Raw genomic sequence first — 113786 nt, 5'->3', positions numbered from 1 at the left:
AAAGCGCTGCTGTGACAACGAATCCTGGTCAGAACTGCATCGTGACGGCACGTCCGACGGTGAACACGATGAACCCCAGACTCAGGACGATGCCCAGCGCACACAGCGCCCGCGCGAGCCGTCCGGCCGAACTCGGCTGACCGCGACCGGCCAGATACCAACCGGCCACACCGACCGGCAGACCCATCCCGCCGACGACGCTCAACGGAACCGCCACCACACCGCAGGCGAGCGACGCGGTGGTCCGCCGGGACGCGCCGGCGCCGGCCGCAGGCGGGTCCAGCACCGGGAGATCGCGCGAGGCCCGCTCCGTCGACGGAGTCGGAACATACTGTGGCACAGTGTGCCCCGGCAACTCGGAGTACGCCGTCGCGCGCAGGTGGGACGACGGCGGAGCGGGACCCGCCGGGTTGCTTCCCGGCGGGGTCGCGGCGGCCGTGGGAATCGCGGCGGTGGACGCGTGGACGGTCGGGGGAAGCGGAGCCGGGGTCGGTGCGGATGTCGGTGCGAGGGGGGCTCGGGCGCGCATCGTGCGGTCGGAGCGGGGGACGAACGTCGTGGTGTCGATCGCCGAACGGAGTTCGGCGGCAAACGCTCCCGCCGACGGTGGCCGGTCCGCGCGGTTCTTGGCGAGGCCGGAACGCACGACGTCGGACACCGCCCGGGGTACGTCGGGCCGGAGTGCGGACACCTCCGGGGGTGGCGTGCTGAGGTGGTGGTGGATCATCATCGCGGGCGTGCGTGCGCTGAAGGGTACTGTGCCGGTGAGTAATTCGAAGATGCTGCAGGACAGTGAGTACACGTCGCTGCGGGCATCGAGGGTCTGGGCGGAGAGTTGTTCGGGTGACGAATAGGGGAAGGACCCGATCACCAGATCCGTCGAGGTGAGTGAGGTCGCGCCGCCGTCGGTCGACCGGGCGATACCGAAGTCGGCCAGACGGATTCGTCGTTGCACGGATCCACCCGGGAATCGCGGGCCGGGCTCTTCGGCGCTGATCAGGATGTTGGCCGGCTTGACGTCGCGATGGAGCAGGCCGGAACGGTGAGCGTGATCGAGGGCGGCACCGATGGCGTCGCCCACCGCCGCCACATCGGCGAGTGGAAGGCCGCCGGGAACGGTGGAGAGCAGCGCCGCCGCGTCGGTGCCGCGCACGTACTGCATCGAGATCCAGAGGCGTCCGTCCACCTCGCCACGGTCGTAGACGCTGACGATGCAGGGATGGTCGAGCTGGGCGGCGAGGTCGGCCTCGCGGGTGAACCGGGCGCGGAAGGTCGGATCGTTCGACACGTGCTCGGCCAGCACCTTGATGACGTCGTGGCGGGGCAGCCGAGGATGGCGGACGAGGTACACCTCGCCCATGCCGCCGGCACCGATCTTGCGCACGACCGTGTATCCGGCGAACTCTGTGCCCGGTTCCAAGCTCATGGCGGACCTTCGTGTGTGGGCGTGTCGGGGTGAACGGCGGCCGCCTCAGACTACGCCGCTTCGGCCCAGGTCACCGGGGGTTCGGTCGTTGGATCGACATGTCCGGGGTGCAGCCCGGGCCCACCACGGGGTGACACCTGTCACAGACATTGGCACCGGCCGCGGTGTCGGACCTACTCTTGCTCTGCAACGTCTGGTACCCGTGCCGACGCCGCCGCGACGAGTCCGCTCACGTGACGGTCGATCCGGCAGAGGCGGGACTGGAACGACACTCTGGAGGACAGCGGTGACCTCACCGAGCGGTGATGCCGGTATGCCGTCTGCACGGCGGACCGGTGGCGATGACTCCTTCGGCGATGATCTGCACGCCCATCACCCGTTCGCGGACGACGCGTATCCCCGGTCCGCTTCCACCGATCCGTTTGCCGGCATGACGAACCTGCCGGCCCCCGCCCGACTCACCGTCGGTCTCGTGTCTGCCGGCCGCGTCGGAACGGCGTTGGGTGAGGCACTGGAGAAGGCCGGGCACGTGGTCGGCGCCGTCGTCGCCCGCTCGCCCGAGTCCCGTGGCCGCGCCGCGCGCCGGCTCCCCGATTCCGAGATCCTCGATCTCGACGAGGTCGTCGCACGGTCCGAGCTGTTACTGGTCAGCGTGCCCGACGCGACCCTGGGTGCCGTCGTCGACGAGATCGCCGCGTCCGATTCGCTCCGGCCCGGGACGATCGTCGCGCACACCGCGGGCGCGCACGGAGTGGCCGTGCTGCAACCGCTGACCGATCGCGGGGCCCTCGCGATCGCCCTGCATCCCGCGATGACGTTCGTCGGCTCCGAGGACGACACGGCTCGCCTCACCAATGCCTGCTTCGCGATCACCGCCGCCGACGCGGTGGGTGAGGCGATCGCATCGTCGCTGGTCCTGGAGATGGGCGGCGACCCGGTCCGGATCGCCGAAGCCGATCGCACGCTCTACCACGCCGCCCTCGCGCACGGCGCCAACCATCTGATCGCCCTGATCTCCGACGCGGTCGTCGCGCTCAACGCCGCGATCGACCACTCCGGCCGTGACACCGCGACCGTTGACGGACACGGCAACCGCCTTGCCGAACGCATCCTCGGCCCGCTGGTCGCGGCGTCGCTGCGCAATGTGCTGGAACTGGGGCCGTCGGCACTGACCGGGCCGGTCGCCCGCGGTGACGCGCCCGCGGTCACCCGGCACCTGGCAGCGCTGCGCACCGTTCCCGGCGGGACGGGACCGCACGGTATCGCCGACGCCTACCGCACACTCGCCCGACGCGCCGCGGACCACACCCATGCGCCGAAGGCGTTGATCGACGCACTGGAGGACCGATGACATCACCAAGCGGAGGAGGCGGCGTGAGCGGCCCGCTCGAGCAACAGCCCACCTACTCGGCCGGGCGGATGACCGTGCATCGTGAGCCGGCGTCCCTGACCCGCGTCACCCGCGCGCTCCGCGCGTCGGGCAAGCGCGTCGTGCTCGTTCCGACCATGGGCGCCCTGCACGCCGGCCATCTCGAACTCGTCCGGGCCGCCAAGGCGAAGGGCAACACGGTCGTCGTGGTGTCCATCTTCGTCAACCCCCTGCAATTCGGCGCCGGCGAGGACCTCGACGCCTATCCGCGCACCCTCGACGCCGACCTCGCGCTGCTGGAGCCGCTGGGCGTCGAGTTGGTCTTCGCGCCGTCCGCGTCGTCGATGTACCCGAACGGCCCGCGTACGACGGTCCACCCGGGGGAGGCGGGCGGAATCCTGGACGGGGTCTCGCGTCCGACGCACTTCTCGGGGATGCTGACCGTGGTCCTCAAGCTACTCAACATCGTCGGACCGAACGCGGCGTTCTTCGGCGAGAAGGACTATCAGCAGCTGGTGCTCATCAAGCAGATGGTGACCGATCTGAACCTCGACGTCGACATCGTGGGGGTTCCGACCGTTCGCGAATCCGACGGGCTGGCCATGTCGTCGCGCAACCGCTACCTCACCCCGGAGCAGCGCGAGCTGGCGACGGCCATCTCGGCGTCGCTCGTCGCGGGCGCCCATGCGGCCGAGGGCGGCCGGGACGCCATTCTGGCTGCCGCGCAGTCGGTGCTGGCCACGGTGCCCGAGATCGAGGTCGACTATCTCGCCCTGCGCGGACGCCAGCTCGACGAACCGCCGGAGAAGGGACCGGGACGATTGCTCGTCGCGGCGCGGCTCGGCAACGCGCGCCTGATCGACAACGTCGGTGTGACGGTCGGCGGAGTCGCCGCGCTCGAAGAAGAACTTGCCTGGACCAATGCCACCACAACCACGACAGAGGGACGATGACCATGTTGCGCACCATGATGACCTCGAAGATCCACCGCGCCACCGTGACCCAGGCCGATCTGCACTATGTCGGTTCGGTCACCATCGACTCCGACCTGCTCGATGCCGCGGGCCTGCTCGAGGGCGAGCAGGTCACCATCGTCGACATCGACAACGGTGCCCGGCTCGTGACCTACGCGATCGCCGGTGAGCGTGGCAGCGGTGTCATCGGGATCAACGGCGCGGCAGCGCATCTCGTCCACCCGGGCGATCTCGTCATCATCATCGCCTACAGCATGCTCGACGCGGCCGAACTGCGTGAGTACTCGCCGAACGTCGTGTTCGTCGACGCGCAGAACCGCATCGTGACCACGGGCGACGACCCGGCCGACGTGCCCGAGGGGTCGGGTCTGCTGGACCCGCGTCACCTCGACAGTCCGATCTTCGCCGACGCCTCGCTCTGACGCGGCAACAACTTTCGATGCTGCTCACCGTCGACGTCGGGAACACCAACATCCATCTCGGCGTGTACGCGGGGGTGGGGGATCACGCACGTCTGGTGCGTGACTGGCGAATCCACACCGACCCGCACTACACCGCCGACGAACTGGCGTGGGCGTTCCGCGGCATGCTCGGCGACGACATCGACCAGGTCACCGGTGTGAGCGCGTTGTCGACGGTGCCGTCGCTCCTGCGCGAGCTCCGCGTCATGGTGCCGCGCTACTTCGGCAACGGTCCGCACGTGCTGCTCGAACCAGGCGTGCGCACCGGCGTTCCGCTCCTGGTCGACAATCCCAAGGAGGTCGGCACCGACCGGGTCTCCAATTGTCTGGCCGCACATCATGAATTCGGCGGGCCCTGCATCGTGGTCGCGTTCGGCACGGCAACGGTCGTCGACGCGGTGTCCGCGTCGGGCGAGTTCCTCGGCGGGGCGATCGCGCCCGGGGTGAATCTCGCTGTCGAGGCCCTCTCCGAGCACACGGTGACCGTTCGCAAGGTCGAGCTCATGCCGCCGCGCGGCGTGCTCGGCAAGAACACGGTCGAGGCGCTGCAGTCGGGCATCCTCTACGGCTTCGCCGGTCAGGTGGACGGCCTGGTCGACCGTGTCTGCGACACCGTCCCCGGATTCGACGGCGACGATGTGACCGTCGTCGCGACCGGCTACCTCGCACCGCTCATGTTCGACGAATGCCGTTCGCTCACCGATCATCACCCGCATCTGACCCTGGAGGGTCTGCGCCTGGTCCACGAACGGGCCAAGGCCAATCCGCGTCGCGGAAAGTGATCTCACGAACCGCGGTGATCACCGGTCCCCGCGGAGTGCGGCCTCGGTGTAGGCCGTGATGCGGTCGGTCAGTTCGCCGCCGGCCAGGTCGGTGCCGGCCAGCTGATGGACCTGGGCGTCGACCGCCGCGAACGCGAGCCGTAGGTCGGTGACCGCGGAGTCCGCCGTCCAGCCGTCGGCGACGAGATGAGCGCTCAGCCGCTCGATCAGGCTGTCCACGAGGGCGGTGTACCCGGCTGCGAGGCGTGCCGGGTCGGCCAGTTCACGCAGGCGTCCGTGGGCACGGCCGTGGGTCGAGTTCTCGTGCACCGCCACCTCGATCACCGCGCGCATCACCTCCGGCCACGGACGCGAACCGGCGGGGTGGGCGTCGAGAATCGCGGTGATCGCCTGGCCGGCGGCGTCCAGATGGCGGAGTGCGAGTTCGTCGAAGATCGCCTGCTTGTCGCCGAAGTACTGGTAGACCGAGCCGACCGACACCCCGGCCTTCTCGGCGATGCGGTTGGTCGTCAGTTCCGCGCCCTCGGTGTCGAGAAGTTGAGTGGTCGCCTCGAGGATCAGGTCGACGGTGAACGAGGAGCGTTGCTGCCGTGGCCTTTTGCGCATCTGCTCGATCCTGGTGAAATGCGAGTTGTCCCATGCCGCCACCGGTTCGACGATGGATGCATGAGCTGCGAATCCGGAACCCCCGAATCCTACCTTCGCTTCCTGCCCGAACCGTGGCGATCCGAAGCCGCCGGGGTCGCGGCCGAATCCACCTGGTGGGCGTGGCCGTCGAGCTCCGGGCGGCCGTGCGGGGACGTGGACGTGCACGTCCTGCGGGCGCGCCGAAGTGCCGCACCGCTGCGCGTGCTGCTGCTGCACGGAGGTGGCGGCCACAGCGCCCTGGTCTGGCCGCTGGGCGCGATCCTCGCGAACGAGGGGTTCGAGGTCCTCGCCCCCGATCTGCCGCAGTACGGGCGCACCCGGGTGAGCGATACCGGGCGGGTCCGCTATCAGGACTGGGTCGACCTGGTCGCCGACCTCGTGGCGGCGGAGACCGAGGACGACCCGCGTCCGCTCGTCGTGCTGGGCGCGAGCCTCGGCGGCATGCTCGCCTACGAGGTCGCCGACCGAACGGGGCGTGTCGCCGCGGTCGTCGCGACGTGCCTGCTGGATCTGGCCGGTGACCCGGCTGCGCGTCGAGCAGTTGCGCGCACGCCGGTGCTCGCACGACTGGTCCCGCTGATGCCGGTGCTCGCCCGGGTCGGGGCTCTCGCGCGCGTGCGGTTCCCGATCCGCTGGGTGGCGCCGATGTCGGCGATGAGTCTCGACCCGGAGCTGTCCCGGGCGTGCCTCGACGACCGGCTGGGTGCCGGATCGTCGGTGTCGCTGGGGTTCCTGTCGGACCTGATGACGCACGACGTGCCGGACCCAGAGGGGTACCGGGGTCCGCGCGTGCTGCTGGTCCACCCGGCGGCGGACTCCTGGACGCCGCCGGAGATCAGTGTGCGTTTCGCGCGACGGATGGCGGCGCGCACCGACATCCACCTGCTGACCGGGTGCGGGCACTTCCCGGTCGAACAGCCAGGCGTCGACGAGCTGGCCGAACACCTCCGCGCGCTGGCCGTCGATCTCGTCGGGACGGCCTGAATCCCCGTCGGTCAGCGGAACGCGCGGAGCAGGGGAGTGGGATCGTGGTCGGCGTCGGTGCCGTCGGAGTTGCGCAGCAGTGCGTCGAGGACCAGGCCGTCGAGCGCGGCGACCAGCTGCCGGGCCTCGCCGCGGGACAGTCCGCCGTCGACGAGCCCGTCGACGTAGCGGTCGCGGTGCCCGACCATGGCCCGTCGCAGCTCCTCGTCACGAGTCGACAGGAGCATGAGCTCGTAGCGGGCCCTGGTCCGGACTCGGTCGGCGCCCAGCCAGCGGACGATCACCTCGTGCGTCGACTCGCCGTCGGCGGCCCGGTCGCCGAGAAAGACGTGTTCGACGAGCGCCGCGAGAAAGCCGCTCTGACCGCCGAAATGGTGACGAACGCTCCCGTGCGGCACGCCCGACGCGTCCTCGACGGCGCGCGCGGACGCCTGGCGGATCCCCACCGTGCCGATGAGGGTGATGCCGGCGTCGAGCAGCACGTCGCGTGTCGAGGCGCTCGCTGATTTCTCCACATGGAGAAGTCTATCTGCTATGGTTCTTCTCCATGTGGAGAAGAGACCCGTGAAGGTCGTGGTGGTGGGTGCGGGGATCGCCGGGCTGTGCACGGCGGCCGGTCTGGCGTCGACGGGGGCGCGTGTCACGGTCGTCGAGCGGGCGCCGGAGGTTCGGGGCGGGGGCGCGGGACTGAGCATCTTCGAAAACGGAATGCGCGCGCTCGACTCGCTCGGGCTGCGATCGGTGATCGGTGAGGCCCCGGTGCCGACCCCGCCGGCAAGCGGAACGCGGACACCGGACGGACGCTGGCTCAGTCGCTTCGATCCGGCGTCGCTCACCGACATGCGCGTGGTCCGCCGTGCCGACCTCCACGCGGCCCTGCTCGGCGCCGTCGCAGGTGTCGCGGACATCCGGACGGGTTCCGGGTTCGAGGAGATCGCCCCCGGGAACAGTGTCGTACGCCTGGCCGACGGAACAGAGATCGACGGGTGCGACCTGATCGTCGGCGCGGACGGGTTGCGCAGCCGGGTGCGTGGCGCGATCGTCGCGGACCCGGGCGTCCGCAGGTGTGGATACGCCGCGTGGCGGGCGGTCACGTCGTCCCCGGTGGCGGTCGACGCGGCCGGCGAGACGACCGGTCGCGGAGCGCGCTTCGGGATCGCGCCGCTGGCTGACGGTCACGTCTACTGGTTCGCCTCGGTGTCGGACGCCGGAGACGGCGCCGAAGGTGGTCTCGATGAAGTGCGGCAACGGTTTTCGGGTTGGCACCGGCCGATCGGCGAACTGCTCGACGCCACCGACCCGGCGACCGTCGGTTACCTCCCGATCGAGGAGCTCGCCTCGCCGCTGCCGACCTTCGTGGGAGCAGGCCGGCCATGTGGGAGCGTTCTCGTCGGCGACGCCGCGCATGCGATGACCCCGAATCTGGGCCAAGGGGCCAACCAGGCGATGGAGGACGCGGCCACCCTGGTGGCCTTGCTCCGACGGTCGGGCCACAGCGGCCTCGACGACGCCCTGCGGGCCTACGACCGCCTGCGGCGCCCGCGGACCCAGCGCATCGCACGGCAGGCGTCGATGATCGGGCGGGTCGGGCAGATGCGTGCCGCGCCCGCCGTCTGGGCCCGTGACCTCGCATTGCGGATGACGCCCGACGCCGTCCTGAATGCGCAGATGCGACGCGTGCAGCAGTGGCAGCCGCCTGAGGTGTGACGGTGTCGGTCAAGTCGGGGTCTGGCCGGTGGGGCCGGGCTGTGGCATACTCGTCGCCGTGATCATGAGCTGTCAGGAGTGTTGTCGGGGCTAGTACCGCGTCTGCGGCTGCCCTACTTCGCGCTCCCCGCTCGATCTCGATCACTTCAGGACTTCACATGACCGCTTCGGTTGTTTCTTCTGCTCTTGCCCCGTCGGCCGCGTCGGTGTTCGCCGTGGCGCCGCCGACCGTCGCCCCGGCCCCGTCGGCGCCGCTGTCCCTGCGCGTCGAGGACTACGCGTCCGCGGTCGCCGCCGGCGCCACCCCCGTCGATGTCCGCTCCCACCGGCGCCGTCAGCTCGACGGCGCCCTGTTCGGCGCGCTGGCCATCGACGCCGTCGAGGTTCTCGACCGGCTCACGCCGGACACCCCGGATTCGCTGCGCACCGCGCGACCCGACTCCCGGTGGGTTCTCGTCAGCGAGGACGGACACGAGGCGGAATGGCTCGCCTGGCACCTCCAGGCGCGTGGCGTGCACGGTGCGGTGTTCGTCGTCGGCGGGCACCGCCGGATGCGGTCGGCACGGGTCAACGGCCGGATTCGTCCCGACGACCTCGCCGTCATCTCCGCGCACGAGAGCTGAACCCGCGCAGCGCGACCCGATTGTGGCCGCGATCACGCCGAGGCGGTGAGTTGGGAGTCGATGACCGGCCCCGATAGGGTGCGTGGGGTGAGTGACAGCCCGACCAGCACCGCCACCCCCGAAGCGACCGACGAGCAGACTCCCGAGCAGTTGCGCATCCGCCGCGAGAAGCGTGAGCGGATCCTGGCCGAGGGCCGCGAGGCATACCCGGTCTCCATCCCGCGCACCCACAGTCTCGGCGAGATCCGCGCGGCCTATCCCGACCTCGAGGCCGGTACCGAGACCGGTCAGCACGTCGGCGTCACCGGGCGCGTGATCTTTCTGCGCAACAAAGGCAAGCTGTGTTTCGCGACGCTGCAGGAGGGCGACGGCACCCAGCTGCAGGCGATGGTCAGCTTCAACGGTGTCGGCGAGGAAGCGCTGGCGCGGTGGAAGTCCGAGGTGGACCTGGGTGACATCGTGTTCATCTCCGGCGAGGTCATCAGTTCGCGCACCGGTGAACTGTCGGTGATGGCCGACGGCTGGCAGATGGCATCGAAGTCGTTGCGTCCGTTGCCCGTCGCCCACAAGGACATGAACGAGGAGACCCGGGTCCGGCAGCGTTACGTCGACCTCATCATGCGTCCGGAGGCGCGCAGTATCGCCCGCACCCGGATCTCGGTGATCGCCGAACTCCGTGCGGCTCTGGGCCGTCGGGGATTCCTCGAGGTCGAGACCCCGATGTTGCAGACCCTGCACGGCGGGGCGGCGGCACGTCCCTTCGTGACGCATTCCAACGCCTTCGACATCGATCTGTTCCTGCGCATCGCGCCGGAGCTGTTCCTGAAGCGCTGCGTGGTCGGCGGCATCGAGCGCGTCTTCGAGATCAACCGCAACTTCCGCAACGAGGGTGCCGACTCCACCCATTCGCCGGAGTTCGCGATGCTCGAGACCTATCAGGCCTACGGCACCTACGACGACTCCGCGGTCATGATCCGCGAACTGGTGCAAGAGGTGTCGCAGGCCGCGCTCGGCACCCAAACGCCGACCATGCCGGACGGTTCCACCTATGACCTGTCCGGCGAGTGGACCGCGCTGGAGATGTACCCGTCGCTGTCCGAGGCGCTCGGCGAGCAGATCGTCCCCGCGGGCGCCGACGGTGAGACCACCGTCGAGGAGTTGCTCGCCATCGCGGCACGCGTCGGACTCGAGATCCCGAAGGACAAGGGTTACGGGCACGGCAAGCTCGTCGAGGAACTGTGGGAACACATGGTCGGCGAGAAGCTGGACCGGCCGGTCTTCGTCCGCGACTTCCCGGTCGAGACCTCGCCGCTGGTCCGTGCGCACCGGTCGGTGACCGGCGTCGTCGAGAAGTGGGACCTGTATGTGCGCGGCTTCGAGCTGGCGACCGGATACTCCGAACTCGTCGACCCCGTCATCCAGCGCGAGCGCTTCGCCGACCAGGCCCGCCTGGCCGCCGCCGGCGACGACGAGGCGATGGTCCTCGACGAGGAGTTCCTCGCCGCGATGGAGTACGGCATGCCGCCGACCACCGGCACCGGTATGGGCATCGACCGCCTGCTGATGGCCCTCACCGGCCTCGGTATCCGCGACACCATCCTGTTCCCGCTGGTGAAGCCCCGCACCTAACCTCCCGGGATTTCGTAGCAACAACGCGCGCTATGGCCGTATTCACGCTACGGATTTCCGACGCAGGGCCGTTCGGACCTGGGCCAGCACCCAGGCCGGGCGGGCGGTGACGTCCTGCCAGGTGAAGCGCAGGACGGTCCAACCGTTCGCGACGAGGTCGTTCTGGCGGGTCCGGTCCCGTTGGAAGGCGACGGCGTCGCTGTGGAAGGCCATGCCGTCGATCTCGATGGCGATCTTCGACGCCATGAAGGCGAAGTCCAGGACATAACCGCAGGCGGGCGTGTTCGCCGACCATCCCGTCAGTCCGGAACCGCGCAGCAGTGTGGCGGTGATTCGTTCCGCCTCGGACCTCGCGCCCGAGGACATCGCCTCGAGCATCGCGCGCGCTCTCGGAGAGCCTCGACGCCCGGCGTTCCGACGCTGGACAACGTCGAGCGCGGCGACGGTGACCTTCTTGTTCAGCAGCGCGGAGTCCATCACTTTCACCCCCGATTCCACCGATGCGTCGAGAACCGTCAGCTCGAGCGCGGTCACGGCCAATCCGTCGACCTCTGTGAGGTCCCGGCGGTCGACGTTGCGATGCCAGATCCGCGCGCCGTCGACCGGTGACCCGTGCCGACCGTGCGGTGCGACCACCACGGGGGACGCGGGGACCTGGGGGACGATGCCGTGCCACCACGCCGCGGCCGAGCTCGCAAGAGCGGCGTCCGGCCCGGCACGCAGCACGGCGAGCCGCATCCGCATCCGGTCATCGACCGTCCGGTCGCCGACTCGGAAGACACCCCTGGCGACCCGGACCCACTCGCCGGTGGCGACGCGATGTCGGATCCTGTCGGCGGACACGCCTACGTCGAGCAACTGCCGGGTCGTGAACACGCCGTCGTGGGCCGCGATCATCGCGCGTGGGTCCTCGGTCACAGAACTTCGACGCACCGCTGCCCCCACCGGTTCCCGCCGCGAATCACGGGTCGATTCGGTAGCAAGAATGCGCTTATAGCGCGCATTGTTGCTACGAAACGCCGCGGGGCTAGGTGAGGTCGCGCTTGAGGATCTTGCCCGACGCGTTGCGGGGGAACTCGTCGACGAAGACGACCGACCGGGGGATCTTGAAGTTGGCGAGGTGCTCTCTGGCATATGCGATGACCTGCGCTTCGTCGAGGTCGGTGCCGGAGCGGACCGTCAGATAGGCGCGGCCCACCTCGCCGAGGCGATCGTCGGGTACGCCGACGACCGCCGATTCGGTGACGCCGTCGATCCGGGCGAGGGTCTGCTCGATCTCCGCGGGATAGACGTTGAACCCGCCGCAGATGTACATGTCCTTGAGTCGATCGGTGATCGTCAGATTGCCGCGCTCGTCGATGGTCCCGATGTCGCCGGTGTGGAGCCACCCGTTGGCGTCGATCGTCGCCGCGGTGGCGTCCGGGTCGTCGAGGTATCCGACCATCACCATGTCTCCGCGAGCCAGCACCTCACCGTCGTCGGAGAGCCTGATCTCCATGCCGGGGAACGCGCGTCCGCAGGTGTTGGCCACCGTCGTGTCGTCGTCGTCGGGCGTGCAGGTCGACACGAAGCCGCTCGCCTCGGTCAGGCCGTAGGCGGTGATGACGGTGTCGACACCCAGGTCGTGCTGCAGGCGTTCGACGAGGACGACGGGCACGATGGCGGCGCCGGTGATGACGATGCGCAGGCTCGAGAGGTCGTGGTCGGCGCGCTTGGGGTCGTCGAGGATGGTCTGGAAGATCGTGGGAGCGCCCGGGAAGACCGTCGCGCGTTCGTCGGACACGAGCTTCATCGCCTGCTCCGGCGAGTAGACGGCGAGCGGCAGCATGGTCACGCCGAACAGGACGCTCGGCAGGATGCCGGCCTTGTATCCGAACGTGTGGAAGTACGGGTTGACCATCAGATAGCGGTCATCGGGGGTCAGCCCCGCGTTCGCACCCCACCCGTGTGACCCGGTCAGGGTCTGCCGGTGTGTTGCCAGCACGCCCTTGGACTTCCCGGTCGTGCCGGAGGTGAAGAGGATGTCGGAGATGTCCTCCGGGGAGACGGCGTCGGCGCGACGGTCGGCATCTGCCCGCGCGTCGTCGGTCGCGCGTTCGAGGAACTCGTGCCAGTCGACCGCACCGTCGGGTCCTGTCGCGCCGGGGGAGAGCGGCACCCGCACGACCACCGCGGGCATCGAGGCGCGGTGATCGCGTAGGAGTTCCGACGCGTGGTCGGCGCCGAGGAACTCGCCGGACACGACGACCGCCCGGGCCCCCGAACGTTCGATGATCTCGACTGCCTCGCCGGTGGTGTAGCGGGTGTTGAGCGGGACGAGTGTGGCGCCGGCGTAGTGGACTCCCAGCGCCGCGATCGGCCAGTGGAAGCTGTTCGGCGACCAGATGGCGACCCGGTCCCCGGCCTCGATGCCCGACGCCACGAGTGAACCGGCGAAGGCGCGGACCGCGCTGTGCAACTGGGCCCAGGTCAACTCGAGTCGCGGATGTGACGAAGGGTCCCACTGGCCGTCGACGAGAGCGATACGGTCGGGCCAGGTGCGCGCAGCGCGACGCAGTGCGGCTGGTGTGGTGGGAGAGGGGAGAGTCTCGTGCAGAGAGGTCTGCGCCATGCGCCCCAACCTAGCACTTGCTTGGTGCGTTATGCTAGCGCTCATGACCACGACGAATCTCGCCGATCGTGCCGTCGACCTGGGTGAATGGGCGAAATCGACACCGAACGCCGGCACCGAGTTCGCGGCCGCGGTGCGGGCGTGGCTCGACGAGAATCTGACTGGCGACTTCGCCGATCTGAAGGGCCGTGGCGGCCCGGGTAGCGAACATGAGTTCTTCGCCGAACGGCTCGAATGGGACCGCCATCTCGCCCGCGCCGGATGGACCTGCATCGGCTGGCCGGTCGAGTACGGCGGTCGTGGCGCGACACTCGAGCAGCGGATCATCTTCCACCGCGAGTACGCCCGCGCGAATGCGCCCGCCCGGGTCAACCACCTGGGCGAGGAACTGCTGGGCCCCACACTCATCGCCTACGGCACCGACGAGCAGAAGCGGCGTCTGCTGCCCGGGATCGTCGACGTCACCGAGTTGTGGTCGCAGGGTTACTCGGAACCGGGCGCCGGCTCCGACCTCGCGGGGGTCTCCACGACCGCGCGGCTCGACGAGTCGAGCGGATCGGCCAAGTGGATCATCAACGGCCAGAAGATCTGGACCTCGCTCGCGCATGTCGCGCAGTGGGTGTTCGTCATCGCGCGTACCGAGAAGGGGTCGTCGCGGCACGCCGGGCTGAGTTTCCTGCTGGTCCCGCTCGATCAACCGGGAATCACCGTCCGGCCGATCCAACAGCTCACCGGCACATCGGAATTCAACGAGGTGTTCTTCGACGACGCAGAGACCGAAGACGATCTGATCGTCGGCGACCCCGGCGACGGCTGGAAGGTCGCGATGGGGCTGTTGCAGTTCGAGCGCGGTGTCTCGACGCTGGGCCAGCAGGTCGGATTCGCGCGCGAGCTGGGCAATCTCACCGACCTCGCGCGAGCCAACGGGTCGGTCGACGATCCGGAGATCGCGTCGCGACTCGCGCGCGCCGACATCGGGCTGAAGGTCATGCGGGCCCACGCCCAGCGGACGCTCGACGGTGACGTCACCTCCCAAGCGGGCGCGGCGTCGGTGTCGAAGTTGTTGTGGGCCAACTGGCATCGCGATCTCGGCGAACTCGCGATGAATGTCGTCGGTGCACCGGCACTGATCGGTCCGGCCGCGACCGCCGAAGGCAAGGCCAACGACATCGCCGATCCGGAGAACGTCGAACTCGACGAATGGCAACGGCTCTACCTGTTCACCCGTGCCGACACGATCTACGGCGGGTCGAACGAGGTGCAGCGCAACATCATCGCCGAGCGGGTGCTCGGCCTACCCCGAGAGGCACGCTGATGACCGGAGTCGACGTCAACGGGGCCCGCGCCACGGACCGAGCGGCGTCCCCGCTCGCCACTCCTCCCGCCGAGGTCGCCGGACACGACCTGTTGCTGGGCAAGAAGGTCGTGGTGACCGCCGCTGCCGGAACGGGTATCGGCTTCGCGTCGGCCCGCCGCGCGCTTCTCGAAGGCGCGGACGTGCTCATCAGCGACTGGCACGAACGGCGCCTCGGCGAGGCCGCCGAGAAGCTGGCCGCCGAGTTCCCCGGCCGCACGGTCACCCAGCGCACCTGCAATGTGCAGGTCACCGCGGAGGTCGACGCGCTGATCGACGACGCCGCAACGCAACTCGGACGCATCGATGTGCTGGTCAACAACGCCGGACTCGGCGGCGAGACCCCGGTCGCCGAGATGACCGACGAGGAATGGGACCGCGTCCTCGACATCACGCTCACCGGTACCTTCCGCGCCACCCGCGCGGCCCTGAGGTACTTCGGCTCGGTCGAGCACAACGGGGTCATCGTCAACAACGCCTCGGTGCTCGGCTGGCGGGCCCAGCGCGGACAGGCCCACTACGCCGCGGCGAAGGCCGGGGTGATGGCGTTGACCCGGTGTTCGGCACTCGAAGCCGCCGACGTCGGGGTGCGCATCAACGCCATCGCGCCGTCGATAGCCAAACACCCGTTCCTCGCGAAGGTGACCAGCGACGACCTCCTCGACGAACTCGCCGCCCGGGAGGCATACGGGCGCGCCGCCGAGGTCTGGGAGGTCGCCGCGACCGTCGCGATGCTCGCCAGCGACTACACCACCTACCTCACCGGCGAGGTCGTCTCGATCTCCAGTCAGCGCGCCTGACCGCCAACGACGTCCACCGATTCAAGGAGCACCGACCATGACCACCCCCCAGGCCTACATCGTCGACGCCGTCCGCACCCCGGTCGGCAAGCGCAACGGCTCACTGGCCAAGACCCACCCCGCCGACCTCGGCGCCCACATCATCTCCGCCCTCGTCGAGCGCACCGGAATCGACCCGGCTGCCGTCGACGACGTGGTGTTCGGATGCCTCGACACCATCGGCGGCCAGGCCGGCAACGTCGCCCGGACCGCTTGGCTCGCAGCCGGTCTCCCGCTGGAGGTGCCCGGCACCACCGTCGACCGACAGTGCGGCTCCAGCCAGCAGGCCATTCACTTCGCCGCGCAGGGCGTCATGAGCGGCACCCAGGACATCGTCGTCGCCGGCGGCCTGCAGAACATGAGCGCCATCCCGATCTCGCAGGCGATGATCTCCGGCAAGGAGTTCGGATTCACCACGCCCACAGCCGAATCCGCGGGCTGGCAGGAGCGCTTCGGGGACGCGCAGATCTCCCAGTTCCTCGGCGCCGACATGATGGCCAAGAGGTGGGACATCAGTCGTGAGGACATGGAGCGCTGGGCGCTGCAGTCACATGAGCGTGCCCGGGCGGCGATCGCCGGCGGCAGGTTCGACACCGAGAACATCGCGCTCGGCGACTGCGTCGTCGACGAATGCCCGCGCGAGACCTCGATGGAGAAGATGGCCGGTCTGCAGGTGCTGGCCGAGGGGTCGCGGCTGACGGCGGCCGTCGCCTCGCAGATCGCCGACGGCTCCTCGGCGACACTCGTCGTCTCCGAACGTGCGCTGAAGGAGCACAACCTGACACCGCGTGCCCGCATCCACCACATGTCCGTGCGCGGCGACGACCCCGTGATGATGCTCTCCGCGCCCATCCCGGCCACCACGTACGCGCTCGACAAGACCGGACTGTCGATCGACGACATCGACGTCGTCGAGATCAACGAGGCATTCGCGCCGGTCGTGCTCGCCTGGCTCAAGGAGACCGGCGCCGACCCCGCCAAGGTCAACCCCAACGGCGGCGCCATCGCACTCGGCCACCCCCTCGGCGCCACCGGTGCCAAGCTGTTCGCCACCCTGCTCAACGAACTCGAGCGCACCGGCGGCCGCTACGGACTGCAGACGATGTGTGAAGGCGGCGGGACCGCCAACGTCACCATCATCGAGCGGCTCGGTTGAGAGTTCACCCCCTCGACGTTTCGGTCCCGGGGTCGTACCATTCTGACAACAGGCGTGCCCACATCACGGTGTGACCTGGCGCATACTATTGTGTGGGACAGGCGGACTGTTTTGTTCCAACGCCGCACGTCAGGTGCAGCACGACCTAGCTGAGGGGATCTCGATGACCAAGCCTGCTGAACACACCAGCACCGACGCGATTTCGACGCGGGGTGTTTCGTCGGAGGCACACACGCTGACCGAACTGGTCGACATCCAGCGCGCGGCGTTCCTGCGCGACGGGATCCCCGACGCCGACACCCGCATCGACCGCATCACGCGGCTGGCGGCGCTGCTGCTCGACAACGCCGACGAGATCGCTGCCGCGTTGGCCGAGGATTTCGGTGCCCGTCCGCGTGAGCTGTCGCTGGCCGCCGATGTGGCCGGCTGCATGATCGACCTCGCTCACCAGCGCCGGGGCGTCAAGGACTGGATGGCCGAGTCCAAGGTCGCCAAGGTCCAGGGCCTGCTCGGATACAAGCAGAGCATCCGGCACGACCCGCTGGGTGTCGTCGGGATCATGGGGCCGTGGAACTTCCCGCTGCAGCTCACGATCGTGCCCGCGGGTTCGGCTTTCGCGGCCGGTAACCGGGTCATCCTGCGCCCGTCGTCGGTGACGGCGAAGACCACGGACGTGATCGCCAAGCACGCGCCGGACTACTTCTCGATCGAGGAGCTGGCGGTCGCCACGTCGAAGCACGGTTCGGGTTCGGACTTCGCCAAGCTCAAGGTCGATCACATGTTCTTCACCGGCTCGCCCGGCGTCGGTGCCTCGGTGGCTCAGGAGGCCGCGAAGAACCTCATCCCGGTCACTCTCGAACTCGGCGGGAAGAACCCGGCTGTCGTCGACATCGACGCCGACATCGACAAGGCCGCGACGATGCTCGCCGACGCCCGCATGGTCAACGGTGGCCAGGTGTGCCTGTGCCCGGACTACGTCTTCGTTCCCGAGGCCAAGCTCGGTGAGTTCACCGACAAGGTCGTCGCGCGGTGGACCAAGAACTTCCCGACGATCATCGACAACGACCAGTACACCTCGACGATCAACCAGAAGAACTACGAGCGCATCCTCGGGCTCATCGACGACGCCGAGCAGCTGGGCGCCACCAAGCGTCAGGTGATCCCCGGCGGCGAACCGCTGCCGGACGCCGCGCGCCGCAAGATCCCGCCGACGCTGCTGACCGGCGTCAAGGCGGGCATGAAGATCGAGGAGGACGAGGTCTTCGGTCCGGTGCTGACCGTGTACCCCTACCGCGACCTGTCCGAGGTCATCAGTCAGATCGGCTCGCATCCGCATCCGCTGACCATGTACTGGTGCGGCGACCAGAACGAGCGGTTCCAGAAGCTCGCCGACAACACGCGCAGCGGCTCGATCAACGGCAACGACTTCGCCATCCACCTGTTCAGCGGCGAGCTGCCGTTCGCTGGTGTCGGCAACAGCGGGATGGGCGGATACCACGGCCGCACCGGCTTCGAGACGTTCAGCCACGCGCGGGCCGTCGCGTTCTCGACGCTGCCGGTGAGTGTCGCCGAGATGATGTCGCCGCCGTTCCTGCCCAAGGACACGAAGCTGACGAACAATCAGCTCAAACTGTGGAAGTTCTTTAACAACCGCGCGATGAAGAAGGTGCGCAAGCGCCTCGGCGCATAAGATCGGTCGTCGTGGCCGGGATCGTCGACCGACGGTCCCGGCCAAGCGCTTGCTAGGGTGTGCGCAGACTCTCTCAGGAGGATGCGCTTGTCACCACGAGGCCAGACCAGGATCGATGCGAAAGGCAGATCCGACGCGACCGCGGCCGCCGCGGACGTCAAGCCGGCCGGCGGACAGCGGACCGATACGCCGGCCCGCTCGTCGCGTCGAGACGAGCTGCTGGCGACGGCCGGGCGGATGTTCGCCGAGCAGGGTCTGCGGTCGACGACGGTCCGGGACATCGCCGACGCCGCCGGCATCCTGTCGGGCAGCCTCTATCACCATTTCGACTCCAAGGAGTCGATGGTCGACGAGATCCTGCGGGGCTTCCTCGACGACCTGTTCGCCCGTTACCGGCAGATCGCGGCGTCGAGCACGTCGGCGACCGAGACCCTGCGCGGACTCGTCATCGCGTCGTTCGAGTCCATCGATGCCGAACGCAACGCGGTCGCGATCTACCAGGACGAGGCGAAGCGTCTCTCCGGCCAGGAACGCTTCACCTACATCTCCGAACTGAACGTCGAGTTCCGGCAGCTGTGGCAGTCGGTGCTGCAACGCGGGGTCGAGAACGGGGAGTTTCGGGCAGATCTCGACGTCGAGCTCGTCTACCGGTTCATGCGCGACACCGTGTGGGTCGCCGTGCGGTGGTACCGGCCCGGCGGCACGATGTCGGTCGATTCGATCGCGGACCAGTATCTGTCGGTGGTCCTCGACGGCATCCTGCCGCGCTGACCACCGACGTCGAAGTTAGGGTAGCTTTCCTTTCCCAGCGTCCGGCCGTTATTGTGCGCATATGACAATTGGCGGAACCGATGTGTCCGCGCCGGCAGCAGTCTCCGACGTCGACGCCGAACCCGACGATCCGAAAGCCGCGCGCGCCCAGGCCAGATCCGAGTCCAAGGCGAAAGCCGCCGCGCTCGCCGACGTCCTGGCCCCGGTGAAGACGCGCACGATGCTCGCCCAGTTCGTGCAGATCTTCGCCTCCGCCGCAACGGTGGTGCCGTTCATCGGGATCGTCGAACTCGGGCGCATCCTGCTCGAGCCGGGACCGATCGACTCGGGACGCGTGTGGCTGGTCGTGTGGCTGGTCGTCGCCGGTCTCGGTGCTCGCGCCGCCTTCAGTTTCCTCGCACTGGCGATCACCCACTTCGCCGATCTCGATCTACAGGCGCAACTCCGAATCCGCATCGCGGACAAGCTCGGTCGGTTGCCGCTGGGCTGGTTCAGCCGCACCAGCTCCGGTGCCGTCCGCAAGTCCGTGCAGAACGACGTCGCCGACCTGCACTACCTCGTCGCGCACGCGACGGTCGAGGCGACGGCGGCGATGCTCTCGCCGATCTTCGCGTTGATCTACTGCTTCTACCTGGATTGGCGTCTCGGACTCCTCGCCGTCGCCACGGTGCCGCTGTACGCGTTGACCTACTCCTACATGGCCCGTGACCTCACGACCGAGATGGAGAAGATGGACAAGGGTGTGGCGCGGATCAGTGCGACCATCGTCGAGTTCATCTCGGGTGTCGCCGTCGTGAAGACGTTCGGCCAGACCGGTAAGGCGCACCGGCGGTTCGTCGACGCCGCCGACGAGTTCAACGACGACTTCGCCGGTTACATGGGTCCGATGCTGCGCGTCCAGGCGGTCACCACCGTCCTGATCAGCGCGCCGCTGATCCTGCTGGTCAACCTCGGGGTCGGGTACTGGCTCGTCGACAACGGCTGGGTGCAGCCCATCGAACTCGTCGGCTCGACGCTGATCGCGATGGTGCTGCCGACCGCGCTGCTCACCGTGTCCACCGCGGTGCACACCCGTCAGCAGGCCTCGGCCGCGGCGCTGCGCATCGCCGCGCTGCTCGCCGAACCGGAGCTGGTCGTCCCGGAGAATCCACAGGTGCCTGCCGGTCACGACGTGCGTATCGAGAACGTGCACTTCACCTACCCGCCCCGTCTCGGGGTGCCGTCCGGGGTGAAGGCGCTCGACGACGTCAGCGTGGAGCTGGCCGAGGGCACCGTGACCGCGCTCGTCGGGCCGTCGGGAAGCGGGAAGTCGACGCTCGCGACGCTGCTCCCGCGTTTCGGTGATCCCGACTCCGGTGCGGTGCGTATCGGCGGGGTCGACGTGCGCGACATCGCACCCTCCGAGCTCTACCGCCACGTCGGTTTCGTGCTGCAGGACGTGCAGCTGCTGACGATGTCGGTGCGTGACAACATTCGCCTCGGCCGTCCGGACGCGAGCGACGAGCAGGTCCACGACGCCGCCCGGGCCGCGCAGATCCACGAGCGCATCCTGGAGCTGCCCGACGGCTACGACACCGTGGTGGGCGATGGTGCCCACTTCTCCGGCGGTGAGGCACAACGTGTCTCGATCGCGCGGGCACTGCTCGCCGACACGCCGATCCTCGTCCTCGACGAGGCCACCGCCTTCGCCGACCCCGAGTCCGAGGCGCAGATCCAGCAGGCCATCGGCGCGCTGATGACCGGGCGGACCGTACTCGTCATCGCCCACCGTCTCGGCTCGATCACGCACGCGGACAACATCGTCGTCCTCGACCGGGGCCGGGTCGTCGAACAGGGCCGCCAGGACGAACTGGTCGCCCGCGGCGGGCTGTACGCGTCGATGTGGGCCGCCTACGAGGCCGGGACCACCAGACAGGACGAGGAGATCGCGCGCGGCGCGGTCGCGAACAGCGAGGTGGCACGATGATCCGCGGTTTCTACACGATCCTGGGTTCCGAACGTGCACGCATGGTCGTCTTCCTGTCCTGGGTGGTCGTCTACGGCGTCGCGCAGGGGCTGGCGATGCTCACCCTGGTCCCGATCGTCGAGCATCTGCTGACCGGTGATCTGTCCGCCGCCGCGAACTGGTTGTGGCCGTTGGCCGTCCTCGTCGTCATCTGCGCGGTGAGCGCCTACGTGCAGTCACTCAAGGGCATGACGATGGCGCTCTACGCCATGCGCATGCTGCACCACCGGCTCGGCGATCACATGGTCACGCTGCCGCTCGGATGGTTCACCCGTGACCGGGTCGGCGACGTCTCCCAGATCGCGGTCAAGGGAACGATGTTCGTGGGCAGCACCGGTGCGCACTACATCACCCCGGTCGTGGTCAACACGGTCAGCTCCGTCGTGGTCGTCATCGGCATCTGCTTCTTCGACTGGCGCATCGGCCTTCTCATGGTCGCCGGCACGTTGCTCCTCATGTATGTCGGCAAGCTGTCGAGCTCGTTCCTCGCGAAATCCGAGGGACGCAAGCGCGCCGAGGCCGTCAAGGTCAACAACCGCGTCCTGGAATTCGCCCGCTGCCAGGCGGTGCTGCGAGCTTTCGGCGATTCGGACTCCGCGCACAAGCCACTCGCCGACGCCCTCGGACAGCAAGCACGCGTGGGCAAGTCGATGCTGTGGCGCTCGATCCTCGGCATCCTGCTGAACGGGTTGTCAGTGCAGGTCGTCTTCAGCGCCGTGCTCGCGCTCGGTGCGTGGCTGGCCGTGGCGGGACACATCGAGCCCGCCCTGCTGATCGCGGTCTTCGGTCTCGCGGCGCGCTTCTTCGGTCCCATCGGCGAACTCGCGGAACTGGGTTCGACGCTGCGCATGTCCACCGACGAGATCAACCGCATCACCGGCGTGCTCGACACCGACCGGATGCCCGCGCCCGATCAACCGGCGGAGATCACCGAACCGGGTGCCGTCGAACTCGACGGTGTCGCATTCGGATACGAGACCGGTGCGCAGGTCCTGCGCGACGTGTCGCTGCGGGCGCGCCCGGGCACGATGACCGCTCTCGTCGGCCCGTCGGGCTCGGGTAAGTCGACGATCTTCCGCCTCATCGCCCGGTTCTACGACGTCGACGGCGGCGTCGTGAAGGTCGGCGGCGTCGACGTGCGCGAGCAGGAGACCGGTGCACTCATGGGCCAGCTCTCCCAGGTGTTCCAGGACGTCTACCTCTTCGACGACACGCTGTGGGAGAACATCAAACTCGGCCGCCCCGAGGCGACCGACGACGAGATCCGCGCGGCCGCCGAGACCGCCGGGGTCACCTCGATCGTCGACCGGTTGCCCGACGGCTGGCACACGGTGGTCGGCGAGGGCGGTTCGGCCCTGTCCGGCGGTGAGCGGCAACGTGTCTCGATCGCCCGTGCTCTGCTGAAGGGCGCGCCGATCGTGCTCTTCGACGAGGCGACCAGCGCTCTCGATCCCGAGAATGAGACCCACGTCGCCGAATCCATCCGCAGGCTCGCCGACCAGAGCACGGTGCTCGTCATCGCACACAAGCTGTCGACCGTGATCGCCGCCGACCAGATCGTCGTGCTCGACGACCAGGGTGGCGTCGACGACATCGGCACCCACGACGAACTGCTCACCCGCGGTGGGCGTTACCGGGAGTTCTGGGACCAGCGCGCCGCCGCTGCCGGATGGACGCTGACGCCGTCGGCGTAGGCGGCGTCACTCCTCCTCAGGGCGGTTTTCCTACTGCTGCCTGAGGTGTGAGCGTCCCCATGCTCCCTGAGGAGGTCCGGAGCTTGCGGAGGGCCGTCACCCCTGCTCCCTGAGGAGGTCCGGAGCTTGCGGAGGGCCGTCACCCCTGCTCCCTGAGGAGGTCCGGAGCTTGCGGAGGGCCGTCACCCCTGCGCCCTGAGGAGGTCCGGAGCTTGCGGAGGGCCGTCACGAAGGGTCAGTCGCGGGCGCCTCGCGCCGACCATCGCCCGTCGCGGTGGGTGATCTCGATGGGGTGGTCGAAGCACTCGGTCACCAGAGCGGTGGTCAGGACGTCGTGGACCGGGCCCGCGGCGAGGACCCGGCCGCCGGTCACCAGGACGGCGTGCGTCGTCGTCTCGGGCAGTTCCTCGAGGTGATGGGTGACGAGCACCGTCGCGAGGTCGGGGTGGGTCCGGTGGAGTCGGTCGACGGTCTGCAGGAGTCGCTCGCGGGCGGCGACGTCGAGACCGGTCGACGGCTCGTCGAGCAGCAGGAGGCGGGGATCGGGGAGCAGCGCGCGGGCGATCAGGGTCCGGCCGCGTTCGCCCTGCGACAGGTTCGTCCACGGCGCCGACGCGAGGGCGCTCAGGCCGAGCGTCTCGATCAACTCGTCGGCTCGGGCGAGAGTCTCCGGGGTCGGTTGCCTGCGATCCATCAGCTCGGTGGTTCCGGTCGCGCCGGTGAGCACGACCTCGCGGATCGTCAGCGGCGACCGTAGCGGATGCCTGGGATTGACGTGGCCGATGGACTCACGGAGCTTCCGGGTCTCGACCCGCCCCAGCTGGTGTCCGAGGACGTGAACGCTGCCGCGCGTCGGATGTTCCTGAGCGCCGCAGAGGCTCAGGATCGTCGACTTGCCCGCACCGTTCGGACCGATGAGCGCCCACCGCTCGCCGGCCCGGATGGTGAGGTCGATGTCGGTGAGGATCGCGCGGGACTGCCGCACGAAGTCGACCGAATCAAGGCGGAGGACATCGGGGTTCGTCACGATGCGAACCTACCGGCGGCACGCTCCGGGCCTCCTCAGGGGGTGTCGGCCCTCCGCACGCTCCGGGCCTCCTCAGGGGGCGCCTTCCGCTGCCTGAGGTGCGAGGAGCGATAGCGACGAGCCTCGAAGGCCTCGAAAGCCACCGACCCTAACCCAGCGCCCCGAGGCCCTTCAGCCGTTCGTGCGCCTGGGTCATGATCGACTGGATCAGCTCGTCACAGCTCGGCAGGTCCTCGATCATCCCGACCACCTGGCCGGAGGCGAGCACCCCGGCGCGGGTGTCGCCCTCGACGAGGCCGGCCTTGAGCAACATGGGGGTGTTGCCGGCCATGATCACCTGCTGCCACGTGCGTTCGCCCGACTTCTTCATCGTGCGTCCGTCTTTGAGCATCGTCGTCCAGCGCATCCCGGTCATCTGCCTGAACTCGTTGGCGTTTCGGGCCGCGGCGACGAGTGCCTTGACCGGGCTCCCGTTCTCCAGCGCCTCCACCAACGGTGTACGCAACACCCGGTGCGGCATGCCGTCGACCTTCACCGAGACGACGGTGTCGTTGAGACCACGTGCGAGGTACTCCTGCTTGACCGAGTCGGGCACCGCGCTGTCCGACGTCAGCAGGAACCGGGTGCCCATGGCGACGCCTTGAGCGCCGTAGGCGAGCGCGGCGGCGAGTCCGCGACCGTCGAAGAACCCGCCCGCGGCCACCACCGGCATGTCGATACCCTTGGCGGCCAACGCATCCAGCACCGATGGCAGCAGCAACGTGGTGGCGACGGGCCCGGTGTGGCCGCCGCCCTCGCCGCCCTGCACGATCACCGCGTCGGCACCCCAGGATGCGACCTTGACGGCGTGTTTGGCAGCACCGATCGACGGGATCACGACGATGCCGTGGTCCTTGAGTTTGGCGATGAGTTCGGGTTTGGGTGCGAGCGCGAAGGATGCGACCTTGACGCCCTCGCGGATCAGCAGGTCGATCCGAGCCGGGGCATCGGTGGCGTCGGCGCGCATGTTCACGCCGAACGGCTTGTCGGTCAACGACTTCGTCTTCCCGATGGCCGTTTCGAGTTCGGCGAAGGTCATCGTGGCCGACGCCAGGATTCCCAGCCCGCCCGCGTTCGAGGTGGCCGACGTCAGCGACGGGCCGGACACCCAGCCCATCCCGGTCTGGACGATCGGGTACTCGATCCCGACGAGCCGGGTGAACGGGGTCGACAGTCCCGCCGCGCGTGCCGGGCTCGGCTGCGCGGCGGTGGGGCCGCTCATCGGACCTCCTTGTTGCGGACGCCGTTCGGGTCGAGGACGTCCCGGATCAGGCCGAGCTCCTCCGCCGTCGGCCGGCGCGTTGCCGGTGCGTCGGCAAGACCCGCGATCTCGAAGCCGGTGTTCTCGGCCACCTCGTCGGCACCGACCCCGGGATGCAGGGACAGGGCGCGCATGGTGTGGCCCGGCCCGCCGAAGTCGAAGACGCCGAGATTGGTGACGACGCGGTGGATGTTCAGGTCGTCGAAGGCTGGGTTCTCCGGATCGACCTTGTCGAAGCCGATGCCCGACACGATGTCGACGGACTCGCCGAAGACGCGCGCCGTGTGGCGGGGCACCCAGTAGCTGGTGGGGTGGTTGATGGTGTTCCCGGGCGCGCCGCGCACACCGAACATCTGGCGGGTGGGATGTTGCAACGGGCCGAAGGCCGACAGATTCTGGTTGCCGTACCGGTCGATCTGGTTGGCGCCCATCACCACATGACGACGGCCCGACGCCACGACGTCGAAGACCTTCCGGAAGGGCATCCAGCCCTCGATCGGCCCGGTCTTGCCGATCGGCGGGGTGTCGGCGAGGATCAGCGCCTCGCCATCGGTGATCAGCAGGTCGGGTTCGGTGGTGAGGCGCGCCAGCCGGGCGCCGAGCAGGGGAGTGGGTGCCATCGGCGATGCCATGATCTCGCCGGCGCCGGCGAAGATGTCGGCACACGAGATGACGCAGTACTCGGCGCGTGTGGGTTCCTCCGGCGCGGGGAAATCGCCGGGCGTGGTCGCGGTTTCGGCGGTGCTCACTGTCCGGTCTCCTTCTGCTCGTCCTGCCACGCGGCCACTTCTCGCTGGTACGTCTGCTCGTCGACGTCGAGGAATCGGCGCGAGAACGCCTCCCACGTCTCGGGTTCCTTCGCGGACGCGACGTAGAACTGCTGGAATTTCTCGTCCCGCCCGTACTCCCCGGCGAACGTGAAGTGGGCCCCGTTGGGCGCTTGGACAACCCGGTCGACGGCCATGCGGTTGAGCAGAAGACGCTGATGCGGAACGGTCTTGACGAGCACCTCGGTCGAGACGATCTGATCGGCCTCGAGGTAGCGACGTTGCGCCGCGGCGCAGTAGAGATCGTCGAAGTACGGGTCGACACCGGTGTAGGCGGCGTTGCCGTGGACGTCGGCCAGATCCAGGTGCACGAAGGCGGCGTCGAGCGTCAGCGCCGGCATGGCCACCAGCGTCTGGGTACGGCCGTCGGCGTCGGGATAGGGCGAGGTGACGGTCTTCAGCTCGCCTTCCCAGAAGTTGAGGACGTCGGAGCCGAGGCCGGCGCGGATGGGCAGGAACGGCACGCGCGCGGCGGCTGCCTCCAGGCCGCACTTCACCATTCCCTCGTCCATCTCGCGGACCTCGATCTCGCCGTTCGTGCGCGCCTTGGCGAACCACGGATCGTAGAACGGGGCCGAGTCGAGTGAGACGAAGCCGTAATACGCGCGGCGCACCTTGCCTGCGGCGCAGAGCAATCCGAGGTCGGGTCCGCCGTAGGTGACCACGGTGAGGTCCTTGACGTCGGACCGGGCGAGTGCGCGCACGAGCGCCATCGGCTTACGGCGCGAACCCCATCCGCCGATGCCGATGGTCATGCCGTCGCGCAGCTCGGCGATGACGTCGTCGAAAGTGCTTGTCTTGTCGGTGGGCATCTCAGGCACGTCCTCCATCCGAAGCGGAATTCGCGGCGAGCGGCTTGCCGGTCGACACGAAGGCATCGCGGTGTTCGTCGGCGACACCGGCCAGGTTCAGCTCGAAGGTGTATCCCTGTTCGAGGCGGTAACTCGCCTTGACGTCGACGGGATCGATGTTGTTGATCGCCTCCTTGGCGGCGCGGATCACCCGGGTGTCCTTGGCGGCGATGGCCTCCGCGATCTCGAGTGCGGCGTCGAGCAGCTCCTCGCGGGGCACGACCCGATACACCGACCCGAAGTGCTCGAGTTGCTGGGCGGTGACGTTCTTGGCGGTGAAGTAGAGGGTTCGCATCATGTGCTGTGGCACGAGACGCGCGAGATGTGTTGCCGCGCCGAGCGCTCCGCGGTCGACCTCGGGCAGACCGAAGACGGCGTCGTCGGACGCCACGATGACGTCGGCGTTCCCGACGAGTCCGATGCCCCCGCCCACGCAGAACCCGTTCACGGCGACGACGACGGGTACGGCGCAGTCGTAGACCGCACCGAACGCGGCGGCGCATCCGCGGTTGGCGCCGATCAACGCGTCGAATCCGTCGGTCGCCTGCATCTCCTTGATGTCGACGCCCGCGTTGAAGCCGCGACCCTCGGCACGCAGCACCACCACGTGGGTGGTCGGGTCCGATCCCGCGGCGGTGATGGCGTCGCCGAGTTCGAACCACGCGGCCGATGGCAGCGCGTTGACCGGCGGGTAGTCGACGGTGACCGTCACGATCCCGGTATCGGAACGTGTCGTGGTGATCGGCACGCGGGCTCCTCTCATGGGGCGGTTCGGACAGCCCAGAGGACTGCGGAAGCGCACCAAGCAAGTGCTTGGTTGTTTGGTAGGGTAGCACCCATGCAGACGCAGTCACAGGTCGAGCTGGGCCTGGTCGGAAAGGTCGTGCTGGTCACCGGCGGGGGTCGCGGGGTGGGTGCGGGGATCACCCGTGTCCTGGGCTCGCTCGGCGCCCGACCGGTGATCTGTGGCCGCAACGCCGACAACCTCGCCGACGACCTCCGCGACGTCGACTTCGTGTCCTGCGACGTTCGCGACGCGGATGCGGTCGAGGCGATGGTGGACGAGGTCATCCGGCGCGCCGGACGTCTCGATGGTGTCGTGAACAATGCCGGCGGCTCACCCTTCGCGCTGGCCGCCGACGCATCGGTTCGATTCGCGAGCAAGATCGTCGACCTCAACCTGCTGGCCCCGCTGGCAGTGGCCCGCGCGGCCAACGCCGTGATGCAGACGCAGCCCGACGGCGGTGCCATCGTGAACATCTCGAGTGTCAGTGGCCACCGAGCGTCACCCGGGACATCGGCCTACGGGGCGGCGAAGGCCGGACTCGACAATCTGATGAGTTCACTCGCCGTCGAGTGGGCGCCACGGGTGCGGGTGAACTCGGTCGTGGCCGGCCCGGTCGTCACCGAGCAGTCGCATCTGCACTACGGGGATGACGCCGGAGTCGCGGCGGTCGGCGAGACCATCCCGATGGGCCGCATGGCCACGCCCGTCGATGTCGGCAACGCGGTGGCGTTCCTGTTGTCGCCGCTCGCCTGCTACATCAGCGGATCGACGCTGACCGTGCACGGGGGTGGCGAGAAACCGGCATTCCTCGACGCCGCGACCGCCGGCAATGCAGTCTGAGACCCGGCGTGCGGATCGGGCCCGAGAGAAGTTCGGAAAGGAAAGAGTGTGACCAGCACAATGAATGAGGGTCGTGTCGTCATCGTGACCGGTGCCGGCCAGGGCATCGGCCGTGCCCATGCCCTCGCGTTCGCCGCCGACGGCGCGAAGGTCGTGGTCAACGACTACGCCGAGGATCCGGCGACCGAGGTGGTCGACGAGATCGTGGCCGCGGGCGGGCACGCTGTCGCGTCGGTGGGTGATGTCGCGGACTGGGACTCGGGTGCGGCCATGGTCGAGACCGCTCTCTCGGAGTTCGGCCGCCTCGACGTCCTGGTCAACAACGCGGGTTTCGTGCGCGACCGGATGCTGGTCTCGCTGTCGGAGGAGGAATGGGATGCGGTCGTCCGCGTGCATCTCAAGGGACACTTCGTCGGCCTGCGCCATGCGGCGGCGCACTGGCGTGCCCAGGCCAAGGCCGGCGACGTCCCGCAGGCACGCATCATCAACACGAGTTCCGGTGCGGGCCTCTACGGTTCGGTGGGTCAGGGGAACTACGTCGCGGCCAAGGCCGGGATCGCGGCCCTGACGATCCAGGCGGCGGCGGAGCTGGGGTCGTATGGTGTCACCGTGAATGCGATCGCCCCGGCCGCTCGCACCCAGATGACGATGGGTGCCGGTGAGGCGATGGCCGCTCAGATGGCCGCGCCCGCCGACGGTTCCTTCGACACGATGGATCCCGCGAATGTGTCGCCACTCGTGGTCTGGCTGGGTTCGCCCGAAGCGGGTTCGGTGAGCGGCCGGGTGTTCGAGGTCGAGGGCGGCAAGATCTCGGTCACCGACGGCTGGCAGCGAAGCATCGAGCGGGACAAGGGGTCTCGCTGGGAAGCTGCCGAGCTCGGCCCGGTGATCGAGGAGATCCTGGCGAAGGCGCCGGATCCGATGCCGGTCTACGGCGCGCGATGACGCCACACGCCGACTTCTCGGCCGAACGGATCGCGGCGGCGCGGGCCTATGTCGACGCCCTGGTGAGTCACGATCCATCGGCGGTCGCGCTGCACCCCGACTGCACACGCGTGGAGTTCGGCGTCCGAACCGGTCGCAACGGTGCCCACATCGCCCGAAGCCTCGCCCGCGGTCCGCAATTCCGTCTCATCCATCGGATCTCGGACTTCACCGCGACGGTCGACGGCCACAGCGTGACCACGCGCTACGTCGTCCACGTTCGACCCAAGAGGCTACGGCTGGGTGCGACGGTGTCGGAGACCTTCGTCGTCGACGAGGACAATCGGATTCGCGCGATCGTCGCGCACTTCGGGCTTCCACGGCCCCAGCGGGCCTGATCGCCGAGCGCACTCACCACGGATGGCCGTGTCCACCACCCGAGGGGCGGTGGACACGCCCTCCGGGTGGAGCTGCGTGTCAGGCGCCCGGCGCGCGGACGACCATCGGTACGCCGGGGAAGTAGGCCGCCATCTCCGAACGGGATTTGCGCAGGGCGGCGGTGCCATACCCGGCCTTGCGGAACTGCGGATGAATCCAGATGCGCAGGTCGATCTCGCCGTCCTTCAGTTCGCCGAAGACGAAGCCGACCTTCGAGTCGCCCTCGACGGCGACCAGCCAGACGGCCTCCTCGGCGTCGACCCGGGCGGTGGCCGCGCTGATCTCGGCCGCGACATCTCCGGCGGGAGCGCCGGAACCGTCTCCGGCGGTGCCGATCTCGTTGGTGCGTGCCGAGAACAGCTCCGCGTCGGCGGACGGGTCGAACGGACGGAGGTCGAGGGTGTCACCGCTGCTCGCCGGCCGTTCGGCCAGCGTGAAGGTGAGCGCGCTGTTGAGGTCGTCGAGTTCGGCCTGGTTCTTTCGACGGTCGTCTTTGGTGAGCTGATCGAGCTTCATGTCCAGGATGGCCTCGGCACCGAGCCGGGACTTCCCGAGCAGCCCCACGATCGCGGTCACGGCCTCGTCGTGATTCTCGGCGTCGACGATGGCATCGAGGACCTCGTGCCGACGTTCGAGGGCGGTCAGCAGGGCGTCGGCGATGTCGCGACGGGTGGTGGCGAGGTCGAGGTCAGTCATGCTTCGATCCTAGGTCACCGGTCGTCACCATGTGGTGGACATCATGTCCGCCGGCGGCGGGCTCCGCCGGCCGATGCGTCCCGGAAATCTAGAACAGGTTCTACAGGTGTGCACGGCTGTTTTCGTGGAGATTCTTCCCTCTTGCTGTAACACGTCCTAGTCTGGTGGACATGACGAACGAGGGTACGACGACAGCAGCGGCCGACTTCGATCACCTGCGCGGGGGCACGCACATGGGCGACCTGATGGTCGCGGCGCTGCGGCGGCACGCCGACCGCACCGTCCTGTCCCTCGGCGACACCGAGATGACCGGCGGTGAGATGGCCGCGTCGATCAGCAGGTACATCCAGGCCTTCGAGGGATTGGGAGCCGGTACCGGGACCGCGGTGGGCCTGCTCGCGCTGAATCGTCCCGAGGTGCTGTTCGTGATCGGTGCCGGCCAGACCCAGGGGTGGCGCCGCACCGCACTGCATCCCCTCGGCTCGCTCGACGACCACGCATACGTGCTCTCCGATGCCGGCGTGTCGACCCTCATCATCGATCCGGTGCCCATGTTCGTCGAGCGGGCCGCGGCCCTCCTCGAACGGGTGCCCGGTCTCAAGCAGGTGCTGACGCTCGGGCCGGTGCCCGAGCAGCTGGCCGCACATGCACGTGACGTGATCGCCGAGGCAGACGGCTTCGAACCGAAGCCCCTTGTCGCGGCGCACCTCTCACCCGACCACGTCGTCTCCATCACCTACACGGGCGGGACCACCGGCAAGCCGAAGGGGGTCATCGGGACGGCGCGTGCGATGTCGACGATGACGCAGATCCAGCTCGCCGAATGGGAGTGGCCCGAGCATCCGCGATTCCTGCTCTGCACGCCTCTCTCGCATGCGGGTGCCGCGTTCTTCGTCCCGACCCTGATGAAGGGCGGATCGATGGTGGTCCTGTCCAAGTTCGACCCGGCCGAGGTGCTGCGCACCATCGAGGAGCAGAAGATCACCGCGACGATGCTGGTGCCGTCGATGCTGTACGCGCTGATGGACCATCCGGACTCGAAGACGCGTGACCTGTCGTCGCTGGAGACCGTGTATTACGGTGCGTCACCGATCAATCCGGTCCGCCTCGCCGAGGCCATCGAGCGCTTCGGGCCGATCTTCGCCCAGTACTACGGCCAGTCCGAGGCGCCGATGGTCATCAGCTACCTGGCCAAGGGAGACCATCCGGGTCCCGGTGAGGACCAGCGTCGGCTGAGCAGTTGCGGACGGCCGTCGGCCTTCCTGCGCACCGCCCTGCTCGGACCCGACGACAAGCCCGTGCCCCAGGGTGAGCCCGGCGAGATCTGTGTCGCCGGCCCACTTCTCGCCGGTGGGTACCTGGGTCTCCCGGAGCAGACCGCGGACACCTTCCGCGACGGCTGGCTCCGCACCGGCGACGTCGCGCGCGAGGATGAGGACGGGTTCTGGTTCATCGTCGACCGCACCAAGGACATGATCGTCACCGGTGGGTTCAACGTGTTCCCGCGCGAGGTCGAGGATGTCGTCGCCGAACATCCGGCGGTCGGTCAGGTCGGTGTGATCGGTGTCCCGGACGAGAAGTGGGGTGAGGCGGTCACCGCGATCGTCGTCCTGCGCGGCGATGCCCCCGCCGACGACGCGGCGAAGGACCGCATCGTCACCGAGATCCAGCAGTCCGTGAAGGACCGCAAGGGGGCGGTGCAGTCACCCAAGCGCGTGATCTTCGCCGACGCTTTGCCGTTGACCGCCCTCGGCAAGCCGGACAAGAAGGCGCTGCGGTCTCAGTACTGGGCCGACTCCGACCGCGGCGTCGGGTAGGTCTCCCCTGCTCCCTAATCCGAAAGAGCCGCATACCCCCTGCTCCCTGAGGTGCGAGGAGCGAAGCGACGAGCCACGAAGGGCATGGTGAGCTACGTTGCCAGACCCTTCGTGGCTCGCTTCGCTCGCACCTCAGGGAGCACAGGGGGAGCGCATTGCTCGCTCCTCAACTGACCTGCCCGCCCGGCGGGTCACAAATCGCAGCAGTCGCAACAATCGCAGCAGTCGCAGTCGTCGCAGACCGCGTCCTTGTACTTGTCGGTGAAGTGATTCCAGTGGTCCGTGCAGCAGGCCTTGCCGAAGCAGGAGACGCCGATGAACGGCAGAATCCGCTCGCCGAATGAACGATTGGGTTTGAACGGCGGCGGATAGGGCCACTCGGAGGGATATCCGAAGGGCCGGTGCGGAGGCCACTGGGTGCGCGAGTCGGCGGTGACGGAGATGGCGTCGGCGTGCGGATGCATGCGCTTGTGAATGGCGTGCCGCAGGCCGTCGAGCAGAACCACGCGCAGCAAGCGGTCGTCGGCGAGGGAGAGGTCGGCATAGCGCGCCCGGATCGCGGCAGCGAGTCGTCGACACTGCTCGAGCGCGGTCTCCGGAGACGTGCCGGTCGCCCGGAGCGGATTGAATCGCCCCTCGGCGGCGTCGGAGGCGTAGTCGTCGACCGCGTCCAGCAGATGCGCGATCCGGCCGAAGTCGGCACCGATGTCGCGGAGCGGCTCCTGGTTGCCCGGGACCTCGGCCAGGACCGCCGAGGTGGCGAAGACCTGTGCGGCGGCGGCAGCCGAAGGTTGTGTGAGGTCGTCGAGCACGACGCTCGTCGACTCGATCTCCGCCTGCCGGGACAAGGTCGTCATCATGGCGTCGATGTCGAGGCGGCCGGCGACCGTGGTGTCGGCCGCGGCGTGCCGACGCAGGTGGCCCCCGGCGTATTCGGCGAGTTTCGCGCGGACCGGACGCCGGGGTGCGAGCGCGTGATGTTGTTCGCTGCCGACATCGGCGGCCTTCGCGGCGGCCAGGGTGAGCGAGGCGGTCGTGGCGAGACGCACGCCCGGCTCGTCGGCGGACACGACCGTCGCCGTGCGCATTCCGCGCAGAGGGCAGCGTCCGGCCTCGGTGGACGCGCACTCCTTCGTCGACTGGGCGGCGGTGAGAATCGAGACCATCACCGCGTCGGTGTTGACCGTCAGCCTGCTCGACTGACCGTGGTTGTCTCGCAGCGAGAGACAGACCCCGCACAGGTGGGAGCGCCACTGGTCCATCAGGTCGTCGTCGAGTGCGTGCCGACATGGAGTGAGAACCCCGAACATCCGTGAATCAGACCACACGGCCCGAGGTGTCGCCAGGCGATTCATTCGTTCGGTGCAGGTGACGCCTCGTGCACGCCGTCACTCGCCGGTCGCCGCGCGGGCACGGGCCGTCAGCGCGGTCCGCAGCCAGTCCGGCTCGCGCACCACGAAGTCGTGATCGAACATCGTCGACCAGAGCGCGCGCACCGCGTGCCGGCGGTCGGCGAACCGGAGATCGAGACGGCACCGGCCGTCCGCGGATTCACCGAGATGTGTTGCCGAGGCGATCGATCCGATTCGTTCGGCCTCGTCGGCCGAGCAGTCGATCACGACGTCGACCGGTTCGAAGGAGCGCCGGAAGGCGTCACGGTGCCGCTCCCAGATCTCGGCGAGGTCGACCTCGTCGGAGCGATGAGCCGGCTCGTCGAGGATGTCCACATCGCTCATCCGGGAGAGCCGGAACATTCGTTCGGAAGGCGTCGCGGCCGCATCTCCGCGTCGGGACCCCGCGACGAGGTACCAGGTGTCGCCCGCCACGATCAGGCCGATCGGATCGAGTACGTGCTCGCGCGCAGCGTCGGCTCCCCGGCTCCGGTAGCGAACACGAATCCGCCGGCCCTCGAAGACGGCGATCTGCACGGCTTGGAGGTTGTCGAGGACTTCGGGGGCCCGGACGAAACCCTCCGGACGGACCAGGATCCGCTGCGCGGCCCGCACGGCCTGGCTCCGGTGCGCTTCGGGCAGTGCCGCGGTGACCTTACGCATGGCGCTGGCGAACGCGGGGGAGTCGACCCGTCCGGTGCCGGCGAGGAGAGACGTCGCCTCGTCGACGGTCAGCCCCGTGAGGTCGGTGCGGTACCCCGGTAACAGCGCGAACCCGCCGTGTCGTCCGCGCTCGGCGTACACCGGCACGCCGGACAGCGACAGCGCATCGATGTCGCGGAGCACGGTGCGCTCGGAGACCCCGAGCTCGGCGGCCAGCTCGGCAGCCGTCACCCGCTCGTGCTTCTTCAGCAGCATCAGCAGGGCGATGAGACGTTCGGCGCGCACGGTTGAGATTCTCCCGGAAAAACATGACAGAAGGTGTCGTGTATCGAGACTTCACTGGTCCTCGTACCCGAAAGACACGAGAGGACATGCCATGAACGCACCGACCACGAACTCCGGACCGGCTCCCGAGACGACACCCGCCCTCGGCGATCCCCGGCCGGCGTTCCGCACCGCCACCGCCTGGGTCGTGGAGTTGCTCGAGGGAGTGTCCGACGACCAGCTCGACTCGCCGACGCCCTGCGACGACTTCGACGTCCGGACCCTGTCGGCGCACCTCGTCGCCGTCGCGCATCGCGCCGCAGCGCTGGCCGAGGGTGCCGACATCCGCACGATGGCGTCGATCGCCGAGCAGTACGACGCCCGGACGTACGCGGCCCTCATCGACCAGGCGCTCGACTCATGGTCGGATGACACCAAGCTCTCCGTGATGGTCCAGATGCCCTGGGGTGAGGTCCCGGGCGCCGGGGCCCTGTGGGGTTATGTCAGCGAAACCCTCGTCCACGCTTGGGATCTGGCGGTCGCCACCGGCCGGCCGGCCGAGGCCGACGCCGAACTCGCCGAGACGACCCTCGGGGTGGCCCGACAGTTCATCCCGGCCGCGATCCGCACCGACCCCGCCGTGCCCTTCGGGCCCGTCGTCGAACCCCGCCCCGAGGCCGGACCCACCGAGCGGCTCGCGAACTGGACCGGCCGCGACTCCGTCACCTGGGTGCGGCGGCAACCCTGACGATCGGGCCCCCGGCGGTCCTGTTGCCTCAGCGGGCCGGCTCGCAGATGACCACCGGGATCGTCCGTTCCGTCCAGGCGGCGTAGGTGTCGTAGTCGGCATAGGTGTCGACCAGATCGGGCCACAGGTCGGCGCGTTCGGAATCGGTGGCGGTGCGCGCCACGAGGTCGTACTTCTTCTTGCCGAGCTGGATGGTGACCTGCGGGTTGTCGCAGAGATTCAGATACCAGGCCGGATTCTTGGCCGAGCCGCCCTGCGACGCCACCACCACGAACGACTCACCCCGTCGCAGATAGATCAGCGGTGCGGTCCGCGGCTGGCCCGACTTGCGGCCGATCGTGGTGAGCAGGCACACCGGGGCGGGCTTGCGCAGGCCCGCCCCGACTCGCCAGGTCCCCCCGATCCGGCCTCCGGTGGCCTTGTACAGCGCGGTGTTCGCCTTCGATCCCAGCTTGATGAACTTGCTGACGACGGGCGAATCCAGTTGTGCCGGCTTGTTGTCCGGATCGAAGGCCGGCATCAGATCCGCTCGATGATGGTGCCGGTGGCCATCGCGCCACCAGCGCACATCGTGACGAGCGCGGTCTGACCGTCCCGGCGCTCCAGCTCGTGCAGGGCCGTGGTGATCAGCCGAGAGCCGGTGCTGCCCACGGGATGTCCCAGCGCGATGGCCCCACCGTTGACATTCACCTTGTCCAGGTCGGCGCCGTGGACCTGGGCCCAGCTGAGGACCACGGAGGCGAACGCCTCGTTGATCTCGACGATGTCGATGTCGGACAACGACATACCCGACTTCGCCAGGACGCGCTCGGTCGCCTGGACCGGACCGTCGAGATGGAAATGCGGTTCCGCGCCGACCAGGGCCTGTGCCCTGATGCGCGCGCGGGGCGTGAGGCCCAGCTCGCGCGCCTTCGACTCGTCCATGATGAGCACGGCGGCCGCGCCGTCGGAGATCTGCGACGACGTCCCCGCGGTGTGGATGCCGCCCTCGAGAACGGGTTTGAGCGCGGACAGGGATTCGAGCGTGGTGTCGCGTAGGCCCTGATCGCGGCTCACGTCGAGGATGTTCCCGGTGAACTCGCCCTCTTTGGTGCGCTCGGGCGCCTTGAGGCTCAGGACCTCGCGATCGAAACGGCCCTCGTCCCACGCCTGGCGGGCATTGCGCTGACTACGCTCGCCGAGCGCGTCGATGTCGGCGCGCGTGATGCCCCGGCGCTTGGCGATGCGCTCGGCGGCCTCGAACTGGTTGGGCATGTCGATGTCCCACGAATCCGCGTGGTACGGGCCGGCACCCGTACCCACATTCGCGCCGAGCGGGACGACGGACATCGTCTCCACCCCGCAGGCGACGCCGATGTCGATCGCGTCGGAGGCGATCAGTCCGGCGATCAGGTGATTGGCCTGTTGTGCCGAGCCGCACTGGGCGTCGATGGTGGTGGCTCCGGTCGCCTCCGGGAGGCCCGCGGACAACCACGCCTTGCGCGTGATGTTGCCGGCCTGAGCGCCCGCCTGGGTCACGCAGCCGCCGATCGCCTGTTCGACGAGCGCGGGGTCGATGCCCGCCTTCTCGAGGAGACCTCGCTGGGTGAGGCCGAGCAATTCCTCGGCGTGCAACCCCGACAGCCATCCGCCGCGCTTGCCGATCGGCGTACGCGCCGCCTCCACGATGACCGGAACGCCCATGGCCACTCCTTCGTTAGTCCCAGTGAACTCCGTTGCCCACGGAGCTTGGCCTGTCGACGGGACGTCGAGGCCGCTGAGATCCAAGCTAGAACACGTTCTATGTTTGCGTCTATGGTGGGGGCTCAACGTGTTCTGTAACCATCGCCCGACGGCTGTCGCGGAGGTCGTGTCCCTGCTGCACGCGGACAGATGTCTCGCGGTTCACGAGTCAACGTCGCAGGTGGGGACCATGGGGCGACCAGAGAACTAGAACAAGTTCTCATCCGGGGGTGTCGAATGGGTCACAGTGTGCTTGAATGTGATTGAAACAGGTTCTAAATCTCACAGCGAGGTGGTGTGACGTGACCCAGGCCCAGAGCGCCCCGATCGGCAGCGAGCCGACCCCGGCGGATTCTGCGCGCACGAGCCCTTCCGACGTAGTCGCGAAGTGCCCGTTCATGGAGCAGGAGGGGTGGGATTTCACCAACCCCGACCTGCTCGAGCAGGGAATCCCCGTGCAGGAGTTCGCGCAACTGCGCAAGACCGCGCCGGTCTGGTGGAATGCCCAGGCGCCCGGCAAGGGCGGTGGTTTCCACGACGGCGGCTACTGGGTGATCTCCAAGCACGCCCATGTCCGTGAGATCTCGAAGAACAACGAGGACTGGGAAACCAACGCCAACGGCGTCATCATGCGTTTCGACGACGAGATGACCGCCGATCAGATCGAGATCACCAAGGCCCTGCTGATCAACCATGATCCGCCGGAGCACACGCGTCTGCGCAAGCTGGTCTCCAAGCTGTTCACGCCCCGCGCGGTGCACTCGCTCGAGGAGAAGCTCGACGACGCCGCCCGTGAGATCGTCACCCGGGCCGCGGAAAAGGGCAGCGGCGACTTCGTCAAGGACGTCGCCGTCGACCTGCCGCTGCTGGCCATCGCCGACCTGCTCGGTGTGCCGGAGTCGGATCGGGAGAAGCTGTTCGACTGGTCGAACTCGATGATGAACGCCGACGATCCGGACTACACCACGGATCCCCAGCAGGCCAACGCCGAGATCCTCGGCTACGGCTACACGATGGCCGAGGAGAAGCGCAAGAACCCCGGCGAGGACATCGTCACCACGCTGGTGAACGCCGACATCGACGGGCAGTCGCTCGACGAGACCGAGTTCGGGTTCTTCTTCATCCTCCTGACCGTCGCGGGCAACGAGACCACCCGTAACGCCATCAGTCACGGGATGAATGCGTTCCTGGACAACCCCGACCAGTGGGAGCTGTTCAAGAAGCATCGTCCGGCGACGGCGGTCGACGAGATCGTCCGGTGGGCGACCCCGGTCAACGCCTTCCAGCGGACGGCCAAGCGCGACACGCAGATCGGCGGCGTCCACATCGCCAAGGGCGAGCGCGTCGGAATGTTCTACGGTTCGGCCAACTACGACGAGGACGTCTTCGACGATCCGTTCTCGTTCAACATCATGCGCGACCCCAACCCGCACGTCGGGTTCGGCGGCAACGGTGCGCACTTCTGCGTCGGCGCGAACCTGGCGCGGATGGAGATCAACCTGATGTTCAACGCGCTCGCCGACCTGGTGCCCGACATCACCAAGCTCGCCGCGCCGCGACGCCTGCGGCACGGCTGGATCAACGGGGTCAAGGAACTCCGCGTCGACTACGGCACCAAGTGACCGCGGCAGAAGACACCGCACCGCGGGAGACGCCGGCGTACCTCGGCATCGACCGGGAGAACCATCCCGCAGTCGTGGCGGGACGTCGTTCGCGTGAGTTCGTGGCATCGCGGGACAAGCAGGCCTGGATCGACAACTTCGCGGCCGACGCGACGGTCGAGGACCCGGTCGGGCCGTCGATGTTCGATCCGGATGGCGTCGGATTCCGTGGGCACGAGCAGATCTCCGAGTTCTGGGACAAGTCGATCGGCACGACCGAGAGCATCGACTTCCGCTTCGACGAGGAGATCATCTGCGGGAACGAGGTCGCCTACATCGGCAGCATCGTCACCCATATCGCGGGTCACGTCTCCGAGGCGCGGGGGGTGTTCACCTACCGCGCCGACGCCGACGGGAAGCTGTCGGCATTGCGTGCCTTCTGGGAGGTAGAGAAGACGATCAACTCGGTGCGCAAGGCCTGAGGGTCGCACCACGGTCCGACGCGGGCGGGACAGGTTCCTCACCTGTCCCGCCCGCCGTCGTCTGTGCGCCCAGCCGAGGAGGCCGCCCGAGTTCGCGCATCCGCCGTTACAGCCGGGCGCCCGTGCCGGAAGATGTATCGCAGGGTCCATGACGCCCGGGGCGTCGCCGACGGCCCACGGTGTCGATGGCGAAGGGGGGACGACTCGAAGTCGGGCGCGGTCGATCAGTTCGACGCGGTGTACCGCGAACACGTGGCGGGGGTCTGGCGCTACGTGCGAACACGCGTGCCCGCGAATGTCGATGCCGACGACGTGACCGCGGAGGTCTTCGTGAAGGCGATGCGCTCCTGGGACCGATTCGACGATCGGCGCGGCACCGTCGGCGCCTGGCTGATAGGGATAGCCCGGCACGCCGTCGCGGACTGGTGGGCGCGGCAGTCCCGGGAGGTGCCGGTCGCCGAGGTCGACGTGGACGCCGCGGCGATGTCCGCTCCCGACGGCGACCCCGAGACCTCGATGTTGCGCGCCGCGGCGGCCGACGACGTGCGCAGCCGGCTGTGGGTGCTCACCGCGCGCGAACGCGAGGCCGTGGCCCTGCGGTTCGGCACCGAACTCAGCTCTGAGGAGATCGGGGTCGCGATGGGGATCTCGGCAACCGCCGCCCGGATGCTCGTCTATCGCGGGGTGGCGAAGTTGAGGGAGGTGATGCCGAGGTGACGCCAGAGGATCCGGCTGCGTCCGAGCAGTACGACCCTGCCGAGGTCGCGGCGGCCGAACTGCTCGACGCCAGGATCGCGGCCGTCCTCGACGGGCGCGAGATGCCGGGTGCCCGGACACCCGAACTCGAACTGCTCGCCGACGGCTTACGCCGTGATCCGCCCCCGTCGACCTTCGCCGCGGTCGATCGGGGCCTGGAGTCCCGGCGTTCGGCCCGTCCGAGACGACGATGGTCGGCGTCGCAGGTGGCCGCGGCCGTGCTCGGCGCGGTCCTGGTCATCCATGGCATGGGGAACTTGGTTGCCGGGGAATGGATCTCGGCGTCGCTGGGCGAGCCGTACAACCGGCACGCGATGATCGACGGGGGACTGGCGTTCATCGCCCTGGGTGCGGCGATCGCGGTCGCCTCGACGCGCCGGCGGTGGTTGCCCGTCGCCGTCATCGTGGGCGTGCCGCTCGGACTGGTCATGGGTGGACGCGGCGTGCACGAGATCGGCGTGTTCGCCTGGGGTGCGGTCGCGCACGGTGCGGTCGGTGTGGCCGCGCTGGTGTTGCTGGTCACTTTCGTCCTGGGCGGGCGTTACAGCCGAGGGCCGGATGAGGAAGGACGGGTATGAGAGCACTGCATCGAATCCGAAATTACGTACGCGCCATGCGACGGGCACGGCGCCACCGCACCGAGCTCGTCGGCCATCTGGCACGGCGGCCGCTGCTTGCCGGCGGGGTCGCCGGGATGGAGAGCGCGATGCTGCTGTCCAACCGGATGGACCCGAAGCTCAAGGAACTCGCCGAACTCAAGGCGGCAGGCATGGTCAGCTGCGAGTTCTGCCTCGACATCGGGTCGGCGGTCGCGTCCGGCGCGGGCATCACCGAGCAGCAGCTCCGCGACCTCCCGCGCTATCGGGAGTCGACGGCCTACACCGACCTGGAGAAGCTCGTCATCGGTTACGCCGAGGCGATGACGCGCACACCGGCCGTCGGGGAGGACCTCGCCGAGCTGCGTCGTGAGCTGGGCGAGCACCTGTCGGAGACCCAGATCGTCGAACTCGCCATGACCGTCGCCTGGGAGAACCAGCGGGCGCGCCTCAACCAGTCTCTGGGTGTCCGGCCCACCGGAATGTCCGACGGCCTCGCCTGCGCTGTGCCCGAACGAATTTCGTAGCATTCATGCGCACATGGCGCGCATGGATGCTACGAAATCCGCGTCAGTGCAGGGGTTTGTCGGCGCCGACGAGCCACATGGAGAAGTACTGGGAACCGCCGCCGTAGGCGTGGCCCAGGGCCTTGCGGGCGTCCGCGACCTGGTGGTCGCCGGCCTTGCCCATGACCTGGATCGCCGCCTCGGCGAACCGGATCATGCCCGACGCCCCGATCGGGTTCGACGACAACACACCGCCGGACGCGTTGAGCGGGAGCCGCCCGCCGATCTCGGTGTCACCGGATTCGGTGAGCTTCCAGCCCTCGCCCTCGGCCACGAAGCCGAGGTTCTCCAGCCACATCGGCTCGAACCATGAGAAGGGCACGTAGATCTCGGCGGCGTCGATCTCCTCGAGGGGATTGCTGATGCCGCCTGCCTTCCACAGGGCGGCGGCGGCGTCGCGACCGGCCTGCGGGCTGACGACGTTGCGGTGCGCGTACGACAGCGGCTCGGTGCGCATCGCCGTGGCATGAATCCACGCCACCGGATCGCCCGCGGCGATCGCCGCGTCGGCGACGTCTTCGGCACCGATGACGACCGCGCACGCCCCGTCCGACGACGGGCAGGTCTCGTCGTAGCGGATCGGGTCCCACAGCATCTGCGAGCTCATGACCTTCTCGACGGTCTGATCCGGCTGGTGCAGGTGCGCAAGCGGATTCAGCGCGCCGTTGCGACGGTCCTTGGCCGCGACCATCGCGCCGATGTGTTCGGGGGCTCCGGACTGCCGGATGTAGGCGCGCACGTGCGGGGCGAAGAAGCCGCCCGCGCCGGCGCCCACCGGTTTGGTGAACGGCACCGGGATCGACAGGGCCCACATCGCGTTGGACTCCGACTGCTTCTCCCAGGCGACGGCCAGGACCCGTTTGTGCACTCCGGCGAAGATGAGCGACGCCGCCACGTTGGCCGTCGAGCCGCCGACCGAACCCGCGGTGTGCACGCGGATGAGTCGTTTGCCGACCGCGCCGATGGCCTCGGCCATCGCGAGCTCGGGCATCATCGACCCCTCGAAGAGGTCCGGTGCCTTGCCGATGACGATCGCGTCGATGTCGTCGAGAGAGACCTTGGAGTCGAGGAGCGCGGCGTCGATGGCCTCGCGGACCATGCCGGCCATCGTGACATCGGACCGCTTGGCGACGTACCGCGTCTGTCCGGTACCCAGCACCGCGGCTCGATTGTTGTGTCCCATCAGTTCTCGCCTCCCGAGTTCGTTTGGGCACTCAGGGTGACCACCATGTTCTGCTGCAACAGCGGCCCGCTCGACGCGTGGGCGAGTGCGGTGCCCGCGTTCCCGCTGAGGATCTCGTGCGCCGCGTACCCGATGCGCTGGAGACCGGCGGAGAACAGCGAGTTGCCGGCCAGCGAGCCGCCGGACGGGTTGATCCGCACCGAGTCGGGCAACCCGAGCGCGTTGCGGACGATGATCTCCTGATGTGTGTACGACGCGTTGATCTCCGCGACGTCGACCGCCCGGCTGCGGTCGCCGAACGCGGTGTCGCCGGCGACCTTCGTCGAGGGCGACAGCGTGAGATCGCGTGCCCCGAAGTTGGGCGTGTCGATGCGGTGGTCCCACCCGGTGACGAACGCGGGATTGGCCACAAGCTCACGGGCCTTGCGCTCGCTCGCGATCACGACCGCGGCGGCGGCATCGGTGTAGGGCGCGATGTCGTGCTGCCGCAACGGGTTCGCGATGTACTCGCGGCCGAGCAGCTCGTCGACCGAACCGCCGAAGGTGCGCGCGCCGATCTCGGCCATGTCGGCCTCGGTCCACACGCCGGCGTCGATGCCGGCACGTGCCTGGAGGGCGCCGAGCGACCGCGCGTCCGGGTGCAGCGGGGCGACGGTGTACGGGTCGGTCTGCAGGGTGAGGGTCTGATCGGCGTTGCCCGCGGTGGCCTTGCCGAATCCGTAGGCGAGGGCGAGGTCGACCTCGCCGGTCGCGATCTTCACCCACGCCTCGTAGAGAGCCCACGCGCCGTCCATCTCGACATGTGACTCGTTGATGGGCGGCATGGCGCCGATCGAGTCGATCGCGGAGATGAAGGAGAACGCGCGCCCGGCAAGGTAATCCGACGATCCGCTGCACCAGAACTCGATGTCGGTGCGGGCGATGCCGAGTTCGGCGTAGAGCTTGTCGAAACAGGGGATCAGCATCTCGACACCGTTGGTGGTGCCGTGGGTACCGGCGACATTCGGGCTGTGTGCGAAGCCGATGATCGCGATCGGTGGCAGTGTCATCAGAGGTGGTCCTTCATCACAGGTGGGCGCGGTAGGTGTCGTACTCGGCGTCGGGCTCTCCGGTGGGTGCGAAGTGACTGATGTTGCCGATCGAATACTCCCACTCGTCTTCGGGAAGCCAGACGGCCTTGACGCGCATACCCATTCGGACCTCGGAGGCCTCACAGTCCAGGATCAGGTGCAGGAACGGGATGTCAGCGCCGTCGAGGAGTACGTACGCCGCCACGTAGGGTGGCTTGATCCGCTGGCCCTGGAAGGGCACGTTGACGATGCAGAACGTGGTGACGATGCCGGTGTGGCCCAGCTCGACACGTTCGGACGCGGGCGAGCCGTCGGCGGGACTGACCCCGCGAGGTGGGAAGTAGACGCGTCCGGCGTCGACTCCCGAACCGATGCGCGTGCCGATCAGCTTGCCCGCCTTCAGTCCTTCGAGATAGACGGATTCTTCTTCGTTGGCCGAGTGCGTGATCTCGGTGCTGACCGGGGTGGGGATGACGACGAGCCCCGTCTCGGCGCCCCGGGGGGCCTCCGCGGTGTTGGCCGGAGCGGTGGCGGGCTCCTCGCCGGGCGCGAAGTACGCGATGTCGTCGATCCGGCCGATGCGTGCCGCGCCGAACACGGCGTGAACCCGCATGCCGGTCGCCAACGCGTCGGGTGAGTCGGCCGAAACCGCATGCAGCAGTGTGGTGTCCGCGCCGTCGAGACGGATCAGCGCCCACGCGAACGGCGTGTCCAGCGGCTGGCCCGGCGTCGGCTCGGGGTTCCACGTCCAGGTGGTCACCGTGCCGACCGTCGACACCTCGACGAACTCGGCGGACTGTGCGCCGGTGACGGGATCGAACTCGACCGGGGGCACCGACACCTTGCCGTCGCTGCCCTTGGACCCGATGATCCGGCCGTCGCGCAGCGCGAGCGCGAACTGACTCAGAACCGGGCCCAGCGACCGTGTGTAGTCGAAGGAGTTGGTCAGGGGAGCGGTCAGGATCGGGGACTTCGGCTCGGGCACCTCGGCGACGGGATGTGGCGTGTCGGGATTCGGGGCGGCCGGAGACGTTACGCTCATGCTCACATCTCGAGTAGAACACGTTCTAGTATTGGACACAAGGTGCATGTCAGGCCGTGGGAACGCGCGGCCGGGTGAGAAGGGAGTGCCGGTGAAGCTCGGTCTGCAACTGGGGTACTGGGGTGCCGACCCGATTCCGGGCGCGCCGGCGTTGATCGCGGCCGCGGAGGAGTGCGGGTTCGACGCGGTGTTCACCGCGGAGTCGTGGGGCTCCGACGCCTACACCCCGCTCGCGTGGTGGGGCGCGGCGACCTCGCGCGTCCGGCTGGGCACCGCGGTGGCCCAATTGTCGGCGCGTCCGCCGACCTCGCTCGCCATGCACGCGCTCACCCTCGACCACCTCTCCGGTGGCCGGCACATCATCGGACTCGGGGTGTCGGGTCCCCAGGTGGTGGAGGGTTGGTACGGCGAACCATTCGCAAAACCGCTGGCGCGCACGCGCGAATACGTGCGTGTCGTGCGGGATGTGCTGGCCCGGCAGGACAAGGTGACCAGCGCGGGTCCGCACTATCCGCTGCCGTACCCGGCCGGCGCACCCGGGGCGACCGGACTCGGCAAACCGCTCAAACCGATCACCCACCCGCTGCGCGCCGACGTGCCGATCTGGCTCGGCGCCGAAGGGCCGAAGAACGTCGCGCAGACCGCGGAGATCGCCGACGGGTGGCTGGCCATCTTCTTCAGTCTCGGTCTCGCCGACCAGTACAACTCGTGGCTCGACGAGGGTTTCGCACGGCCGGGTGCGCGTCGCTCGCGGGAGGACTTCGAGGTGGCCGCGACCGTGCAGGTGGTGATCACCGACGACGTGGCCGCCGCCATCGACCGATACCGGCCGTCGACCGCGTTGTACGTCGGCGGAATGGGCGCGAAGGAGAAGAACTTCCACGCGGAGCTGTACAAGCGGATGGGCTACTCGGACGCGGTCGACGAGATCGTGAGCCTGTTCCTCGGCGGCAAGAAGGCCGAGGCGGTGGCCGCCGTGCCCGACGAGATGGTCCGCGAGACGATGCTGGTCGGCACGGCCGACGAGGTGCGCGCCCAGATCAAGGAGTGGGAGGCGGCCGGCGTCACGATGCTGATGGTGACCGCTCGCGACGCCGAGACGATCCGCGAACTGGCGACGCTGGTCTGATCCCCCTCTCGAACGCGGGTGCCCGCCGAAATCCATCCTCGAGGCCTCGCCGGTCATAGAATTCTCCGCGTGCAGCACGATGACCACGACCCTCGTTGCGAGGACGCCGACCACGAACGGGGCGCCCTCCCGGCGAGGCGTCCGGACAAGACGTCCGACCGCATGCCGTCGGGAATCCGACGCATCGGCGACTTCCGCTTCTTCTACGAGGGTGAGAAGTGGGAGTGGTCCGATGAGGTCGCCGCGCTGCACGGCTACGGACCAGGTGAGGTGGAGCCGACCACCGAACTCATGCGCCGCCACAAGCACCCCGAGGATCGTGCCCACTTCGACGCGATGCTGGCCGAGATGCTCACCGATCACGCACCGTTCTCGAGTCGCCACCGCATCGTCGACACGTCGGGGCGGGTCCGCCCGGTCGCGGTCATCGCCCACTCCATCACCGACGCAACCGGGGAGACGATCGGCACGGAGGGCTTCTATCTCGATCTGACCGACGCCGAACTGGCCGTGGTGCAACGGCGCGTCGACGACCAGGTGCGGGCCTTCCGCGACAGCAGCGGGGTGATAGAGCAGGCGAAGGGCATGCTCATGCTGGTGTACGGAGTCAACGCCGACCGCGCATTCGATGTGCTCCGGTGGCGGTCTCAGCAGGAGAACGTCAAGATCCGGGACGTCGCCGCGGCCCTCATTGTCGAGATCCAGGCGAGCCTGCCCCTGGAGAATCACCACCGTCGGCGCCTCGACGAGATCGTGCTGCGCGCCCGTAGGTCGTCGGGGAGTTCATCGGACGTCGTCCACTGAGCACCCGGCGCGCACCGGGCATGCTGCTCGACCGGACTGCCCGGTGGCGCTACTCCCCGGTGAACTCCGGCGTGCGCTTCTCGGCGAACGCGCGGGGTCCCACCTTGGCGTCCTTCGACTTGAAGACCGAGATGCCGATCTTCGCGTCGATCTCGAAGGCGTCGAGTTCGTGCAGGCCCTCGGTGTCGCGGATCGTCTTGAGGATGCCCTGCACCGCGAGAGGGCCGTTGGCCGCGATCTTCTCGGCGAGTTCGAGCGCCTTGTCCAGGGCGGTTCCGTCGTCGACGACGTGGCCGATGAGGCCGTACTCGAGCGCCTCGCGCGCGGTGATGTGGCGGCCGGTCAGCAGGATGTCGCAGGCCACGGTGTACGGGATCTGCCGGACGAGACGAACCGCGCTCCCGCCCATCGGGTAGAGGCCCCAACGAGCCTCGGAGACACCGAATTTGGCGCTCTCGCCGGCCACCCGGATGTCGGTGCCCTGCAGGATCTCGGTGCCGCCGGCGATCGCCGGCCCCTCCACCGCGGCGATGAGCGGTTTGGTGAGCCGGCGCCCCTTCAGCAGAGCCGGCAACGAGGCCGGATTCCAGGCGCCGGAATCGACCGTGTCGCCGGGGGCGTTCTTGTTCATGCTCTTGAGGTCGGCGCCCGCGCAGAAGTACCCGCCCGCGCCGGTGAGGATGGCCACGCGGATGTCGGGGTCGGCATCGACCTGATCCCACGCCTCGGTCATGATCCGCATCATCTCGGTCGAGAGCGCGTTACGCGCCTCCGGGCGGTTCATCGTCACGATCAGGATGTGCCCGCGCTTCTCGACGAGGCACTCGGGCGCCTTCTCGGTGACGGACTCGGCGGGGGTTGCTGTGGTCATCGCTGCACTCCGGTGTCGCTGGGCTCGGGTGGTGTCACCGTGCTCAGGTGATCGCGGCGGCCGTGTTTTGCCGCTTGCCCAGAACGATAACACGTTCTAATTTTGAAGCCATGGCCTACACGATCGCCGACCTCATCGAGCATGCCGTCGACCTGGTTCCCGAGCGCATCGCGCTCGAGTCCGGTGACCGCACGCGCTCCTACGCCGAACTGGAGGCGCGGTCGAACGCCCTCGCCCACAAGCTGCGGGAACTGGGCGTGCAGCCGGGCGACCGGGTGGGCCTGTACAGCAGGAACACCATCGAGTCGGTCGAGGCGATGGTCGCCATCTTCAAGGCGCGCGCGGTGATGGTCAACGTCAACTACCGCTACGTCGAAGCCGAGCTCGAACACATCTTCACCGACTCGGGGATGAAGGTGCTGATTCACGAACGCAGCTTCGCCACACGCGTCTGCAACACGTTGCCGAAATCGCCCGATCTCGAATACCGCATCGTCATCGAGGACGGGTCCGCCGAAGAGCTGTGCTGTGCGGGCCACAGCGATGCGGTCCGTTTCGAGGAGGCGATCGCGGCGTCGTCGGCCGAACGCGACTTCGAAGAACGCAGCGACGACGACCTGTACATGCTCTACACCGGGGGTACCACCGGGAAGCCGAAGGGCGTGGTGTGGCGGCAGGTGGACGTGTGGCGCGTCCTCGGTGGCGGAATCGACTGGTACACCAGCGAACCCGTGCCCGACGAATGGCATCTCGCCAAGACCGGCGCCGAGGGCGGGCAGCTCGTCCGCTATCCGATCCCGCCGTTCATCCACGGCGGGTCGCAGTGGGCGATCTTCCAGTCCCTGTTCGCCGGCGGAAAAGCGGTGGTGTACCCCGAGTTCAGCGGATCCGCCGCGTGGGACATCGTCGAACGGCACAAGGTCAACGTCGTGTTCATCACCGGAGATGCGATGGGGCGACCCATGATCGAGGCCCTCGAGAACGGCGGCGAGCGCGATCTGTCGAGCGTGCTGTCGATCGCGTCGTCGGCATGTCTCTTCTCGCCGAGTGTCAAAGAGCAGTTCCTCGACCGTTTCCCGAACTCGATCATCATCGACGCGATCGGGTCGTCGGAGACCGGTTTCGGCGGGATGGGCGTGGTCGCCAAGGGCACACCGCACACCGGGGGACCGCGGGTCAAGGCCGACAGCGAGACCCACGTCCTCCGGGAGGACGGCACACCGGTCGAGCCCGGCAGTGGTGAGGTCGGCGTCCTCGCCCGCTCCGGACATGTACCGCTGCGCTACCACAACGATCCGGAGAAGTCGGCCAAGACGTTCAGGGTCTTCGACGGGGTGCGGTACTCGCTGCCCGGCGACAACGCCGTCCTCGAGGCCGACGGGACGATCACCATGCTCGGCCGAGGCTCGGTGTCGATCAACACCGGTGGCGAGAAGGTGTTCCCCGAGGAGGTGGAGGGGGCGCTCAAGGCCCACCCGGACGTGTTCGACACCGTCGTGGTCGGTGTGGCCGATGATCGGTGGGGCCAGCGCGTCGCTGCGGTCATCGCCACCCGGGACGGCGCGCGACCGTCACTCGCGAGTCTCAACGACGTCGTCCGAAAAGAACTCGCGGGCTACAAATGTCCGCGCAGCGTGTGGTTCGTGGACGAGATCAAGCGTTCTCCCGCAGGCAAACCCGACTATCGATGGGGAGCGTCGGTCACCACCGGGCGTCCCGCCGACGAGGCGCAGTAGAGCGCCGGAAGCGAGCTGACATCATGCGTACTGAACTGGCCGAGAAGTTCGGCATCGAGTACCCGATCTTCGGATTCACCCCCAGCCAGGATGTGGCGGCGGCGATCAGTCGCGCCGGTGGGCTCGGGGTGCTGGGTTGTGTCCGCTTCAACGAGGCCGACGAGCTCGACGAGGTCCTGGAGTGGATCCACGAGAACACCGACGGCAAGCCGTTCGGCGTCGACGTGGTGATGCCCGCCAAGATCCCCACCGAGGGTTCCAAGGTCGACCTCGGTTCCATGATCCCGCCGGAGCACCGCGCATTCGTCGAACGCACGCTGGACGATCTGGGTGTGCCGCCCCTTCCCGGTGGTGATCGGGTCGACGCCGGTGTGCTCGGCTGGCTGCACTCGGTCGCGCGGTCCCACGTCGACATCTCGATGGAGCATCGTCGTAAGTACGGGCAGATCAAGCTGATCGCCAACGCGCTGGGGTCCCCGCCGCCCGACGTCATCCAGACCGCGCACGACAACGGGGTGCTGGTGGCCGCACTGGCCGGCGCGAAAGACCATGCGTTGCACCACGTCGAGGCCGGCGTGGACATCGTCATCGCGCAGGGTTACGAAGGTGGCGGGCACACCGGCGAGGTCACCTCGATGATCCTGTGGCCCGAACTCGTGGACGCGGTCGGCGACACCGCACCGGTTCTCGCGGCCGGTGGCGTCGGTAGTGGCCGCCAGATCGCCGCGGCCATCGCGCTCGGCGCCCAGGGGGTGTGGATGGGGACGTACTGGCTGACGGCCGCGGAGTACAAGCTCGGCGTGCCCGAGGGCTCCGACAAGCCGTCCACCGTCCAACAGGCACTGCTCAAGGCGACGTCGCGCGACACCGTGCGTCGGCGAATCTACTCGGGAAAGCCTGCGCGACTGTTGAAGACGGCCTGGACCGATGCGTGGGACGCCGACAACGCGCCCGAGCCCCTGCCGATGCCGCTGCAGAATCTCCTCGTCGCCGAGGCGCATGCGCGTATCTCGGCGGCCGACAATCCCGATGTCGTCGCGATGCCGGCCGGTCAGATCGTCGGGCGGTGCAACGCGATCACACCGGTCGCCGACCTCATCGCCGACCTCGTGAGCGAGTACGACGAGGCCGTCGGACGGATGAACAAGACGCTGGGCGGCTGAGGGGCTGAGCGCAACGTCATGTCAGCGGACATCGGCACGCAAGAATTTCGGATGATCCAGGCGCCACGTGATCGCCGCCGCGACAACCGCGACCACGGCCAAGGTCAGCAGCGAGTTCCGTTCGTCGAAGGCGTTGAACAGGAGGCCGCCGAATCCTGCGCCGGCCAGGAATCCCGCGTAGGTACTCAGGTGAGCGACCCATCCCCGTCGTTTGACGCCGGCCACGTGTAACCCGGCACCCTGGCCGATTTTCACCAACGTGCCGGTCACATAAGACAAGGGCATGACGACCTCGCCCTTGCGGCTGATCGAGGTGTTGAGTGCGCCGAGACCGAAGGCCAGGCAGAGGACAGGGCCGGCGCCGAATTCGCGATTGCCGTTCTCCAGGCCGATGTCGATGAGCCATGCCGCGATCGTCGAACCCGCGGTCAGCATCGTCGCCCCGTGCCGAGCCTTGCGCCATATATACATTCGCGCCAAGGTGGCCACGAATACGCCGAGAACGAAGACGATCACGGTGACCAGAGCTGTGAAACCGAGACGATGCGCCCCCTTGATGTGCTCGAGCACCAGCCGTTCGCTGTTGCCCGTCATGAAGGTCACGTACCAGCCGGAGGAGTACAGCCACGCCGCGGCGCCGGTGGCGCCCGCCAACGCGGCGAGGACGGCTGCGAGAACCATCTCCCGCCCGTCGTAGAACGGGCCCAACAGCTGTTTTCGGGTTGATTCGCCGCGGGAGTCGGCAGTGGATGCGGCGCGTTCGACAACGGTCATCGGTTGGGCTCCAGTCCTGCCAGTAGGGCTGTGGTCGCGATAGGCCTTCGAACGGGAATGTGTAACTCGGCAGCACCGGCGGTCGGTCCCGTCGGGGACGCCCGAATTCGGCAGTTCCCAACTCCCAGAGCACCCGAAGTCGGCCGTCAGCGCCACGTGAGTCCAACCACATGCCGGTCCAACCGGGCAATACGTCACCAATCGAGGTGTCGGCGGAACCCCCGCATCGGAACGACCGTTGCGGCGAGCGATGGTGACCGGTGCGACGGTCGAACTATGGCGAGGTGTACTCGCCCCACAGGTCGTCGACGACGTCGGCGACGTCAGGCGGGAGACAGCTCGCGTCCGGACACGGGCCCGGGGGCATGGGGGTCGGTGCGATCAGCGCACGCGGGTCGACGGGGTTGACGTAACCGAACGGTGGCACGGGACTCGCTGTCGGCGACCGACCCCGCGGGCAGCCCGAACATCTTGCACCCGACCACCGCCGCGGACCTGTTCGTGACGGTCACGGTGACGGAGTTCCCCGACGCCGACGGCGTGATCGTCACATCGCCGGGTGGGTCAGGACCTCCTGTCAGAGGTTCGTCAGCAGGAACGCGGCGAAACCCGCTACGAACACGATGATGCCGACCACAACCCCGGTCCCCGTCTGTCTCGCCGGGCCAGGGAAGAGCATGCACAGAGCACCTCCGAGCAGGGCGAGCAGCGCGAGCATCACACCGAGACCCCAGAGGAGTGCGTACGCAACGAACGACAGGGCCACCGCAGCAATCGCGACAAACGGTGTGCGACGACCGAAATAGCGTGGATCCACGGTCAGATCTGCCATCGTCTCCCCCCGAGAGTGTGCGTAGAAGCTAGCACGGTCGGCGCGTACCGGACTGCGCGCTGTCAACGTAGTGCGTGACGACCGCGAGCAGAGAACGACATCCACAAGCAAGCGTCGAAAATCCGTATGACGTTGTGCCCGGATTCCGGGCACAACGTCATACGGATCGCGGGGGTCGAGGCTCTACGTCGCGGCGCGGTAGGTCCCGCCGTCACGCCGCCACGTGGGCGGGGTCGTGTCGGAGGCCAGCAGGCGCTTGACGGTCTTGAAGGTCGCCGTCTCCGGGAGTTCGGCGACGATCCGCACCCGGTGCGGCCACTGTTTCGGCCCGAGATCGTCCTGGGCGGAGAGGAACTCGGAGAGATCGTCGGCGGTGAGTCCGTCGGCGACGAGGACCGCCTCGATCTCGTCGCCGATCTCCACAGGCACGCCGTGCACGGCGGCCTGCCGGATGTCCGGATGCCGCAGCAGGATTCGCTCGATGGGTCCGGTGCCCATGTTCTCACCGTCGACGCGCAACCAGTCGCCGAGGCGCCCGGCGAAGTGCAGATAACCCTCGTCGTCGACCCAGGCGAGGTCGCCGGTGTGATAGATCCCGCCGCGCAGGCGTTCGGCGGTGGCGCCGGGGTCGTTGTGGTAGCCGGCGAAGAGTCCGGGCCCCGAGAGGTTCACGATCTCACCGACCACCCCGGCCGGAACGGGCTCACCGGTCTCGACGTCGACGACCGCCGTAGGTGCACGCAGCGGGCCCAGGGCATCGTCGGGTGTGTCTGGGGTCCGGGTGATGGCCACCCCGCCCTCGGTGGACCCGAAACCGTCGACGACGCGGCAGCCGAAGCGCTCGGCGAACCGGCGCCGGTCACGGGCCGACGCCTCGTTGCCGTACATGACCCGCAGTGAACTGGTGGCGTCGTCGGGGTGGGGCTCGGTCGCGAGGATGTAGTTCAGCGGTTTGCCGACGTAGTTGGCATACGTCACGCCGTACCGGTGGACGTCCTCGACGAACCCGCGCGCGGAGAAGCTGCGCCGCAACGCGATCGAGGCTCCGCCGGACACCGCGACGCACCACCCGGCGATCATCGCGTTGGAGTGGAACATCGGCATCGAGAGGTAGGCGACGTCATCCGGGCCGAGACCGAAACGTTCGGCGAGCATCGGGCCGCTGGTGGCGAAGGTCCGGTGCGTACATCGCACCGCCTTGGGATCGCCGGTCGTCCCCGAGGTGAAGATCAGCATCATGAGGTCGTCCGGTGCCGGTTCGGCGAGGGGCGCCGGGTCGCTCGCGGTCACCGCGGCCGTCCATTCGGGTGAATCGACGTCGACGACGCGTGCTCCGCCGAGCTCGAGGCCGTCGAGCAGATGCCGGGTGTCCCCGTCGCACAGCACGATCTGGCAGTCGGCGCGGGCGATATCGGCGGCGAGGGCGTTGCCGCGGCGTGTGGTGTTGAGACCGACCAGCACGAATCCGTGGCGTGCCGCCGCGGCGAACAGCGCGCTGAACTCCGGGGTGTTGGCGAGCAGGACGCCCACGTGGCGCGGGCGGTCATCCGACAACCGGCTGCGCAACACCCCGGCTCGCCGTGCCGCGCCGACGAGATGGTCGGCCCACGAACAGAACCCGCCCTCGAACCAGACCCCGCGATCCTCGACCGCGGTCAGTGGCGCGAGTAGATCGGCGACCGTGCGGGCGCGCACCGCGACCGGCTGGTTCACGCCGGCGCGGCGGCCAGTTCGGCTCCGATGACCCGCACCGATGCGGTGGCCGAGCCGAACGCGAACTCGTTGTGCTTGGCGCGCAGGAAGTATCGGTGCACCTGGTGGCTGGTGTCGAGGCCGACGCCACCGTGCACGTGCACGGCCGTGTGCGCCACCCGGTGGCCGGCCTCGGCGGCCCAGAACTTGGCCGTCGCGACCGCGTTCTGCAGCTCCGGCGTGTGGCCGGTCGAGTGGTCGAGCAGCCAGGCCGCCTGCGTCGTCGTGAGTGCCAGCCCCTGCGCATCGATGTACCCGTCGGCGAGCCGCTGGGCCACCGCCTGGAACGACCCGATGGCACGACCGAATTGCTCACGCTCGCGGGCATACTCGGCGGTGAGTTCGAGTCCGCGTTCGACGATGCCGGTCTGTTCGGCGCAACACGCCAAGGTAGCGCGGGCCACGAGTGTCGCGGCCGTGTCGGCGCCGCCGCCGAGAACGGCGTCACCGGACACCGGCGTGCTGTCGAACTCGACCTGAGCCGAGGGGATCAGCCCGGTGGACGGGGTGGGGGTGACGACGACTCCCGGGGCATCGGCGGCCACGACCACCGCCACGACGCCGTCGGGTCCGGATACGGTGACCACGAACATGTCCGCGGCCTCGGCATAAGGAACGTCGACCTTGACCCCGGTGAGTGTTCCCTCCGTCGACAACGTGGCGGTGGGGGAGCGCAGGTCGGTGGCCAGGTCTTCCTCCACGGCGACCGTGAGCACCGCGTCACCGGTGGCTGCGGCGGCGAGGACCCGGTCGCGGAGCTGCGCCGAACCCTGGGCGGAGATCACCGGCAGGGCGGCGATCGCGTGGGGACCGAACGGCACGCGGGCCAGTGCCCGGCCGAGTTCGGTGGCCACGAGCGCGTTCTCGACGACGCCGAGATCGCCACCGGCATCACCGACGGTTTCGGAGGACAGCTCGAGGCCGAGGAGTCCGGCACCGCCGAGTTCGCGCCACAGGTCCGCGTCGAGCGCGGCACGCGTGGCCTCCAGGTCGGCGACCCGTTCGGGGGTGCTGATCGACGTCGCGATGTCGCGCGCGAGGCCGCGGACGTCGGCGCCGGATTCGGGAAGCGAGAAATCCATGGTGTGTCTCCATGTTCGGGGTGCGGGGTGGTTTCGATACGCCGCGTGCTCGCTGCGCTCGCTCGTGGCTACTCAACCAGCGGGGCGGGCTCTGTCAGCGACGCTGGTGCGGCAGGCCGAGAGCGAGCATCGCGATGATGTCGCGCTGGATCTCGTTGGTGCCGCCTCCGAAAGTGAGGATGAGTGAGGTGCGCTGGAACCGTTCCAGGCGTCCGTTGAGGTGGGCGCCCGTGCTGCCGGTACGCAGCGTCGCGGCGGGTCCGACGACCTCCATCAGCAGTCGATAGGCCTCGGTGGCGAACTCGGTGCCGTAGACCTTCGTCGCCGAGGCATCGGCCGGACTCGGCGATCCGCCGGAGCTGGCGACCGAGGCGATCTTCCAGTTGATCAGCTTGAGGAACTCGACCTTGGCATGCACCCGGGCCAGATTCTGCTGCACCCAGGGGGCGTCGATGACCCGATGACCGTCGCCGGTCTTGGTCTGCTGCGCCCACGCGACCGTCTCGCGCAGCGCGGTCTGGATCGGTGCCGCGCTGCACAGCGCGACCCGCTCGTGATTGAGCTGGTTGGTGACCAGCGGCCACCCGCCACCCTCTTCGCCGACGATCGACGACGTGGGCACGCGGACGTCCTGGTAGTAGGTCGCGCTGGTGTCGACCCCCGACATGGTGTGGACCGGCGTGTAACTGAAGCCCTCGGCGGTGGTGGGCACGATGAGCATGGAGATGCCCTTGTGCTTCTTGCCGCCGGGTTCCAGCGTCGACGGATCGGTGCGGCAGGCGAGCCAGATGTAGTCGGCGTAGGCGACCAGGCTCGTCCACATCTTCTGACCGTTGATGACGTAGTCGTCGCCATCGCGCACCGCGGTGGTCCGAAGGGCCGCGAGATCGGTGCCGGCGCCCGGTTCGGAGTACCCGATCGAGAAGTGCAGCTTGCCGGCCGCGATCCGCGGCAGGAAGTACGCCTTCTGTTCGGCGGAGCCGTAGTTCATGATCGTCGGCGCCACCGAGTTGATCGTGAGGAACGGAACGGGCGCACCCGCGATCGCTGCCTCGTCGGTGAAGATCAGCTGGTCCATCATCGACCGGTTCTGACCGCCGAACTCGGTGGGCCAGCCCAGGGCGAGCCAGCCGTCGGCACCCATCTGGGCGACGACGTCGCGGTAGGCGTCGCCCTCGCCGAGTTCGCCGTCGCCGCCGGACAGGACGGCACGACGATCCTCGGTCATGAGGCCGGAGAAGTAGTCGCGGAGTTCCCTACGGAGCTCGGCTTGTTGGTCGGTATAGGCGATGCGCATCGACACTCCAAGGGGTGGATCGGCTAGCGTCCGGTCCCGGCTTATGGTCAAGTTGACAGTCGAAGTACTCGTGCACTTCTGAAACACGTTCTAACCTGTTCTCACAGCCCAGTCAACAGGCGACCCATCGACGAGGAGACGGTTCCGATGCGTATCAAGGCAGATTTCGACCTGTGTGAGTCCAACGCCATCTGTGTCGGGATGGCGCCGGACTTCTTCGACCTGGATGACAACGACTACCTGGTCATTCTCCAAGAGGACATCCCCGCCGACCGCGTCGAGGAACTGCGTCAGGTCGCCGCCAACTGTCCGAAGTCGGCGCTGGCCGTCGTGGAGGACTGATCCGGGCGAAAATGCGGTTCGGTTCCATCCGTTCGTGAATCATGCTAGAACAGGTTCTAGTTTTAGCTCAGGAGGATGTCGGGTGGGTTACTCGTTGGACGGTCGCGTCGCGGTCGTCACCGGTGCAGGTGCAGGACTCGGTCGCGCGGAGGCCATCGGATTGGCCGCCGAGGGGGCCGCGGTCGTCGTGAACGACCTCCCCGCGGCGCTCGAGCAGAGCGACGTGATCGACACGATCACCGCAGCGGGTGGCCGCGCGGTCGCGGTGCCCGGCGACATCGGCGAATCGGCCACGGCCACCGCGATCCTCGCGACGGCGACCGAACAACTCGGCTCGCTCGACATCGTCCTCAACAACGCGGGCGTCGTGCGCGACAAGATGCTGTTCAACATGACCGACGACGAGTGGGATCTGGTGATCCGCGTCCATCTGCGCGGTCACTTCCTGCTCACCCGAAACGCCGCGTCGCACTGGCGCGCGGAGTCGAAGAAGGCGGGCGGTCCGGTCTACGGCCGGATCATCAACACCGCGTCGGAGGCCGGCCTGCTCGGTCCCGAGGGGCAGGCCAACTACGGTGCGGCGAAGGCGGGTATCACCGCGCTCACGCTGTCGGCGTCGCGCGCCCTCAAACGATACGGCGTGCGCGCCAACGCGATCTGCCCGCGGGCGCGGACGGCGATGACCGCGTCGGTGTTCGGCGACGCCCCCACCGAGGGCGTGGATCCCCTCGACCCCGAGCACGTCGTGCGGCTGGTGTCCTACCTCGCCGGCCCCGACTCCGATGCGGTCACCGGCCAGGTGTTCGTCGTCTACGGCCCCAAGGTCACCCTGATGGCCGCGCCAACGGTCGACGAGGTCTTCGTCGCCGAGGGCGACGCGTGGTCCGCGGAGGACCTCGCGAAGACCCTGACGGGTCACTTCGCCGACCGCGATCCGGGACGCACATTCTCGGCAAGCGCTCTGGTCAACTGACCAATTCGGGTCAATTGTGCGTGATAGGTTTCGCGATGGTGCGAGGGTGAAGGGGGGCCGGAGGTGCTGAGCAAACTGGCCACACCCTTGAGCGGAATCGGGGATTTCGTCGCGCTCGGGGTCGAGTCGGCGCGCGAGTTGTTCCACCGGCCGTTCCAGTGGCGGGAGACCGTCGAACAGTCCTGGGCGATCGCCCGTGTGTCGATGGTGCCCACCCTCCTCGTCGCCATCCCGTTCACGGTTCTCGTCAGCTTCACGCTGAACATCCTGTTGCGCGAGATCGGCGCTCAGGACCTCTCGGGTGCGGGTGCCGCGCTCGGCACGATCACCCAGATCGGTCCGATCGTCACCGTCCTGATCGTCGCCGGAGCGGGCGCGACCGCGATCTGCGCCGACCTCGGCGCCCGGACCATCCGCGAAGAGATCGACGCCATGAAGGTGCTCGGCATCAACCCGATCCACCGTCTGGTCGTGCCCCGCATCGTGGCCTCCACCGGGGTGGCGCTCCTGCTCAACAGTCTGGTCTGCACGATCGGCATCGGTGGCGGCTTCATCTTCTCCGTCTACCTCCAGGACGTGAACCCCGGTGCCTTCGTGGCCAATCTGACCCTGCTCACCGGCTTCGGCGAGTTGATGATCTCGATGGTCAAGGCCGCGCTGTTCGGCTTGTTCGCCGGGATGGTCGGCTGTTATCAGGGGCTCAACGTCAAGGGTGGCGCGAAGGGCGTCGGCGATGCCGTGAACGAGACCGTCGTGTACTCGTTCATGGCGCTGTTCGTCGTCAACGTCGTCGTCACCGCGGTCGGTCTCAAGGCAACGGCGGGCTGAGCGATGGTACTTCCGTTCACCACCCGGTTCCGGACCGCGCGCGTCGCGGTCAAGAGGGCCGGCGAGGACTGGGACCAGATCGGCGACCAGGCGCTGTTCTACTGGGACAGCGTCGTGTCGATCCCCCGCGCGATCCAGCACTACAAGAAGGAGACGCTGCGGCTCATCGCCGAGATCTCCATGGGCACCGGCGCGCTGGCGATGATCGGCGGCACCGTCGTGGTCGTCGGATTCCTGACGCTGTTCACCGGCGGCACGATCGCGGTCCAGGGTTACAGCTCGCTGGCGAACATCGGCGTCGAGGCACTCACCGGCTTCTTCTCGGCGTTCATCAACGTGCGCATCGCCGTCCCGGTGATCTCCGGCATCGCGCTCGCCGCGACCATCGGTGCCGGTGCGACCGCACAGCTCGGTGCCATGCGGGTCTCGGAAGAGATCGACGCACTGGAGACGATGGCGATCTCCTCCATTCCCTATCTGGTGTCCACGCGCATCATCGCCGGCCTGATCGCGATCATCCCGCTTTACGCGCTGGCATCGCTGGCATCGTTCCTCGCGAGCCGGTCGGCGACGGTCTTCCTGTACGGACAGTCGCCCGGCGTCTACGACCACTACTTCGACACGTTCCTCATACCGTCGGACATCCTCTGGTCGTTCGTGCAGGCGATCTGCATGGCGGTCGCGGTCATGCTGATCCACACCTACTACGGCTACAACGCCTCGGGCGGGCCGGTCGGCGTCGGCGTCGCCGTCGGGAACGCGGTCCGCGCATCGCTCGTTGTTGTGGTCGTGATCACACTCCTGACCTCCCTCGCCATCTATGGCGCCGATGGCAAGTTCAACCTGGCGGGCTGAGTCATGAGCAGGAGACAAGAGCGTTCACGGGTCACCCGCCGAGCGGCGGCAGTCGCCATGGTCGCGGTGCTGCTGGCCCTGATCATCGGGGCGAGCGCGTCATTCCTCGGTGCCTTCAAGGGCACCCAGCAGGTGACCCTCGTCGCGCCTCGTGCCGGGCTGGTGATGAACCCCGACGCCAAGGTGAAACTGCGTGGCGTCGAGGTGGGTCGGGTCGCCGAGATCTCCGAGCGCGGCGGCGACGCGATCCTGACCCTCGACATCGCCGACGGCGACATGGCGAAGATCCCCGCGAACGTGGCGGCCGACATCAAGTCGAACACGATCTTCGGCGCCAAGGCGGTCAACTTCGTGGTCCCCGGAGAACCCGAGGGCACGCTGACCGCGGGAGCCGAGATCCCCGCCGACCGGGTGGTCGTCGAACTGAACACCGTCTACCAGCAGCTCGTCTCGGTGCTCGCCCAACTCCAGCCGGAGAAGCTCAACGCAACTCTCGGCGCGATCAACACGGCTCTGCAGGGGCAGGGCGACGAGATCGGCGACGCCCTCGAGCAACTCACCGCGCTGCTCGGCAAGACCAACCCGCATCTGCCCGCCCTCAACCGGTTGTTCCGGGAAGGCGCGACCGTCACCAACGTGTACGCGGACTCGATGCCCGACCTGCTGCGGACCGTCGACAACTTCACCGTCGTCGGGAACACGTTGGTGGACAACACGTCCAACCTCGACGCGCTGCTCATCAACGCCACCGGGATGGCGAACACCATCGACGGGGTCATCGCGCCGTCCAAGAAGACACTCATCGGTGCGCTGTCGGACCTCGACCCCATCGCCGCGCTGCTGGGTTACAACGCCCCGGGGATCAAGTGCTTCCTCACCGCCAGCGCGATCGCCTCCGAGGTGGCGGCGCCGTTCCTCGGTGAGCGCAACGGCATGCTGATGCTCGACGCCGGTCTGCTGCCGGGCAAGGATCCCTACGCCTACCCCTACGACCTGCCGCGGGTCGGGGTCGAAGGGCCGCCGACGTGCCAGGGCGGGCTCAGCGATCCCTCCTCCGCGGTGCCGGCACCGTTCTACGTCGGCGACAACGCGCCGCAGCCCTATCAGCCCAGGACCAAGCCGAAGGCGAACTCGCAGAAGCTGTTCCAGATCCTGTTCGGAGAACCGCCCCGTGGATAACCGCGCTCGCGCGTTCCGCGCGACCCTGATCAAACTGGGTGCCTTCACCGTGGTGATGGTCCTGGTGTTCGTCGCGCTGGTCGTCGTCTTCAGCCGCTATCGTTCCGGCGCGTCGAACGAGTACAGTGCCGTCTTCACCAGCGCGTCGGCGATGAAGTCGGGCAGCAAGGTCAAGATCGCCGGCGTCGAGGTCGGATCGGTCGGTGACGTCGAACTGAACCGCGACAACGATGCCGTGATCACGTTCAGCGTCGACCAGAAGTATCCGCTCCCGGAGTCGGCCCGCGCGCTGATCCGGTACGAGAACCTCACCGGCGACCGGTATCTCGAGTTGCAGCAGGGGACGGGCAACACGTCGACCTTCCTCGCCGACGGTGCGCAGATCCCGGTCGGCCAGACCGAGCCCGCGCTCGACCTCGACAAGCTCGTCGGCGGCTTCAAACCGCTGTTCCGGACCCTGGACGCCGACGACGCCAACGCGCTCACCAGTTCGCTGATCGCGGTCTTCCAGGGGCAGGGCGGTGCGTTGAACACCTTGCTGGGCAACACCGCGTCGTTCACCGACTCGCTGGCCGACCGCGACCAGTTGATCGGCGACGTGATCAACAACCTCAACACGACCCTCGCCACGCTCGACGGCGACCGGGAAGGCCTGGACACCAGCGTCGACCTCCTGCAGCAACTGGTCACCGGGCTCGCCGAACAGAAGGCCACGGTCGGCAACGCGCTGACGCAGACCTCACGCGTCACCAACGGTCTCGCCGATCTGCTGGCCACCACCCGGCCGACCCTGCAGTCGATGGTCACCAACACCGGACGGGTCTCGGAGGAGTTGCTGGCCGCGGAACCCTTTATCCGCAACCTGATCTCGCGACTTCCCGAGGACTACAAGACGTTGTCGAACCTGGGCTCCTACGGTGCGTGGCTGCAGATCTACTTCTGTCGCATCCGCCTGTTGCTCCCGGCACCCGGGGGGCAGACGATCCTGTACACGTCGAACAACGTGATGGGCAACACCACGACGGCCGGCGGAAGGTGTGACGGCTCATGAGTCTTCCGTTCGGAGGTATGTTCTCGAGTCGCAGATCCGAATCCGACGAGGCCGACGTCGCCCGCGAGGTCAAGCGTGGGCAGCGAAGCCGCGCGCAGGTCGGCGTCATCGGCATCGTCGTGATCGGCCTGGTGGTGATCACCGCGATGCAGATGGACAAGCTGCCCTACATCTCGCCGATCAGCACCTACACCGCCTATTTCGACGACGCGGGCGGACTCACCAAGGGCGACATCGTCACCGTCTCCGGTGTCCAGGTCGGCACGGTCGAGTCGATCGCACTGGCCGGCACCGACGCCGGGACCAAGGTCGAGGTCGGATTCCGCATGGACGACACCGTCGAGATGGGGGCGGACTCCCAGGCCGCGATCCGGACCGAGACCGTGCTCGGCCGACGCAATCTCACCGTCATCCCGCACGGCGGGGACCGGATCAAGCCCGGTGGCTCGATCCCGGTCGGCAACACGATCTCGCCGTATTCGCTGCAAGACGCGCTCGAGGGCGCGACGGACACCGTCGCCGAGACCGACACCGAGCAGCTCAACGAAGCGCTGAACACGCTGACCATCACCTTCTCCGAGACCCCGGATCAGGTGCAGGGAGCGGTCAACGGTGTGGCGCGACTGTCGAAGGCGGTCGCCGACCGCGACAACGAGTTACGGGCGCTGCTGGCCAAGGCCAACCAGGTCAGCAAGATCGTCGGCGACCGCAACGAGCAGATCAACCGCCTGCTCGTCGACGCCAACGCCCTCGTCGGCGAGATCGAGATGCGGCGCTACGCGCTCAACCAGTTGATCAAGGGAATCGGTGACGTCACCGCTCAACTGCGGGGTTTCATCGCCGAGAACAATGCGCAGCTGACGCCCGTCCTGCAGAAGTTCGACCGCGTCGCGACGATCCTCACCGATCAGGAGAAGGAACTGAAGGAGACGATCGACCGGCTGGGGCCGTTCGCCAACACGCTCGGCGAGGCGGTGGCGTCGGGTCCGAACTTCGATTCGCTGGTCGGACTCAACACCTTCGGCGACTACACCGCGGTCTTCCTCAACGCATTGCGCGGCCGGTACCCGCAGCTGTGGCAATCGTTCATGTACACCGCCTTCCCCCTCCTGCCGGATGGCTGGCAGCAGGGACCGCCGGTGGGCAGCGATCCGCCGCGCGGACCCCTGCCGAAGCCGACCTATCCCACGCCCGCGCCGACCACGAGGGGGAGGTGACATGACCGTCGGAAGTATGACCATCGGGCGCAAGGTGCTCTTCGGTGTGCTCGCCGTGGTTCTCGCGATCGCCCTGATCCTCGTGGGCTGGAAGGTGTTCACCAAATCCACGACGAACACCTTCACCGCCTATTTCGGCGGTGTCGCCAGTCTCTACAAGGGCGACCCGGTCCGGGTGCTCGGTGTGAACGTCGGCAGTGTCTCGGCGATCACCCCGCGCGAGAACGACGTGAAAGTCGAACTGCGCGTGGACAAGAGCGTCGACATCCCGCAGGACGCGAAAGCCGTCATCGTCGCACAGAGTCTGGTCTCGGGCCGGTTCGTGCAGCTGACGCCGGTCTACTCGGGCGGGCCGCAGATGTCCGACGGCGCCGACATCCCGATGGATCGCACCGCGGTGCCGATGGAGTGGGACGACATCAAGGCCCAGCTCACCCGGCTCACCGAGGCCATCGGGCCGGAGGGGGCCGATCCGGGTTCGGCGGCCAAGGCGGTCAACGTCTTCGACGAGAACCTCGAGGGCAACGGGGAGGCGATCAACGCTTCGATCCGCGAGGTGTCCGACGTGATCGGCACCCTCGCGGCCGGCAGCGGCGATCTGTTCGCCACCATCCAGAGCCTGCAGAAACTGACCGACGCACTGTCGGGCAGCCACGAACAGCTGGTGCAGTTCAACGGCCGGATCGCCTCGGTCAGTTCGGTTCTCGCGGACAACACGACCGAACTCGATGAGGCGCTGAAAGGCCTCGACGCGGCGATGACCGACGTGCAGACCTTCATCGACACCAACCAGACGGCGCTGTCGTCGTCGGTGGAGCGCCTGGCGGCGAGTACGAAGATCGTGGCGGACAAGGACCAACAGGTGCGCGGCGTGTTGCACTCGGCGCCCAACCAGCTCGCGAACTTCTACAACATCTACAACCCGCTGTCGGGTTCGCTCTCGGGTGTGTTCGGTCTAGGCAACGGCACCAACCTGATCACTCTGCTGTGCGGGTCGATGGAATCGACCAAGCGACCCGGCACCACGATGGCCGACGTCGACAAGTGCGTGGAGATCCTCGCGCCCGTCCTGTCGTCGATCTCGATGAACTACCCACCGTTCCTGACCAATCCGGTGCAGGGCCGCAACGCGACACCGAGCCAGCTCCAATATCAGAACGCGAGCGTTCGCGCGCGTGCGAACGCCGGTGTCACCCGGTTGGACAACGAGACCCGGCGTGACAATCGGGGCAGTCCGCTCGAGGATCTGCTGGTCCCGTTCGGAGGTGACCGATGAGGCCGGCACGCCTGCGCGGCGGGCTGATCGCAGGCGCGGCATCCCTCGCGCTGATCCTGACCGGATGTTCGTTCGACGGCCCCAACTCGCTGCCGGTCCCGGGCGCCGAGGGCACCGGTGGTGGTTCCTACGAGATCACCGCCCTGATCCCGTCGGCTGCCGGACTGGTCAACAACGCGCCGGTCCTCATCGACGACGCGACGGTCGGGAGCATCGGCGACATCGAGGTGGAGGACTGGAACGCGCTGGTCACCATCCGGCTCAACGACGGTGTGATCGTCCCGCGCGGATCGCACGTCATGGTGGGGCTGACGAGTGTGCTGGGTTCGACGCACCTGGAGATCGTGCAACCGTCCGAACCCGAGGGCGGCCGGCTCGAACCGGGCGACCAGATCCCCCTCACCAAGTGCCCGGAGCAATCCAACATCGTGCCGGACCCGTCAGTGCCCGCGGTCCCCGACATCAATGCGGCACAACAGGTGTCGGCATGCACCTATCCCAGTACCGAGCAGGTGCTGAGCTCACTGTCGGTGGTGCTCAACGGTGGTGGCCTGTCGCAGATCGGCGACATCGTGCACGAGATGAGTGAGGTCTTCGGCGGACGCGAGGACCAGATCAAGGAACTCATCCCGCGGCTGAACACACTCGTCGCCGATCTGGATGCGCAGAAGGGCAACATCATCCGGGCCACCGAAGGACTCGACCGGTTGTCGCGCACCATGAACGAGCAGGCCGGCACCATCGAACGCGCGCTCGCCGACAGTCCCCAGATACTGCAGCTGCTCGTCGACCAGCGTCAGCAGTTCCTCGACACGCTCGGCTCGGTCGCGACACTGTCGAAGACCGCCAACGACATCCTCGATGCCAACTCCGAGAACATCGTGACGATCGTGGAGGGCATCGAACCGGCCCTTGATCAGCTCCAGGCCGCCGGTCCCGCGATGACGCAATCGCTGAACATCCTGCTGACCTTCCCGTTCTACGAACCGACGATCCGGACGATCGTCAAGGGTGACTACGTGAACTCGGACCTCGTCCTCGATCTGACCCTCGAACGCCTGAACAAGACGATGTTCGCCAGTCTCGGCGTCACCGGTCCCGAGGGCGTCTTCGGTCGTCCGGCCGGCGCCGCCGCGCGCGGGCTCGACCCGTTCATCGCGCCGCTGCAACCGGGTGGTGAGCGGTTGCCCGACTCGACCGAACCGGTTCCGGCGAACATGATCCCGCGGAGTCCGGCGGTCACACCGGTCCCGGCGGCGGGAGGTGGCCGCTGATGAAGATCACGCGATTCGTCCGGATGCAGCTGATGCTCTTCGCCATCGTGACCGTGGTCGCGATGGTGGTGATGGCGCTGTTCTACATCCGCATCCCGTCGATGTTCGGGGTCGGTAGCTATCAGGTGCAGCTGCTGCTGCCCACCAGCGGTGGCCTGTACCAGAACGCGAACGTCAGCTATCGCGGCGTCTACGTCGGCAAGGTCGACTCGGTGCAGCTGACCGACACCGGTGTCGAGGCGATGCTCACCATCGAGAACGGTGCGGAGATCCCGGCGTCGTCGACCGCGTCGGTGCGCAGCGTGTCCGCGATCGGCGAGCAGTTCGTGGAGTTCACGCCGGACCCCGAGGCCGGTGAGTCCGGAGAATTGCTGCAGGACGGTGCCACGGTCTCGACCGACAAGGTGCCGGTGGAGATCTCCGCGATGCTCGACCAGGCCGACCGGTTGCTCGCCGAGATCGGCGACACTCGGCTGCGCTCGCTCATGGACGAGGCCTTCGTCGCGTTCAACGGCACGGGGGAAGCGCTCCAGCGGCTGCTCGACTCGATGGTCCTGTTCGTCGACGAGGCGAACAAGAACACCGACACGACGATCCAGCTGGTCGAACAGGGTGCGCCGCTGCTGGCCACCCAGTCGCGCACGGCCGACGCCATCCGATCCTGGACGCGGGACGTCACCGCGTTCACCGACCAGCTCCGCGCGAACCGGCCCGAGATCGGCGACATCCTGCGGAAGGGGCCGGCCACCGCGTCGAAGAGCCAGGAACTCTTCGAGTCCCTCGGTGCGTCGTACCCGCTGCTGGTCTCGAATCTGGGGACCATCGCCAAGACGCAGGTGGTGTACCTGCCGAACTGGAAGCAGGTGCTGGTTCTCTATCCGCGACTGGTCAGTTCGCTGATCACGGCGCTGAACACCGGAACCACGCGGTTCGGTCCCAACGTCAACTTCTCGCTGGCCTTCCAGGACCGGCCGCCGTGCAACATCGGCTTCCTGCCGAAGGAGGACTGGCGCTGGCCCTCGGAGCAGACCGCCCGTGAACTGCCGCCGGGCATGCTGTGCCGGGTGCCGCGGAACTCGAACATCGCCGTCCGCGGCGCCCGCAACTACCCGTGCGCGGAGTTCCCGGGACGACGGGCGCCCACCCCGGCTGAGTGTGAAACCGGCTATGTACCCAAGCCGGGCTCGGTCGACCCGTTCCAGAGCGGACTGCCGTTCGGGCTGAAATGGCAGCCGGCCTCCTCCGGTACCGTGACACCGGGCACACCGAAGGACTTCGACGCGGAGCCCGCGGTGTACGCCACGACATACGACCCGGACTCGGGCAACTTCATCGGACCCGACGGGAAGACCTACAACGCCGGGGCCGGCAGCGATGAGCAGGGACAGAGCAGTACATGGCAGACGATGATCAGCGGGACGGTCGCCCCGTGACCCCGGACGGGCCCGGTACCTCATCCCCAGATCGCACCGGCACGGGTGACAGTCGGAATACGAAGCGGCCCGTGCGGTCGGCTCCGATCAGGCGTGGCCGTCCGGCCGGCAAGAAGCCGTCGAAGTCGTCGACGCCGACCGCGCCGGCTCCCGCATCCGACGATCCCGCAGCCACAGGTGGGGACGCCGACAAGCCGTCGCCGGCCACCGGCGATTCCGCGCAGGACACGACGTCGACGGTGTCCCCGCCGGAGTCGAGCCAGCGGACCGAGGCCGAACCACCGATCGCGCCCGACCCGTCCGAGGTCGAGAAGACCGTCAGCTACCGGGAGCGCCGACGAGCCCGGACGGCTGCGGCGTCGTCGAATGCCCGGGCACCGAAGGGCAAGCGCCGCATCCGTTATCGCGGTTCCGGCCGTCGCTCGCCGCGGACGATCGTGGGTGTCGTGGTGGCGCTCGTGGTCATCGTGGTGTGTGCCATCGCGTCGGTGGTGTTCGCGCTCGGTATCGCGCGACAGGACCGGACCGACGACCTGCGTGCCGAGTATTCGGCGTTCGCGTCGCAGGTGCTCGTGAACCTCACCAGCATGAACCCCGACACCGTCGACCAGACGCTGACCTCGGTGCAGGAGGACACCAGCGGCAAGGTCAAGCAGGAGGTGGAGACCAACATCCAGCAGGTCGCGGCACTCGTCCGGGACGGCAAGCTGGAAACACGGTCGCTCATCCTCAGCTCCGCGGTCACCAAGGCCGAACCCGACGAGGGCTCGGTCATCATGGTGTTCGGCTGGCACCAGCGGTCCCTCGACGGCGAGGTGCCGTCGCAGGAGAAGGTCTTCCGCTGGCGGGTCGACATGACACGGATCAACGGCGACCTCAAGATGACCGACTTCGAGTGGGTGGCGTGATGGCGTCGAAGTCGAGGTCCCGATTCACGGTGGGGAAGGGGCGTCTCGGGTTGATCGCGCTCGGTGTCGTGCTGGTCGCCGCGGTCGTGGCGACAGCGTTCCTCGGGTTCCGCTTCACCCAGGGCCGCACCGTCGAGGATGCGCGTGCATCGTCACTCGCGGCGGCTCGTGAGTATGCGACGACGATGTTCGGCTACAACGCCGAGAACGTCACCGAGCACATCGATCAGTCGATGAGTGTGCTCACCGGGCCGGCCAAGCCGGAGTACACGAAACTGATCACCGACAACAACCTCGCCGCCGAGGTGCGCAAGCAGTCGGTGGTGTCCGAGGTGACGATCCAGGACGCGGGCGTGGTGACCAACACGGCCGACACCTCGCAGGTCTTGATCTTCATGAACCAGTCGGTGACCCGCGGCAACAAGGAACTCGTCAGCATCAATCCGTCGCGGCTGACCTTCGACATGAAGCGCGAGGGCGACCGCTGGCTCATCAACGCCATCGAGGTCATCACCGACGACACGTTCCGATCGAAGATCGAGGTCGTCGAGTCGCTGCCCCCCGACGCGAAGCCGGTACCCGCCCCGAGTTCCGCGCCCACAGCGACGCCGTCGGGGACGCCATCGGTGGCCCCCGGCCCCGCCGGAGCGCCGGTGCCCACCCCCTGACCGCGTTAATCCGTTGCGGCGCGCCGCAATCGGGCGTACTTTCGCGGGTACACAAGGAAGGAGGTGGTCTGATAGTGATTTCTCATCGGACATGTGAGGTGACCATCCGCTAGCAGTTGACCGTGTGGCATTCGTGTCGCACCGAGACGGGATCCATCCGTCGGTCGGCGCAAGCGAATACCAGGTGGTCACCCGGCCCCCGCATCCCGACCCGGTCCGGTCGGCGCAGGCCCCTCGTGGGCGATGCGGGGGCCGTTCCATGTCCGGCCGCGTTCGGTGAATACCCGTACGGGGTAGAAGTAGACCTGGCGCAGGTACCCCTGGGGGGTATATCCTCACCCGTATGGACACGCACCACGACCATCCACGCGCAGCGGCCTCGTCGACGACCGGCCACGCGGCGAGCCCTCACACCCCAGCCGGGCGCGGCAACCACGGGGAGCACGACGGGCATGCCGACCACGGTGGGCACGCCGACCACAGCGGGCACGTCGACCGATTCCGGCGACTGTTCTGGATCATGCTGGTCCTGGCGATCCCGACCGTCGCCTTCAATGACATGTTCGCCGGCATCCTCGGTTACGAGCTGCCCGACGCGGAGTGGGTGCGATGGGTGTCGCCGCTGTTCGGCACCGTTGTCTACCTGTGGGGCGGACGTCCGTTCCTCGTCGGTGCGGCAGAGGAGATCCGTACCCGTCGTCCGGGGATGATGCTCCTGATCTCGCTGGCCATCACCGTCGCGTTCGTCGCCTCCTGGGGTTCGACGCTGCACCTGTTCGACCATGAGCTGAACTTCTGGTGGGAGCTGGCCCTGCTCGTGGTGATCATGTTGCTCGGTCACTGGATCGAGATGCGTTCGCTGGCGCGGACGACGTCGGCGCTCGACTCACTCGCCGCGCTCCTTCCGGACGAGGCCGAGAAGATCGTGGGGGACGACATCGTCTCGGTGCCGCCCGACTCCCTGGTCGTCGGCGACGTGGTCGTCGTCCGGCCCGGAGCGTCCGTACCCGCCGACGGCACCATCGTCGACGGCTCCGCGAACATGGACGAGTCGATGGTCACCGGGGAGTCGGCCCCCGTTCGGCGTGGGCTTGGCGACCTCGTCGTCGCCGGCACCGTCGCGACCGACTCCGGAGTGCGGGTCAGTGTGACCGCGACCGGCGACGACACCGCCCTGGCCGGCATCGGACGCCTCGTCGCCGACGCGCAGGCCTCCTCGTCGCGGGCTCAGCGGCTCGCCGACACCGCGGCCGGGTGGCTGTTCTGGTTCGCTCTCGGTGCCGCCGTGCTCACCGCGATCGTCTGGACCGTAGTCGGGTCGCCCGACGACGCCGTCGTCCGCGCCATCACGGTGCTGGTCATCGCGTGCCCGCATGCACTGGGACTGGCGATCCCGCTCGTCGTCGCGATCGCGACCGAGCGAGCTGCGCGCGCCGGGGTCCTGGTCACGGACCGGCTCGCACTCGAGTCGATGCGCAACGTCGACGCCGTGTTGTTCGACAAGACCGGCACCCTGACCAAGGGGGAGCCGACCGTCGTCGAGATCGAACCCGCTCCGGGACACGATCGGCGTCGGGTGCTCAGCCTCGCGGCTGCCGCGGAGGCGGCCAGTGAGCACCCGTTGGCGTCGGCGATCACGCGTGCCGCCCGGGCCGACGGGGTCGACACGCTCGCCGCCCAGGACTTCTCCTCGTCACCCGCGGTGGGGGTGTCCGCGTCCGTCGACGGGCACGAGGTCCGGGTGGGTGGTCCCAACCTGCTCGACGAACGGGGCCTCGACGAGCTGCCCGTCTCGGCGGCGTGGCGTGAGCAGGGTGCGATCATCCTCCACGTGCTCGTCGACGACCGCGTCGCCGGAGCGATCCGGCTCGCCGACGAGGTCCGGCCGGAGTCGCGCGAAGCCGTGGACGAACTCCACGCGCTCGGTGTACAGGTCGTGATGATCACCGGAGACGCTCAGGCCGTCGCCGACGACGTCGCTGGTCGACTGGGCATCGATCGGGTGTACGCCGGGGTCCGGCCCGAGGACAAAGCTGCCATCGTCGGCGAGCTGCAGCAAGAGGGACATCGCGTCGCCATGGTCGGCGACGGGGTCAACGACGCCCCCGCCCTCGCGCAGGCCGACGTCGGAATCGCCATCGGCGCCGGTACCGACGTGGCGATCGGCTCGGCCGGCGTCGTCCTGGCCTCCTCCGATCCGCGATCGGTCCTGTCGGTCATCGAGCTGTCGCGCGCCGGCTACCGGAAGATGCGGCAGAACCTGTGGTGGGCAGCGGGATACAACCTCGTCTCGGTGCCCTTGGCGGCCGGAATCCTGGCACCGGTCGGCTTCGTCCTGCCGATGAGCGTCGGTGCCATCCTGATGTCCGCGTCGACGGTGGTGGTGGCGCTGAACGCCCAGTTGCTGCGACGGCTCGACCTGCGTCCCGGTTCCGTCGGAACCCGCTCCGGGCGCAGGTAGGCCAGGCCGGCGCACCGGCGACGGACGTGGTGATCCGCGTAGCGCAGTACTCGCGAGATTTCGGCACCGAACAGCTGGAATGGTCAGACAGCAGAGTCCACGGCGCCCGTCGAGGCGTCGAGAGGGAGAAGGAGCGATGGTGGCCACATCTGTCGCCGCGGCGGTCGGAGAGTCGAACCGCAACCGGGATGAACCCGGCGTGGGCGAACGCTATTGGACCCCGGGCGATCCGGACTTCGGGACGGCGTCGCCACCCCGTTTCGAGTTCGCCGATCCCCACGCCGCCGGGTTGTTCCACGCGGGGTCGTTCCACGCCGAAGGCACGTCCCACGACATCGGTGACCGCATCACCATCCACAACCGCGGCGTGCGCGATGCCGCCGCGGTGGTTCTGCTCGCCGACGGCACGTCGTATCTCGAACCGTTGACTCCCGGCTCGGAAATCGTTCTGCCGGAATGTGATTCACTCACCTATGTGCAGGCGCCGCGCACCACCGGCGGGCGGCCGGTTCTGTACGGCGCGGTGTGGGTGCGGTCCGGACGGGTGATGCCGGTGACGCTGCCGATTCCCACTCGGCGCGAGTTTCTCGATGCCCGGTATCTCACCCCGTGGAGCGCGGAGTGGAACGGCGGTGTCTCCGGCAGACAGATCCTCGACGCCGCTGCGGCGGGCATCTCGTATCAGTACCGCACGGGCGGCTCGACGTTCGTCGTGCGCAACTCAGGCCGTGACTGGATCGGCGTGGTGCATCGATCCGGGACCGACATCACCTTCGTCGAGTGTCCACCGGGAGAACGCGTCTGCTTCGAACTGTCCCCACGTGCCGCGCGGGCCGAGGTGTTCTCGGTCGTCGGGCGGCGTGTCGGTGGTACGGCCGGGCACGGACCGTACATGTCGCCGTCGGGGACGGTGCATCCCGGCTGGGCGGGACGTCCGGGCGAGGCCACCGCCTACGGGTCGGTCGTCGTCATGCTCGGGGCGCCGGTGTACAGCGCGCTCCCGAAGCGGAATCTGTACATGGCGTTCTCGGATCGGCGACGCGGGGGTTCCGGCCCGATCAGCCGACGTGGCGGCGCAGCTTGGCGGACAGTCGCGGGGTGAGGTCCCCGTCGGCGTCGACGCGTTCCTCGACGTAGGCGAGGTCGCCATCGGCGACGAGGCCGTACAGGCGTTTGGCGCCGCCGGTGCGTCGGCCGGATTCGGCCTTGATGACGACGTCGGTGGCGAGTTCCCAGGTGGTCTGGTTCAGCGGGGTGCCATAGAAGAGCTCGATCGATCCCTCGGCGTGCGCGAGGAGCAACTCGATGGAGTCGTCCTCACCGATCCGCCAGAATCCGGATTCGCGGAGATCGGGCTGTTGATAGGAGGCGTCCTCGTCGATCACCCACGAGCGGGACTCCCAGGCGAGGAAGTTCTGACCGTCGTGCGAGACGACGATCTGCTGTGCGAAGTGGTAATCGGTGTCCGTCTCGGGATCATGCCCTTCACCCTCTCCGCGCCACACACCCACGAGAGGGAGCAGGGCGAGGAGGCCGGGGTGGAGATCGGCACCCAAGCGGAGGTTGGCGGTGTCGGCGGGGAGCGGCAGATCATCCCAGGTGGGGATGTTGCGTTCCCGGCTGCCGGACTCCGCCGCACGGGCTTCGGCCTGACTGATCGCCTCGTCGCCGGACCGGCGGAGTTCGGCGTCGGCGACGAACCCGTCATCGGAGGGCTCCGGATGACCTGGATTGTCCGCGGCCGGACCTCCGGGTGCGGACGTCACGACTCGTCGGTCACCAGGCGGTACAGCGTGTAGACACCGAACCAGGTGATCAGCACAGCGGCCAGGATCAGCAGGATTTCGAAGAAGAGGACCACGAGAGAAATTCTAACCCCGGGCCGGCGGGTGGGCCTCCGCAGGGTCGCAACGAGACAGCCCGGTCACCGCGGATGCGGTGACCGGGCTGTCTGGTCGACATCGGCGTCACTTCGAGACGGTGATGTCCTTCTCGTGGATGCCGGGGCCCTCGGGACTGATCGTCACGTCGCCGTTGCCCACAGCGGACAGGGCGCGAAGCGTCCAGGTGCCGGGGGCGGCGAAGAAGCGGAAGTCACCGGTGGGCGAGGCAACGACCTCGGCGGTGAATTCACCGGTCGAGTCGAGCAGACGGACGAAGGCGCCGGCGACGGGCGAGCCCGAGCCGTCGGTGACCTGTCCGGTCAGGACGACCTCCTTCTCGACGTCGACGCCCGCGGGCAGCTTCTGTCCCTGCTTGGGTGCAGCACACATATCTCTTACTTTCCTTCTCCGAGTTCGATCGGGACGCCGATCAGCGAGCCGTATTCGGTCCAGCTGCCGTCGTAGTTCTTGACGTTCTGGTGGCCGAGCAGTTCCTTCAGGACGAACCAGGTGTGGCTCGAGCGCTCGCCGATACGGCAGTAGGCGATGGTGTCCTTCGAGCCGTCGAGGCCGGCCTCGCCGTAGAGCTCCTTGAGCTCCTCGTCGGACTTGAAGGTGCCGTCCTCGTTGGCGGCCTTGCTCCACGGCACGTTGATGGCGCTGGGGATGTGGCCGGGACGCTGGCTCTGCTCCTGCGGGAGGTGAGCCGGCGCGAGGATCTTGCCCGAGAACTCGTCAGGGCTGCGCACGTCGACGAGGTTCTTGACGTTGATGGCGTCGACGACCTCGTCGCGGAAGGCGCGGATGCTGAGGTCCGGCTCGCCTGCCTTGTAGGTCGTGGCGGGGCGGCTGACGGCATCGCTGGACAGCGGGCGACCGTCGAGTTCCCACTTCTTGCGGCCGCCGTCGAGCAGCTTGACCTCGTTGTGGCCGTACAGCTTGAAGTACCAGTAGGCGTAGGCGGCGAACCAGTTGTTGTTGCCGCCGTAGAGGATCACGGTGTCGTCGTTGGCGATGCCGCGCTCGGAGAGCAGGGCGCCGAACTGCTCGGCGTCGACGAAGTCGCGGCGGACCGGATCCTGCAGGTCGGTCTTCCAGTCGAGCTTGACGGCGCCGGCGATGTGGCCGCCGTCGTAGGCCGAGGTGTCCTCGTCGACCTCGACGAAGACGGTCTTGTCGGCATTGAGGTTCTGCTCAGCCCATTCGGTGCTGACCAGGACGTCGGAACGTGCCATGGCGGTGTCCTTTCCAGTGGATCTGTGATGGTCGTCGATCAGATGGAGATGATGGAGAACGGTGAGGCGCGGGACGGATTCCCGCGTTCTCGGCGGAGATGATGAGCGCGGGTGGCGGCGCATGGAATCGAGGATTCAGACCTCGGTGGAGACGCCCCCGTCCTCATCGACGGTGTGGGCGACCGGCTGCTCACGCAGCACGGATGGTCACACCGTCAACGGCGAGTGCGACAACAACAGTCGGCGACACGACAGAAGTCGATCGCCCGGCGTCGTGTGAGCAAGTACTCACGGCGCTGCTGCATGCCCACGAGGGTACAACAGAGCCGATCTCGCACCCAACGGCCGGGGTGCTTTGGCGCCGACACCGCCAGAAACCCGTCTGAACTGCTCAGAGTCTCCTCGGACGGTCGCGTCAGAAGCGGTCGGGACGGACCGCGGCCGGACCCGAATCGCCGACCAGTTGGACGTCCCCGCCGAAGCTCTCCGCGCGCTCGGCCGTGACATCCCAGGCCATCGGCAGGCGGGGGAGAGTCATGCTGAACCGGTCGAGTACCGCGGTGCGCATCTCGGGCGGGACCTCGGCGTCGAGGTGGCGTTCGGGCCCGGTGTAGAAGCCGGTGGCCCGGATGTCCAGTGCGCCGTCGACGACGGTGAGGTCGACGGAGACGCTGACTCGGATCTTCGGCCCGTCGTAGGCCGACGCCGACGGCGGGTCGGCGGGATCGAGGCCGTCGCGCGGCGGCAGCGCGACCGTACCGGTGAACACCACGCCGCTCTGGCGACTGACGGTGCCGTCCTGGGGGCCACCCGCACCGGCCTTGCCGTCCGGCCCCGGGGTGCTGACGGTCAGGTCGACGATGCGCAGGTACCGGGCGAGGGTGACGGCGTCGAGGCGGGTGTATGCCGAGATCGAGCGGGTGTGGAGAACATCACTCGGGGAGAATCCGCTGCCGTCGGCGACGTCGAACGGGCCGAGCGAGGCACCCAGCTCACCCCGGCAGACACCGCGAACCGGCTCGCATCCCGGTAGTTCGACGCCCCGCGCGGCGATGGTGGCACCCGCGAAGTGACCGGCGGATGACTGGGAGGTGAACGGGAAACCGGCGATGGTGACCTCGGGATCGAAAGTCACGCGGGGGGATTCGGCGATCGCGCGGGAGAGCTGGTATTCCCCGCGGACGGCGGCCCCGACGTCGACGCCGACGGCGACCCCCACTGCGGCAAGGGCGGCGACGATGCCGATGACGAGCACTTTCCGGATGCGCGGCATACTCGGCCGATCACCCTCCCCGTCGTCGTCATCCTGCGGTCGAGGTCGCCTTGTTAACAGCGAACCGCCCCGGTGGCGCTATTCTGTCACCTATCCCGCACACGTTGGTAAGGCGGCGTAAACAATCGCCGAGCGCATGTGGGGGTGGCGTTCACGTCGTGGTGAGCGATCTGGATGGTCCGGGACGGGGACGAACGAGATCGGAGTGCTTGGTGGATCTCTTGTTGTTGACGGCCGACCCCAATCCGGAGTCGGTCTTGCCGTCGTTGTCGCTCCTCGCGCATACGGTGAGGACCGCTCCGACCGAGGTGTCGTCACTCATGGAGGCGGGGAACGCCGATGTGGCGCTGGTCGACGCGCGCGCCGATCTGGCCGCAGCTCGTGGACTGTGCCGGCTGTTGGGCAGTACCGGCTCCTCGGTGCCGGTTGCGGCGGTGCTGACCGAGGGTGGGCTGGTCGCGGTCAACGCGGACTGGGGTATCGACGAATTCCTGCTGCCGGGGACCGGTCCCGCGGAGCTCGACGCCCGGCTGCGCCTGCTCGTGGTGCGCACCCGCGGGGTCGCGGCCGAGGAGTCCTCGGGCAAGGTCACCCTGGGTGAACTCGTGATCGACGAGGGGACCTACACCGCGCGGCTGCGCGGACGTCCGCTCGACCTGACCTACAAGGAGTTCGAACTCCTGAAGTATCTGGCGCAGAACGCGGGTCGCGTGTTCACCAGGGCGCAGCTGCTGCAGGAGGTGTGGGGGTACGACTTCTTCGGCGGCACCCGCACCGTCGACGTGCACGTCCGTCGACTCCGCGCCAAGCTCGGCAGCGAGCACGAATCGCTGATCGGCACAGTGCGCAACGTGGGTTACAAGGCCGTGCGTCCGACGCGGGGCCGGGCGGCGGCAGCCGACACCGATCTGTCCGACGACGAGCCGGCGGGTCCTGGCCCGGTCGGTGCCGAGCAGGCGGACGCCGACGACTTCGACGGCGCTCTCGACGGTCCGGATTCCTTCGACGAGGAGTTCAGTGCAAGCGCCGGAAACTGATCAGGTGCAGGTGCATCGGGGCGCGCTGCCCGACGATGTCGCGGCTTTCGCTCATCGCCTGGTGCGTGATGCGACAGCGGCCGACGGCGTCGCCCCGCTCTCGGAGGGCGCCGTGACGGCCTTCGACGCTCCGGACGGATCGCCGGTCGTGCATGTCTGGTCGACGGCGGCCTATGCCGTCATTGTCCCGGGTCGCGACGGTGAGCCGGCGATGATCGAGGCGGTCGTCGATCCGGCGCATCGGCGCAAGGGACATGGCCGGCAACTGCTCGACGCGGCCTTCGGTGCCGCATCCGTTCCCGAGTCGGGAGCCGGGGTGCGGGTGTGGGCGCACGGTGACCTGCCCGGCGCGGTGGCGCTCGCCGCATCCATGGGCCTGACGAAGCGTCGCGAACTGCTGCAGCTGCGTCGTCCGGTCGGAGCCGGCCACGAACTCCCGGAACTCGTCGTCGACCCGACCGTCGAGCTCCGGACCTATGCCGGACCGTCCGACGATGCCGAGATCCTGCGCGTGAACAACGCGGCCTTCGACTGGCATCCGGAGCAGGGTGGCTGGTCCGCGGAGCAGATCCGCGAACGGGTGGGCGCCGACTGGTTCGATCCGGAGGGGTTGTTCCTCGCCTTCGACCGTTCCGGCGCCGAGGCCGGCGACGAGCCCGGCAGGCTCCTCGGGTTCCACTGGACCAAGCGGCACGACGCCGACCTCGGCGAGGTCTACATCGTCGGGGTCGATCCCGCCGCACAGGGCCGGGGGCTCGGCCGGTTGCTGACGCTGGCCGGACTGCACCATCTCGCGCGCGCAGGCGTCTCGGAGATCAACCTCTACGTGGAGGGCGACAACGCCGCCGCGCTGCACACCTATGAGCGGCTCGGGTTCACCCGTTACGCCGTCGACGTCGCCTACGGCTGAGTCTCACCGGTCCCGCGTTCGCAGGACGCTGTCGATGGCGTCGACGATGTCGCCGATGTGGGGTTCGCGGACCACGGACAGGTGGTTGCAGTCGAGACGGAGGACGTCGACGTCCCCGGTCACGATGTGGCGTCGCCAGATCGACGGTTCGTCGCGGTTCTCGCTGCCCTGCACCACCAGGGCGCGCCCGGAATAGGGGCGGGGGCGATGCAGCCGGCCGACCCGGACGCCGAGTTCCTCGAGGGCCTGGGCGTCGGCGGTCGGCGAGGTCTTCACCACGCCCGCGAGCGGGACGCGAATGCGTCGGCGCCACAGTTCTTTCCGCGGAAGCGGCTCGTACACCGGGGTGGTGGTGAGGGACGGGTCGGCGCGTTTGGCGCGATGCAGGATCCGCGGCGGGACGAACGTGTCCACCACGACCACCAGGTCGACACGGTGCCCCTCGGCCTCGAGTCGTCGCGCGGTCTCCAGGGCGATGAACCCTCCCAGCGAGTGCCCGACGAGGACGTAGGGTCCCTCGGGCTGGATACGACGCAAGTCGCGCAGATGGCGACGCACGGCGGCGTTGACCGTCCAGTCGGGGATCCCGCGGGTGTCCAGGCCGTGCGGTGCGAACGCGAAAACCGGTCCGACGCCGTCGAGTTCGCCGACGCGGTCGGCGAACGGCACGAACGTGAGTGCCGAGGCGCCCGCGCCGGTGAAACAGAAGACCGGTCGCCCGTGTCCCCGGCGCAACGGGATCGTCGTCGGTGCCAGGCGTTCGCCTCGCCGATCCCGCGACCCCGTGCCCGAGCCGCCGGTGCGGGCGGCGATGATCGTCGCGAGCTCGGCGACGGTCGGCGCGGAGGCCATGTCGGACTGGGTGAGGCCCGCTCGGTGCGTCGAGTTGAGGCGCACCATGATCTGCTGGATCGTCAGCGAATCCGCACCCAAGGCATAGATGTTCTCGGTCCGCCCGACGACATCCAGCGAGAGTTCGCCGGCCCAGGTCGCGGCGACGGATGATTCGAGTTCGCCGACAACGGGTTCGACGTGGCGCCGGGGCTCGGGCAGGGCGGTGCGATCGATCTTGCCCCGGGCATTGCGGGGCAGGTCGGACAGTTCGACGATGTGCGCCGGGACCATCCAGGGGGGCAACGCCTCGCGGAGGCGCGCGCGCAGGGCGGCGGTCGGCGGTGTGCGCCGGTTTCCCTCCGGGACCACGTATGCAATCAGTTCTATTGTCTGGCTCGCATTCTCGCGCGCGATGACGACGGCCTCGGAGAGATCGCCCTCGCGTAGGAGCGCTGCGCTCACCTCGGCCGGTTCGACGAGGTAACCCCGGATCTTCACTGCATCGTCGGCGCGGCCGAGCAGGACGAGGTCCTCGCCGTCGAACCGCCCGTTGTCTCCGGAGTGGAACGTGCGAATCCCGTTGTCGTCGGTAGAGAACCGATCGACGTCGCCGGCCGGGTCGAGGTAGCCGAGAGCGATGTATCGCGAGGAGATCGACACCCGTCCGGACCGTTCGACCCTCACCGTCTTGTGGAGCGCCGGTGTGCCGGCGGGCAGCGGTCCTGTTCGCGCGGGGTCGCCGGCGCGGACGTCGAAGTGCCCGATCGCATAGGTCTCCGAGGAACCGGCCCAGTTGGTGACCGTCGCCTGGGGTGCCAACAACAGTGTGGCGGTCGCGGATTCACCGGTGAGCGGCTCACCGGTGGTGATGACCCGCCGCACCGCCGACCACGCGGGGTGGACGGTGCCGGCGGTACTCGAGCGAACGAGTGAACGCAGCAGCGACGGGGTCAGGAAGACGGTGTGGATCTGCTCCGCCGCGATCATGTCGAGCAGGTCGGTCGGCGTGCCCTGCCTGGGGTCGGCCACGAGGACATCGCAGCCGCTCAGCAGTGAACCCATCAAGACGTTCAACCCGCCGCCGAAACTGATCGGCATGCACAGGGCGACGCGCAAGCGCTCACCGAGCCCGAAGCGCTCCCGCATGAAGATCGAGTCACACAGCCACATCGCGCCCGGTTGCAGCACGCCCTTCGGCGTTCCGGTGGAACCGGACGTGAACTGGATGTTCGTGACCCCGAACGCGGCGTCGGATCCGGATCGGGTGTCCTCGGTCTCGACCGCCCGCGCCGCCGTGTCCGGTGCGGACGCCGCGTCGACGAGGAGGTCGGTCGTCTCGACGACCGGGAGATCACATCGGGTTCCGCAGTCGCGCAACCCGTCCATGTGTTCGGCGTCGGCGATGGCCAGTCCCGGTGGCCGACCGTGGGTGCGCAGCGAGGCGAGGATCGCGTCGATCCGCTCCGCGGGCAGGGCCGTGTCGAGCGTGACCAGGGGGCGCCGCGTCAGGAAGACGCCGAGGACCACGGCGACGGTGTCCGGCGACAGACCGAGCTGGACGACGACTGGGCCCTGATCAGTGGGCTGCAGGTCGCGGATGCGGGCGGCGACTCCCCGTGCGGCGCGGAGGAGTTCGCGGTAGCTGATCACGGTGTCCGACAAGCGGAGCGCGATCGCGTCCCCGAACCGGTCGGCCGCCGTCGCGAACGCGTGCGCCAGTCCGCCGGTCAGGTCCGGCTCGGGGGCGGAGACAGGCGTGGGCACCGCGGCCAGGGGGCCACGAGAGGTGTCGATGGTCATGGTGTGGTCGTCCTCGCCGAGAGCTCGGCAGCAGTGGTGGTGGGGGTGAGGGCCTGCCGGATGAGGCGCAGCCCGGGAACGAGCAGGAGGATCACGATGGCGACGTTGGCCGTGAGGTAGACGTAACCGACGCCGATGATGCCCCAGTGGTCGGCGCCGAAGACGATGCCGCACAGGACGATCACGCCGAACACGCCCTGCACGCCGACCGCGAGACGCAGTTTGCGGCGCACGCGGGCCAGAGCGGTGTAGATCGTCACGAACGACACCGTCGGCAGGGTGAGCGCCATCAAGCGGATCAGGTCGGTGCCCTCGTCGGCGTACTGCGGTCCCATGATCGCGAGAATCCAGGGCGCGGTGACGAACAGCACGACGCAGCCGATGACCCCGGCGCCGCCGCACAGGGCGATGAACCGGAGCGTTGCCGACCGGAGATCGGCGCCGGGCTCCGCGGCGGTGGCCACGAAGGGTGCCGACGTGGCGTGCAGGAGGATCGCCGCGGTGTTGACGACCAGCCAGCAGATCGAGAAGTAGGCGTTCATCTCGGTGCCCAGGCGCGCCACGATGACCAGCGGGACGATGAGCGGCACGACCACTCCGACGGCGGTGATCCCCAGTGAGCCGGCGTAGAACTGGGCGATCTCGCCGGGCCGCGGCAATGTGCCCGGCCCGGTCATCGAGCGTGCGGTTCGACGGATCGCGCCCAGACCCACCCACGCCGCGATCACCGCGGCGGGTAGGACCCAGGCCCAGAAGACGGCGAATCCGGTGGCGATCGGGATGAACGCCGTCACGAGGACCAGCTTGATGGTCGACTGGGAGATGTTCTTCGTGGCGACCGTTCGTGAACGGCCCAGGCCGATGAGGATCTGGTCCTGGATGGCGAAGATGCCGAGAACGGCCACGAACAGCGGGAAAAGCCAAGTCTCCCAGGGGCTCATGAACAGCGAGTCGACCGGTCCGAGGAGGACGAAACCGAGGCCGAGGAGAAGTGCGGCACCGATGATCACCATGCGCCCCGACGTGATCATTCGCGGTGCGTTGCCGCCCGCGACCGGCAGAAAGCGTTCGTAGAGACTGCCGATGCTCAGATTCGACAAGGTGGCCAGCAGCGTCGCCGAGGTGATGAGCGCCGACGCCCGACCCACTTCCGCGGTGGTGTAGCCGCGCGCGGCGATCGTCCAGAAGATGAACCCGAGCACGCCGGTCGCCAGACTCGACGTCATGACGGCCATGATGTTGAAGCCCACGCCCGTCTGGTCGCCGAGGAGTCCGCCCGGGTTTCTGGTGAGTCCCCGTCGCGTCCGGATGCGACGGTGGGTGACGGTCACCGTCGGAGTCCGGATCGGTGTGCGGTCGCCGAGATCCGCGGATGGGACCCGAGTCGGTCTTGTGATCGTCGAGACGGCGTGTGCGCGTCGAACACTGACATCTCCGATCCGATCCGGCGGCTGTAGATCTGGCGGGGCGCTCGGATCCGAGCTGAGGGTAGCCTATCCTGAAGATTGCTTCCATTCGGTGGTGCCGGAGCCCTTTTCGGGTCGACGGCGCCCTGACCGGCGGGGAGTGCGGAAGGCGAGGACCCCGTGCGCATCTGCGAGTCCGTTTTGGGCGGTTCGTATGAAGCTGATCACAAAGTAAGAGAAGCCTAACCTTACTGGTTATGCTTCTTCTCGCTGAGCGTCGTGGGGGGCGCTTCATGGCTTATCGATGATGCGAATGCTCTGGAGGAATGGTGACCGACTTGATCGACGCTGGGAATGGCACGGGGGGTGCCGATCCGGCGGTGCTCGACGACTTGACGGAGTTCGAGAACGAACTGGGCGTCTCCGAGGCCGGGATCGGGGAGACGGCGAAACCGACTGTCACCGTGGTGATCCCGACCCGGAACGAAGCGCTCAACCTGCCGTATGTTGCCGAGCGGATGCCGCCCGTGGATCAGATCGTCGTCGTCGACGGTGCGTCGGTCGACGGAACGGTGGACGTCGCGCGGTCGTTGTGGCCCGACGCGACGATCGTCTCGCAGACCCGTTCCGGGAAGGGAAACGCGCTCGCCTGCGGGTTCGAGGTGGCGACCGGCGACATCATCGTCATGATCGATGCCGACGGGTCCACCGATCCCGCCGAGATCCCCGACTTCGTCGGAGCGCTCGTGGCCGGCTCGGACCTCGCCAAGGGCAGCCGCTTCTCCCTGGGTGGACACAGCGATGACATCACCGCCTTCCGCCGCGTCGGCAACAAGGGCCTCAACTGGCTCGTGAACCGGATCTTCGCCACCTCGTTCGCCGATCTCTGCTACGGCTACAACGCATTCTGGCGTCGGCACCTGGACGTCCTCGACCTTCCGCTCACCGACTTCGACGAACCCCAGTGGGGCGACGGATTCGAAATCGAGACGATCATCAACGTGCGGATGGCGCGCAGCGGCTTGACGATCCGGGAGGTCGGCAGCCGGGAGTCCAAGCGAATCCACGGACGCAGCAACCTCAACGCCCTGACCGACGGCATGCGCGTGCTCCGGACGATCGGCCTCGAGCGCCGTCTCCATCGCGACGCGAAGGCCTCAGCCGTCCGCTGAGCAGCATCGAAAGACGTTCGGCCGCAACGCTGGACTACTCGCGTGACACGAACGCCGGCGACCGTGTGGTCGCCGGCGTCTCGCGCTCTACCGATGAACCTCAACTCGACTGATGGACTTCGATCGAAGTCCATCAGTCGAGTTGAAGTTCATCGGTCGCGTGGGTGTTTGCCGGACCCTTCGTGGCTCGTCGCTTGCGCTCCTCGCACCTCAGGGAGCAGGAAGCAGGTCGTTCTTTCGGATCAGGGAGCAGGAAGCAGGTCGTTCTTTCGGATCAGGGAGCAGAGGCGGCGGGCTTCGGTTCGAAGACGAAGATCGCGGTGTCGCCGTCCTCGTGGATCAGCCGCCAACCGGGCGCGACCCGCAGGGCCGCCTCGAGTTCCGCTGCCGCACCGGGGCGGTAGGTGCCGTAGTACTCGGAGATCCGACGAGACTGCTCGGTGAAGGTGACGTAGGTCGGCTTGTCGGACTGGTCGACCTTCCAGAAGAGGTCGCCGAGTTGTTCGGGACTGGGGAACGTCATCCGGTCGCCCGCGAGGTCGAAACTGAGCGGGTAGTCGAAGTAGGGGTTCGCCAGCGTCATCGGGGCGTAGTTGCCGTTCGTCCGGGTGGGCATGCCCGCCGGATGCAGTGTGATGAACCGGGTTCCGGGCTCGGCGGTCTCGGTGATGGCGTCGATCGCCTCGTACTGCGCGCGCGTCTCGACGATCACCGGCCACAGCGCGACGTAGGAGTACATCCCGGCGAGAGTCGCCGCACAGACCAGGATCGCGGCACCGGCGGCGCGCAACCGGTCGCGGCCGCCGCGTGCGAAGCCGGTGAGCAACCACACGAGGGTGGGCGCGATGAGCAGCGCGCACCCGAGTAGCCCATAGAGGTACACACGGAAGATCGCCTCGCCGCCGTAACTCTGTCCCAGCAGCAGGGCGAGGGCGGAGAAGGCGAGAACGGCCAGGGTGAGCCAGTGTGCGCGTCGGCGGCGCCAGCCGATGAGCGCGCAGATCCCCGCCGCCATCACGACGCCCGCCGACAGGGCGCGGCACACCGTCGACGTCGTCTCCTTGGCGGGGACACCGGCCATCGTGAAGTTGGTGGCCGCGTTGTCGATCGGGTTACCCCCGGAAAGGATGCCGTACGGCGCGACGGCTTCGAGATTGGCCAGGAGATAGGCGCCGGCGATGCCGAGCATGATGGCCACCGCCCACCACGGCCGCACCCGGCGCAGGACCACCAGTACGACGGCCGCACCCAGAACCCAGAACGGTGTCAGCTGATGACTCGGCACGATCGCCGCGAACGGGATGATCGCCAGGACTGCGGCTCGCGGGGCACGCCGGGACGCCAGCAGAAGGGCGATCGCACCGTAGGCCAGGACGAGTGCCCACGCCTGGGGCGCGAAGTAGTCCTGGCCGACCCAGTTGACCGTCTCGACGATGAGAGCCGCGGTCAGTGCGACGACACGGCTCATCGACAACGTGCGGGCGGTGGCATAGACGACGACCGCGAGCAGGATGTGGACGACCGTGGCGAAGAGATGCGCCAGGACCATCGGATCGAGCCCGGTGGCGTCGCAGAACCATGCGGCGACCGCGAAGAAGGCGGGCCACTGGGCGTAGATGTCAGTGCCGCCCGGGGTGAGCGTGCCCGTGTCCTGGATGTAGTCGACGACCGCGAGGTGCTTGTAGGTCCAGTCGTAGAGCGGCATCTCGGTACCGAGCCAGGTGGTCACGCGGCTGACGACGATCGCGGTGCCGATGGTGACGACCAGTCCGGAGCTGCTGCGGGTGGCGATCGCGACGACTGCTGCGGCCGCCGTCAGCACCGTCGCCGGGATGAGCAGACGTCCGCTGCCGGAGAACAACAGGCCGTAGTAGCTCGCGTCAACGCTGGGCAGCGTCGGCACGGCCACTGCCCAGCAGGTCAGCGCCGCAACGCACAATGCGACCGACACGCGAAAGCCGGTGGAGCGCAGCGCCGGACTGCGGACCGCGGTGAGTCCGCGGGATGTGAGTCGACTCCGCAGCTCCCGGACGTCGGGCGCCGGGGTGTGCGTTCGCCGACGGTGGACGATGCCGGATGCCAGGACCGCCACGCTGCCGGCCACGAGGAGTGCCGTCGGATGCCACCACGACGACCAGAGCGCGGCGATGGTGACGAGGGTGGTCAGCGCCATGCCGAGCGTCGGTACCGCGGCGAGCACGGTGCGCCGCGGGAGTGTCACCCAGGTGCACACGGCGGCACCGGGTCCACAGAGAACGAAGAAGCCCACCAGCAGTGCGCTCGGCACCGACGGCAGGGGCAGGGCGCCGACGAGTCCGGCGATCGCGGCGACGAGGCTCAGGACCGCGACGGACCCCGACGGTCCGGCCGGTGCCGGGGAGATCCCGGCCCGGGCGTCGGCGTCGGTGGGAGGTGACGGCGCGGCCTCCGCGGCGGCCGTCACGACCGCGCCTTCGCCAGAGGCCTGGCGCGCCGGCCGCGAAGCCGTTCGCGTGCAAGAGCGACGGGCCCGCCGACGACCGACAACACCTCACGCCGGCCTGCCTGCGCCGCAACGCCGTCCGCGATCCCCTCCGGTGGCCTGGTGATCGCGCCGTAGGCGGCACCGGCTCTCGCGACGGCTCGCGACCGGCGCCGGAGTACGCGCAGGGCGAGCGCGAGATGACGCCGCTCGGTGGCGACCTTCGTCAGCCATGCACCGAGCCCGAGTCCGTATCCCCGTGACTGTTTCAGGAGATCCTCGTCGGTGCTGCGATGCCGGTGCCAGATGATCGAATCCGGCTCGTTGGCCAGCGCATGGCCGGCCGTCAGGATGCGGAAGAACATGTCGATGTCCTCGCCTCCCCGCGTTCGTGTCCCGGCCCCGAGCGCCTCGTCGAATCCGCCCAGCGCCAGGGCGACGTCCCGGCGGATCGCGAAGTTCGCACCGGTGCCGTAGACGCCGATCTGGAAGGGGAACAACGGGAGATCCGACGGTGGGTCGGCGAGCGAGAAGACCCGTGCCCGCATGGAATCCGCCCAGGAAACCCGCCAGTCGAAGTAGATCTGGGACCGCGTCCGCAATTCCCCGCTCGGCACCATTCCGCACACACACGCGATCTCCGGTGACCGGCCGAAACCCTGGGCCAGGCCGAGCAGCCACCCGGCGTCGGCGACGACGTCGTCGTCGGTGTAGGCCACGAGGTCGTGAGCGGCGGCGAGCAGACCGGCGTTGCGCGCGTTGGACAGTCCGGCCACCGGCTCGGTCACGAGCCGGAACCGCGGATCGTCGAGCGCGTCCACCACGCGTCGCGTGCCGTCGGTGCGGGGTGCGTTGTCGACGACGACCACCTCGTAGTCGGGATAGTCGAGTCGTTGCAACGAGGACAGTGCATCGGCCAGCATGCCCGGCCGCTCATGCGTGCAGACGACGACGCTGATCGGCGGCAGTGAGGCACGAGATGGCAAGTCCGGCAGAGCGTACGGTGCGACCGGGACACGCACCAGGCCGTCGACGATCGGGGCGTCGACGAACCGGATGGGCGCGGACCCGTGCCGGAGGAGAACCCGGGCTCGCCCATAACCGGCGGCGTCGAGTGGGGCGCACGTGACCATTCCGTCGGAGACCGAATCGGGATCCCGGTCGTCGCCGGTGATCTCGGCGACATCGAGCATCCCTACCCAGGTGGCGCCCGGCCATTCGGGGGCGCCCTCGAGCGGCATCGCGGGATCGAGTGGGACGGGGTCCGGCTCGGCGGTGGCACCCGCCGCGTCGTGGACGTAGTCGGTTGTCACGGTGCGGTCACCCGGACCCAGTCGACGAGCATGATGTTCTCCGCAGGTGTCGTGTCGTCGGTCGGTCCGGGCCAGTTGCCCCCGACGGCGAGGTTGAGAAGTAGGTGGAAGGGCTGATCGAGTACCCACCGCGAGTCCGGTGCCAGATCCCCGGGCTCGACGACGAACAGCCGTTGGTCGTCGATCCCGCTCTCGATCCGGCCCGGGAGCTTGTTCACCCAGTAGGTACGGAAGGTCGAGGCCAGTGGCTGGGCGGGCACGCCCGACCTCGAGATGTTCTGTCCCCGTTCGGATGATGCCTGCGGGACGTGGACGCCGGTGTGGTACTCGGGTGCCTGGTTGAGTGTCTCGATGATGTCGATCTCCCCGGCCGCGGGCCAGCCGACCTCGTCGATGTCGTCGCCGAGCATCCAGAACGCGGGGTGAAGGCCGGTGCCGGCGGGTACGGCGATGCGGGCACTGACCCGGCCGTAGGTGACCGACAACCGGTCCTTCGTGGACAACCTGGCCGAGGTGTAACCGTCGGGTCCCCGTCGCGCGGTGATGGCCAGATGTCCCTCGCCGTCGATCCGGGCGTTGGCCGGCGAGTCGGTGTACACCTGCGCTTCGTCGTTGCCCCAGCCCCCGCCGCCGGTCATCATCTGCCAGGGGTCGTCCGGTGCACGCGCGGGGCCGTCGAACTCGTCGACGAAGATGACCTCGGGCCCGTTGTCGGGTTCGGCCAGGACGGTCGGTGCCGAACACGCCGACACCGCCGTCGCCACCACCGCGCCCATCGACGCCAGCAGTCGTCCGGGCCCCATCATCGGGACACACCCCGGTCGCGGCGGGCGAGGCCGGAAACGTATCCGGCACAGGTGAACACGAAGCCCATGACGAGCGCGCCGACACGACTCGGGGTCCGGCGATGACGCCAGACCCCGGAGGGCAGCACCCGGGTGGTGTATCTCCGCTCGCTCGACAGGGCATCGCCGGTGCCGGCCAATTCGGACAGAATCGCCTTGGAGCGTCCCTCTTGGTAGCACCTACGGGCAAAGTAGACGAACCGGGCGCGGTCGTCGGTCACCGCATGGGTGACCCCGAAAGTGGTGTCGCGCACGATCTTCGAGGAAGGATCGCGACGACGCAGGTCGATGCCCATGAGGGTTTCCTCGCACCCGGCGGGCATCGTGCCGCGCCGGCCGAGCCGCGTCGAGAATCCGCCGATGTCGGTCAGTGCGTCCCGGCGGACCGCCATGGCGGCGCCGATCGGGTTGCGGATGGCCGAGCCGTCGCCGGGCAGTCCTCGGTAGTCGCAACCGATCACCCATCCGAATTCTTCGGGAAACCACCGGGGCGCGGGCGAATCCCACTGCGCCACAACGGCTCCCCCCACCGCCACGACGTCGGCGTCCGTGCATCGGGCCCGAACGGCCGCGAGTGCCCCCGGTGCCGGGCACGCGTCGTCGTCGATGAAGACGACGATGTCACCGCGGGCGGCGGCGGTGCCGGAGTTGCGCGCGTCGGAGAGCCCGCGGGATCCCTCGTTCGCGCACACGACCGCGTCGGGATGTGCGGCCGCGAGGTCGGCCCACAGGGTCTCGTTGTGATCGACGACGAGGACGAGTTCGTCGCCGGGGCCGAGCTGTGCCCGGATCTCGGCGATCGCGATGTCGAGCAGCCGGCGCCTGCGTTCGGTGTAACAGCAGACGACCACCGACAGGGTCGGATAGGGGCGGACCGGGGCGTCGGGGTCGGGGGCACCCGGGACGGGGGTCGCCTGGTCGGCCAGTGGATCGACAGGATGGGAGGACAGCACGGTTTCGGCCTTCGGTAGCTCGGGATCAGATGTGGTTCGTGGTGTGACCGGGGGAGTGGTGGACGTCAGGGCACCCCGACGATCCGTGCGGCGTGCCCGGCGACGGCGTCCATCGCCGCGCGAATGCGCGCCGGGTCGAAGACGTCGTCGCGGAACGCCGCGGTCATCGAGACCGCGCCGCCCACGAAACCGGTCGTGACCGTGATCCCGGTTGCCGACGGCGGCGTGGCCACCCCGATGACCGCGGCGCGGGCGGGGTCGGACCATTGCCAGCCGCGTTCATGTCCGGGCAGGTGGCCGACACTCGAGTGGAGCAGTTCGGCACGGACCCGACCGTCGGCCGGGACGTGCTGGGCCGGCGACGCCGAGTCGCGGTCGTCGCGGGGACGGCACAGGGTCTTGATCGTGGCGAGTGCCAGGTTGGCGGTCGGCCGTCCCATCCGGGCCGACGCGGTCATCGCGCGTTGCAGCGCGGCAGCCGAGGTGGCCTCGTCTACGGGGAAGCTCAGCCCGGCAGAGAAATTGGCGTAGGTCCGCGTCGCGGATGGCAGGTATGTGCGGGCGTCGAAGGGCAACGTGACCATCGGGTCGAGCCGGACGCCCGCCTCGGTCAGCGCCGCGACCAGGGCAACCGTGTAGATGGCGAACAGCCCCGTTCCCGGAATGGACGACGTCCGCCCGGCCCGGATCGCGTCCACCGCGGGGGCCGCGATGTGGACGTTCGCGGAGACCGGCCGTCGTGGCGGAACCGGGCGTCGGGTGCGAGGCGGCTCGACGGGTTCGCGGTGCCGCTGGAAGCGCAGCAGCGAGACGGCGCGGCGCGGGTCGGCCACCGTGATCGCAGACGCGACCAGCAGCGGGGGGAGAACAGGTCCCCGGCGCGGCAGCGTCGACGGGTCGACCGCGCCCACGATGACGTCGACGATGAGATTCAGCAGGGTGAGGTCGCCGAGTCCGTGGTCGTAGTCCAGGGCGAGATGGTCGCCGGCCAGCACGATCCGCAACGGCCGGTGGGGCAACGAGTACAGAACATCGAACAGGCGGGCCGGGTCTGTGCCGGGCGCCGGCGGTGACGCGTCGACGACCGAGTCGGCGGCGGCGTCGGGGTCGAAGACCCACTCGCGTCGATGGGGCGAGGGAAGGAGGCCGACGCGGGAGTGCGGCCCCACCCGCGCGAGGCGCACGATCCGGTCGGCGGCCACCGCGCGGGACGGGAGGTCGAGCGGGCCGATCACCAGTGCCGCCCGGTTGTGTCCGTGCAGCAGGTCGATCGCCGCGCAGCGGAAACGCGAAAGCGTGCCGGGTCGGGATGCCGGTGGGTCGACGTGCCGGGGGGTCGAAGCCGGGGTGGGTGAGGGTGTTGCCATGAGTGCGATCCGGTAAACTATAGCAAGGCTTGCCTAAGTCCCGAATGTCGGGTTACGCAGATCACGTACGCTCGCCCCGAAGTTGTTCTCACCCCGTCTGCCTTGGCCAGTTCACCCGCAGTTCATCTTTTGTAGGGGATCAGTCCACCACGCCCCCATAGCTTTCCATTCGGACACTCCGGACCCGACGCCAGTCGGGGCGGAGAACGCGAACGGAAAGGCAACACCAGCGGTGAAAATCAATCGGAACGGCGCCCTGGCGTCGGTGTCGGCGATCGCGGCACTGACTCTCGTGACGGCGTGCGGTGGGGGAAGCGAACAGACGGTCAGCGGCGAGGGCTCCACCGCGCAGCAGAAGGCCATGGAGCACTTCAGCCAGGTCCTGACCGACAACAGTGACGTCGTGCTCGACTACACCGGCAGCGGCTCCGGTGACGGCATCAAGAAGTTCATCGCGGGTGACGTCGACTTCGCCGGGTCGGACTCCGCCCTCAAGGCCGACGAGGTCACCGAGGCCACCGCGCGCTGCAACGGCAACGCCCCGTGGCACCTGCCGCTGGTCGTCGGTCCCGTCGCGGTCGCCTACAACCTCGAAGGTGTCGACGACCTCAAGCTCAACCCGAGCGTCATCGCGAAGATCTTCAACGGCAAGATCACCAAGTGGAACGACCCGGCCGTGGCCGCGCTGAACCCGGGCGTGCAGCTGCCCGCCAGCGACATCGTCCCGGTGTACCGCTCGGACAGCTCCGGTACCACCGACAACTTCCAGCGCTTCCTGGAGAACTCGGCTCCCGCCGACTGGCCGTACGAGCACAGCAAGGAATTCGCTCCCAAGGGCGTCGGCTCGGGTGCCTCGAAGTCCACCGGCGTCGGCGACACCGTGAAGAAGACCCCCGGATCGATCACCTACGTCGAGTGGGGCTTCGCCACCGAGAACGACCTCGGAGTGGCGCAGGTCGACTTCGGTGCCGGCCCGGTCGCGCTGAACGCCGAGAGCGCCGGTACCGCCCTCGAGTCGCTGGCCTTCAAGGACCCGGCCAGCAAGGACCTCGTCGTCGACACCGACGCGCTGTTCGCCTCCAAGGCTCCGGGTGCGTACCCGCTGCTGCTCACCCCGTACTCGATCGTCTGCTCCGCGGGCTACGAGGACGAGGCCACCAGCCAGACCTTGAAGGACGCCTTCACCGGAATCCTCAACGACGGCCAGGCCGGCCTCGAGGAGATCGGCTACGTGCCGGTCCCCGACGCCTTCAAGGCCAAGCTGCAGGGAACCATCGATTCGCTGTCCGGTGGGTCCGGGAACGCCTGATCAACCCCATCTGATCGCGTGCGCGGGGCCGCTTCGGTTGCGGCCCCGCGCACGTGGTTGACACACTGACACGACATTTCGCGTGTCCACGAGACGGCGGGAAGTGCCCCAATGACCAGAGCCGAATCACAAGAAGGACGCATGACCTCGCTGAGCAAAGAGGGTGGCGCGATTCCGCCGGACACCGGTGAATCGAACGCCCCCGGGTCATCGCCAGACCAACCGGAATCCACACTGCACTCAGCCGCGCATCACCGGGTCGCCGACAAGGTGTTCCGGAATCTGGCCGTCGGGTCGGGGTTCGTGGTCTCCCTCGTCATCGCGCTGATCGCGCTCTTCCTTCTCGCACAGGCGATCCCGTCGCTGGCGAAGAACGAGGAGAACTTCTTCACCTACACCGGTCAGTGGATCACCAGTGGAGATCAGCTCGCCTTCGGCATCCCGCAGCTCTTCTATGCGACGGTGGTCGTGTCGGTGATCGCGTTGCTGATCGCGATGCCCGTCGCACTCGGTATCTCGATCTTCCTGACCGAATACGCGCCCAAGCGATTCGTCGGCCCGATCACCTACACCGTCGACCTCCTGGCCGCTGTGCCCTCGATCGTCTACGGCCTCTGGGGCATCCTCGTGCTCGGCCCGGCGCTGGTGCCGGTGAACGAGTGGCTGGTCGCGAACCTCGGCTTCCTGCCCTTCTTCCAGCAGCCCACCCAGGTCGCCAACATGAGCACCGGCGGAACGCTGCTGACCGCGGGAATCGTGCTCGCCGTCATGATCCTGCCGATCATCACCGCGGTGACCCGCGAGGTCTTCATGCAGACCCCGAAGGGTCATCGTGAGGCGGCGCTCGCGCTGGGCGCCACCAAGTTCGAGGTCGTCAAGGTCGCGGTGCTGCCCTTCGGGTTCTCCGGTTACATCTCCGGGTCGATGCTCGGCCTGGGCCGCGCGCTCGGCGAGACGATGGCGCTGCTGCTCATCATCTCGACCGTCGGGCCGATGAACTTCAACCTGATGGAGAGCGGCGAGACCTTCGCCACGAAGATCGCCAACAACGCGGCCGAGTTCGACTCGCCGGCGAAGACCGGCGCCTACATCTCGGCCGGCCTGACCCTGTTCGTCCTGACCTTCATCGTCAACGCCGCCGCCCGCGCGGTCGTCGCCGGAAAGAAGTGACCATGTCTGTGACAACGACAACTTCCGCGGCCGACCCGGTCAAGAAGCCGTCGGGCTTCACCCCGATGTCCGGGCGCCGGCGTTTCACCGACGCCACCGTGCGTGTCGCCGTCATCGCCGCCCTCCTGGTGGCACTCGTCCCGCTCCTCTGGCTGGTCTTCACCCTGCTGTCGCGGGGTATCGAGACCATCCTCGACATCGACTGGTGGACCCAGGCCGAGCGGAAGGGCGGTGCGGCCAACGCGATCGTCGGCACCCTGATGCAGACCGCGCTCGCCGCCGTCATCTCCATTCCCCTGGGCATCTTCGTCGCCATCTACCTGGTGGAGTACGCGACCAAGAAATCGCTCCTGGCACGCGTCACCACCTTCATGGTCGACATCCTCTCCGGCGTGCCGTCGATCGTCGCCGCGCTGTTCGTCTACGCGGTATGGCGCACCACACTCGGCCTGCCCCGCTCGGGATTCGTGGTGGCCATCGCGCTGGTGCTCCTGATGGTTCCGCTGGTGGTCCGCGCCACCGAGGAGATGCTGAAGATCGTGCCGCAGGACCTGCGGGAGGCGTCGTACGCGTTGGGCATCCCCAAGTGGAAGACCATCGTGAAGATCGTCCTGCCGACGGCACTGTCGGGCATCGTCACCGGCGTCATGCTCGCGATCGCCCGGGTGATGGGTGAATCGGCACCGGTGCTGATCCTCGTCGGCGCGACGCGAGCGATGAACTTCAACCCGTTCGACGGCAACCAGCAGTCGCTGCCGCTGATGATGGTGCAGCAGTACAACAACGGGCCGGGCGCCTTCGACCAGGTGTGGGGTGCGGCGCTGACGCTGGTGATCCTCGTCGCCATCGTCTACTTCGGTGCCAAGGCGGTGTCGAAGCTCTTCGCCCCCAAGACCTCCTGACCTCCCACCCATCTCGGGTCATCTTTTTCCAGAACGGACCAATGCCATGGCCAAGCGCCTCGACATCAAAGACCTGAACATCTACTACGGCGATTTCCACGCGGTCAAGGACGTCACCCTCGAGGTCCCGCCGCGGTGCATCACCGCCTTCATCGGCCCGTCGGGCTGTGGCAAGTCGACGGTGCTGCGAACCCTCAACCGCATGCACGAGGTGACCCCCGGCGCCTACGCCAAGGGGAGCGTCCTGCTCGACGGCGAGGACATCTACGGCAAGTCCGTGGACCCGGTGAGCGTGCGCGCGACCATCGGCATGGTGTTCCAGCGGCCGAACCCGTTCCCGACGATGTCGATCCGCGACAACGTTGTCGCCGGCCTCCGCCTGCAGGGTGTACGCAACCGGTCAGAGCTCGACGACGTCGCGGAGAAGAGTCTCCGCGGCGCCAACCTCTGGGAAGAGGTCAAGGACCGTCTGGACAAGCCCGGTGGCGGCCTGTCGGGCGGCCAGCAGCAGCGTCTGTGCATCGCCCGCGCGATCGCGGTCTCGCCCGACGTCCTGCTCATGGACGAGCCGTGCTCGGCGCTGGACCCGATCTCCACACTGGCCATCGAGGATCTGATGGGTGAACTCAAGAAGGAGTACACCATCGTCATCGTGACCCACAACATGCAGCAGGCGGCCCGCGTCAGCGACCAGACCGCGTTCTTCAATCTCGAGGCGGTCGGCCAGCCCGGTCAGCTCGTCGAGATCAACGACACCGAGACGATGTTCTCGAACCCGACGAAGAAGGAAACCGAGGACTACATCTCGGGCCGCTTCGGCTGAGCCGACCGCGACACCGACCAGGCCCGCTCACCCGTCCGGGGAGCGGGCCTCGTCGTGTCGGCGGATGGTGGGTGCGGCGGGGTCCGGCTGTCGACGAGCCGCGGAGTCACATGTTGAGCACCAGGATCGCCAGCATGGCGACCAGTGACGCGGTCACACCCAGGTAGGTGAGTATCTTGCGTCGATGGGCGGCAGCCTCTGCGTCCTCGTCGGTCACCGCATTGAAATCGGGCTCGGTCGGATAGTGCTGGGCCATGTCCGCCACCCTAACGACGAGCTGGACGCAACTGAAATCTCGCAGGACTCGGTCCGGGCACAGATCTTCACGGACATGAAAAAGAGGCCGAGTTCAGTGTGCGAAACTGAATTCTCGGCCTCTTTCGTGTGGTCCTCCGCTCGGCGATCAGCGCCAGCGAGGGAAATCACCCAAGGGTCTGGAACTGCTCCGGGGTCTTGCCGGTCGCGGTGAACACCACGCGGCGTCCGATCAGCACCGCATGGTCGGCGAACCGCTCGTAGTACCGGCCGAGCAGTGTCACGTCCACCGCGGCGGCGACGCCGTGCTTCCATTCGCGGTCCATGAGCACTGTGAACAGGTGGCGATGGAGGTCGTCCATCGCGTCGTCGTCCTCCTGGAGGCGGAGCGCGGCCTGCGGGTCGCTGGTCACCAGGACCTCGTGCGCGTTCTTCGCCAGGGTCACCGCCAAGCGGCCCATCTCGGCGAAGTAGCCGTTGACCTCTTCGGGGAGGGCCTTCGCAGGGTGGCGACGACGTGCGACCTTCGCGACGTGCAGGGCCAGCGCACCCATGCGGTCGGCGTCGGCGACGATCTGGAATCCACTCACGACTCCGCGCAGGTCGCCGGCGACCGGGGCCTGCAGCGCGAGAAGCGCGAAGGACTGTTCCTCGGCGCGAGCCGTCAGCCGGCTCATCCGGTCGGTGTCCCCGATGACCTCTTCGGCGACGGCGAGATCGGCCTGCAGCAGGGCCTGCGTGGCGCGCGCCATCGCAGTGCCGGCGAGCTCGCACATCTCACCCAGTACCGAGGTCAGCGCCTCGAGTTGCTCTTGGTAGGCGGTACGCATGATCCCAGGATACGTGCGTGATCACACGACTCCGACTCCGACCGATGAACGCACAGTGAACGTCGGGTGCAGATCCGTCCACCCGGACGGTCGCGGACGTTCGCCGATCACGTGCAGGTGGTGTCACCCGCGTTGGTGATCGCCAGGTCGTTGGGCAGATTGCCGGTGTTCTCGGCGGGTGCGAGCTGATTCGCGGTCAGCGTCGCCCCGGAGGCCGGCACGGACCCGAGGGTGCCGGCGAAATCCGCACCGACGATGAGCTCGACGCCCGATTTGACCGTTCGGTCGAGCTGGATGCTCGCGTTGGGGAACATCTCGGCGAGGGTCGCGGCGGCGTCGCGCTGCCCCGGCCCGTAGCGCACCACGGTGTCGTCGCGGTTCTCCGAGGCGTCGGCGACACCGCGGACGTCGAAGCCGTACGGGGTGAGTTGTTCGGACACCTCGGTGGCGAGACCGGTCTGATCGGTGCCGTTGAGCACCCGGACGCCCACGTTGCCGGGATTCTGTGCCGTGGCGGTGACGGGCCCGGGAGTTCCGGCGTCGGCGTTCGTGCTCGGCGCGTCCGAACTCGAGGGAGCCCTCGACGACGACGGCGGCTTCTTGCGTGCCTGCTCGCCCGGCAGGGGCAGGTCGTCGATGATGGCGTCGAAGATCGCGTCGATGTCGCTGGTGCGCGGGATCTCGTTGTTGGCCCCGTCGGTGGACGTACCCGAGGTCGGGATCGTCAGGAACGAGACGCGTCCGGCCTCGATGCCCTGCATCGATTCGGCCAGGCTGATCAGCGACTGGGTGTCGACTCCGTCGACGTAGCTGTATTCGATGAAGGTGTTGACGATCCCGTTGAGCTTGTTGGGGTTCGACAGGACATTGCCCGACAGGCTCGACCGCAGCAGGGACGACATGAACAACTGCTGACGTTTGATCCGGCCGTAGTCGCCGTTGCCCTCCGAGGCGATGTTGCGGGCGCGCACGTAGTTCAGGGCGCGGCGACCGGTGAGCTTTTGCTTGCCGGGCTTGCGCAGGATCTGCCCGATCTCGTAGTCGTAGAGCGGGACCGTCGAACAGACCTCGACGCCGCCGATCGCGCGGACGACCTTCTCGAAACCGTAGAAGTCCATCCCGATGAAGTGATTGATGTTGAGGCCACTCATCGCGGTGATCACGCGGACGAGGCACTGCGGACCGCCGTAGAAGTAGACACTGTTGAGCTTGACGCCGCTCTGGGGCGGCATCTCGGCGCCGTACTGGCCGGTCTCGTTGTCCCACGCATTGCACGCCGGCTGGTCCACCTGCAGGTCACGCGGGAACGACACCGCGACGACGCGGCCGCGGTTGGCCGGGATGTTGACCAGGATCACGGTGTCCGAACGGGCGCCCTCGGCGTCGGCGGTGGTGCCGGCGCCGACCTTGGCGTTCTGTCCGCCACGGGTGTCGGTTCCGACGATCAGATAGGTCTCGTCGCCGTACTGGGCGTCTTTGTTGCGGATGTTCTGGTCGTCGGGGTCGACGGCGGTGACATTGCGCCAGTTGCCGTTCCACGACTGCAGGTAGCCCCAGACGAATCCGGTGCCGACGAGGGCGAGCACGCACGCGATGGCGACCAGGATCCGTCCGGTCGCGGCGGTTTTGCGGAGCATCGCGCCCGGGCGGTCCTCGTCGCGCCCGGGATGGCGTCGGGGCGCCGAACGCAGGGCGAGGGGGCCGGTGAGGTCGGGAGTGCGCTCGAGCGGCGGCTGCACGGCCGGGGCGCCGGCCGAAGGCCCGGCGACCGGCTCCTGGGCACGGGATTCCTCGATGGCCCGCTTCGCGGTCGCGCGGTCGGACAGGTCCGGTGCGGAGTCGCCGACGGTCGGGATCTTCTGGGTGACGTCGTTGTCGAAGCGGTGGACCGTGGTGGGGCGGTCGTCGGGTGCCGGTTGCGGGCTGGCCGGCGCGCGACCGGGCGGAGCCGGCGGGGACTCGGCGCCCGAACCGAACGGCTGGCCGAGGCGGCGGGACCGTCCGCGGGTCGACGGCGGGGTCTCGGGCGTCCGTGACTCCGGACGTGGCGGCATCGCGCGGCGGGTGCCGGGCCGGCCGGGGCCCGCGGGCGGCTCGGCGGGTGCCGACTCCTCCGCGTTCATCTGCTCCATGAGCTGGCGGACCGTGAGCCGCGTTCGTCCGCGGACGAAACGATCCGCCGAGCGGGGCTCGCGGAGGCTGGGGTGTGCGGGCGGCTGAGTACCGGGATCGGCGGGGCCGGTCGCGTCCTGACCCGGCGCCGGGACGGAGTCGTCGCGGGAGCGTCCGGCGCGACGGCCACGACGAGAGCGATCGGCGTCGCCCGCCTCGGGGTCGTCCGGGCCCGGTGTCCTACGACTCAATGCACGTTCCTCATGCCCCGTGGTCTGGTTCGCAAGTCACCGCAGATCGGGGCTCGACCAGCGCGGTGCGCACAGATGTGAGGCCCCGGCGGCCGGGACCTCCGCGCAATAGTACTGATTGCACCTGAGAATGGGTCTCAGCCAGGCGCCGGTTGTGACGGTTTTCGCAGTTCGGTTCAACCGCCGGAGTGCATGATCTCGGCGCCGGCCGGGATGACGTCCTCGTCCGGATCGTCGAGCCACCCGTCCGGCAGTGCGACCTTGGCCGGCGAACCCTGCCTACCGCGCGGGCCGTGGCCGTCGGACGGGAAGGGGGCGTCGGCGGGCAACTCGGCGAGCAGCTCACGCAGCTCGTCGACGCTGCCGACCAGCGCCATCCGCCGGCGGATCTCCGAACCTGCCGGGAAGCCGCGCAGGTACCAGGCGACATGCTTGCGGATCTCGCGGCAGCCCTTCATCTCACCGTGGTGATCGACCAGGAGTTGGCAGTGCCGGACCATGATGTCGGCGACCTCGCCCAGGTTCGGCGGCGTGGGGGCCGCGAAACCACCGAGCTCGGCCGCGAGTTCGGCGAACAACCAGGGACGGCCGAGGCAGCCGCGGCCGACGACCACACCGTCGCAGCCCGTCTGGTTCATCATCGCGACCGCATCGGCGGGTTCGAAGATGTCGCCGTTGCCGAGCACGGGCACCGAGGTCACGTGCTCCTTGAGCCGGGCGATCTCGTCCCAGTCGGCCTCGCCGGAATAGCGCTGCGACGCGGTGCGCGCATGGAGGGCCACGGCGGCCGCGCCCTCCTCCGCGGCGATCCGGCCGGCGTCGAGGTGGGTGCGGTGCTCGTCGTCGATGCCGATGCGGAACTTCACCGTCACCGGGATGTCGGTGCCCTCGGTGGCGCGGACGGCCGCGGCGACGATCTTGCGGAACAGGGTGCGCTTGTACGGGATCGCCGAACCGCCGCCCTTGCGCGTCACCTTGGGGACCGGGCAGCCGAAGTTCATGTCGATGTGATCGGCGAGGTTCTCGTCGACGATCATCTTCGCGGCCTGGTACGTGTACTCCGGGTCGACGGTGTAGAGCTGCATCGACCGAGGATTCTCGTCGGGTCCGAAGGTCGTCATGTGCATCGTGACCGGGTGCCGCTCGACGAGTGCGCGAGCCGTCACCATCTCGCAGACGTACAACCCGGAGACGGTGCCGGTGCGTGCGAGTTCGAGTTCACGGCACAGCGTCCGGAACGCGACGTTCGTGACACCGGCCATGGGGGCGAGCACGACCGGGCTGGCCAGCTCGATCGAGCCGATGCGCAGCGCAGAACCGGCGCCTTCGGTGGTCGAAGGCGCCGGGTGCGTCGAGAGGGTGGTGCTCAGGATGCCTGCTGCTCCCGCTTCTTGGCCTCGCGGGCGAGCGAACGGTCGCGCATCTCCTCGAAGCGGATGGTGTCCTTCTCGAGCTGCTCGAGGAAGGCGGCGAGCTCCTCGCGGGTCTTCTCGCCCTCGCTGGTGAAGTCATCGCGCTCGAAGACGTTCCACTTGCGCAGGACCGGCATGACGACCTCTTCGAGGTGCTGGCGCAGGTCGTAGATGCCGTGCTTGGCCATGAGCACGCCGTGGCGACGGAAGTTGGGCATACCGGCGCCGGGCATCTGGAAGTTGGTCACGATGTCGGTGACCGCACGCAGCGTCTGGTCGGGGGAGATGTCGAAGCCCGCACCGCAGATGTTGCGATAGAAGATCATGTGCAGGTTCTCGTCGGCCGCGATGCGCTGGAGCATCTTGTCGGCGATCGGGTCGTTGCAGGCCTTGCCGGTGTTGCGGTGGCTGACGCGGGTCGCGAGTTCCTGGAAGGTCACGTAGGCCACGGAGTGCAGGATGCCCAGTTCGTCGGCGTGCTCTTCGAGCTCGTCCACGCGCCCGGCGGCGGCCAGCATCGGGTCGTAACCGTTGGTCATGTGGATCATCCGCGCCTCTTCGAGGGCGACGGGATCGACACCGCGGGTGACCACGAGGTAGTCGCGCATGACGATGCCGTGGCGGTTCTCCTCGGCGGTCCAGCGACCGACCCAGTGTCCCCACGCGGAGTCGATGGAGAAGTTGTCGGCGATGACTCGGTGGTACGACGGCAGGTTGTCCTCGGTGAGGAGGTTCGTGATCATCGCGGCCTTGGCGACCTCGTCGAGCTGCGACTGCTCGGGGTCGTAGTCGACGCCACCGAGGGCGGCGAAGTTGCGGCCCTCGTCCCACGGCACGTAATCGTGGGGGTTCCAGTCCTTGGCGATCTTGAGGTGACGGTTGACGTTGTCCTCGGCAACCGGGGCCAGCTCCTTGAGAAGCTCGAGTTGCGTCAGCTCGCGTGCCATATAGATGTCCTCCGAACGGTGTCCGCGTATGTCATCGTGCGTGTGTCGTCGTCTGTATGTCGTCGTGGGTCGGTCCGCGTGCGCGGCCGGCTGCCACAGTCGTGGTTCCCGACGTCGCCGGTGGTACTCGCCGCCCCGGCGGGGGTGTGCGGTACCCGCCGGACCGTGGGTGAGCCGGGTGGGATGGTGCCACGGCCCCCGACGCCGATGGTCAAAGTCCTAGCGTACGGCACGCTCACCGGTGTCCCAAGTCCGTCGTGAGGGTGTCGTCGCAGCACCGGTGAACCGTTACCGACCGCCGGGGTGTCATCCGTCACCTCCGGAGCCCGGACCGGTGAAGCCGAATCCGGCCAGCTCGGCGGGGGTCAGCGCCGCGAGGCGAACATGGCGCCGGTGGTCTCCATCCAGGCCGCTGCGGATTCGTCGATGGTGCCCAGTTCGCGCGCTTTCTCACACCAGCGCATCGCCGCCCGCCCGAACTCCATCGGGTTGTACACGTCTTCCTCACAGCTCCAGCGCCCCTCACCGGCGTAGGTGAGGATGGTGATGTTGGTGGCTGTGATGTGGGTCGAGTCACCGGGATCGCGCATCGGGTTGTCGACTTCGCAGATGACCCGGCCGGTCGGGGCGTCGACCACATGCCACAGCGACGGGAAACCGGTCATGTGGCTGCCGGGAAAGGAGGTCATGGTGCGCCAGATCCAGGCCCGGATCTCCTCGCGGCCGCGCATGGTGCCGAGCGCGTGTTCGATGTAGTCGGCGTCGTCGGTGAACAGCTCGGCGTAGCGATCCCAGTCCCGGCTGACGGCGATCTCGGCGACCGTGCGCTGGAACTGTGCGAACGCCTCGTCGAGTTCGGCTGCCGTGAACTGTGCTGGGGTGAGCTCTGCCGGCGTGGATGCGGTGATCGGTGGAGTCGGTGTCTCGGTGGTGTCCATCGTCGCCGATCGTAGAGTCCGGGGCGGCGTCGTCCACCGCGTTTCGCCACACTCGGTACCATTCGTGCCCAGCACAAACACCGCACACGGATCGGTGAGGACGTCATGTACCAGGTAGGGGACCTGATAGCGGGGTACCGCGTCCTCGGCGTGCTCGGACGCGGCGGTATGGGTGAGGTCTACCAGGTCGCCCACCCCCGGTTGCCGCGCGCCGACGCCCTCAAGGTTCTCCGGTCCGTACACGCCACCGATCCGGTCTTCCGCGCGCGTTTCGAACGCGAGGCCGACATCGTGGCGCCCCTGCATCATCCCAACATCGTCGCCGTCTACGACCGTGGCGTGTTCGAGGGTCTGCTGTGGATCGCGATGGAATACGTGCCGGGTACCGACGCCGCTCGCATGCTCGCCCGGGAGTCCCCCCTCGACCCCGGGCTCGCGTGCACGATCATCGCCGGAGCGGCGGCGGGTCTGGATGCGGCGCACCGCCGCGGGGTCATGCACCGTGACATCAAACCGGCCAACATCCTGATCACGCCGGGCGAGGCAGGAGACGACGGCGGCGTCGGCGGCCCAGAGGCCATCAAGCTCACCGACTTCGGCATCGCGCAGGTCCTCGACGAGGTCACCCACCTGACCGGTACCGGCATCACGATCGGCACCATGCGTTACGCCTCGCCGGAACAGATCGAGGGGCTGCGCGTCGACGGCCGGAGCGACATCTACTCCCTGGCCGCCACCGCCTATGAATTGCTGACCGGTGCACCGCCTTTCGACTCACCGTCGCTGCACGGGCTGATGACCGCGCACATGCACCACGAACCTCCGTCCGCCAGCGCGCGCAATCGGGCGCTGCCCGCGGCCGTCGACCGGGTGCTCGCCCGGGCGATCGCCAAGGAGCCGGGTCGCCGTCACCCGACGGCCGGGGAGTTCGCGGCCGCGCTGGCCGACGTATTCGACTCCCGTGCGACGCTCATCGGCCCTGTGGTGCAGCCCCATCCGCCGGAGGCCTCCGCGACCCGGGGTCCGGATGACGACCCCCCGGCCGGGTCGGGGTACGCCGGAACCGGCGTCGATGTGGGTGTTCGCCCGGCGATCTCCGACCCCGGCCCGGGCGGGGCGCTGCACGCGCCGCCGTCCGGGGTCGCGCCGGAACCCCCGCCGGCGTGGCCGTCCGACGACGATGCGACGCAACCGAATCCGGTCCGTCGGCCACGAAGCCTGATCGTGATCGGGATCGTGGCGATGCTCGTCGCCGGAATCCTGGGCGCCGGAATCGGTCTCGTGCGTATGTCGGCCACCGCGCTCGACACCCCGGACCCACCGGATGCGGAGGTCACCACCGCCGCCGTCGAACTGAGCTGGAACCACGTGGCCGGCGCCACCGGCTACGTGGTCACCCAGAACGACACCGTGATCTACTCCGGGCCGGCCACCGAGTTCACCGCGCCCCGGCCGGTGCCCGGCAGCTACACCTATCAGGTCGCCGCGCACGACGACGGCCGGATGTCGGACTTCTCGCGGAACTCCGAGCAGGTTGACGTGTTCATGACGTGGGGGCATCTGCAACCGATCGCCGACCTGTACCACGACCTGATCCCGGCGACACCGTTGAGCACCAACGGTTTCGACGCGATGCGCTGCTGGGGTGAGGACGGCGACCTCGCCTTCTCGTCGAGCAAGCGCACCGTCTCGTGCACCAGGGACGCCGACACCACGACCGGAGCCGGCAGTGCTGGACCGTCCGGTCCGGAGGTGGCCGCGTATCAGGTGATCGTCGACGCCTACGACACCCCGGAGGAGGCCGTCGCGTCGGCGAAGGTGACCGCCTACGACCTCCGCGGCGTCGACTACACGACGGCGCAGGGACACACCGGCACGTTGTACCTGTCGGACAAGCAACGCGAGCAGGGTCAGGCGATCCTCACGTTCGACGACGGCGACCATGCGCGGTCGGTGGTGTGGGTGGTCGTCCCGGGCAAGCCCGCGGCGGCCGCCGGGGATGTCCTGAAGAGGTTGCCGATCTGATGACCTCGCCGACTTCGCCGACCCCGCCGACCGTCCCGGCCCGACCGCGGCGGACCGGCCCCGCGCCCTGGCTGATCGGACTGATCGTGCTGCTCTCGGCGCTGGTGGCGGTCGGCGGATTCGCGGTGGTCCGTTCGGTGACGGCGCCGGACGCGCCGGACGCGCCCGGCGGGCTGACCCTGCAGGCGCGGCCGGGACGGGTGATCGCGACCTGGGATCCGGTCCCCGGGGCGTCCGCCTATCAGCTTCTCCGCGGCGACGGCTACGTCGTCCACCAGGGTCCGGAGACCACCGCCGAGGATGCGACCGTGAGTGCCGGGGAACATGCTTACCGGGTGGTCGCGATGCGCGGGGGCGTGTACTCCGAGGCCGGCCCGGTGCAGCGGGTGCGGACGGGAGCGAGCTGGGGAGAATTCGCACCGCTCGTGGCGCAGTTCCCCGAGCTGCTCCCGCAGGCGCCCGACACCGCCGCGCAGTGGATGAACACCGAGTGCGTCCGCCGGTACTCCGGGGGCCGGGACGAGGTCGGCCCTTCGGAGACCGGCGCGGGTCAGGTGCGCACCGTCTTCGTCGTCCGGTGTGCGGCGGGTTCGGTCGACCGGCCCTTCGGGGTGTTCTGGTTCGCGTCCAGGGATGCGCTGAACGCGGAGTACTCGCGTTCGTCGTCGACCTCGCGACCGGTGCGGTGGCGGCACGGGACGGGGTTGATCGACGAGAACGGTCGCGGCGTCTTCAAGATCACCGACGACCCGTCACGCGAACTGGCGATGATCGTCGTGCTCGAGACCGACGGTCAGGACATTCTCGACATGGTGGACTCACTGCCACTCTGACGGCCCCGACGATCTGTCCCGATGTGGTGGTGGCGGTCGGCGGAACCGGCTCCGCGAGGGACACCGGGTGCGGCATGATGGCGTGGGGTGCCTGCGGGGTGGGTGCCCGACGCCGAGGAGAGGCTGAACTCATGCAGCGCTTGAGTGGACTGGACGCATCGTTTCTCTACCTCGAGACTCGTGCGCAACTGATGCACGTCATCGGCCTCTTCGAGATCGATCCGAGCACCATGCCGGACGAGTATCGGTTCGACAAGCTCCGGGCCGAGATGGAACGCCGCGTCGCCGCCATCCCGACGTTCCGGCGCAAGCTCGACAATTCGCTGCTCAACATCGACCACCCGGTGTGGATCGAGGACGAGGACTTCGACATCGAGCGCCACGTGCACCGTGTGGGTGTGCCGGCGCCCGGCGGCGCCGCAGAGGTCGCCGAATTGTGCGGTCATCTGGCCGGTCAGACCCTCGACCGGGGGAAGCCGCTGTGGGAGCTGTGGGTCATCGAGGGGCTCGCCAACGGCCGGGTGTGCGCGATGCTGCGGATGCACCATGCCGGGACCGACGGTGTCACCGGCGCCGACATGCTGGCCCAGATGTGCACGCTCACACCGGAACCCCCCGAGCTCGACGCCGACAAGGTCGGCGAGTCGGCGGGGCCGTCGTCGCGGGCCGCGATGGCGGCGGGCGGCGCCGTCAACTTCTTCGTGCAACGGCCGCTGGCCATGGTCAAACTCCTGCCCCGGACGGTCGGCGTGCCCATCGGGTGGCTCCGTCGCGCGCAACAGGATTCGGCGATGCCCGCACCGTTCCGGGCCCCGCGTACGCGCTTCAACGCGCCGATCACGCCGCATCGGAGCATCGCGGTGACGCAGTTGTCGCTCGACGACGTGAAGCGCGTGAAGGACCACTTCGACGTCAAGCTCAACGACGTCGTGCTCGCGATGGTCGGCGGTGCTCTACGTACCTACCTCCTCGGCCACGATGAGCTCCCCGACCGGCCGCTCGTCGGGATGGTGCCGGTGTCCGTGCACGGAGCCGACGAGAAGGACCTCGTCGTGAGCGGCACCAACAAGGTCACCGGCATGTTCACGCTGCTCTCCTCCGACCAGTCCGATCCTGTTGCCCGGCTGCGAAAGCAGGCCGAACTGAGTCGCACCTCGAAGGCGCATCACGCGGAGATCGATGCGAACATCCTGCGGTCCTGGGCCCAGTTCGCCCCCGGCACAACGCTGTCCACCGTGATGAAGATCTACGGTGACCGCAACTGGGCGTCGGCCCACCCGCCGATCTTCAACGTCCTGGTGTCCAACGTCGCGGGACCGGATTTCCCGCTGTACTTCCTCGGCGCGCGCGTGACCGGCGTGTACCCGCTCGGCCCGATCATGCACGGACTCGGACTGAACATCACGGTCTTCTCCGCCGACGGCAACCTCAACATCGGCATCGTGGGGTGCACCGACCAGACCCCGGACCCCTCGGCCATCGCCGACGCGTTCGACGACGAGCTCAAGCAACTGCTTGCCGCCTGCGACTGACCGGCAGTGCGCCCGGCCTAGCTCCCGGGCGCACCGCCGGCCAGCTGGTCGAGCCAGACCCGCGCCGACGCGTCCGACGGTGAACGCCAGTCGCCGCGCGGGGACAGGGACCCGCCCGACCCGATCTTCGGCCCGTTGGGCATCGCCGAGCGCTTGAACTGGTTGCCCATGAAGCGCTTCAGGAACACTCCGAGCCAGTGCTCGATGGTCGCCTCGTCGTACTGGTTGCGTTTGTCCTCGGTCAGCAGATCCGACCATGGGCCGCGGGTGCGGTCACCCCACGCCTGCCGGGCGAGGTAGGCGATCTTCGTCGGGCGATAGCCGAACCGCGTCAGGTGGTAGAGGAAGAAGTCGTGCAGTTCGTAGGGGCCGACGGTGTCCTCGGTGCTCTGGATCCGGCCGTCGTCGCCGGCGGGCACGAGTTCGGGGGAGATGACGTCGTCGAGGATCTCGACCAGGGTCTCGGTGGTCTCCGCGGAGTGGTGCCCGCTGGTGATCATCCACCGGATCAGGTGCTGGATGAGCGTTTTCGGCACCGAGCCGTTGACGTTGTAGTGCGACATCTGGTCGCCGACGCCGTAGGTGCACCACCCGAGCGCGAGCTCGGACAGGTCGCCGGTCCCGAGCACGATGGCACCGTTGGAGTTCGCGAGGCGGAACAGGTGCGAGGTCCGTTCACCGGCCTGCACGTTCTCGAAGGTGACGTCGTAGACCTTCTCGCCGCGCGCGTACGGATGGTCGAGGTCGGCGAGCATCTGTTCGCACGACGGCCGGATGTCGATCTCCGTGCCGCTCACACCGAGGGAGTTCATCAGCGCGTGGGCCCGCCGGAGGGTCGGGCCGCCGGTTGCGAAGCCGGGCATCGTGTAACCGAGGATGTTGGTGCGCGGCAGCCCGAGTCGATCGAAGGTGTCGACGGCGACGAGGAGCGCGAGCGTGGAGTCCAGACCGCCGGAGACGCCGATGACGATCTTCTCCAGACCCGTGGAGCGCAGTCGCTGGGCAAGCCCTTGCACCTGGATGGAGCGGACCTCCGCGCAGCGTTCGTCGCGGTCGGCGGAATCCGCCGGTACGTACGGGAACCGGGGGACCACTCGCCGGACGACGTCGTCGTCGGACAGGTTCCCGAAGCTGAAGCCGATGCGGCGCAACGACTTCAGACGATCGGCGTGGTCGCCGACCTGGTCGCGCAGACTGATCATGCGCATACGTTCCTGCCGCAGCCGGTCGAGGTCGATGTCGGCGGAGATGATCTGGTCGGTCGTCGCGAACTGTTCGCTGCGGGCCAGGAGCGAGCCGTTCTCGGTGATGAGGGCGTCGCCGTCCCAGGCCAGATCGGTGGTCGATTCGCCGAACCCCGCGGCGACGTACACGTGGGCCGAGATGGTCCGCGCGGAATGTCCGGTGCAGAGATTGGTGCGGTAGCTCTCTTTGCCGATGGTGACCGGACTGCCCGACAGATTGGCCAGCACCGTGGCGCCGCCGAGAGCCGCCCACGTGCTCGGGGGGATCGCCACCCAGCCGTCCTCGCAGATCTCGACGAACAGTGCGAAGCCCGGGAGGTCGCGCGCCTCGAACACGAGGTCGGCGCCGAACGGCACCTCGCTGCCGCCGATCGACACGGTCGAAGGGATCGCGTCGCGTGCCGCGGCGAAGAAGCGCTGCTCGTAGAACTCCCGGTAGTTCGGCAGGTAGGACTTCGGGACCACTCCCAGCACGGCACCGTCGTGGATGACCGCGGCACAGTTGTACAGGCCGTCGCCGACCTGCACCGGCAGACCGACGCAGAGGACCGGCTTCAGTCCGGCGCTGGCGGCGACGATCTCATCGAGCGCGGCGCGACAGCCGTCGAGCAAGGCGTCCTGATGGAAGAGATCGTCGACGCTGTAACCGCACAGCCCGAGTTCGGGGAAGACGACCAGGCAGGCTCCGTCGTCGGCGGCCCGCGTCGCGAGCTCGATGGTGCGCGCGGCGTTGACCGCGGGCTCGGCGATCGTCAGGACGGGCACGGCTCCGGCGACCCGGGCGAATCCGTTTGCGTAGACAGACACTCCGACACCCTAATCGCGAGCGCGCCCCGATGCCTCCGCCGAGCGCATCGTCAGGAGCGCCACCAGGTGTCGTCGACCTCCACGGGGGTCGTGCGCTTGTGCCGGTTGCGGTGCCAGGCGGCCTCGATCTTCTCCGCGGCCTCGGCGGGGATCTCGCGACCCTCGAGGTAGTCGTCGATGTCGTCGTAGCGCAGGCCGAGCTCGTCCTCGTCGGTCTGACCGGCCTTCTCGTCGAGCAGGTCGGCGGTCGGGACCTTCTCCCACAGCTGCTGCGGCGCCCCGAGGTGACGCAGCAGCGCACGACCCTGCCGCTTGTCGAGTCCAGAAAGCGGCAGCACGTCGGCGGCGCCGTCGCCGTGTTTGGTGAAGAAGCCGGTGACGTTCTCCGACGCGTGGTCGGAGCCGATCACCAGCAGTCCCCGGTCGCCGGCCAGGGCGTACTGCGCGACCATCCGGTGCCGGGCCTTCGCGTTGCCCTTGGTGAAGTCGGACAGATCGGTGCCGGTGGCGCGTTCGATCTCGGCGTTGAGGGCGTCGACGCCGGGGGCCACGTTGACGGTCACGATCTCGTCGGCGGCCACGAACTCGAGAGCCGCGGCCGCGTCGTCCTCGTCGTGCTGCACCCGATAGGGGAGCCGGACGCCGACGAACACGGCCTCGCCGCCGTCGGCCCGGACGCGGTCGGCGGCCAACTGTGCCAGGCGTCCGGCCAGGGTGGAGTCCACCCCGCCGGAGATGCCCAGGACATAGCCTTTGGCGCCGGTCGCTCCGAGGTAGTCGGCGAGGAACCGGACGCGGCGCTCCACCTCCTCGTCGGGATCGATGGAGGGCTTCACCCCGAGGGCGTCGATGATGGTTCGCTGGATCTCACGCATGGTTCCAGTGTGCGTCATCGGTCAGTCCTCGCGCGGGATCCGCACGCCGACGAGGCGGGCCCCGGGGTCGGGGGCCATGCCGATGCGGTCCCACGGGTGGGTGACGGCGACAACCGCGTACGCCGAGGTGGGGAACCGTTCGATGAACCCGTCCGGATCGAGCGTCAGCGCGGTCTCGGGCATCCCGGGCGCGTGTCCGACGACGAGGATCGTCTGGGCGTCTGCCGGCGCGTGGAGGCGGATGGACTCGAGGATCTCCTCCGGCGCCCCGCCGTAGATGTCGTCGACGAAGGTCACCGGCGCGTCGATGCCGGTCCGGACCAGGGTCTGCCGCGTCCGCGTCGACGACGAGCAGAGCACCGCGTCGACCCGCAGGCCCTCATCGGCCATCCATCGCCCGGCGAGCGCGGCCTGCCGGTCGCCCCGTTCGGCCAGCGGGCGGCCGTGGTCGGGCGTCCCGGGCGGGTAGCCCGACTTGCCGTGGCGCATGAGGATCAGCGTGCGGGCCCGGCTCATGCGGCGCCGTGCCGCCGGTCGCGGCTCCGGTGGCGCTGTCCGGACTCCGCATCCATCATCCGCAGCACTCGTACGGTGGCACGCCATGCCGCGGCCTCCTGGCGGAGGAAAGCCGCGTGCTCGTCGTCGCCGCGGGCCTCGGCCTCCTCGGCGGCGACATCGAACTCCAGATATTCGTCGACGGCGCAGGCGATGAACTCGCCCACCGAGTCGCAGTCGGTGCAGGCCACCTCGATCGCGGCGGCGTCGAGGGTGGCCAGCCGTTCCAGATCTGACCGATAACGCATGGGTTCGAATCTACGTTGTCCGGGCAGGTGGTGGGTGTTCCGACACCGCGAACATCACCTCGGGCGGCTCCGGCCGCGACCGCGTGCGCGAGGAGCCGCCGTTACCCTGGGGATCGTGCACACCTGGGTACCCGCGCTCCTCGCGGTGTTCGCCGCGCTGATGATCGCGGCCGGCACCGTGCTGCGTCAGCGCGCCTCCCGGGTGAACGGGGCCATCACCCCGGGCTGGTGGGCGGGTGCCGCGATCGCGCTGTGCGGCTTCGGTTTGCAGGCATCGGCGCTGGGGCTCGGCTCGATCCTGCTGGTGCAGCCGCTCGTCGTGCTGGCGGTGCTGTTCGCGCTGCCGCTGGAGGCGTGGGCCGATCATCGGCACCCGGCCCGCGTCGAATGGGCATGGGGCGGGGTGCTGGTGGCCTGCGTGGTCACCTTCCTCATCGTGGCGCGCCCCGAACCCTCGATGAGGCGGCCCGACGCACTGCTGCTCTGGAGCACGGTGGGGGCGGTGATCGGTGTCGTCGTCGCGTTGGTGATCCTCGCGCACCGCTCGAGTCCGCACTACAAGGCGTTGTTCTACGGGCTGGTGGCAGGCATCCTGTTCGGCGTGTCGGCGCTACTGGTGAAGACGGTGATCTACCAGGTCACACACCATTTCTGGCGTACCTTCGTGCACCCGGAGATCTATCTGTTCGTGCTGGTCGTGGTCTGTGCGGTCATCGCGCAGCAGATGGGTTTCGGCGCCGGCGACCTGCAGACGTCGTTCCCGTCGATGACGGTGGCCGAGCCGGCCGTCGCGATGGTCCTCGGCGTGCTGCTGCTCGGCGAGAACCTGAAGGTGTCGGTGCCGACGGCGCTGTTCCTCGGGATCGTGCTCGCGATCATGGTCCGCGCGGTGTGCGAACTCGCGAAGCTGTCGGCCGTGCGCGGGTGGGAGCAGGCCGTGGCTGCGGAGGAATCCGCCGCAGAAGATGCCGCCGAGGATGCCGCTGCCGAGGATGCGGCTGCGGAAGAGGCCGCGGCGGGAGAGTCGGAAGCGGCGACGCGGCGGCCGGTGGCCTGACCACCGGCCGCATCGACGTCAGGCGTTCTCAGATCTCCTGCGAGATCCCCTCGGCCCACTCGGCGGCCTGCTTCGCCGGCTTGATCGGCGACGAGTTGTCGTGGCGGGCGTGCTCGCCCACCTGGACCGCGCCACGCTTGGTGAGCATCTCGGCGACGATCTCGCCGCCGCGGTTGAACGTGTCGTAGATCGAGTCGCCCAGACCGAACACCGCGAACCGCAGGCCGGTGAGGTCGGGGTCGACGCTCTCGAGTTCGTCGGCGAAGGGCTCGGCGCCCGTCGGCAGTTCGCCTTCGCCATAGGTCGAGCACACGATGACGAGGAAGTCCTCGGGGTCGAGGTCCTCGACCGCGAACTCGCTCATGTCGTAGATCGAGGGGTCGTGGTCGGCGGCCAGCGTGTCGGCGATGGCGTCCGCGACGAGCTCGCCGTTACCGGTTTCGGTTCCGTAGAGGATGACGACCGACATGTGAACTCCTCTCGACGTCGGCGTTTTCGCAAAGCGAGGGTAGCCTAACCGGCTCGCCGTCGCGAAATCGCTGGTGACAGGGGGTTGGAAGAAATACTTGGATGTCCTACTATGTGGTGACACCGGCCATACCCCCAACGAAGTCAAAGGTGATCTCCGTGTCCGCTCCTGCTGTCCCCTCGATCCCGCACTACCTGAACGGCAAGCGCGTTTCCGCCGAGGGCGGACGTTTCGCCGACGTCTTCAACCCGAGCACCGGCTCCGTGGCCGCCCAGGTCCCGCTCGCGTCCACCGACGAGGTCTCCGCCGCGATCGCGACCGCATCGGCCGCCCAGAAAGAGTGGGCCGCCTGGAACCCGCAGCGCCGCGCCCGCGTCATGATGCGGTTCGTCGACCTGATCAACAAGAACGCCGACGAGCTCGCGACCACGCTGTCGCTCGAGCACGGCAAGACCCACGCCGACGCACTCGGCGACATCCAGCGCGGTGTCGAGGTCATCGAGTTCGCGATCGGCATCCCGCACCTGATCAAGGGCGAGTTCACCGCCGGTGCCGGAGGCGGCATCGACGTGCACTCCATGCGCCAGCCGCTCGGCGTCGTCGCCGGCATCACCCCGTTCAACTTCCCGGCGATGATCCCGCTGTGGAAGGCCGGCCCCGCGCTGGCATGCGGCAACGCCTTCATCCTCAAGCCCAGTGAGCGGGATCCCTCCGTCCCGGTCCGGCTCGCCGAATTGTTCACCGAGGCAGGACTTCCCGACGGTGTCTTCCAGGTCGTGCACGGCGACAAGGAAGCCGTCGACGCGCTGCTGACCCACCCCGACGTCAAGGCTCTCGGCTTCGTCGGCAGCTCCGACATCGCGCAGTACATCTACTCGACCGCGGCCGCCCACGGGAAGCGCTCACAGTGCTTCGGTGGCGCCAAGAACCACGCGATCATCATGCCCGACGCCAACCTCGACCAGGTCGTCGACGCGCTGATCGGCGCGGGCTACGGCAGCGCCGGCGAGCGCTGCATGGCGATCAGCGTCGCCGTCCCGGTCGGCGAGCAGACCGCGGACCGGCTGCGCGCCAAGCTGATCGACAGGGTGAACGCGCTGCGCGTCGGCCACAGCCTGGACCCCAAGGCCGATTACGGGCCGCTGGTCACCGCCGCCGCCCTCGAGCGAGTCCGCGGATTCATCGACAAGGGAGCCGAGGAGGGTGCCGAGGTCGTCATCGACGGTCGCGACCGCACCAGCAACGAGCAGACCTTCGGCGACGAGGACATCTCGAAGGGCTTCTTCATCGGCCCGACCCTGTTCGACCACGTCACCAAGGACATGACCATCTACACCGAGGAGATCTTCGGACCGGTCCTGTCGATCGTGCGCGCCGGTGACTACGAGGAGGCCCTCGCGCTGGCGTCGGACCACCAGTACGGTAACGGTGTCGCGATCTTCACGCAGGACGGCGACGCCGCCCGCGACTTCACGGCCCGCGTCGACGTCGGCATGGTCGGCGTGAACGTGCCGATCCCGGTTCCGGTGGCGTACTACACCTTCGGCGGTTGGAAGCGCTCGGGCTTCGGCGATCTCAACCAGCACGGCCCGGCGTCGATCCAGTTCTACACCAAGACCAAGACGGTGACGACGCGCTGGCCGTCCGGCATCAAGGACGGCGCCGAGTTCGTCATCCCGACGATGGACTGATCGGCGTTGACCACCTTTGCCGACGCCGCGTTCGCCCGGCTCGACGGTGACGACCGTGTCATCGTCGAGACCGCGGCGGGTTTCGCGGCGAAGAAGCTGGCGCCGTTCGCGCTGGAGTGGGACGCCGCCAACCACTTCCCGGTCGACGAACTGCGCGAGGCGTCCGAGCTCGGGATGGGCGCCATCTACTGTTCGGAGGACGCCGGCGGCAGTGGCCTGCGTCGTCTCGACGGGGTGCGCATCTTCGAGCAACTGGCGTACGCCGATCCGGCCGTCGCGTCGTTCCTGTCCATCCACAACATGTGCACGTGGATGGTCGACAAGTACGGCACCGAGGAGCAGCGTTCGACCTGGGTGCCGCGCCTGGCGACCATGGAGACGGTCGCGAGTTACTGCCTGACCGAGCCGGGCGCCGGCTCGGACGCGGCCGCGCTCGCGACCCGCGCCGAGCGGTCCGGTGACGAGTACGTGCTCACCGGGGTGAAGCAGTTCATCTCCGGCGCCGGGTCGTCGGACCTGTACGTCATCATGGCCCGCACGGGCGACGCAGGTCCCAAGGGGATCTCCACGTTCCTGGTCGAAAAGGGCTCGCCCGGACTGAGTTTCGGAGCCCAGGAGCACAAGATGGGCTGGCATGCGCAGCCCACGGCGCAGGTCATCCTCGACGAGGTGCGGGTGCCGGCGACGAGCCTGCTCGGCGGTACCGAGGGCCTCGGCTTCGGCATCGCGATGAACGGACTGAACGGCGGCCGCATCAACATCGCGGCGTCGTCGCTCGGTGGCGCCCAGGCCGCGTTCGACAAGGCGGCCGCCTATGTCGCCAGTCGCCGTGCCTTCGGGCACGCGCTCATCGACGAGCCGACCATCCGGTTCACCCTCGCCGACATGGCGACCTCCCTGCAGGCGTCGCGTCTGATGTTGTGGCAGGCGGCGTCGGCGTTGGACGACGACGCGCCCGACAAGGTCGAGCAGTGCGCGATGGCCAAGCGTTTCGTCACCGACACGTGCTACGAGGTCGCCGACCAGGCGTTGCAGCTGCACGGCGGATACGGATATCTCACCGAGTACGGAATCGAGAAAATCGTCCGCGACCTCCGTGTGCACCGCATCCTGGAGGGGACCAACGAGATCATGCGGGTCGTGCTCGGCCGCTCGATCGCGACCCGCTACCGGGACAGCTGAATCCGCTCCACACAACCACTTTCGTAGGAAGCAGAGACAATGACGACGATCGCCTTCCTCGGCCTCGGCAACATGGGTGGCCCGATGGCCGCCAACCTGGTCAAAGCCGGCCACACCGTTCGCGGGTTCGATCCGGTTCCCGAGGCGGTGAAGACCGCCCAGGACAACGGCATCGAGACCTTCCCGGCCGCGATCGAGGCCGTGTCCGCCGCCGAGGTCGTGATCACGATGCTGCCCAACGGCGGCATCGTGAAGAAGCTGTACGACGACATCCTCCCGGCCACCCCGACCGGTGCGCTGTTCATCGACTCGTCGACGATCTCCGTCGACGATGCGCGAGAGATCCACCGGCTCGCCTCCGAGCACGGCTTCGCACAGGTCGACGCACCGGTCTCGGGTGGGGTCAAGGGAGCCGTCGCCGGCACCCTCGCGTTCATGGTCGGCGGTGAGGACGAGGCCTTCGCCGCCGCCCGCGGGACCCTGGATCCGATGGCGGGCAAGATCATCCACTGCGGCGCCGCCGGCGCCGGCCAGGCCGCCAAGGTGTGCAACAACATGGTCCTCGCCGTCCAGCAGATCGCGGTGGGGGAGGCCTTCGTCCTCGCCCAGAAGCTCGGGCTCGACGACCAGGCGCTCTACGACGTGATCACCGGCGCCACCGGCAACTGCTGGGCCGTGCAGACCAACTGCCCGGTCCCGGGGCCGGTCCCGACCTCGCCCGCGAACAACGACTTCAAGCCGGGCTTCGCGACCGCCCTGATGAACAAGGACCTCGGCCTGGCGATGGACGCCGTCGCCAGCACCGGGGCCCGCGCACCGCTGGGCACCCACGCCGCACAGCTCTACCGCAACTTCGCCGAACAGCACGCCGACCTCGACTTCAGCGCGATCATCACCTCGCTGCACTAGTCGTTCGACGCTACCCTCAGATCCGTATGACGTTGTGTCCGTATTCCGGACGCAACGTCATACGGGTACAACCGGCTGCTCGATCGAGCGCAGCTCGGACGTTCGCAGCGACCTCTGTCGGGCGGTCGACGAGGTCAGCCCAGGTGAAGTTGAGGACCGTCCACCCTTTCGCGGTCAGGAGATTTCTCTTCACCCGGTCCCGCTGGAAGGTTCGCGTGTCCCGGTGGAACGCGAAACCGTCGATCTCGATGGCGACCTTCACGTCTGGAAACGCGAAATCGATGACGTAGCCGTGGGCAGGCATGTTCGCCACCCATCCGGTGAGCCCGCCCGCGGTGAACAATCGGACCGTCATCCGCTCGGCTTCCGAACGAGCCCCCTCCCCGAGCAGCCGCAGATACGACGCAACGCGCGGAGCGCCATGGCGTCGGGGATAGCGGGCGTGGGCAACCAGGAGCGCGTCGACGGTCACCCGCTTCGTCAACAGGGCGGAGTCGATGACGCTGATCCCCAACTCCAACGATGCGTCGAGGACGGTCATGGCAGGCGCGGTGGTCCGAAGTCCTCGGTGTACCGCGATGTCCTCGTCGTGCAGGTGCCGGTACCGAACCACCGCGGTTGCCGACGATCGTCGTGCCTTACCCCGGGTTCCCGTGTAGACGACGTGCTTTCTGGGCTCGGTGTCGTGGAGTCCGAGCCACC

104 protein-coding genes (1 of these 104 cut by a window edge) are annotated in these 113786 nt (G+C 68.3%); 57 read left to right on the top strand and 47 right to left on the bottom strand.

The window, feature by feature from the left end:
* Positions 1–28: 28 nt before the first annotated feature.
* Complete coding sequence (locus tag KTR9_RS20980; RefSeq protein WP_014928012.1) at positions 29–1426, bottom strand: serine/threonine-protein kinase; 1398 nt, start codon at positions 1424–1426, stop codon at positions 29–31.
* Positions 1427–1712: 286 nt separating this feature from the next.
* Between KTR9_RS20980 and KTR9_RS20975 the strand changes: the two genes are divergently transcribed.
* From KTR9_RS20975 to KTR9_RS20960, 4 genes are read left to right on the top strand one after another with little or no spacing between them, the layout of a single operon-like run.
* Positions 1713–2777, top strand: coding sequence for a Rossmann-like and DUF2520 domain-containing protein (locus tag KTR9_RS20975; protein WP_014928011.1), 1065 nt, complete (start codon positions 1713–1715; stop codon positions 2775–2777).
* A gap of 23 nt (positions 2778–2800) precedes the next feature.
* Positions 2801–3748 (top strand): pantoate--beta-alanine ligase, encoded by a 948-nt coding sequence (gene panC / locus KTR9_RS20970; RefSeq protein WP_014928010.1) that lies wholly within the window; start codon positions 2801–2803, stop codon positions 3746–3748.
* A 2-nt stretch (positions 3749–3750) separates the two neighbouring features.
* Complete coding sequence (gene panD, locus KTR9_RS20965) at positions 3751–4191, top strand: aspartate 1-decarboxylase (RefSeq protein ID WP_014928009.1); 441 nt, start codon at positions 3751–3753, stop codon at positions 4189–4191.
* Positions 4192–4208: 17 nt separating this feature from the next.
* Positions 4209–5012: a type III pantothenate kinase gene (locus KTR9_RS20960; RefSeq protein ID WP_014928008.1), complete on the top strand. Its 804-nt coding sequence runs from the start codon at positions 4209–4211 to the stop codon at positions 5010–5012.
* Between the two features lie 18 nt (positions 5013–5030).
* Here KTR9_RS20960 and KTR9_RS20955 read toward each other — a convergent pair whose 3' ends face one another.
* Positions 5031–5618 (bottom strand): TetR/AcrR family transcriptional regulator, encoded by a 588-nt coding sequence (locus KTR9_RS20955; RefSeq protein ID WP_014928007.1) that lies wholly within the window; start codon positions 5616–5618, stop codon positions 5031–5033.
* A 60-nt stretch (positions 5619–5678) separates the two neighbouring features.
* Between KTR9_RS20955 and KTR9_RS20950 the strand changes: the two genes are divergently transcribed.
* The gene (locus KTR9_RS20950; RefSeq protein WP_044507217.1) at positions 5679–6644 is read left to right on the top strand and encodes an alpha/beta fold hydrolase; all 966 of its coding nucleotides are present in this window, start codon (positions 5679–5681) and stop codon (positions 6642–6644) included.
* A gap of 11 nt (positions 6645–6655) precedes the next feature.
* On the opposite strand, the gene KTR9_RS20945 is transcribed toward KTR9_RS20950, so the two are convergent.
* Entirely contained in the window at positions 6656–7126 is a 471-nt protein-coding gene (locus tag KTR9_RS20945) for a TetR/AcrR family transcriptional regulator (RefSeq protein ID WP_014928005.1), read from the bottom strand.
* A gap of 82 nt (positions 7127–7208) precedes the next feature.
* On the opposite strand from KTR9_RS20945, the gene KTR9_RS20940 reads away from it, so the two are divergent.
* The 3 genes from KTR9_RS20940 (at position 7209) to lysS (ending at position 10603) form a co-directional block, all read left to right on the top strand.
* Complete coding sequence (locus KTR9_RS20940) at positions 7209–8351, top strand: FAD-dependent oxidoreductase (RefSeq protein ID WP_014928004.1); 1143 nt, start codon at positions 7209–7211, stop codon at positions 8349–8351.
* A 158-nt stretch (positions 8352–8509) separates the two neighbouring features.
* Positions 8510–8974 carry a hypothetical protein gene (locus KTR9_RS20935; RefSeq protein ID WP_014928003.1) on the top strand — a complete coding sequence of 155 codons (465 nt, stop codon included), beginning with the start codon at positions 8510–8512 and terminating at the stop codon, positions 8972–8974.
* 60 nt (positions 8975–9034) lie between these two features.
* The gene (gene lysS / locus KTR9_RS20930; protein ID WP_014928002.1) at positions 9035–10603 is read left to right on the top strand and encodes a lysine--tRNA ligase; all 1569 of its coding nucleotides are present in this window, start codon (positions 9035–9037) and stop codon (positions 10601–10603) included.
* A gap of 42 nt (positions 10604–10645) precedes the next feature.
* On the opposite strand, the gene KTR9_RS20925 is transcribed toward lysS, so the two are convergent.
* Positions 10646–11521 (bottom strand): type IV toxin-antitoxin system AbiEi family antitoxin domain-containing protein, encoded by an 876-nt coding sequence (locus tag KTR9_RS20925; protein WP_083888995.1) that lies wholly within the window; start codon positions 11519–11521, stop codon positions 10646–10648.
* Between the two features lie 109 nt (positions 11522–11630).
* Positions 11631–13214, bottom strand: a complete 1584-nt coding sequence (locus KTR9_RS20920) for a FadD3 family acyl-CoA ligase (protein ID WP_014928769.1) — start codon at positions 13212–13214, stop codon at positions 11631–11633.
* Positions 13215–13257: 43 nt separating this feature from the next.
* Here KTR9_RS20920 and KTR9_RS20915 point away from each other — a divergent pair, with 43 nt between their 5' ends.
* The 7 genes from KTR9_RS20915 (at position 13258) to KTR9_RS20885 (ending at position 22723) form a co-directional block, all read left to right on the top strand.
* Complete coding sequence (locus KTR9_RS20915; RefSeq protein ID WP_044507214.1) at positions 13258–14529, top strand: acyl-CoA dehydrogenase family protein; 1272 nt, start codon at positions 13258–13260, stop codon at positions 14527–14529.
* Positions 14529–15368: an SDR family oxidoreductase gene (locus tag KTR9_RS20910; protein ID WP_010840677.1), complete on the top strand. Its 840-nt coding sequence runs from the start codon at positions 14529–14531 to the stop codon at positions 15366–15368. The genes KTR9_RS20915 and KTR9_RS20910 overlap by 1 nt, the downstream gene beginning before the upstream one ends.
* 37 nt (positions 15369–15405) lie before the next feature.
* Positions 15406–16563 carry an acetyl-CoA C-acetyltransferase gene (locus tag KTR9_RS20905; protein ID WP_014928767.1) on the top strand — a complete coding sequence of 386 codons (1158 nt, stop codon included), beginning with the start codon at positions 15406–15408 and terminating at the stop codon, positions 16561–16563.
* Between the two features lie 163 nt (positions 16564–16726).
* Complete coding sequence (locus KTR9_RS20900; RefSeq protein WP_014928000.1) at positions 16727–18253, top strand: aldehyde dehydrogenase family protein; 1527 nt, start codon at positions 16727–16729, stop codon at positions 18251–18253.
* An 87-nt stretch (positions 18254–18340) separates the two neighbouring features.
* The gene (locus KTR9_RS20895; protein WP_083889035.1) at positions 18341–19024 is read left to right on the top strand and encodes a TetR family transcriptional regulator; all 684 of its coding nucleotides are present in this window, start codon (positions 18341–18343) and stop codon (positions 19022–19024) included.
* A gap of 61 nt (positions 19025–19085) precedes the next feature.
* Positions 19086–20990 (top strand): ABC transporter ATP-binding protein, encoded by a 1905-nt coding sequence (locus KTR9_RS20890; protein ID WP_044507212.1) that lies wholly within the window; start codon positions 19086–19088, stop codon positions 20988–20990.
* Entirely contained in the window at positions 20987–22723 is a 1737-nt protein-coding gene (locus KTR9_RS20885; protein WP_010840672.1) for an ABC transporter ATP-binding protein, read from the top strand. The genes KTR9_RS20890 and KTR9_RS20885 overlap by 4 nt, the downstream gene beginning before the upstream one ends.
* A 235-nt stretch (positions 22724–22958) precedes the next feature.
* Here KTR9_RS20885 and KTR9_RS20880 read toward each other — a convergent pair whose 3' ends face one another.
* The 5 genes from KTR9_RS20880 to echA20 all read right to left on the bottom strand — a co-directional run bounded on the left by KTR9_RS20880 (position 22959) and on the right by echA20 (position 27476).
* On the bottom strand, positions 22959–23750 hold the full coding sequence (locus tag KTR9_RS20880; protein ID WP_010840671.1) for an ABC transporter ATP-binding protein: 792 nt from the start codon (positions 23748–23750) through the stop codon (positions 22959–22961).
* Between the two features lie 148 nt (positions 23751–23898).
* Complete coding sequence (locus tag KTR9_RS20875; protein ID WP_014927998.1) at positions 23899–25011, bottom strand: NAD(P)H-dependent flavin oxidoreductase; 1113 nt, start codon at positions 25009–25011, stop codon at positions 23899–23901.
* On the bottom strand, positions 25008–25799 hold the full coding sequence (locus KTR9_RS20870; RefSeq protein WP_014927997.1) for a CoA-transferase subunit beta: 792 nt from the start codon (positions 25797–25799) through the stop codon (positions 25008–25010). The genes KTR9_RS20875 and KTR9_RS20870 overlap by 4 nt, the downstream gene beginning before the upstream one ends.
* Positions 25796–26689, bottom strand: a complete 894-nt coding sequence (locus KTR9_RS20865; protein WP_010840668.1) for a CoA transferase subunit A — start codon at positions 26687–26689, stop codon at positions 25796–25798. Before KTR9_RS20865 ends, KTR9_RS20870 begins: the two co-directional genes overlap by 4 nt.
* A gap of 1 nt (position 26690) precedes the next feature.
* The gene (gene echA20, locus KTR9_RS20860) at positions 26691–27476 is read right to left on the bottom strand and encodes a (7aS)-7a-methyl-1,5-dioxo-2,3,5,6,7,7a-hexahydro-1H-indene-carboxyl-CoA hydrolase (RefSeq protein WP_010840667.1); all 786 of its coding nucleotides are present in this window, start codon (positions 27474–27476) and stop codon (positions 26691–26693) included.
* 90 nt (positions 27477–27566) lie between these two features.
* Between echA20 and KTR9_RS20855 the strand changes: the two genes are divergently transcribed.
* Genes KTR9_RS20855 through KTR9_RS20845 form a run of 3 tightly spaced genes read left to right on the top strand, consistent with a single transcriptional unit; the run spans position 27567 to position 29677 of the window.
* The gene (locus KTR9_RS20855) at positions 27567–28355 is read left to right on the top strand and encodes an SDR family oxidoreductase (protein ID WP_010840666.1); all 789 of its coding nucleotides are present in this window, start codon (positions 27567–27569) and stop codon (positions 28353–28355) included.
* A 60-nt stretch (positions 28356–28415) separates the two neighbouring features.
* Entirely contained in the window at positions 28416–29300 is an 885-nt protein-coding gene (locus KTR9_RS20850; protein ID WP_014928764.1) for an SDR family oxidoreductase, read from the top strand.
* Complete coding sequence (locus KTR9_RS20845; protein WP_010840664.1) at positions 29297–29677, top strand: hypothetical protein; 381 nt, start codon at positions 29297–29299, stop codon at positions 29675–29677. Before KTR9_RS20850 ends, KTR9_RS20845 begins: the two co-directional genes overlap by 4 nt.
* Before the next feature lie 79 nt (positions 29678–29756).
* Here KTR9_RS20845 and KTR9_RS20840 read toward each other — a convergent pair whose 3' ends face one another.
* Positions 29757–30413, bottom strand: a complete 657-nt coding sequence (locus KTR9_RS20840) for an acetyltransferase (protein WP_010840663.1) — start codon at positions 30411–30413, stop codon at positions 29757–29759.
* Between the two features lie 170 nt (positions 30414–30583).
* Here KTR9_RS20840 and fadD8 point away from each other — a divergent pair, with 170 nt between their 5' ends.
* Entirely contained in the window at positions 30584–32230 is a 1647-nt protein-coding gene (gene fadD8 / locus KTR9_RS20835; protein WP_014927996.1) for a fatty-acid--CoA ligase FadD8, read from the top strand.
* Positions 32231–32421: 191 nt separating this feature from the next.
* Here fadD8 and KTR9_RS20830 read toward each other — a convergent pair whose 3' ends face one another.
* Both KTR9_RS20830 and KTR9_RS20825 read right to left on the bottom strand, forming a co-directional pair.
* On the bottom strand, positions 32422–33540 hold the full coding sequence (locus tag KTR9_RS20830; protein ID WP_014927995.1) for a DUF5685 family protein: 1119 nt from the start codon (positions 33538–33540) through the stop codon (positions 32422–32424).
* A gap of 78 nt (positions 33541–33618) precedes the next feature.
* Positions 33619–34569 carry a helix-turn-helix transcriptional regulator gene (locus KTR9_RS20825; protein ID WP_044507208.1) on the bottom strand — a complete coding sequence of 317 codons (951 nt, stop codon included), beginning with the start codon at positions 34567–34569 and terminating at the stop codon, positions 33619–33621.
* Positions 34570–34660: 91 nt separating this feature from the next.
* Between KTR9_RS20825 and KTR9_RS20820 the strand changes: the two genes are divergently transcribed.
* A complete protein-coding gene (locus KTR9_RS20820; protein WP_014927993.1) occupies positions 34661–35296 on the top strand; it encodes a TIGR03086 family metal-binding protein in 636 nt (211 codons plus the stop codon).
* Between the two features lie 28 nt (positions 35297–35324).
* Here KTR9_RS20820 and KTR9_RS20815 read toward each other — a convergent pair whose 3' ends face one another.
* Both KTR9_RS20815 and KTR9_RS20810 read right to left on the bottom strand, forming a co-directional pair.
* Positions 35325–35816, bottom strand: a complete 492-nt coding sequence (locus KTR9_RS20815) for a nitroreductase family deazaflavin-dependent oxidoreductase (RefSeq protein WP_014928763.1) — start codon at positions 35814–35816, stop codon at positions 35325–35327.
* Positions 35816–36979 carry a steroid 3-ketoacyl-CoA thiolase gene (locus KTR9_RS20810; protein WP_014928762.1) on the bottom strand — a complete coding sequence of 388 codons (1164 nt, stop codon included), beginning with the start codon at positions 36977–36979 and terminating at the stop codon, positions 35816–35818. The genes KTR9_RS20815 and KTR9_RS20810 overlap by 1 nt, the downstream gene beginning before the upstream one ends.
* A 341-nt stretch (positions 36980–37320) precedes the next feature.
* Between KTR9_RS20810 and KTR9_RS20805 the strand changes: the two genes are divergently transcribed.
* The 5 genes from KTR9_RS20805 (at position 37321) to KTR9_RS20785 (ending at position 40980) form a co-directional block, all read left to right on the top strand.
* Positions 37321–38640 (top strand): cytochrome P450, encoded by a 1320-nt coding sequence (locus KTR9_RS20805; protein ID WP_044507206.1) that lies wholly within the window; start codon positions 37321–37323, stop codon positions 38638–38640.
* Complete coding sequence (locus KTR9_RS20800) at positions 38637–39101, top strand: nuclear transport factor 2 family protein (protein ID WP_010840655.1); 465 nt, start codon at positions 38637–38639, stop codon at positions 39099–39101. Before KTR9_RS20805 ends, KTR9_RS20800 begins: the two co-directional genes overlap by 4 nt.
* A gap of 237 nt (positions 39102–39338) precedes the next feature.
* Positions 39339–39818, top strand: coding sequence for an RNA polymerase sigma factor (locus tag KTR9_RS20795; protein WP_044508162.1), 480 nt, complete (start codon positions 39339–39341; stop codon positions 39816–39818).
* Entirely contained in the window at positions 39815–40435 is a 621-nt protein-coding gene (locus tag KTR9_RS20790) for a hypothetical protein (RefSeq protein ID WP_044507204.1), read from the top strand. Before KTR9_RS20795 ends, KTR9_RS20790 begins: the two co-directional genes overlap by 4 nt.
* The gene (locus tag KTR9_RS20785; RefSeq protein ID WP_014927990.1) at positions 40432–40980 is read left to right on the top strand and encodes a carboxymuconolactone decarboxylase family protein; all 549 of its coding nucleotides are present in this window, start codon (positions 40432–40434) and stop codon (positions 40978–40980) included. Before KTR9_RS20790 ends, KTR9_RS20785 begins: the two co-directional genes overlap by 4 nt.
* A gap of 43 nt (positions 40981–41023) precedes the next feature.
* Here KTR9_RS20785 and KTR9_RS20780 read toward each other — a convergent pair whose 3' ends face one another.
* From KTR9_RS20780 to KTR9_RS20770, 3 genes are read right to left on the bottom strand one after another with little or no spacing between them, the layout of a single operon-like run.
* Positions 41024–42202 carry a thiolase domain-containing protein gene (locus KTR9_RS20780; protein WP_014928761.1) on the bottom strand — a complete coding sequence of 393 codons (1179 nt, stop codon included), beginning with the start codon at positions 42200–42202 and terminating at the stop codon, positions 41024–41026.
* Positions 42202–43251, bottom strand: a complete 1050-nt coding sequence (locus KTR9_RS20775; protein ID WP_014928760.1) for a thiolase domain-containing protein — start codon at positions 43249–43251, stop codon at positions 42202–42204. The genes KTR9_RS20780 and KTR9_RS20775 overlap by 1 nt, the downstream gene beginning before the upstream one ends.
* A 16-nt stretch (positions 43252–43267) precedes the next feature.
* A complete protein-coding gene (locus KTR9_RS20770; protein WP_044508160.1) occupies positions 43268–44314 on the bottom strand; it encodes an OB-fold nucleic acid binding domain-containing protein in 1047 nt (348 codons plus the stop codon).
* A gap of 91 nt (positions 44315–44405) precedes the next feature.
* Between KTR9_RS20770 and KTR9_RS20765 the strand changes: the two genes are divergently transcribed.
* The gene (locus KTR9_RS20765; RefSeq protein ID WP_014928759.1) at positions 44406–45443 is read left to right on the top strand and encodes an LLM class F420-dependent oxidoreductase; all 1038 of its coding nucleotides are present in this window, start codon (positions 44406–44408) and stop codon (positions 45441–45443) included.
* Between the two features lie 69 nt (positions 45444–45512).
* Positions 45513–46247 carry a PAS and ANTAR domain-containing protein gene (locus KTR9_RS20760; protein WP_083888994.1) on the top strand — a complete coding sequence of 245 codons (735 nt, stop codon included), beginning with the start codon at positions 45513–45515 and terminating at the stop codon, positions 46245–46247.
* Between the two features lie 49 nt (positions 46248–46296).
* Here the strand turns inward: KTR9_RS20760 and KTR9_RS20755 are convergent, their stop codons facing one another.
* The gene (locus KTR9_RS20755) at positions 46297–47118 is read right to left on the bottom strand and encodes a crotonase/enoyl-CoA hydratase family protein (RefSeq protein ID WP_010840646.1); all 822 of its coding nucleotides are present in this window, start codon (positions 47116–47118) and stop codon (positions 46297–46299) included.
* Between the two features lie 110 nt (positions 47119–47228).
* On the opposite strand from KTR9_RS20755, the gene KTR9_RS20750 reads away from it, so the two are divergent.
* Complete coding sequence (locus KTR9_RS20750; protein WP_010840645.1) at positions 47229–48854, top strand: acyl-CoA synthetase; 1626 nt, start codon at positions 47229–47231, stop codon at positions 48852–48854.
* 23 nt (positions 48855–48877) lie between these two features.
* The gene (locus KTR9_RS20745; protein ID WP_014927987.1) at positions 48878–50017 is read left to right on the top strand and encodes an NAD(P)H-dependent flavin oxidoreductase; all 1140 of its coding nucleotides are present in this window, start codon (positions 48878–48880) and stop codon (positions 50015–50017) included.
* 21 nt (positions 50018–50038) lie between these two features.
* On the opposite strand, the gene KTR9_RS20740 is transcribed toward KTR9_RS20745, so the two are convergent.
* The 5 genes from KTR9_RS20740 to KTR9_RS20715 form a co-directional block, all read right to left on the bottom strand.
* Positions 50039–50791, bottom strand: coding sequence for a YoaK family protein (locus KTR9_RS20740; protein ID WP_014927986.1), 753 nt, complete (start codon positions 50789–50791; stop codon positions 50039–50041).
* Positions 50792–51368: 577 nt separating this feature from the next.
* Positions 51369–51623: a hypothetical protein gene (locus tag KTR9_RS20730; RefSeq protein ID WP_014927985.1), complete on the bottom strand. Its 255-nt coding sequence runs from the start codon at positions 51621–51623 to the stop codon at positions 51369–51371.
* Positions 51624–51806: 183 nt separating this feature from the next.
* Positions 51807–53336 carry a long-chain-fatty-acid--CoA ligase gene (locus KTR9_RS20725; protein ID WP_044507201.1) on the bottom strand — a complete coding sequence of 510 codons (1530 nt, stop codon included), beginning with the start codon at positions 53334–53336 and terminating at the stop codon, positions 51807–51809.
* A complete protein-coding gene (locus KTR9_RS20720) occupies positions 53333–54457 on the bottom strand; it encodes an acyl-CoA dehydrogenase family protein (protein ID WP_014928757.1) in 1125 nt (374 codons plus the stop codon). The genes KTR9_RS20725 and KTR9_RS20720 overlap by 4 nt, the downstream gene beginning before the upstream one ends.
* A 94-nt stretch (positions 54458–54551) precedes the next feature.
* Complete coding sequence (locus tag KTR9_RS20715; RefSeq protein ID WP_044508158.1) at positions 54552–55754, bottom strand: acyl-CoA dehydrogenase family protein; 1203 nt, start codon at positions 55752–55754, stop codon at positions 54552–54554.
* Positions 55755–55901: 147 nt separating this feature from the next.
* Between KTR9_RS20715 and KTR9_RS20710 the strand changes: the two genes are divergently transcribed.
* From KTR9_RS20710 to KTR9_RS20645, 14 genes are all read left to right on the top strand, one after another.
* Entirely contained in the window at positions 55902–56096 is a 195-nt protein-coding gene (locus KTR9_RS20710) for a ferredoxin (protein WP_010840635.1), read from the top strand.
* Positions 56097–56178: 82 nt separating this feature from the next.
* Complete coding sequence (locus KTR9_RS20705) at positions 56179–57069, top strand: 3-oxoacyl-ACP reductase (protein WP_010840634.1); 891 nt, start codon at positions 56179–56181, stop codon at positions 57067–57069.
* A 63-nt stretch (positions 57070–57132) separates the two neighbouring features.
* Positions 57133–57897 carry an MlaE family ABC transporter permease gene (locus KTR9_RS20700; RefSeq protein WP_010840633.1) on the top strand — a complete coding sequence of 255 codons (765 nt, stop codon included), beginning with the start codon at positions 57133–57135 and terminating at the stop codon, positions 57895–57897.
* A 3-nt stretch (positions 57898–57900) separates the two neighbouring features.
* Positions 57901–58752 (top strand): MlaE family ABC transporter permease, encoded by an 852-nt coding sequence (locus tag KTR9_RS20695; RefSeq protein WP_010840632.1) that lies wholly within the window; start codon positions 57901–57903, stop codon positions 58750–58752.
* Between the two features lie 57 nt (positions 58753–58809).
* The gene (locus tag KTR9_RS20690) at positions 58810–59931 is read left to right on the top strand and encodes an MCE family protein (protein WP_044507199.1); all 1122 of its coding nucleotides are present in this window, start codon (positions 58810–58812) and stop codon (positions 59929–59931) included.
* Entirely contained in the window at positions 59924–60982 is a 1059-nt protein-coding gene (locus KTR9_RS20685) for an MCE family protein (RefSeq protein ID WP_014928754.1), read from the top strand. Before KTR9_RS20690 ends, KTR9_RS20685 begins: the two co-directional genes overlap by 8 nt.
* Complete coding sequence (locus tag KTR9_RS20680) at positions 60979–62199, top strand: MCE family protein (protein WP_014928753.1); 1221 nt, start codon at positions 60979–60981, stop codon at positions 62197–62199. The genes KTR9_RS20685 and KTR9_RS20680 overlap by 4 nt, the downstream gene beginning before the upstream one ends.
* 1 nt (position 62200) lies before the next feature.
* Positions 62201–63475, top strand: a complete 1275-nt coding sequence (locus KTR9_RS20675) for an MCE family protein (RefSeq protein ID WP_010840628.1) — start codon at positions 62201–62203, stop codon at positions 63473–63475.
* Positions 63472–64749, top strand: coding sequence for an MCE family protein (locus tag KTR9_RS20670; RefSeq protein WP_014928752.1), 1278 nt, complete (start codon positions 63472–63474; stop codon positions 64747–64749). Before KTR9_RS20675 ends, KTR9_RS20670 begins: the two co-directional genes overlap by 4 nt.
* On the top strand, positions 64749–66182 hold the full coding sequence (locus KTR9_RS20665) for an MCE family protein (protein ID WP_014928751.1): 1434 nt from the start codon (positions 64749–64751) through the stop codon (positions 66180–66182). Before KTR9_RS20670 ends, KTR9_RS20665 begins: the two co-directional genes overlap by 1 nt.
* A complete protein-coding gene (locus KTR9_RS20660) occupies positions 66146–67090 on the top strand; it encodes a hypothetical protein (protein ID WP_014927984.1) in 945 nt (314 codons plus the stop codon). Before KTR9_RS20665 ends, KTR9_RS20660 begins: the two co-directional genes overlap by 37 nt.
* Positions 67090–67758 (top strand): hypothetical protein, encoded by a 669-nt coding sequence (locus KTR9_RS20655; RefSeq protein ID WP_044507196.1) that lies wholly within the window; start codon positions 67090–67092, stop codon positions 67756–67758. Before KTR9_RS20660 ends, KTR9_RS20655 begins: the two co-directional genes overlap by 1 nt.
* A 343-nt stretch (positions 67759–68101) precedes the next feature.
* Positions 68102–70219 carry a heavy metal translocating P-type ATPase gene (locus KTR9_RS20650; RefSeq protein WP_014927982.1) on the top strand — a complete coding sequence of 706 codons (2118 nt, stop codon included), beginning with the start codon at positions 68102–68104 and terminating at the stop codon, positions 70217–70219.
* 136 nt (positions 70220–70355) lie between these two features.
* Complete coding sequence (locus tag KTR9_RS20645) at positions 70356–71321, top strand: hypothetical protein (protein WP_014927981.1); 966 nt, start codon at positions 70356–70358, stop codon at positions 71319–71321.
* On the opposite strand, the gene KTR9_RS20640 is transcribed toward KTR9_RS20645, so the two are convergent.
* The 4 genes from KTR9_RS20640 to KTR9_RS20620 all read right to left on the bottom strand — a co-directional run bounded on the left by KTR9_RS20640 (position 71278) and on the right by KTR9_RS20620 (position 74610).
* A complete protein-coding gene (locus KTR9_RS20640; RefSeq protein ID WP_014927980.1) occupies positions 71278–71985 on the bottom strand; it encodes an FABP family protein in 708 nt (235 codons plus the stop codon). The genes KTR9_RS20645 and KTR9_RS20640 overlap by 44 nt on opposite strands.
* A gap of 201 nt (positions 71986–72186) precedes the next feature.
* Positions 72187–72492: a DUF1416 domain-containing protein gene (locus KTR9_RS20630; RefSeq protein WP_004022024.1), complete on the bottom strand. Its 306-nt coding sequence runs from the start codon at positions 72490–72492 to the stop codon at positions 72187–72189.
* A gap of 5 nt (positions 72493–72497) precedes the next feature.
* On the bottom strand, positions 72498–73337 hold the full coding sequence (locus tag KTR9_RS20625; protein ID WP_010840618.1) for a sulfurtransferase: 840 nt from the start codon (positions 73335–73337) through the stop codon (positions 72498–72500).
* A gap of 415 nt (positions 73338–73752) precedes the next feature.
* A complete protein-coding gene (locus tag KTR9_RS20620) occupies positions 73753–74610 on the bottom strand; it encodes an LmeA family phospholipid-binding protein (protein WP_014927979.1) in 858 nt (285 codons plus the stop codon).
* A 212-nt stretch (positions 74611–74822) separates the two neighbouring features.
* Here KTR9_RS20620 and KTR9_RS20615 point away from each other — a divergent pair, with 212 nt between their 5' ends.
* Both KTR9_RS20615 and mshD read left to right on the top strand, forming a co-directional pair.
* Positions 74823–75647: a winged helix-turn-helix domain-containing protein gene (locus tag KTR9_RS20615; protein ID WP_044507194.1), complete on the top strand. Its 825-nt coding sequence runs from the start codon at positions 74823–74825 to the stop codon at positions 75645–75647.
* Between the two features lie 4 nt (positions 75648–75651).
* Positions 75652–76557: a mycothiol synthase gene (gene mshD / locus KTR9_RS20610; protein WP_044507192.1), complete on the top strand. Its 906-nt coding sequence runs from the start codon at positions 75652–75654 to the stop codon at positions 76555–76557.
* A 3-nt stretch (positions 76558–76560) separates the two neighbouring features.
* On the opposite strand, the gene KTR9_RS20605 is transcribed toward mshD, so the two are convergent.
* Together KTR9_RS20605 and KTR9_RS20600 are read right to left on the bottom strand one after the other, a co-directional pair.
* Complete coding sequence (locus KTR9_RS20605; RefSeq protein ID WP_014927976.1) at positions 76561–79191, bottom strand: alpha/beta fold hydrolase; 2631 nt, start codon at positions 79189–79191, stop codon at positions 76561–76563.
* Positions 79188–80522 (bottom strand): lipopolysaccharide biosynthesis protein, encoded by a 1335-nt coding sequence (locus tag KTR9_RS20600; protein WP_044507190.1) that lies wholly within the window; start codon positions 80520–80522, stop codon positions 79188–79190. Before KTR9_RS20600 ends, KTR9_RS20605 begins: the two co-directional genes overlap by 4 nt.
* 401 nt (positions 80523–80923) lie before the next feature.
* Here KTR9_RS20600 and KTR9_RS20595 point away from each other — a divergent pair, with 401 nt between their 5' ends.
* The gene (locus tag KTR9_RS20595; protein ID WP_044507188.1) at positions 80924–81769 is read left to right on the top strand and encodes a glycosyltransferase family 2 protein; all 846 of its coding nucleotides are present in this window, start codon (positions 80924–80926) and stop codon (positions 81767–81769) included.
* Positions 81770–82043: 274 nt separating this feature from the next.
* Here KTR9_RS20595 and KTR9_RS20590 read toward each other — a convergent pair whose 3' ends face one another.
* The 5 genes from KTR9_RS20590 to KTR9_RS20570 form a co-directional block, all read right to left on the bottom strand.
* The gene (locus tag KTR9_RS20590; protein WP_014927973.1) at positions 82044–84212 is read right to left on the bottom strand and encodes a hypothetical protein; all 2169 of its coding nucleotides are present in this window, start codon (positions 84210–84212) and stop codon (positions 82044–82046) included.
* Positions 84209–85543, bottom strand: coding sequence for a glycosyltransferase family 2 protein (locus KTR9_RS20585; RefSeq protein ID WP_083888993.1), 1335 nt, complete (start codon positions 85541–85543; stop codon positions 84209–84211). The genes KTR9_RS20590 and KTR9_RS20585 overlap by 4 nt, the downstream gene beginning before the upstream one ends.
* Positions 85540–86319: a glycoside hydrolase family 16 protein gene (locus tag KTR9_RS20580; RefSeq protein ID WP_014927971.1), complete on the bottom strand. Its 780-nt coding sequence runs from the start codon at positions 86317–86319 to the stop codon at positions 85540–85542. The genes KTR9_RS20585 and KTR9_RS20580 overlap by 4 nt, the downstream gene beginning before the upstream one ends.
* A 26-nt stretch (positions 86320–86345) precedes the next feature.
* Positions 86346–87341, bottom strand: a complete 996-nt coding sequence (locus KTR9_RS20575; RefSeq protein WP_014927970.1) for a glycosyltransferase family 2 protein — start codon at positions 87339–87341, stop codon at positions 86346–86348.
* A gap of 65 nt (positions 87342–87406) precedes the next feature.
* On the bottom strand, positions 87407–88708 hold the full coding sequence (locus KTR9_RS20570; protein ID WP_044507186.1) for a hypothetical protein: 1302 nt from the start codon (positions 88706–88708) through the stop codon (positions 87407–87409).
* Positions 88709–88940: 232 nt separating this feature from the next.
* Here KTR9_RS20570 and pstS point away from each other — a divergent pair, with 232 nt between their 5' ends.
* From pstS to pstB, 4 genes are all read left to right on the top strand, one after another.
* Complete coding sequence (pstS, locus tag KTR9_RS20565) at positions 88941–90017, top strand: phosphate ABC transporter substrate-binding protein PstS (RefSeq protein ID WP_014927968.1); 1077 nt, start codon at positions 88941–88943, stop codon at positions 90015–90017.
* 141 nt (positions 90018–90158) lie between these two features.
* A complete protein-coding gene (gene pstC / locus KTR9_RS20560; RefSeq protein WP_014927967.1) occupies positions 90159–91187 on the top strand; it encodes a phosphate ABC transporter permease subunit PstC in 1029 nt (342 codons plus the stop codon).
* A 2-nt stretch (positions 91188–91189) separates the two neighbouring features.
* Positions 91190–92089, top strand: a complete 900-nt coding sequence (gene pstA, locus KTR9_RS20555) for a phosphate ABC transporter permease PstA (RefSeq protein ID WP_014927966.1) — start codon at positions 91190–91192, stop codon at positions 92087–92089.
* Between the two features lie 46 nt (positions 92090–92135).
* Positions 92136–92912 carry a phosphate ABC transporter ATP-binding protein PstB gene (pstB, locus tag KTR9_RS20550; RefSeq protein ID WP_014927965.1) on the top strand — a complete coding sequence of 259 codons (777 nt, stop codon included), beginning with the start codon at positions 92136–92138 and terminating at the stop codon, positions 92910–92912.
* A 106-nt stretch (positions 92913–93018) separates the two neighbouring features.
* Here pstB and KTR9_RS27755 read toward each other — a convergent pair whose 3' ends face one another.
* The 6 genes from KTR9_RS27755 to KTR9_RS20525 all read right to left on the bottom strand — a co-directional run bounded on the left by KTR9_RS27755 (position 93019) and on the right by KTR9_RS20525 (position 99657).
* The gene (locus KTR9_RS27755; protein ID WP_010840602.1) at positions 93019–93168 is read right to left on the bottom strand and encodes a hypothetical protein; all 150 of its coding nucleotides are present in this window, start codon (positions 93166–93168) and stop codon (positions 93019–93021) included.
* Positions 93169–93334: 166 nt separating this feature from the next.
* On the bottom strand, positions 93335–93997 hold the full coding sequence (gene phoU, locus KTR9_RS20545) for a phosphate signaling complex protein PhoU (protein ID WP_044507185.1): 663 nt from the start codon (positions 93995–93997) through the stop codon (positions 93335–93337).
* Positions 93998–94104: 107 nt separating this feature from the next.
* A complete protein-coding gene (locus KTR9_RS20540; RefSeq protein WP_014927963.1) occupies positions 94105–96360 on the bottom strand; it encodes an LCP family protein in 2256 nt (751 codons plus the stop codon).
* 176 nt (positions 96361–96536) lie between these two features.
* On the bottom strand, positions 96537–97730 hold the full coding sequence (dusB, locus tag KTR9_RS20535; protein ID WP_083888992.1) for a tRNA dihydrouridine synthase DusB: 1194 nt from the start codon (positions 97728–97730) through the stop codon (positions 96537–96539).
* The gene (locus tag KTR9_RS20530) at positions 97727–98719 is read right to left on the bottom strand and encodes an acyl-ACP desaturase (RefSeq protein ID WP_010840598.1); all 993 of its coding nucleotides are present in this window, start codon (positions 98717–98719) and stop codon (positions 97727–97729) included. Before KTR9_RS20530 ends, dusB begins: the two co-directional genes overlap by 4 nt.
* A gap of 365 nt (positions 98720–99084) precedes the next feature.
* The gene (locus KTR9_RS20525) at positions 99085–99657 is read right to left on the bottom strand and encodes a nuclear transport factor 2 family protein (RefSeq protein ID WP_014927961.1); all 573 of its coding nucleotides are present in this window, start codon (positions 99655–99657) and stop codon (positions 99085–99087) included.
* Positions 99658–99762: 105 nt separating this feature from the next.
* Between KTR9_RS20525 and KTR9_RS20520 the strand changes: the two genes are divergently transcribed.
* The 3 genes from KTR9_RS20520 to KTR9_RS20510 all read left to right on the top strand — a co-directional run bounded on the left by KTR9_RS20520 (position 99763) and on the right by KTR9_RS20510 (position 104047).
* Positions 99763–101682, top strand: coding sequence for a serine/threonine-protein kinase (locus tag KTR9_RS20520; protein ID WP_010840596.1), 1920 nt, complete (start codon positions 99763–99765; stop codon positions 101680–101682).
* Complete coding sequence (locus tag KTR9_RS20515) at positions 101682–102515, top strand: hypothetical protein (protein ID WP_014927960.1); 834 nt, start codon at positions 101682–101684, stop codon at positions 102513–102515. Before KTR9_RS20520 ends, KTR9_RS20515 begins: the two co-directional genes overlap by 1 nt.
* A 131-nt stretch (positions 102516–102646) precedes the next feature.
* A complete protein-coding gene (locus tag KTR9_RS20510) occupies positions 102647–104047 on the top strand; it encodes a WS/DGAT/MGAT family O-acyltransferase (RefSeq protein WP_014927959.1) in 1401 nt (466 codons plus the stop codon).
* A gap of 17 nt (positions 104048–104064) precedes the next feature.
* On the opposite strand, the gene KTR9_RS20505 is transcribed toward KTR9_RS20510, so the two are convergent.
* From KTR9_RS20505 to KTR9_RS20490, 4 genes are read right to left on the bottom strand one after another with little or no spacing between them, the layout of a single operon-like run.
* Positions 104065–106098, bottom strand: a complete 2034-nt coding sequence (locus KTR9_RS20505) for an NAD(+) synthase (RefSeq protein ID WP_014927958.1) — start codon at positions 106096–106098, stop codon at positions 104065–104067.
* A 50-nt stretch (positions 106099–106148) separates the two neighbouring features.
* The gene (gene nadE / locus KTR9_RS20500; protein ID WP_044507180.1) at positions 106149–106973 is read right to left on the bottom strand and encodes an ammonia-dependent NAD(+) synthetase; all 825 of its coding nucleotides are present in this window, start codon (positions 106971–106973) and stop codon (positions 106149–106151) included.
* Between the two features lie 21 nt (positions 106974–106994).
* On the bottom strand, positions 106995–107489 hold the full coding sequence (locus KTR9_RS20495) for a SixA phosphatase family protein (RefSeq protein WP_010840591.1): 495 nt from the start codon (positions 107487–107489) through the stop codon (positions 106995–106997).
* Positions 107486–107776, bottom strand: coding sequence for a hypothetical protein (locus KTR9_RS20490; RefSeq protein WP_014927956.1), 291 nt, complete (start codon positions 107774–107776; stop codon positions 107486–107488). Before KTR9_RS20490 ends, KTR9_RS20495 begins: the two co-directional genes overlap by 4 nt.
* Before the next feature lie 115 nt (positions 107777–107891).
* On the opposite strand from KTR9_RS20490, the gene KTR9_RS20485 reads away from it, so the two are divergent.
* Positions 107892–108833, top strand: coding sequence for a DMT family transporter (locus KTR9_RS20485; RefSeq protein WP_014927955.1), 942 nt, complete (start codon positions 107892–107894; stop codon positions 108831–108833).
* 28 nt (positions 108834–108861) lie between these two features.
* Here KTR9_RS20485 and KTR9_RS20480 read toward each other — a convergent pair whose 3' ends face one another.
* Positions 108862–109302: a flavodoxin domain-containing protein gene (locus KTR9_RS20480; RefSeq protein WP_010840588.1), complete on the bottom strand. Its 441-nt coding sequence runs from the start codon at positions 109300–109302 to the stop codon at positions 108862–108864.
* Positions 109303–109403: 101 nt separating this feature from the next.
* On the opposite strand from KTR9_RS20480, the gene KTR9_RS20475 reads away from it, so the two are divergent.
* From KTR9_RS20475 to mmsB, 3 genes are read left to right on the top strand one after another with little or no spacing between them, the layout of a single operon-like run.
* Positions 109404–110993, top strand: a complete 1590-nt coding sequence (locus KTR9_RS20475) for a CoA-acylating methylmalonate-semialdehyde dehydrogenase (RefSeq protein WP_014927954.1) — start codon at positions 109404–109406, stop codon at positions 110991–110993.
* A 6-nt stretch (positions 110994–110999) separates the two neighbouring features.
* Positions 111000–112175 (top strand): acyl-CoA dehydrogenase family protein, encoded by a 1176-nt coding sequence (locus tag KTR9_RS20470; protein ID WP_010840586.1) that lies wholly within the window; start codon positions 111000–111002, stop codon positions 112173–112175.
* A gap of 39 nt (positions 112176–112214) precedes the next feature.
* Positions 112215–113084, top strand: a complete 870-nt coding sequence (gene mmsB / locus KTR9_RS20465; protein ID WP_010840585.1) for a 3-hydroxyisobutyrate dehydrogenase — start codon at positions 112215–112217, stop codon at positions 113082–113084.
* Between the two features lie 16 nt (positions 113085–113100).
* Here the strand turns inward: mmsB and KTR9_RS20460 are convergent, their stop codons facing one another.
* Positions 113101–113786 carry the 3' portion of a type IV toxin-antitoxin system AbiEi family antitoxin domain-containing protein gene (locus KTR9_RS20460; RefSeq protein WP_010840584.1) on the bottom strand. Its footprint extends 235 nt past the window's final position, so 686 of the gene's 921 nt are visible here — the last part of the coding sequence; its start codon lies off the right edge, out of view — the gene reads right to left on this strand; its stop codon occupies positions 113101–113103.

This window comes from Gordonia sp. KTR9 (assembly GCF_000143885.2).
In the GTDB taxonomy this organism is placed as follows: Bacteria; Actinomycetota; Actinomycetes; order Mycobacteriales; family Mycobacteriaceae; genus Gordonia.
Note: the sequence above shows the minus strand (reverse complement) of the source record. Positions and strands in the feature narration are given on the sequence as shown.

What these genes read in the sequence shown, in the direction of transcription:
- KTR9_RS20980 (WP_014928012.1), bottom strand. Translation starts at nt 1,426, where the DNA reads ATGAGCTTGGAACCGGGCACAGAGTTCGCCGGATACACGGTCGTGCGC.
- panD (WP_014928009.1), top strand. Translation starts at nt 3,751, where the DNA reads ATGTTGCGCACCATGATGACCTCGAAGATCCACCGCGCCACCGTGACC.
- KTR9_RS20960 (WP_014928008.1), top strand. Translation starts at nt 4,209, where the DNA reads ATGCTGCTCACCGTCGACGTCGGGAACACCAACATCCATCTCGGCGTG.
- KTR9_RS20955 (WP_014928007.1), bottom strand. Translation starts at nt 5,618, where the DNA reads ATGCGCAAAAGGCCACGGCAGCAACGCTCCTCGTTCACCGTCGACCTG.
- KTR9_RS20950 (WP_044507217.1), top strand. Translation starts at nt 5,679, where the DNA reads ATGAGCTGCGAATCCGGAACCCCCGAATCCTACCTTCGCTTCCTGCCC.
- KTR9_RS20935 (WP_014928003.1), top strand. Translation starts at nt 8,510, where the DNA reads ATGACCGCTTCGGTTGTTTCTTCTGCTCTTGCCCCGTCGGCCGCGTCG.
- lysS (WP_014928002.1), top strand. Translation starts at nt 9,035, where the DNA reads ATGACCGGCCCCGATAGGGTGCGTGGGGTGAGTGACAGCCCGACCAGC.
- KTR9_RS20920 (WP_014928769.1), bottom strand. Translation starts at nt 13,214, where the DNA reads ATGGCGCAGACCTCTCTGCACGAGACTCTCCCCTCTCCCACCACACCA.
- KTR9_RS20915 (WP_044507214.1), top strand. Translation starts at nt 13,258, where the DNA reads ATGACCACGACGAATCTCGCCGATCGTGCCGTCGACCTGGGTGAATGG.
- KTR9_RS20910 (WP_010840677.1), top strand. Translation starts at nt 14,529, where the DNA reads ATGACCGGAGTCGACGTCAACGGGGCCCGCGCCACGGACCGAGCGGCG.
- KTR9_RS20905 (WP_014928767.1), top strand. Translation starts at nt 15,406, where the DNA reads ATGACCACCCCCCAGGCCTACATCGTCGACGCCGTCCGCACCCCGGTC.
- KTR9_RS20900 (WP_014928000.1), top strand. Translation starts at nt 16,727, where the DNA reads ATGACCAAGCCTGCTGAACACACCAGCACCGACGCGATTTCGACGCGG.
- KTR9_RS20890 (WP_044507212.1), top strand. Translation starts at nt 19,086, where the DNA reads ATGACAATTGGCGGAACCGATGTGTCCGCGCCGGCAGCAGTCTCCGAC.
- KTR9_RS20885 (WP_010840672.1), top strand. Translation starts at nt 20,987, where the DNA reads ATGATCCGCGGTTTCTACACGATCCTGGGTTCCGAACGTGCACGCATG.
- KTR9_RS20875 (WP_014927998.1), bottom strand. Translation starts at nt 25,011, where the DNA reads ATGAGCGGCCCCACCGCCGCGCAGCCGAGCCCGGCACGCGCGGCGGGA.
- KTR9_RS20865 (WP_010840668.1), bottom strand. Translation starts at nt 26,689, where the DNA reads ATGCCCACCGACAAGACAAGCACTTTCGACGACGTCATCGCCGAGCTG.
- KTR9_RS20855 (WP_010840666.1), top strand. Translation starts at nt 27,567, where the DNA reads ATGCAGACGCAGTCACAGGTCGAGCTGGGCCTGGTCGGAAAGGTCGTG.
- KTR9_RS20850 (WP_014928764.1), top strand. Translation starts at nt 28,416, where the DNA reads ATGAATGAGGGTCGTGTCGTCATCGTGACCGGTGCCGGCCAGGGCATC.
- KTR9_RS20845 (WP_010840664.1), top strand. Translation starts at nt 29,297, where the DNA reads ATGACGCCACACGCCGACTTCTCGGCCGAACGGATCGCGGCGGCGCGG.
- KTR9_RS20840 (WP_010840663.1), bottom strand. Translation starts at nt 30,413, where the DNA reads ATGACTGACCTCGACCTCGCCACCACCCGTCGCGACATCGCCGACGCC.
- fadD8 (WP_014927996.1), top strand. Translation starts at nt 30,584, where the DNA reads ATGACGAACGAGGGTACGACGACAGCAGCGGCCGACTTCGATCACCTG.
- KTR9_RS20830 (WP_014927995.1), bottom strand. Translation starts at nt 33,540, where the DNA reads ATGTTCGGGGTTCTCACTCCATGTCGGCACGCACTCGACGACGACCTG.
- KTR9_RS20820 (WP_014927993.1), top strand. Translation starts at nt 34,661, where the DNA reads ATGAACGCACCGACCACGAACTCCGGACCGGCTCCCGAGACGACACCC.
- KTR9_RS20815 (WP_014928763.1), bottom strand. Translation starts at nt 35,816, where the DNA reads ATGCCGGCCTTCGATCCGGACAACAAGCCGGCACAACTGGATTCGCCC.
- KTR9_RS20810 (WP_014928762.1), bottom strand. Translation starts at nt 36,979, where the DNA reads ATGGGCGTTCCGGTCATCGTGGAGGCGGCGCGTACGCCGATCGGCAAG.
- KTR9_RS20785 (WP_014927990.1), top strand. Translation starts at nt 40,432, where the DNA reads ATGAGAGCACTGCATCGAATCCGAAATTACGTACGCGCCATGCGACGG.
- KTR9_RS20780 (WP_014928761.1), bottom strand. Translation starts at nt 42,202, where the DNA reads ATGGGACACAACAATCGAGCCGCGGTGCTGGGTACCGGACAGACGCGG.
- KTR9_RS20775 (WP_014928760.1), bottom strand. Translation starts at nt 43,251, where the DNA reads ATGACACTGCCACCGATCGCGATCATCGGCTTCGCACACAGCCCGAAT.
- KTR9_RS20770 (WP_044508160.1), bottom strand. Translation starts at nt 44,314, where the DNA reads ATGAGCGTAACGTCTCCGGCCGCCCCGAATCCCGACACGCCACATCCC.
- KTR9_RS20755 (WP_010840646.1), bottom strand. Translation starts at nt 47,118, where the DNA reads ATGACCACAGCAACCCCCGCCGAGTCCGTCACCGAGAAGGCGCCCGAG.
- KTR9_RS20750 (WP_010840645.1), top strand. Translation starts at nt 47,229, where the DNA reads ATGGCCTACACGATCGCCGACCTCATCGAGCATGCCGTCGACCTGGTT.
- KTR9_RS20745 (WP_014927987.1), top strand. Translation starts at nt 48,878, where the DNA reads ATGCGTACTGAACTGGCCGAGAAGTTCGGCATCGAGTACCCGATCTTC.
- KTR9_RS20740 (WP_014927986.1), bottom strand. Translation starts at nt 50,791, where the DNA reads ATGACCGTTGTCGAACGCGCCGCATCCACTGCCGACTCCCGCGGCGAA.
- KTR9_RS20730 (WP_014927985.1), bottom strand. Translation starts at nt 51,623, where the DNA reads ATGGCAGATCTGACCGTGGATCCACGCTATTTCGGTCGTCGCACACCG.
- KTR9_RS20720 (WP_014928757.1), bottom strand. Translation starts at nt 54,457, where the DNA reads ATGGATTTCTCGCTTCCCGAATCCGGCGCCGACGTCCGCGGCCTCGCG.
- KTR9_RS20715 (WP_044508158.1), bottom strand. Translation starts at nt 55,754, where the DNA reads ATGCGCATCGCCTATACCGACCAACAAGCCGAGCTCCGTAGGGAACTC.
- KTR9_RS20710 (WP_010840635.1), top strand. Translation starts at nt 55,902, where the DNA reads ATGCGTATCAAGGCAGATTTCGACCTGTGTGAGTCCAACGCCATCTGT.
- KTR9_RS20695 (WP_010840632.1), top strand. Translation starts at nt 57,901, where the DNA reads ATGGTACTTCCGTTCACCACCCGGTTCCGGACCGCGCGCGTCGCGGTC.
- KTR9_RS20690 (WP_044507199.1), top strand. Translation starts at nt 58,810, where the DNA reads ATGGTCGCGGTGCTGCTGGCCCTGATCATCGGGGCGAGCGCGTCATTC.
- KTR9_RS20680 (WP_014928753.1), top strand. Translation starts at nt 60,979, where the DNA reads ATGAGTCTTCCGTTCGGAGGTATGTTCTCGAGTCGCAGATCCGAATCC.
- KTR9_RS20675 (WP_010840628.1), top strand. Translation starts at nt 62,201, where the DNA reads ATGACCGTCGGAAGTATGACCATCGGGCGCAAGGTGCTCTTCGGTGTG.
- KTR9_RS20670 (WP_014928752.1), top strand. Translation starts at nt 63,472, where the DNA reads ATGAGGCCGGCACGCCTGCGCGGCGGGCTGATCGCAGGCGCGGCATCC.
- KTR9_RS20665 (WP_014928751.1), top strand. Translation starts at nt 64,749, where the DNA reads ATGAAGATCACGCGATTCGTCCGGATGCAGCTGATGCTCTTCGCCATC.
- KTR9_RS20660 (WP_014927984.1), top strand. Translation starts at nt 66,146, where the DNA reads ATGGCAGACGATGATCAGCGGGACGGTCGCCCCGTGACCCCGGACGGG.
- KTR9_RS20655 (WP_044507196.1), top strand. Translation starts at nt 67,090, where the DNA reads ATGGCGTCGAAGTCGAGGTCCCGATTCACGGTGGGGAAGGGGCGTCTC.
- KTR9_RS20650 (WP_014927982.1), top strand. Translation starts at nt 68,102, where the DNA reads ATGGACACGCACCACGACCATCCACGCGCAGCGGCCTCGTCGACGACC.
- KTR9_RS20645 (WP_014927981.1), top strand. Translation starts at nt 70,356, where the DNA reads ATGGTGGCCACATCTGTCGCCGCGGCGGTCGGAGAGTCGAACCGCAAC.
- KTR9_RS20630 (WP_004022024.1), bottom strand. Translation starts at nt 72,492, where the DNA reads ATGTGTGCTGCACCCAAGCAGGGACAGAAGCTGCCCGCGGGCGTCGAC.
- KTR9_RS20625 (WP_010840618.1), bottom strand. Translation starts at nt 73,337, where the DNA reads ATGGCACGTTCCGACGTCCTGGTCAGCACCGAATGGGCTGAGCAGAAC.
- KTR9_RS20620 (WP_014927979.1), bottom strand. Translation starts at nt 74,610, where the DNA reads ATGCCGCGCATCCGGAAAGTGCTCGTCATCGGCATCGTCGCCGCCCTT.
- KTR9_RS20605 (WP_014927976.1), bottom strand. Translation starts at nt 79,191, where the DNA reads ATGACCATCGACACCTCTCGTGGCCCCCTGGCCGCGGTGCCCACGCCT.
- KTR9_RS20595 (WP_044507188.1), top strand. Translation starts at nt 80,924, where the DNA reads ATGGTGACCGACTTGATCGACGCTGGGAATGGCACGGGGGGTGCCGAT.
- KTR9_RS20580 (WP_014927971.1), bottom strand. Translation starts at nt 86,319, where the DNA reads ATGGGCGCGGTGGTGGCGACGGCGGTGTCGGCGTGTTCGGCACCGACC.
- KTR9_RS20570 (WP_044507186.1), bottom strand. Translation starts at nt 88,708, where the DNA reads ATGGCAACACCCTCACCCACCCCGGCTTCGACCCCCCGGCACGTCGAC.
- pstC (WP_014927967.1), top strand. Translation starts at nt 90,159, where the DNA reads ATGACCTCGCTGAGCAAAGAGGGTGGCGCGATTCCGCCGGACACCGGT.
- pstA (WP_014927966.1), top strand. Translation starts at nt 91,190, where the DNA reads ATGTCTGTGACAACGACAACTTCCGCGGCCGACCCGGTCAAGAAGCCG.
- pstB (WP_014927965.1), top strand. Translation starts at nt 92,136, where the DNA reads ATGGCCAAGCGCCTCGACATCAAAGACCTGAACATCTACTACGGCGAT.
- KTR9_RS27755 (WP_010840602.1), bottom strand. Translation starts at nt 93,168, where the DNA reads ATGGCCCAGCACTATCCGACCGAGCCCGATTTCAATGCGGTGACCGAC.
- phoU (WP_044507185.1), bottom strand. Translation starts at nt 93,997, where the DNA reads ATGCGTACCGCCTACCAAGAGCAACTCGAGGCGCTGACCTCGGTACTG.
- KTR9_RS20530 (WP_010840598.1), bottom strand. Translation starts at nt 98,719, where the DNA reads ATGGCACGCGAGCTGACGCAACTCGAGCTTCTCAAGGAGCTGGCCCCG.
- KTR9_RS20525 (WP_014927961.1), bottom strand. Translation starts at nt 99,657, where the DNA reads ATGGACACCACCGAGACACCGACTCCACCGATCACCGCATCCACGCCG.
- KTR9_RS20520 (WP_010840596.1), top strand. Translation starts at nt 99,763, where the DNA reads ATGTACCAGGTAGGGGACCTGATAGCGGGGTACCGCGTCCTCGGCGTG.
- KTR9_RS20515 (WP_014927960.1), top strand. Translation starts at nt 101,682, where the DNA reads ATGACCTCGCCGACTTCGCCGACCCCGCCGACCGTCCCGGCCCGACCG.
- KTR9_RS20510 (WP_014927959.1), top strand. Translation starts at nt 102,647, where the DNA reads ATGCAGCGCTTGAGTGGACTGGACGCATCGTTTCTCTACCTCGAGACT.
- nadE (WP_044507180.1), bottom strand. Translation starts at nt 106,973, where the DNA reads ATGCGTGAGATCCAGCGAACCATCATCGACGCCCTCGGGGTGAAGCCC.
- KTR9_RS20495 (WP_010840591.1), bottom strand. Translation starts at nt 107,489, where the DNA reads ATGAGCCGGGCCCGCACGCTGATCCTCATGCGCCACGGCAAGTCGGGC.
- KTR9_RS20490 (WP_014927956.1), bottom strand. Translation starts at nt 107,776, where the DNA reads ATGCGTTATCGGTCAGATCTGGAACGGCTGGCCACCCTCGACGCCGCC.
- KTR9_RS20480 (WP_010840588.1), bottom strand. Translation starts at nt 109,302, where the DNA reads ATGTCGGTCGTCATCCTCTACGGAACCGAAACCGGTAACGGCGAGCTC.
- KTR9_RS20475 (WP_014927954.1), top strand. Translation starts at nt 109,404, where the DNA reads ATGTCCTACTATGTGGTGACACCGGCCATACCCCCAACGAAGTCAAAG.
- mmsB (WP_010840585.1), top strand. Translation starts at nt 112,215, where the DNA reads ATGACGACGATCGCCTTCCTCGGCCTCGGCAACATGGGTGGCCCGATG.